This is a genomic window from Mycolicibacterium komossense (assembly GCF_025822605.1).
GTDB lineage: Bacteria > Actinomycetota > Actinomycetes > Mycobacteriales > Mycobacteriaceae > Mycobacterium > Mycobacterium komossense.
Genome location: NZ_JACKTY010000014.1, coordinates 230686 through 330422, shown reverse-complemented (window position 1 = coordinate 330422; position 99737 = coordinate 230686). Strand labels below are relative to the sequence as shown.

Annotated in this window: 91 protein-coding genes and 5 pseudogenes (1 of these 96 running past the window's edge); 38 read left to right on the top strand and 58 right to left on the bottom strand. The window is 65.8% G+C overall.

The genetic code is table 11. The annotated features are described in order from the left end of the window. From H7J73_RS06010 to H7J73_RS33955, 6 genes and pseudogenes are all read right to left on the bottom strand, one after another. Positions 1–484 (bottom strand): annotated as a pseudogene (locus H7J73_RS06010) (DUF222 domain-containing protein); the annotation flags it as partial. Further along, complete coding sequence (locus tag H7J73_RS33820) at positions 465–590, bottom strand: hypothetical protein (RefSeq protein ID WP_353961990.1); 126 nt, start codon at positions 588–590, stop codon at positions 465–467. The pseudogene H7J73_RS06010 and the gene H7J73_RS33820, both read right to left, overlap by 20 nt. Positions 591–710: 120 nt before the next feature. Continuing rightward, a pseudogene (locus H7J73_RS33815) lies at positions 711–829 on the bottom strand (hypothetical protein); the annotation flags it as partial. 650 nt (positions 830–1479) lie between these two features. Next, a complete protein-coding gene (locus tag H7J73_RS06000; protein ID WP_264066337.1) occupies positions 1480–2100 on the bottom strand; it encodes a peroxidase-related enzyme in 621 nt (206 codons plus the stop codon). Positions 2101–2104: 4 nt separating this feature from the next. Next, the gene (locus H7J73_RS33960; protein ID WP_435405426.1) at positions 2105–2575 is read right to left on the bottom strand and encodes a polysaccharide deacetylase family protein; all 471 of its coding nucleotides are present in this window, start codon (positions 2573–2575) and stop codon (positions 2105–2107) included. Between the two features lie 27 nt (positions 2576–2602). After that, entirely contained in the window at positions 2603–3040 is a 438-nt protein-coding gene (locus H7J73_RS33955) for a polysaccharide deacetylase family protein (RefSeq protein WP_435405425.1), read from the bottom strand. A gap of 64 nt (positions 3041–3104) precedes the next feature. Here H7J73_RS33955 and H7J73_RS05990 point away from each other — a divergent pair, with 64 nt between their 5' ends. Continuing rightward, complete coding sequence (locus tag H7J73_RS05990) at positions 3105–3554, top strand: MerR family transcriptional regulator (RefSeq protein WP_264066336.1); 450 nt, start codon at positions 3105–3107, stop codon at positions 3552–3554. Here the strand turns inward: H7J73_RS05990 and H7J73_RS05985 are convergent. Both H7J73_RS05985 and H7J73_RS05980 read right to left on the bottom strand, forming a co-directional pair. Then, on the bottom strand, positions 3487–4605 hold the full coding sequence (locus tag H7J73_RS05985; RefSeq protein WP_264066335.1) for an LLM class flavin-dependent oxidoreductase: 1119 nt from the start codon (positions 4603–4605) through the stop codon (positions 3487–3489). The genes H7J73_RS05990 and H7J73_RS05985 overlap by 68 nt on opposite strands. 36 nt (positions 4606–4641) lie before the next feature. Beyond that, entirely contained in the window at positions 4642–4983 is a 342-nt protein-coding gene (locus tag H7J73_RS05980) for a hypothetical protein (RefSeq protein WP_264066334.1), read from the bottom strand. A gap of 221 nt (positions 4984–5204) precedes the next feature. Here H7J73_RS05980 and H7J73_RS05975 point away from each other — a divergent pair, with 221 nt between their 5' ends. The 7 genes from H7J73_RS05975 to H7J73_RS05945 all read left to right on the top strand — a co-directional run bounded on the left by H7J73_RS05975 (position 5205) and on the right by H7J73_RS05945 (position 11938). Further along, positions 5205–6275, top strand: a complete 1071-nt coding sequence (locus H7J73_RS05975) for an LLM class flavin-dependent oxidoreductase (protein WP_264066332.1) — start codon at positions 5205–5207, stop codon at positions 6273–6275. Continuing rightward, positions 6272–7333 carry an LLM class flavin-dependent oxidoreductase gene (locus H7J73_RS05970; RefSeq protein WP_264066331.1) on the top strand — a complete coding sequence of 354 codons (1062 nt, stop codon included), beginning with the start codon at positions 6272–6274 and terminating at the stop codon, positions 7331–7333. The genes H7J73_RS05975 and H7J73_RS05970 overlap by 4 nt, the downstream gene beginning before the upstream one ends. Further along, positions 7330–8706 carry an NtaA/DmoA family FMN-dependent monooxygenase gene (locus H7J73_RS05965; protein WP_264066330.1) on the top strand — a complete coding sequence of 459 codons (1377 nt, stop codon included), beginning with the start codon at positions 7330–7332 and terminating at the stop codon, positions 8704–8706. Before H7J73_RS05970 ends, H7J73_RS05965 begins: the two co-directional genes overlap by 4 nt. Before the next feature lie 20 nt (positions 8707–8726). Further along, positions 8727–9494 (top strand): DUF1684 domain-containing protein, encoded by a 768-nt coding sequence (locus H7J73_RS05960; protein ID WP_264066329.1) that lies wholly within the window; start codon positions 8727–8729, stop codon positions 9492–9494. 21 nt (positions 9495–9515) lie between these two features. Then, positions 9516–10445 (top strand): NAD(P)/FAD-dependent oxidoreductase, encoded by a 930-nt coding sequence (locus H7J73_RS05955; protein ID WP_264066328.1) that lies wholly within the window; start codon positions 9516–9518, stop codon positions 10443–10445. Between the two features lie 63 nt (positions 10446–10508). Further along, a complete protein-coding gene (locus H7J73_RS05950) occupies positions 10509–10736 on the top strand; it encodes a dodecin (RefSeq protein WP_264066327.1) in 228 nt (75 codons plus the stop codon). A 32-nt stretch (positions 10737–10768) separates the two neighbouring features. Next, positions 10769–11938, top strand: a complete 1170-nt coding sequence (locus tag H7J73_RS05945; RefSeq protein WP_264066325.1) for an LLM class flavin-dependent oxidoreductase — start codon at positions 10769–10771, stop codon at positions 11936–11938. A gap of 212 nt (positions 11939–12150) precedes the next feature. Here H7J73_RS05945 and H7J73_RS33950 read toward each other — a convergent pair. Next, a pseudogene (locus H7J73_RS33950) lies at positions 12151–12492 on the bottom strand (PLP-dependent cysteine synthase family protein); the annotation flags it as partial. A gap of 182 nt (positions 12493–12674) precedes the next feature. On the opposite strand from H7J73_RS33950, the gene H7J73_RS05935 reads away from it, so the two are divergent. Then, complete coding sequence (locus tag H7J73_RS05935; protein ID WP_264066324.1) at positions 12675–13211, top strand: GNAT family N-acetyltransferase; 537 nt, start codon at positions 12675–12677, stop codon at positions 13209–13211. On the opposite strand, the gene H7J73_RS05930 is transcribed toward H7J73_RS05935, so the two are convergent. After that, positions 13187–13975 carry a TauD/TfdA dioxygenase family protein gene (locus H7J73_RS05930; protein WP_264066323.1) on the bottom strand — a complete coding sequence of 263 codons (789 nt, stop codon included), beginning with the start codon at positions 13973–13975 and terminating at the stop codon, positions 13187–13189. The two genes, H7J73_RS05935 and H7J73_RS05930, sit on opposite strands and share 25 nt — an antisense overlap. An 82-nt stretch (positions 13976–14057) precedes the next feature. Between H7J73_RS05930 and H7J73_RS05925 the strand changes: the two are divergent. From H7J73_RS05925 to H7J73_RS05910, 4 genes and pseudogenes are all read left to right on the top strand, one after another. Continuing rightward, positions 14058–15025 (top strand): annotated as a pseudogene (locus H7J73_RS05925) (ABC transporter permease). Then, entirely contained in the window at positions 15022–15855 is an 834-nt protein-coding gene (locus tag H7J73_RS05920; protein ID WP_264066322.1) for an ABC transporter permease, read from the top strand. Before H7J73_RS05925 ends, H7J73_RS05920 begins: the two are co-directional and overlap by 4 nt. Further along, positions 15848–17497, top strand: coding sequence for a dipeptide ABC transporter ATP-binding protein (locus H7J73_RS05915; protein ID WP_435405424.1), 1650 nt, complete (start codon positions 15848–15850; stop codon positions 17495–17497). The genes H7J73_RS05920 and H7J73_RS05915 overlap by 8 nt, the downstream gene beginning before the upstream one ends. Continuing rightward, positions 17494–19026, top strand: coding sequence for an ABC transporter substrate-binding protein (locus H7J73_RS05910; protein ID WP_264066320.1), 1533 nt, complete (start codon positions 17494–17496; stop codon positions 19024–19026). Before H7J73_RS05915 ends, H7J73_RS05910 begins: the two co-directional genes overlap by 4 nt. Positions 19027–19034: 8 nt before the next feature. Here H7J73_RS05910 and H7J73_RS05905 read toward each other — a convergent pair whose 3' ends face one another. The 7 genes from H7J73_RS05905 to H7J73_RS05875 form a co-directional block, all read right to left on the bottom strand. Continuing rightward, positions 19035–19319, bottom strand: coding sequence for a WhiB family transcriptional regulator (locus tag H7J73_RS05905; RefSeq protein WP_264066319.1), 285 nt, complete (start codon positions 19317–19319; stop codon positions 19035–19037). A 528-nt stretch (positions 19320–19847) separates the two neighbouring features. Continuing rightward, positions 19848–21227 (bottom strand): type I glutamate--ammonia ligase, encoded by a 1380-nt coding sequence (locus tag H7J73_RS05900; protein WP_264066318.1) that lies wholly within the window; start codon positions 21225–21227, stop codon positions 19848–19850. Positions 21228–21274: 47 nt separating this feature from the next. Next, entirely contained in the window at positions 21275–22762 is a 1488-nt protein-coding gene (locus tag H7J73_RS05895; RefSeq protein WP_264066317.1) for an APC family permease, read from the bottom strand. Between the two features lie 340 nt (positions 22763–23102). Further along, positions 23103–23831 (bottom strand): sulfite exporter TauE/SafE family protein, encoded by a 729-nt coding sequence (locus H7J73_RS05890; protein WP_264066316.1) that lies wholly within the window; start codon positions 23829–23831, stop codon positions 23103–23105. Positions 23832–24028: 197 nt separating this feature from the next. After that, a complete protein-coding gene (locus H7J73_RS05885; RefSeq protein WP_264066315.1) occupies positions 24029–24679 on the bottom strand; it encodes an SAM-dependent methyltransferase in 651 nt (216 codons plus the stop codon). Continuing rightward, positions 24676–25911: an acyl-CoA dehydrogenase family protein gene (locus tag H7J73_RS05880; protein ID WP_264066314.1), complete on the bottom strand. Its 1236-nt coding sequence runs from the start codon at positions 25909–25911 to the stop codon at positions 24676–24678. Before H7J73_RS05880 ends, H7J73_RS05885 begins: the two co-directional genes overlap by 4 nt. Positions 25912–25978: 67 nt before the next feature. After that, entirely contained in the window at positions 25979–26653 is a 675-nt protein-coding gene (locus H7J73_RS05875) for a GntR family transcriptional regulator (RefSeq protein WP_264066313.1), read from the bottom strand. Between the two features lie 149 nt (positions 26654–26802). Here H7J73_RS05875 and H7J73_RS05870 point away from each other — a divergent pair, with 149 nt between their 5' ends. From H7J73_RS05870 to H7J73_RS05845, 6 genes are read left to right on the top strand one after another with little or no spacing between them, the layout of a single operon-like run. After that, positions 26803–27465 (top strand): ECF transporter S component, encoded by a 663-nt coding sequence (locus H7J73_RS05870; protein WP_264066312.1) that lies wholly within the window; start codon positions 26803–26805, stop codon positions 27463–27465. Beyond that, positions 27462–28958 carry an ABC transporter ATP-binding protein gene (locus H7J73_RS05865; protein WP_264066311.1) on the top strand — a complete coding sequence of 499 codons (1497 nt, stop codon included), beginning with the start codon at positions 27462–27464 and terminating at the stop codon, positions 28956–28958. Before H7J73_RS05870 ends, H7J73_RS05865 begins: the two co-directional genes overlap by 4 nt. Continuing rightward, positions 28955–29728 carry an energy-coupling factor transporter transmembrane component T family protein gene (locus tag H7J73_RS05860; protein ID WP_264066310.1) on the top strand — a complete coding sequence of 258 codons (774 nt, stop codon included), beginning with the start codon at positions 28955–28957 and terminating at the stop codon, positions 29726–29728. The genes H7J73_RS05865 and H7J73_RS05860 overlap by 4 nt, the downstream gene beginning before the upstream one ends. Continuing rightward, positions 29715–30278 carry a nucleoside/nucleotide kinase family protein gene (locus tag H7J73_RS05855; protein ID WP_276030933.1) on the top strand — a complete coding sequence of 188 codons (564 nt, stop codon included), beginning with the start codon at positions 29715–29717 and terminating at the stop codon, positions 30276–30278. The genes H7J73_RS05860 and H7J73_RS05855 overlap by 14 nt, the downstream gene beginning before the upstream one ends. Continuing rightward, positions 30275–31201, top strand: a complete 927-nt coding sequence (locus tag H7J73_RS05850; RefSeq protein WP_264066308.1) for an ABC transporter substrate-binding protein — start codon at positions 30275–30277, stop codon at positions 31199–31201. Before H7J73_RS05855 ends, H7J73_RS05850 begins: the two co-directional genes overlap by 4 nt. Continuing rightward, positions 31198–32067 carry a sulfurtransferase gene (locus H7J73_RS05845; RefSeq protein ID WP_264066307.1) on the top strand — a complete coding sequence of 290 codons (870 nt, stop codon included), beginning with the start codon at positions 31198–31200 and terminating at the stop codon, positions 32065–32067. The genes H7J73_RS05850 and H7J73_RS05845 overlap by 4 nt, the downstream gene beginning before the upstream one ends. A 117-nt stretch (positions 32068–32184) precedes the next feature. Here the strand turns inward: H7J73_RS05845 and H7J73_RS05840 are convergent, their stop codons facing one another. The 3 genes from H7J73_RS05840 to H7J73_RS05830 form a co-directional block, all read right to left on the bottom strand. Continuing rightward, positions 32185–32991 (bottom strand): TauD/TfdA dioxygenase family protein, encoded by an 807-nt coding sequence (locus H7J73_RS05840; RefSeq protein ID WP_308207389.1) that lies wholly within the window; start codon positions 32989–32991, stop codon positions 32185–32187. Between the two features lie 117 nt (positions 32992–33108). Further along, positions 33109–34419, bottom strand: coding sequence for an NtaA/DmoA family FMN-dependent monooxygenase (locus H7J73_RS05835; protein WP_264066306.1), 1311 nt, complete (start codon positions 34417–34419; stop codon positions 33109–33111). Between the two features lie 3 nt (positions 34420–34422). Then, positions 34423–35952 carry a purine-cytosine permease family protein gene (locus tag H7J73_RS05830; protein ID WP_264066305.1) on the bottom strand — a complete coding sequence of 510 codons (1530 nt, stop codon included), beginning with the start codon at positions 35950–35952 and terminating at the stop codon, positions 34423–34425. Positions 35953–36082: 130 nt separating this feature from the next. Between H7J73_RS05830 and H7J73_RS05825 the strand changes: the two genes are divergently transcribed. The 6 genes from H7J73_RS05825 to H7J73_RS05800 all read left to right on the top strand — a co-directional run bounded on the left by H7J73_RS05825 (position 36083) and on the right by H7J73_RS05800 (position 44090). Beyond that, a complete protein-coding gene (locus tag H7J73_RS05825; RefSeq protein ID WP_264066304.1) occupies positions 36083–37174 on the top strand; it encodes a sulfate ABC transporter substrate-binding protein in 1092 nt (363 codons plus the stop codon). A gap of 6 nt (positions 37175–37180) precedes the next feature. Then, positions 37181–38914 (top strand): SulP family inorganic anion transporter, encoded by a 1734-nt coding sequence (locus tag H7J73_RS05820; protein ID WP_264066303.1) that lies wholly within the window; start codon positions 37181–37183, stop codon positions 38912–38914. 233 nt (positions 38915–39147) lie between these two features. Continuing rightward, on the top strand, positions 39148–40608 hold the full coding sequence (locus H7J73_RS05815) for an ABC transporter permease subunit (RefSeq protein WP_435405423.1): 1461 nt from the start codon (positions 39148–39150) through the stop codon (positions 40606–40608). Beyond that, a complete protein-coding gene (locus tag H7J73_RS05810) occupies positions 40605–41405 on the top strand; it encodes an amino acid ABC transporter ATP-binding protein (protein WP_264066302.1) in 801 nt (266 codons plus the stop codon). Before H7J73_RS05815 ends, H7J73_RS05810 begins: the two co-directional genes overlap by 4 nt. A gap of 81 nt (positions 41406–41486) precedes the next feature. Continuing rightward, a complete protein-coding gene (locus tag H7J73_RS05805; RefSeq protein WP_264066301.1) occupies positions 41487–42692 on the top strand; it encodes an LLM class flavin-dependent oxidoreductase in 1206 nt (401 codons plus the stop codon). Positions 42693–42710: 18 nt separating this feature from the next. Next, positions 42711–44090, top strand: coding sequence for an NtaA/DmoA family FMN-dependent monooxygenase (locus H7J73_RS05800; RefSeq protein WP_264066300.1), 1380 nt, complete (start codon positions 42711–42713; stop codon positions 44088–44090). A gap of 17 nt (positions 44091–44107) precedes the next feature. On the opposite strand, the gene H7J73_RS05795 is transcribed toward H7J73_RS05800, so the two are convergent. The 14 genes and pseudogenes from H7J73_RS05795 to lepA all read right to left on the bottom strand — a co-directional run bounded on the left by H7J73_RS05795 (position 44108) and on the right by lepA (position 63193). Beyond that, entirely contained in the window at positions 44108–47098 is a 2991-nt protein-coding gene (locus tag H7J73_RS05795; RefSeq protein ID WP_264066299.1) for a hypothetical protein, read from the bottom strand. A gap of 561 nt (positions 47099–47659) precedes the next feature. Next, the gene (locus tag H7J73_RS05790; RefSeq protein ID WP_264066298.1) at positions 47660–49126 is read right to left on the bottom strand and encodes an MCE family protein; all 1467 of its coding nucleotides are present in this window, start codon (positions 49124–49126) and stop codon (positions 47660–47662) included. A 1-nt stretch (position 49127) separates the two neighbouring features. Then, positions 49128–49379, bottom strand: a pseudogene (locus H7J73_RS05785) (mammalian cell entry protein); the annotation flags it as partial. A gap of 706 nt (positions 49380–50085) precedes the next feature. Beyond that, positions 50086–50391, bottom strand: a complete 306-nt coding sequence (locus tag H7J73_RS05780) for a WhiB family transcriptional regulator (protein WP_264066297.1) — start codon at positions 50389–50391, stop codon at positions 50086–50088. A 230-nt stretch (positions 50392–50621) separates the two neighbouring features. Beyond that, a complete protein-coding gene (locus tag H7J73_RS05775) occupies positions 50622–52082 on the bottom strand; it encodes an FAD/NAD(P)-binding protein (RefSeq protein WP_264066296.1) in 1461 nt (486 codons plus the stop codon). Between the two features lie 7 nt (positions 52083–52089). Continuing rightward, complete coding sequence (locus H7J73_RS05770; protein WP_264066295.1) at positions 52090–53262, bottom strand: LLM class flavin-dependent oxidoreductase; 1173 nt, start codon at positions 53260–53262, stop codon at positions 52090–52092. 10 nt (positions 53263–53272) lie between these two features. After that, positions 53273–54646: an NtaA/DmoA family FMN-dependent monooxygenase gene (locus tag H7J73_RS05765; RefSeq protein WP_264066294.1), complete on the bottom strand. Its 1374-nt coding sequence runs from the start codon at positions 54644–54646 to the stop codon at positions 53273–53275. A gap of 35 nt (positions 54647–54681) precedes the next feature. After that, positions 54682–55575, bottom strand: a complete 894-nt coding sequence (locus H7J73_RS05760) for a MetQ/NlpA family ABC transporter substrate-binding protein (RefSeq protein WP_264066293.1) — start codon at positions 55573–55575, stop codon at positions 54682–54684. A 26-nt stretch (positions 55576–55601) separates the two neighbouring features. Beyond that, positions 55602–56285: a methionine ABC transporter permease gene (locus H7J73_RS05755; RefSeq protein WP_264066291.1), complete on the bottom strand. Its 684-nt coding sequence runs from the start codon at positions 56283–56285 to the stop codon at positions 55602–55604. Further along, positions 56282–57283 carry a methionine ABC transporter ATP-binding protein gene (locus H7J73_RS05750; protein ID WP_264066289.1) on the bottom strand — a complete coding sequence of 334 codons (1002 nt, stop codon included), beginning with the start codon at positions 57281–57283 and terminating at the stop codon, positions 56282–56284. Before H7J73_RS05750 ends, H7J73_RS05755 begins: the two co-directional genes overlap by 4 nt. A gap of 258 nt (positions 57284–57541) precedes the next feature. Beyond that, positions 57542–58786 carry an acyl-CoA dehydrogenase family protein gene (locus H7J73_RS05745; RefSeq protein WP_264066287.1) on the bottom strand — a complete coding sequence of 415 codons (1245 nt, stop codon included), beginning with the start codon at positions 58784–58786 and terminating at the stop codon, positions 57542–57544. A gap of 170 nt (positions 58787–58956) precedes the next feature. After that, positions 58957–60384 (bottom strand): LLM class flavin-dependent oxidoreductase, encoded by a 1428-nt coding sequence (locus tag H7J73_RS05740; RefSeq protein WP_264066286.1) that lies wholly within the window; start codon positions 60382–60384, stop codon positions 58957–58959. Positions 60385–60583: 199 nt separating this feature from the next. Continuing rightward, on the bottom strand, positions 60584–61288 hold the full coding sequence (locus H7J73_RS05735) for a sensor domain-containing protein (protein ID WP_264066285.1): 705 nt from the start codon (positions 61286–61288) through the stop codon (positions 60584–60586). Further along, on the bottom strand, positions 61289–63193 hold the full coding sequence (gene lepA / locus H7J73_RS05730) for a translation elongation factor 4 (RefSeq protein WP_276030932.1): 1905 nt from the start codon (positions 63191–63193) through the stop codon (positions 61289–61291). A gap of 107 nt (positions 63194–63300) precedes the next feature. Here lepA and H7J73_RS05725 point away from each other — a divergent pair, with 107 nt between their 5' ends. After that, positions 63301–63924 (top strand): type II toxin-antitoxin system PemK/MazF family toxin, encoded by a 624-nt coding sequence (locus H7J73_RS05725; RefSeq protein WP_264066284.1) that lies wholly within the window; start codon positions 63301–63303, stop codon positions 63922–63924. Positions 63925–63987: 63 nt separating this feature from the next. Here H7J73_RS05725 and H7J73_RS05720 read toward each other — a convergent pair whose 3' ends face one another. Next, on the bottom strand, positions 63988–64593 hold the full coding sequence (locus H7J73_RS05720; RefSeq protein WP_264066283.1) for a GNAT family N-acetyltransferase: 606 nt from the start codon (positions 64591–64593) through the stop codon (positions 63988–63990). Between the two features lie 21 nt (positions 64594–64614). Continuing rightward, on the bottom strand, positions 64615–65043 hold the full coding sequence (locus H7J73_RS05715) for a CBS domain-containing protein (RefSeq protein ID WP_264066282.1): 429 nt from the start codon (positions 65041–65043) through the stop codon (positions 64615–64617). Between the two features lie 143 nt (positions 65044–65186). Between H7J73_RS05715 and H7J73_RS05710 the strand changes: the two genes are divergently transcribed. Next, positions 65187–65756 carry a DinB family protein gene (locus H7J73_RS05710; protein WP_264066279.1) on the top strand — a complete coding sequence of 190 codons (570 nt, stop codon included), beginning with the start codon at positions 65187–65189 and terminating at the stop codon, positions 65754–65756. Next, positions 65753–66580, top strand: a complete 828-nt coding sequence (locus H7J73_RS05705) for a ribonuclease Z (protein ID WP_264066277.1) — start codon at positions 65753–65755, stop codon at positions 66578–66580. Before H7J73_RS05710 ends, H7J73_RS05705 begins: the two co-directional genes overlap by 4 nt. Before the next feature lie 19 nt (positions 66581–66599). Here the strand turns inward: H7J73_RS05705 and H7J73_RS05700 are convergent, their stop codons facing one another. The 3 genes from H7J73_RS05700 to H7J73_RS05690 are packed head-to-tail and all read right to left on the bottom strand — an operon-like array spanning position 66600 to position 70095. Further along, positions 66600–67439, bottom strand: a complete 840-nt coding sequence (locus H7J73_RS05700; RefSeq protein ID WP_264066276.1) for a transglutaminase family protein — start codon at positions 67437–67439, stop codon at positions 66600–66602. Continuing rightward, the gene (locus H7J73_RS05695; RefSeq protein WP_264066275.1) at positions 67439–68419 is read right to left on the bottom strand and encodes an alpha-E domain-containing protein; all 981 of its coding nucleotides are present in this window, start codon (positions 68417–68419) and stop codon (positions 67439–67441) included. The genes H7J73_RS05700 and H7J73_RS05695 overlap by 1 nt, the downstream gene beginning before the upstream one ends. Beyond that, the gene (locus H7J73_RS05690; protein ID WP_264066353.1) at positions 68419–70095 is read right to left on the bottom strand and encodes a circularly permuted type 2 ATP-grasp protein; all 1677 of its coding nucleotides are present in this window, start codon (positions 70093–70095) and stop codon (positions 68419–68421) included. Before H7J73_RS05690 ends, H7J73_RS05695 begins: the two co-directional genes overlap by 1 nt. 220 nt (positions 70096–70315) lie before the next feature. Between H7J73_RS05690 and rpsT the strand changes: the two genes are divergently transcribed. Beyond that, a complete protein-coding gene (gene rpsT / locus H7J73_RS05685) occupies positions 70316–70576 on the top strand; it encodes a 30S ribosomal protein S20 (protein WP_264066274.1) in 261 nt (86 codons plus the stop codon). A gap of 62 nt (positions 70577–70638) precedes the next feature. On the opposite strand, the gene holA is transcribed toward rpsT, so the two are convergent. From holA to H7J73_RS05665, 4 genes are all read right to left on the bottom strand, one after another. Then, positions 70639–71613, bottom strand: coding sequence for a DNA polymerase III subunit delta (holA, locus tag H7J73_RS05680; RefSeq protein WP_264066273.1), 975 nt, complete (start codon positions 71611–71613; stop codon positions 70639–70641). Continuing rightward, a complete protein-coding gene (locus H7J73_RS05675; RefSeq protein ID WP_264066352.1) occupies positions 71610–73145 on the bottom strand; it encodes a ComEC/Rec2 family competence protein in 1536 nt (511 codons plus the stop codon). The genes holA and H7J73_RS05675 overlap by 4 nt, the downstream gene beginning before the upstream one ends. A 43-nt stretch (positions 73146–73188) precedes the next feature. Then, positions 73189–74067 carry a ComEA family DNA-binding protein gene (locus tag H7J73_RS05670; RefSeq protein ID WP_264066272.1) on the bottom strand — a complete coding sequence of 293 codons (879 nt, stop codon included), beginning with the start codon at positions 74065–74067 and terminating at the stop codon, positions 73189–73191. Between the two features lie 97 nt (positions 74068–74164). Beyond that, positions 74165–74896, bottom strand: a complete 732-nt coding sequence (locus H7J73_RS05665; protein ID WP_264066271.1) for a GntR family transcriptional regulator — start codon at positions 74894–74896, stop codon at positions 74165–74167. Between the two features lie 209 nt (positions 74897–75105). Here H7J73_RS05665 and H7J73_RS05660 point away from each other — a divergent pair, with 209 nt between their 5' ends. From H7J73_RS05660 to H7J73_RS05640, 5 genes are all read left to right on the top strand, one after another. Beyond that, entirely contained in the window at positions 75106–76620 is a 1515-nt protein-coding gene (locus tag H7J73_RS05660; RefSeq protein WP_264066270.1) for an amino acid permease, read from the top strand. Further along, positions 76617–78062 carry an FGGY family carbohydrate kinase gene (locus tag H7J73_RS05655; RefSeq protein ID WP_264066269.1) on the top strand — a complete coding sequence of 482 codons (1446 nt, stop codon included), beginning with the start codon at positions 76617–76619 and terminating at the stop codon, positions 78060–78062. Before H7J73_RS05660 ends, H7J73_RS05655 begins: the two co-directional genes overlap by 4 nt. After that, entirely contained in the window at positions 78059–79456 is a 1398-nt protein-coding gene (locus H7J73_RS05650; protein ID WP_264066268.1) for an NAD(P)/FAD-dependent oxidoreductase, read from the top strand. The genes H7J73_RS05655 and H7J73_RS05650 overlap by 4 nt, the downstream gene beginning before the upstream one ends. Positions 79457–79473: 17 nt before the next feature. After that, positions 79474–80718: an NAD(P)/FAD-dependent oxidoreductase gene (locus tag H7J73_RS05645; protein WP_264066351.1), complete on the top strand. Its 1245-nt coding sequence runs from the start codon at positions 79474–79476 to the stop codon at positions 80716–80718. A gap of 85 nt (positions 80719–80803) precedes the next feature. Then, positions 80804–81151: a hypothetical protein gene (locus H7J73_RS05640; protein WP_264066267.1), complete on the top strand. Its 348-nt coding sequence runs from the start codon at positions 80804–80806 to the stop codon at positions 81149–81151. Between the two features lie 142 nt (positions 81152–81293). On the opposite strand, the gene H7J73_RS05635 is transcribed toward H7J73_RS05640, so the two are convergent. The 5 genes from H7J73_RS05635 to H7J73_RS05615 form a co-directional block, all read right to left on the bottom strand. Continuing rightward, entirely contained in the window at positions 81294–82034 is a 741-nt protein-coding gene (locus H7J73_RS05635) for a hypothetical protein (protein WP_264066266.1), read from the bottom strand. After that, the gene (locus H7J73_RS05630; RefSeq protein ID WP_264066265.1) at positions 82031–83257 is read right to left on the bottom strand and encodes a zinc ribbon domain-containing protein; all 1227 of its coding nucleotides are present in this window, start codon (positions 83255–83257) and stop codon (positions 82031–82033) included. The genes H7J73_RS05635 and H7J73_RS05630 overlap by 4 nt, the downstream gene beginning before the upstream one ends. Further along, positions 83254–84867 carry a S53 family peptidase gene (locus tag H7J73_RS05625; protein WP_264066264.1) on the bottom strand — a complete coding sequence of 538 codons (1614 nt, stop codon included), beginning with the start codon at positions 84865–84867 and terminating at the stop codon, positions 83254–83256. The genes H7J73_RS05630 and H7J73_RS05625 overlap by 4 nt, the downstream gene beginning before the upstream one ends. Positions 84868–84915: 48 nt before the next feature. After that, positions 84916–85164, bottom strand: a complete 249-nt coding sequence (locus H7J73_RS05620; protein WP_264066263.1) for a hypothetical protein — start codon at positions 85162–85164, stop codon at positions 84916–84918. Positions 85165–85511: 347 nt separating this feature from the next. Next, positions 85512–85643, bottom strand: a complete 132-nt coding sequence (locus H7J73_RS05615) for a hypothetical protein (RefSeq protein WP_264066262.1) — start codon at positions 85641–85643, stop codon at positions 85512–85514. A 57-nt stretch (positions 85644–85700) separates the two neighbouring features. Here H7J73_RS05615 and H7J73_RS05610 point away from each other — a divergent pair, with 57 nt between their 5' ends. After that, the gene (locus tag H7J73_RS05610; RefSeq protein WP_264066261.1) at positions 85701–86768 is read left to right on the top strand and encodes an NAD(P)H-dependent amine dehydrogenase family protein; all 1068 of its coding nucleotides are present in this window, start codon (positions 85701–85703) and stop codon (positions 86766–86768) included. Here the strand turns inward: H7J73_RS05610 and H7J73_RS05605 are convergent. The 8 genes from H7J73_RS05605 to H7J73_RS05570 form a co-directional block, all read right to left on the bottom strand. Continuing rightward, positions 86765–87604, bottom strand: a complete 840-nt coding sequence (locus H7J73_RS05605) for a DegV family protein (protein WP_264066260.1) — start codon at positions 87602–87604, stop codon at positions 86765–86767. The two genes, H7J73_RS05610 and H7J73_RS05605, sit on opposite strands and share 4 nt — an antisense overlap. A 3-nt stretch (positions 87605–87607) precedes the next feature. Beyond that, the gene (gene octT / locus H7J73_RS05600) at positions 87608–88345 is read right to left on the bottom strand and encodes a diglucosylglycerate octanoyltransferase (protein ID WP_264066259.1); all 738 of its coding nucleotides are present in this window, start codon (positions 88343–88345) and stop codon (positions 87608–87610) included. Then, complete coding sequence (gpgP, locus tag H7J73_RS05595; RefSeq protein WP_264066350.1) at positions 88335–88982, bottom strand: glucosyl-3-phosphoglycerate phosphatase; 648 nt, start codon at positions 88980–88982, stop codon at positions 88335–88337. The genes octT and gpgP overlap by 11 nt, the downstream gene beginning before the upstream one ends. A gap of 32 nt (positions 88983–89014) precedes the next feature. Next, on the bottom strand, positions 89015–89383 hold the full coding sequence (gene rsfS / locus H7J73_RS05590; protein ID WP_264066258.1) for a ribosome silencing factor: 369 nt from the start codon (positions 89381–89383) through the stop codon (positions 89015–89017). Continuing rightward, entirely contained in the window at positions 89380–90054 is a 675-nt protein-coding gene (gene nadD, locus H7J73_RS05585; protein WP_435405429.1) for a nicotinate-nucleotide adenylyltransferase, read from the bottom strand. Before nadD ends, rsfS begins: the two co-directional genes overlap by 4 nt. Positions 90055–90251: 197 nt before the next feature. Continuing rightward, positions 90252–91697: a vWA domain-containing protein gene (locus H7J73_RS05580; protein ID WP_264066255.1), complete on the bottom strand. Its 1446-nt coding sequence runs from the start codon at positions 91695–91697 to the stop codon at positions 90252–90254. Further along, positions 91697–92572 carry an AAA family ATPase gene (locus H7J73_RS05575; protein ID WP_264066254.1) on the bottom strand — a complete coding sequence of 292 codons (876 nt, stop codon included), beginning with the start codon at positions 92570–92572 and terminating at the stop codon, positions 91697–91699. Before H7J73_RS05575 ends, H7J73_RS05580 begins: the two co-directional genes overlap by 1 nt. Positions 92573–92591: 19 nt before the next feature. Then, a complete protein-coding gene (locus tag H7J73_RS05570; protein WP_264066253.1) occupies positions 92592–93878 on the bottom strand; it encodes a glutamate-5-semialdehyde dehydrogenase in 1287 nt (428 codons plus the stop codon). Between the two features lie 136 nt (positions 93879–94014). Here H7J73_RS05570 and H7J73_RS05565 point away from each other — a divergent pair, with 136 nt between their 5' ends. After that, on the top strand, positions 94015–94875 hold the full coding sequence (locus H7J73_RS05565) for a ribokinase (protein WP_264066252.1): 861 nt from the start codon (positions 94015–94017) through the stop codon (positions 94873–94875). A 67-nt stretch (positions 94876–94942) separates the two neighbouring features. Continuing rightward, positions 94943–95779 (top strand): enoyl-CoA hydratase/isomerase family protein, encoded by an 837-nt coding sequence (locus tag H7J73_RS05560; protein ID WP_264066251.1) that lies wholly within the window; start codon positions 94943–94945, stop codon positions 95777–95779. An 18-nt stretch (positions 95780–95797) separates the two neighbouring features. Here H7J73_RS05560 and H7J73_RS05555 read toward each other — a convergent pair whose 3' ends face one another. Then, positions 95798–97780, bottom strand: coding sequence for a CocE/NonD family hydrolase (locus tag H7J73_RS05555; RefSeq protein WP_264066250.1), 1983 nt, complete (start codon positions 97778–97780; stop codon positions 95798–95800). Positions 97781–97826: 46 nt separating this feature from the next. Here H7J73_RS05555 and H7J73_RS05550 point away from each other — a divergent pair, with 46 nt between their 5' ends. Next, positions 97827–98213, top strand: coding sequence for a hypothetical protein (locus tag H7J73_RS05550; protein ID WP_264066249.1), 387 nt, complete (start codon positions 97827–97829; stop codon positions 98211–98213). Positions 98214–98452: 239 nt separating this feature from the next. On the opposite strand, the gene H7J73_RS05545 is transcribed toward H7J73_RS05550, so the two are convergent. Then, positions 98453–99737, bottom strand: the 3' portion of a protein-coding gene (locus H7J73_RS05545; RefSeq protein ID WP_264066248.1) for an NAD(+) synthase. 758 nt of this gene lie beyond the right edge of the window; 1285 of the gene's 2043 nt are visible here — the last part of the coding sequence; its start codon lies beyond the right edge, outside the window; it ends in the stop codon at positions 98453–98455.

The following is a 99737-nucleotide window of genomic DNA, read 5'->3' as shown; positions in this document are numbered from 1 at the left end:
CGTGATGGCTACCCAACTCACCCGAGCACAGGGTGTTGCGGCCCATCGCCGTCAGTGCATCATGCTGGCGCTGGGCGGGGGTGCGGCGATCAGTCTGACCTGCGCCTCACTCGTTTTTCCCTTCACGCACGGGGCGTCGTCGTCGGGGTTGCACATGCCCGGTGCGGCCCATTTCGAGGACACCGCCTCCACCGTGGCCCGCAACTCCCGGGGTGATCTGCCCGNNGATGGTGGACATCGCATCCGGGCCTTGCCGGCCGATCACGAACCCGCGTTTACGGGCCCGATCCGCATCGGAGAACTCCCCATCGGGATTGACCAGCGCAGCAATCAACGCTGCTGCTTTACGCAACTCCTCGGGCCCGAACTCGGCGGCTACCCCAGCCAACTCGGCGTCGGCTTTCTCCCGGGTCGGCGTATCCACCCACACCGGCAGATCCGTGAAGAATCCCCGAATGATCGCACTATGCTCGCCACGCAGCAATCAACGCTGCTGCTTTNCGCAACTCCTCGGGCCCGAACTCGGCGGCTACCCCAGCCAACTCGGCNTCGGCTTTCTCCCGGNTCGGCGNATCCACCCACACCGGCAGATCCGTGAAGAATCCCCGAATGATCGCACTATGCTCGGCACCGATGACCCCGGCAGCTTGCCGGCCGCGACGTGCGGCATCCGCGGCGCCAACAGCTCACCAGTCAACGATGTGCGTTCGCCGAGTTCTTCGGCNTCCCTGAGCCGCCGCTTAGCGTCNNTGGGGCTGATGCGTAGTGCGGTGGTCAACACATCGCTGAAATTCTTCGCACCCAACTCTTTCGCCGACCCGTCGCGCACCAACGTCCCGATCAAGCGGTACACATCGCTGAAATTCTTCGCACCCAACTCTTTCGCCGACCCGTCGCGCACCAACGTCCCGATCAAGCGGTGCACGACCACCGGCTGACACCGCGACAGCGCCTCCAACCGCACCAACACCCGCACCACCTCAGGCCCAGCCAACCCGTCCCACGACACCCCAGCCAACACCTCAACCGCACCCTCCACCCCCGCCAGCGCCTCCAGCACTGCCTCCCGACCAGAACTCACACCCCGAAACTAGCCCGCCCCACCGACAAGAATCTCACCTGANCGCACCCTCCACCCCCGCCAGCGCCTCCAGCACTGCCTCCCGACCAGAACTCACACCCCGAAACTAGCCCGCCCCACCGACAAGAATCTCACCTGAAACTGAAGTGACACAAGTGAACTCACTTGTCTCCAAGAGAGACGAAATGGCGGAAACGACTCGAACGAGACACGACGAACAAGCACGTTCGCTGCGGGTTTAACCAGATAACGGCGTAACAATGACCTCGCGTCCGACAGCTGCTGGTTGACTCTGACGCCACCAGATTGCCAATGCTCCGGCGATGAGCGTGACGACCGTGGCTCGTGCGCGCGTCGCCGACACCTCGGTCGTCGTGCCCAAACTCTGCTCGTCAGCGCTACGGGATGCCGGTGTACTCGGGATTCGGCGGAACAGCCAACGCAATGCCGATGCGGTTGGTCGCACCGATGAACGCCGCGATGGAGATCGCCTCGAGGATCAGGTGATCGTCGAGGCCCAGCTCCCGGAGGCGGTCGTAGTCGGCGTCGCGGATCGACTGCGGGTTGTTGTTGATGGCTACTGCCAGATCGGCCAGGGCGCGCTCGCGATCAGTCAGTTCGGCCACCTGGTGGTGGTCGATGGCCACCCGCTGCCCGAATGACCAGTCGCCGGCGACCTTCCCGAGTTTGTTGGCATGGTTGGTGTGGCAGTAGGAGCAGCGGTTCTCCCCGGAAACCACGGTGGCGATGACCTCACGCTCACGCGCGGTCAGGCCGCCGCGGCCGTCCGTGCCGAGCAGCGGAAGCAGATATCCGTTGAGCCGGCCGAGATCGCCTTCGTTGAGCGACAGGGCGCGGAACCAGTTGGACGTGAGACCCTCTTCACGCTGCTGATGAGCGAAGAAGTTACGCACGGCGGCGGTTTCCAGGCTGTCGACCTCGGGCACCTCAAGGCGCGAGATCCTCTGGGGTGTCAGGCTTGTGGCGGCAGAAGTGTGCGGATCGGCAGTCGTCGTCATGGCGTCAGCGTGGCCCCGGGCTCGGGATCACACAACCCTTTGGCGAACGATGACTTGAAACCTTGCGGCCACCTCCGTCCTCCTCCATGGTCTGCGCGTAGTGCTCGGCGATCTCATCGGCGGTGGTGACCCAAACGCCGGGGTGGTTGACGACATAAGCCAACGCCTGGTCGAGGTATTTCGTCCGGAATGGCTGTCCGGTGACGAAGGGATGCAGCGCCAGCGCCATCACCCTGCCGCTCAGCGCTGCATCCGCATAGAGCTGATCCAGTTGGTCTTCGACGGTCTGCCGAAATCCCTCACCGCTGAGACTCTTGCCGACGAAAAGCGGAATATCGTTCAGCTCCACCGAATAGGGAACGCTGTACATACCAGGGATGTTCAGCGGATACGGCTGATCGTCATTGGTCCAGTCGAGGAGGTAACGCACGCCCAACTCGGCCAGGAGTCGCGGGGTATCGAACGTTTCCGTCAAGGCCGGCCCCAGCCACCCCTTCGGCCGTTAGCCGGTCGCCTGCTCGATGGTCGCGATCACCTCGCGCAGATAGCTGCGTTCTTCGTCCGACCCGAGGTCGGTCTGCAATATCGAATTGTTCTTGCCGTGCGCCAGCCACGCCCAGCCGCGCGCCCGGCCGGCCTCCACAATCTGCGGGTAGTGCTCGGCCACATCGGAATTCAGTAGCACACTCGGCCGGATGCCGTGGCGATCAAACGTTTCGATGAGCCTCCAGATACCAACTCGGGCACCGTAGTCCCGCCACCCGTAATTCAATGGGTCCGGAACGAGGTCGGCGGTGGCAGCGTGGATGCTTGTCGATGGTCGGTCGACCTCGAAATGCTCGACGTTGAGTCCGACGTAGAACGCGATGCGCGCGCCGCCCGGCCACCGCAGCGGCGGGCGGTCGGTGATCGGGCTGTAGGTGAAGAGTTGATGGGCCATTTGCCTATATTCAAACCTTCACATGAATGTGAAGGTCAAGGACGCAAACTGTGAGGTGGGTCATATGCGCATAGGCGAGTTGGCCGAACGTACCGGAGTGGCTCCCCGGCTGCTGCGCTACTACGAGGAGCAAGGCCTCGTCATCCCCAGGCGATCGGCCAACGGATATCGCGAATACGACGAGGTGTTTGTCGATCAGATCATCAGAATCCGCGGACTCCTCCACGCCGGACTGCCGGTCCGGGTGATCAGGCAGGTGCTGCCGTGCCTCAAGGCGCCGCGGGATATCCATTTCGCCGATGCGACACCGGAAATCATCGCGGTCTTGCAACAGGAACGGGACCGGATGAGTGAACGCATCGTCACGCTCACCAAGAACCGCGACGCGATCTCCCGGTACTTGAGCGAACTGAACACATGCCGAAAACCGCTCAGACCAAAGCAACTCAGCGGCGGGCCCACTCCTCGGCGAGCAACTGATAGGACCGCAGCCGGTCGCGATGGTCGTGAGTGATCGTGGTGATGATCAGTTCGTCGGCCTCGGTGGCGTCGCGCAGTCGTTCTAGCCCGTCGGCAACCTGACTCGGCGACCCCACGAACTGGGTCTCGATGCGGTCGGAGACCAGCTCCCGGTCGGCGGCTGTCCAGCGGTGGGCCCGGGCCTGCGCCGGAGTCGGAAACGCAATCGCCCCTTCAGCAGTGCGGATGCTGCGCACCCAGAGCCCGTACCCCGTGGCCAGTTCACGCGCGGTCGCCTCGTCGTCGGCGACGACCACGTCGGCCGAGACACTCAAGTACGGCCGGGCCAGCCCGGCTGACGGTGCGAAAGCCGCGCGATAGCCGTCGGCTGCCTCCAACACACCCGCGGGAGCCACGTGGTAGTTGGCAGCGAATCGCAGGCCGTTTTTCCCTGCGACAGTGGCACTTTCGCCGCCACTGCTGCCCAGGATCCAGATCTCGAGGTCGGCCCCCGCGCCCGGCACCACATGCGCTTGCTCGCCGTTGGCCGCGCGGTAGGTGTCCGCGATCAGCGCGAGGACGTCGCCGACCTGCTCGGTGTAGTTCGGCGGCTGCGACTCCGGCAGGGTGAGCAACGCTTTCTGCAGTGCGATCCGGGGCGACTTCAACAGTGCGGCTGGATTGAACCTCGCCGGTATCCGCAGTCCGTTCGGGGCGTGCCCGTCGACGACTGCCGGTGCGGGTGACGGCGAGTTGGGTACGGTCGGCTTGCCGCCCGAGTGACCGAGGCCGAGATCGAACCGGCCGGGGTACCGCGTATCCAGCAGCCCGAACTCCTCCACCGCGGACAGCGCGGTGCGATGCCCCATCTGCAGTGCTCCCGACCCAAGCCGGATCGTCGAGGTCTCGGCGGCGGTCAGGGCGAGCAGCACCGCAGGCGACGTGCCGGCCACCCCAGGATTGAGGTGGTGCTCGGCGAACCAATACCGCGTGTACCCCAGGCGCTCGGCCTGCCGGGCGAGCTCGATGCTGTTGTTCAGCGCCTCGGCCGCGCTCGAACCGGATGAGATAGGGACGAGGTCCAGCACCGCCAGTGGTGTTGTCACGGGTGCACGCCCCTCGGTCAGAAGTAGTTGACCTCGTTAAAAGTACCGATGCAGCCTCTGCATTCGCGATACAAAGCAGGACCCTTTGCCCCGGTTACGCCCACCATCGGCTCGTTCGCGGCGTAGGTCGTTCGAATCGCGCTGAGCGAAAAGCGCCGGCCCCGTTTCGTCAGCCGACGCCGCTGGGGACCCGGTCGCGGTGTCATCGCGCTTGTAGATTGCCTTGTCCTGCAACAGCGGAACGACGTCGTCGACGACGTCAATCAGCCCGGTCGGCTTGATCGCCGGGATGCTGTTGAAACCATCGAGCGCGCCCGCGGTAAACCACCGCAGGATCTCGCGCAGCGTCGGCACCGGAATCGACGTGGCTAGCCACACCGCATATAAATCAGTCCGATTTTTACCGGGACAGGTTCGCCACGGCTTGCCCGTAGACGACTGGAAATGCTGCGCGGCTTGGCTTTTACCGATCAGACAGCGACAGGATAACCCGGCAGAAAGGAGTCTCCGCGCGCCGTCTCCAGGCCCGCCCTAGGAATGAAGTGACGAAGCATCGAGTTCGTCTACGTTGACCTAAGCCACACGAAGCGACGGTGGAGATGAAGTTCCTGCTACTGACGCTGATCACGCACCACCCTGATCCGGTGACCGGCGTGAAGAAGAGTCCGGCCGAACGACTGCACGACGTCATCGACAGTGCGGTACTGGCCGAAGAGCTCGGTTTCGACGGCTTCGCGGTCGGCGAGCGGCACGAAGACCCCTTCATCTCGTCCTCACCGCCGGTGGTGCTCAGCCACATCGCGGCCCGCACGTCGCGCATCGCGCTGTTCACCGCCGTCACGACGTTGAGTCTGCTCGACCCGGTCCGCGCGTTCGAGGACTACTCGACACTGGACAACTTGTCCCAGGGCCGACTGGAACTAATCATCGGCAAAGGCAACGGCGCGGCGCAGGCCGAGCTGTTCCACGTCACCACCGACGATCAGTGGGACCGCAATCGCGAAGGCTACGAACTTTTCCGCCAACTGTGGGACAGCGACGAGGTGACGTGGTCCGGCCAATTCCGGCCGTCCCTGGTCAAGGCGAAGGCGCTCCCCCGCCCGCTGCAACAGAAGATCCGAATCTGGCACGGCAGCGCCACCAGCCGGGAGTCCGTCGACCTCGCAGCCCGCTACGGGGATCCCATCTTTTCCGCCAACGTGACCTACCCGATCGAGCCCTACGCCGAGTTGGTTCGGCACTACCGCCAGCTTTGGGAGTCCTATGGCCACCGGCCACAGGACGCCCTGGTGGGCGCGGGGACTGCCGGATTCCACGTCGCCGCGACATCACAGCAGGCCCTGGCCGACTACCGGCTGGCCTTCGAGACCCGACTGGCTTTCGCGCGCCGCGTCGGGCTGCCGGTGGTGTTCGAGTCGCTGGAGGACTTCGTCGCCCGCAGCTCGGCCTTGATCGGCAGCCCACAACAGGTGATCGACAAGGTGGGGCGCTACCACGAACAGCTCGGCCATGAAGTCATGCACCTGTCCGCCGAGGCCGACGGGGTGACCGCCGAGCAGAAGCGGCGCAGCCTGGAACTGTTCGGCTCCGAGGTGGCTCCAGTGCTGCGGCAGCGGATCCGGAGCAGGCCGCTGATCGCCGAGATCAATCGGAAAGAGGTTTCCCTGTGAGCGTTTTCGCGTTGGGTATCGAACTGGACGGCGAAGGAAGCCATCCGGCGGCGTGGCGGCACGCCCATCACCCGCCGGGTGAATCCGTGTCCGGACCGACGTTGAAGCAGAAAGTGCGGGCGGCCGAGAACGCCGGGTTCACCTTCGCGACGTTCGACGATTCGATTCTGCCGCCCAACGGCGGCATCAAGGCCCGCGTGGATGCGGTCAACCGGGCATCGTTCGTGGCTGCGGCGACCTCGACGATCGGCCTGGTGCCGGTGGTGGAGACCACCTACGCCGAGCCGTTCCACACGTCATCGCAGCTGGCCACGCTGGACTACTCGTCCCGCGGTCGCGGTGGCTGGATTGCCGCCCGGGTCGCCGACGAGGCAGCGGCCTCCGCGTGGGGCAGGCCGGTCCTGCACGGGCGCACCGAACTCGACCGCGAGCAGAGCGACGCCATCACGGTGGTGCGCAGCTTGTGGGATTCGTGGGAGGACGACGCCGTCATCCGCGACTACGCGACCGGCCGGTTCCTGGACCGGGACAAGTTGCACTACATCGACTTTGACGGCAAGTCGTTCTCCGTGAAGGGGCCTGCCATCGTGCCGCGACCTCCCCAGGGCCAGCTGGTGGTGTTCGGCACCGAAGCCGACCGCGAGCAGGTCGACGTCGTGCTGGTCACCAAGGCCGACCGCGACTCCGCCGTCCAGGCGGCCACGGCAAGCGACGGGCTGGCCTTCGTAGAAATCGATGTCACGCTCGATACCTCCGAGGCCACGGCCGCCGAGCGCCTCAGCGACTTGAATCAGCACCAGCCCGCCGCCGATCGAAGTCGGCTCCAATACACCGGAACGACAACTGGTTTGGTCGAGTTACTGACCGAACTGGCTCGCGACACCGACGGGGTCCGGTTGTTCCCCACGGTCATCGACGAGGATCTGCCCGCGCTGGCCCGCTACGTCCTGCCCGCGTTGTTCACCGCCGGCGTCGCGCACCGTCCGGTCCCCGGCTCGTCGCTGCGGGGAAACCTCGGCCTGACTCGGCCCGCCAACCGTTACGCGAGGATTTCATGAGCCCATCTGAGGTATTCCGGCCGGACGCGCAGGTGCACTTCGGCGTGTTCTTCCAGGGTGTCAACCACACCACGATCTGGTCGGATCCGGCCAGCGGTTCGCAGATCGACTTCGAAACCTTCCGCCGGGTGGCCACCACCGCGGAACGCGGCTTGTTCGACGCCTTCTTCCTGGGCGAAGGTCTGCGACTGCGTGAGCAGGACGGCAAGATCCTGGACCTCGACATCGCGGGCCGCCCCGACGCCATCGCCCAACTGTCCGCACTGGCCGGGATCACCGACCACATCGGCCTGGTCGCCACCCAGAACACCACCTACAACGAGCCGGGTGACCTGGCTCGGCGGCTGGCCGGCCTGGACGTGTTGTCCGGGGGCCGGGCCGGCTGGAACGCCGTCACCACCGACAACGCCTGGACCGGGGCGAACTTCCGCCGCGGCGGGTTCCTGGATCACGAACTGCGCTACGAGCGGGCCGGCCAGTTCATCCGCGCCGCCAGGGCGATCTGGGATTCATGGGCCGACGATGCTGCATTGGCTGAGCCGGATGCGGCTGCGCGCGTGGACTTTTCGGCTTCTCAATTCGATCTTTCGCTGAACGCGACGTTACCGCGCAGCCGGCAGGGGCATCCGGTCATCTTCCAGGCCGGCGATTCGTCGACCGGGCGTGACTTCGCCGCAGCCAACGCCGATGTCATCTTCTCCCGCCACGGCACGCATTTCGACGATGCGTTGGCCTTCGCCAATGACATCCGCGCCAGGCTGGTCACGGTGGGCCGGCCGGCCGATGACATCAAGATCCTGCCGGGCACCCAGATCGTTCTCGCGCAGCATGCCTCCGAGGTCGAGGAGAAGCGACGCTGGGTGCTCGACGGCCAGTACACCGGGCAGACCGCGTTGTCGTTGGTCGGTCAGGTGTGGGGTCGCGATCTGTCCGACCGCGACCCCGACGGTCCCTTGCCAGAGGACGATCCGATCCCCGCGCCGATCTCGGTGACCCGTGGTGCGGCCAGGGACGGAAAAGATCCGATCGCCATCGCCAACGAATGGCGCGCGCTGGCGGAAGCCAAGAACCTGTCCCTACGTCAGGTCGCGATCGAGACGTCGGCGCGGACCGGGTTCGTGGGCACGCCAGGACAGGTGGCCGACGAGCTGGCCCGCTGGGTACGGGCCGGCGCGACTGATGGCTTCAACATCTCGCCCTACCTCGTGCCGGGCGGACTCGACGAGATCGTCGAGTGGTTGGTGCCCGAACTGCAGGAACGCGGGGTATACCGGAACGAGTACACGTCGACGACGCTGCGCGGGCACCTCGGCCTGCGGGAACCGTTGACGCGCAGGCAGAACGTGCAGACCGATAACAGTGCCGCAGGCTGAACCGACGAAATGGGTGACTCATGACCACGACAGCAGAAACCTCAGCTACCACCTTTGACACCGACTGGGAGCAGTGGCACGCCGATCGCGAGCGCTACTACGGCGAACCGCTGGGGTGGGTGAGCATCACCGGGTTGCATTGGCTCACCGACGAATTCGACAGCGTGACGGATCTGCCGGGCCGCTGGCGGGCGGATGCCGACGCCGTCTACGTCGAAGGCATCGACGGCACCGAGCGGCTGGAGCCGGTCGAGGGCGCGCCGGGACTGCTCGTCGAAGCCGGCGATCGCCGGATCGAGGTGATCCGCCGCACCGGTTCGGTGGCGCTGCGGGTGCACGATCCGAAGGCACCACAACTGGGCGACTACCACGGCATCCCGACGTACGCCCCGAGTCAGCGCTGGGTCGTATCAGGCACCTTCACCCCCTACGACAGCCCGAAGACGGTGACGACCGGCGCCGTCGTCGAAGGCTTGGAACACCACCACAGTGCCGTCGGCGTCATCGACTTCGAACTGGCCGGCTCCCCCGCACAGCTCATCGCGTTCGGCCGGCCGACGGGTGATCTGCACGTGCTGTTCACCGATGCCACCAGCGGGGCCACCACCTACCCGGGTGCGCGGTCACTGACGGTCACCCCGCCGGCAACTGACGGCGCGGTGACACTCGACTTCAACCGCGCAGCGAACCTGCCGTGCTCGTTCACCGACTTCGCCACGTGCCCGGTGGCGCCACCGCAGAACCGGTTGGCGGTCGCAGTCGAAGCCGGCGAGAAGAATCCTCGCTGAGGCGGTGACTAGCGTGGACGCATGTCGCCACACGTTGCAGTGATCGGAGCCGGGCTGACGGGGGTGGCGTGCGCCGGTGCGCTGCGATCGCACGGGGTGGCAGTCGACCTGATCGACCGCGGCCACCGCCCCGGCGGACGGATGGCGTCACCGACTCTGCACGGTCGCGTGGTGGATACCGGGGCGGCGTACTTCACCGCGAAGGATCCCGAGTTCGTCGCGATCGTCGACAACTGGTCGGTTCGGGGACTGGTCCGCGGCTGGACCGACACCATCGAGGTGTTCTCTGCCGACGGCCACAGTCAGACGACCGGCCCGCTGCGGTACGCCACCCCGGGCGGTCTTCGTAGCCTGGTGGCCGACCTAGCTCCTGCGGATCTCGAATCTGGCAGAGCCGTCGACACCCTCACCGACCTGGACCATGACGCGATCGTGTTGGCGATGCCCGACCCGCAGGCCGCCCGGTTGGCTCCGGACGCCGCGGACTGGGTCGACTACGAGCCGGTGATCGCCGTGGTCGCGGCCTGGCCGCAGCGCATCTGGTCGGTTCCGGCTGCCGCATTCGTCAACGACGACCCCGACCTGACCATGATTGCCGATGACGGCTCCCGGCGCGGCGACGGCGCCGCTGTCCTGGTCACACACACCACCGCCCAACGCGCCCTGGCGCATCTCGATGATCCGGAAGGTGCTGTTGCGCCAGCACTTTCGGCGCTGCAGCGGATCCTCGGCATTACCAGCGACCCGCTGTGGACGCACGCCCACCGGTGGACGTTCGCCAAACCGTCCGGTACGCATGGTGACGAGCCGTTCAGTCTGGGCACCCGAGATGGCCGGCCGCTGGGCATCTGCGGCGATTCGTGGTGCCCATCGGGCGCGCCGCGCGTCGAATCGGCCTGGCTGTCGGGGCACCGCCTCGGCGCCGCACTCGCCGGCCGGCTCAGGGCCTAAACCAAATAATCTGGGCGAGCACAACGGCCGCGAGCGGCGATCGAATGCGCTTGACTGGGTTGCATGAGTGAGCACACCTACCGGATCGTCGAAATCGTCGGGACCTCGCCGGACGGGGTCGACGCCGCCATTCGTAACGGCGTCAGCAGGGCCTCCCAGACCCTTCGCGGGCTGGACTGGTTCGAAGTCCAAGGCGTCCGCGGTGAACTCAAGGACGGTCAGGTAGCCCATTTTCAGGTGACGCTCAAGGTGGGTTTCCGGCTCGAAGAGCGCGACGACGCCGGCGTCTGATTGCACTGTCGACACTTCGTTAGGGTCGTGACATGACTGTGAAGTTGCATTGGTTCCTCCCCACCTACGGGGACAGCCGCCTGATCGTGGGTGGTGGGCACGGCACCCCTGCGGGTACCGCGCACAGCGACCGGGACGCCTCGATCGACTACCTGGCGTCGATCGTGCGCGCAGCAGAGACCTTCGGGTTCACCGGCGCCCTGATCCCCACCGGCGCCTGGTGTGAGGACGCGTTCATCACGGCTGCGCTGCTCGCGCGCGAAACCACGTCGCTGGCCTTCCTGGTGGCGCTTCGGCCCGGCCTGGTCAGCCCGACGTTGTCGGCGCAGATGGCGGCGACGTTCGCCCGGCACGCGCCAGGCCGGATCCTGCTCAACGTCGTCGTCGGCGGTGAGGCCCACGAGCAGCGCGCGTTCGGGGACCACCTCGACAAGGACGCCCGGTACGAACGGGCCGACGAATACCTCGATGTGGTCCGGCGCTTGTGGGCCGGTGAAACGGTCACCACCCACGGCAAGCATGTCAACGTCGAGGAGGCCTCGCTGGCGACCCTGCCGAACCCGTTGCCGCCCTTCTACTTCGGGGGCAGCTCCCCGGCCGCCGGGCCGGTCGCGGCCCGGCATGCCGACGTATACCTCACCTGGGGCGAGCCGCCGGCCGCGGTGGCCGAGAAGGTCGAGTGGATCCGCGGGGAAGCCGCCAAGCAGGGGCGGAACATCCGCTTCGGAATCCGGCTGCACACCATCTCCCGTGACAATGCCGACGAGGCCTGGTCGCAGGCCGACAAACTGGTCGCCGCACTGGACGAGCAGACGGTCCGCTCGGCGCAGGCCGGGTTGGCCCGCAGTCAGTCCGAGGGCCAGAAGCGGATGCTGGCCCTGCACGAAGCCAACCGGGCCGACGGCTCCTGGAGTGACGCACGCAGCCTGGAGATCGCGCCCAACCTGTGGTCCGGTGTCGGCCTGGTGCGCGGCGGCGCGGGTACCGCCCTGGTCGGCAGCCACAGCGAAGTCGCCGACCGCATCGCCGAATACGCCGAGATCGGCATCGACGAGTTCATCTTCTCCGGCTACCCGCACCTGGAGGAACTGTTCTGGTTCGGCGAGGGCGTGGTGCCGATCCTGCGCGAGCGTGGGCTCTTCGACAGTGGCCGTATCGACGCTCGCCCGGCATCGATCCCGTTCGTCGGAGCGGCGCGCTAGCTACGCACGCGTAACACCCACCGCGATACCGTCGCGGACCAGCACCACGATCGGCGATTCGTTGTCCTTGGCCCGATCCTGCGCCGCCGCAACGGGTTCCCCGGTACCAGCCAGTGTCGGCACTGCCCCGAGGTGGTCGCGGACCGGCGTCTCCGGCGACAACGAGCGGGTGGGGCGGCAAGCGTTTCGTCAACCGGCACACCGACATAACGACCGGCGGCCGCGACGACCTCGGCACCCAGACCGCGGAGCAGATCGAGTTTTTCGCTGCTGGTCTTGTCGGGCAGAACAGCGATGACCCGGTACCCGCGGGCGGCCGCGATGAGCGCCAGACCGATTCCGGTATTGCCCGATGTTCCCTCGACGATCGTGCCGCCGGGCCTTAGCAGTCCGGCCGCCTCCGCGGCCAACACCATCTGCCGGGCGGCCCGATCCTTCACGCTGCCACCGGGATTGAGGTATTCCAACTTGAGGTAGATCTTTGCGCCGGGACCCGCAGCGTTGAGCCTGACCAGCGGGGTGTTGCCGATCGCGTCGGTGATCGACTCGTACACGAGATCTGAGCGCTCGATGATCGGACGTGCCACGGTGACAACCCATTTCTCGTCGGTGTTCTGACCTGCGTTCGAATGGTGACCGTCGCGGGCCCGGCGCGAGTCTTTGCACCACCGTAATTCTAGAATCTGGTCGAGCACAACAGCCGCGAGCGGTCACGAATCGTATTTGACTGGTGGGTGTGACCCTAGAAGCTGATCGCGCCGTCGGTGCTCTGCGGTTCGTCGCGGTCCACCAGAGCGACCTGCTGGCCCAGCCGCTGCTCGACGAGCTGGCCGTCGAATACAGCTCCCGCTACGGCGGCGACCCCGCGGTCAGGTCAGCAGACCTCAAGGGCTATCCCGCCGAGGAGTTCTCCCCTCCCGGCGGAGCGCTGATCATCGGGTTGATCGACGGTCTCCCGGTGGCCGGTGGCGCCTTCCGCCGCTACGACTCCACCACCGCCGAACTCAAACGGATCTGGACCGCATCGGGGTACCGACAGCGTGGATACGGAAAGCTGGTGGTGGCGGCACTGGAGCGCATCGCCGCCGATGCCGGATATACCCGCATCTACCTGACCACCGGATGGAGCCAGCCCGAGGCTGTGGCGCTCTATCGGGCCTCTGGCTATACCGCGCTGTACGACCCGGCGCTGCCCGCCAGGGAAGTCGGGCCGCACCCGTTCGAGAAGTACCTGGATCAGACCGACGATCAGCCGGCGATCACCTTGCGGTAGGCCCGTGGCCCGTCGTAGTCATTGACCGCGAAATGCCAGGTGGCCAGATTGTCCCAGATCACGAAATCGCCTGGTTTCCAACCGAATGCGACGCTGTAATTCGGCGACGACGCGTGCGCGAGCAGGAAGGGCAGCAACGCCTGGCCTTCGGCCGCGCCGATGCCGGTCAGCCGCAACGCCGACGAACTGAGGAACAGTCCTTTGCGGCCGGTGTGGCGATGGGTGCGGACCACCGGGTGCTCGACCGTCTCCGTCACCGGCGGCCGGTCACCGGTGCCATCGCCCGGATAGGCGCCGTACACCGCGCTGACCGACTCCAACAGCTCCTTGAACGGCTCGGACAGTCCGTCGTAGGCGGCTTGCAGGTCGGCCCACAACGTGTGGCCGCCGATTGCGGGCACCACCTGATAGGTCAGGGATTCGATGTTGAACGGCGGGTTGCGCCAGGTACCACCCACGTGCCAGGTCGAGGCGCCACCCGCCTTCTCCAAGTCGAAGACGTACACCAGCCGGTTGTGCTCATCGCGGGGCACCCACAGCGGGTGGTCGAACGGCTCGTCGAAAATCCGCACTGCCTCCACGTGGGCATCAGGAGTCAGATGCTGGTTCCGGAACACCAGAACCTTGTGTTTGTCGAAGTCCGCCCGCAGGGCCTGAGCGGTGGCCTCGTCGACGCCATTGGACAGGTCGACGCCGACGATCTCGGCCCCGAGCACCGGACTCGCCGGGGTAACGACGTAGGGAGTGGTCTGTGTACTGGTCATACTCGATCGTAGATTTGCGCGCAGCCGGCCTGGAATGGTTTGAATCGCCGCCGATTAAAGGGCAGAGAGGGCATCAGTCTCCGTGACCCGCTACGTCCTCACCCGCCTCGCCACGGCCCTACTGGTGCTCTTCGGAGCCTCGATCGTCATCTTCAGCCTCCTGCAGTTCATCCCCGGCGATCCCGCCACGGCGATTCTCGGTGCCGATGCGACGCCGGCCCAGATCGGTTCGCTGCGAGCACAACTGGGACTCGACCAGCCGTTGGTCGGGCGTACTGGCACTGGCTAACCAATGTGGTCCGCGGCGACCTGGGGCAATCGTTCGGCCGGGGCGGACCGATCTCGGCTCTGGTGCGCGACGGACTACGCAACACCCTGGTGCTGGCGGCCGCGGCGCTGCTGATCGCGGTCATTGCCAGCTTCACCATCTCGACCATTGCCGTCGCGTGGCCCAACCGGGTGGCCACCGCACTGGTTAATGCGGCGAACACGCTCGCAGTCGCCTTGCCGACGTTCGTCACCGGTGTGTTGTTGGTACTGGTGTTTGCCTTGGTCTGGCCGGTCCTGCCTGCGATGGGCCTACCGCCCGACGGGCTGCTGGCCGATCCGTGGATCACCCTGCAATACCTGCTGTTACCCGCGATGTGTCTCTCACTACCGGTTAGCGCCGCACTGACCAGATTCCTCACCGAAGCACTGCGGACCGAACTTCGGCAGCCCTACGTTCTGACGGCCAGGGCGCTGGGGCTCTCGCAATGGCGCATCATCTCCCGCGGCGCGCTACGCAATGCCCTGCCGTCGGTGATCACCGTCCTGGGACTGCAGACCGGCTCTCTACTCTCGGGTGCGGTGATCGTCGAGGCGATCTTCGCCTGGCCGGGTATCGGTGGTCTGCTGCAGGAGGGCATCAACCGCCGCGACTATCCCCTGGTGCAGATCCTGCTGCTGGTGTCCGTCACCGTTTTCATTGTGCTGCAACTGGTTACCGACCAGATCCATGCGCTGCTCGATCCGCGGATCCGCGTCGGAGCGACGAGGGGCAGCTCGTGACCCGGCTGCGGCAGCGCCCCGCCATCGAAGCGCTGACCACAGGGCAGGGCCTGTTCGGTGTGATCCTGTTGGTACTCATCGTCGGAGCCGGTCTGCTGGCTCCGTTACTGGCGACCGCCGATCCCCTCGCCCAACCGCCGGGACAGGGCCTGCTCCAGATGTCGGCGACCCATCCGCTGGGCACCGACGAGCTCAGCCGGGACATCTACTCCCGGACGTTGTACGGCATCCGGACCACCCTGGCGATCATCCTGCTGGCGGTCCCGATCGCCGCCGTCACCGGAGCCGGAATCGGCTTGCTGGCCAGCGCTTCCGCGACCGCCGACCAGATCACCCAGCGGGTGTTCGACGTCATCCTCGCCTTCCCGGCGATCATCCTCGGCCTGACGTTGGCAGCGGTCCTCGGTCCCGGTGCCCGAACGGTTGCGGTGGTGATCATCGCTTCGGAGGTGCCGCTGTTCGCCCGGTTGATCCGGACCCAGATCCTGCGGGTCCGCGAATCGCCATTCGTCGAAGCCGCCGAAGTGTTCGGTGCGGGCCGGGCTTGGATCCTGCGCCGCCACATCCTGCCCAACGCTGTCGAACCGTTGGGAGTGCAACTGGCGCTGTCACTTTCGCTGGCGGTCTTCCTCGAATCTGCGATGAGCTTCATCGGTATCGGCGTGCAGCCACCACAGCCGTCACTGGGATCGATCCTCAGCGATTCGATGCGCAACTACTACCTGGTGTGGAACCCGCTGTTCGCGTTCGGGCCCCTGATCGTGGTCGTCGATCTGGTACTCGGCTTCCTGCTGGTCTCCCAGGCACTCGGGCAGGCCCGCCGTGGCTGATTTGCTACAGATCGCCGGCCTCAACGTCGACTTCACGACGCCGAGCGGTCCACGACGGGTGGTCACCGATGTCGATCTGACGATCGCGCCAGGTGACATCGTCGCGCTCGTCGGTGAATCCGGCTCCGGGAAATCCCTCACCGCCCTGTCGGTGCTGGGTCTGCTGCCCGACCGCGCCCGCTCATCCGGGTCGATCACCTTGGCCGGGACCCAGGTCATCGGAGCACCCGAGAGCACCCTGCGGTCGTTGCGCGGCACCTCGGCGGCCATGGTGTTCCAGGACCCGCAGACCGCACTCAACCCGGTCCAGACGATCGGTCGCCAGCTCCGCGAAGCATTGCGCGCCCACGCGGTGACCCGCGGCGAGAAATTCGACAAGCGGGCAGCGACCGCCCGCGGGATCGAGCTGTTACGGCAGGTCGAGCTGCCCAGTCCGGAGTCACGCGTCGACTGGTATCCCCACCAACTCTCCGGTGGCCAGAAACAACGCGTGGTGATCGCGCTCGCGCTCAGCGGTGACCCCGATCTCTTGATCGCCGACGAGCCCACGACAGCGCTGGATGTCACCGTGCAGGCCGAAATCCTTAGCCTGTTGCGGCGTCTGCGCGACACCCGGCGAGCTGCGGTCCTACTGGTCACCCACAACCTCGGTGTCGTCGCCGATATCGCCGACCGCGTCATCGTCCTGAAAGACGGCCGCATCGTCGAGCAGGCGCCGGTCCATGACCTGTTCGCCGCCCCGCGCCACGAGTACACCCGCACGTTGCTCGCGGCGGTCCCGCGCTTGACGGCCGGACGGTCCGAACCGGACCAGCCCGGGGGCGACCCGCCGCTGCTCGCCATGACCGATGTTTCGCTGGTTTACCCACCGAGGCGCGGCAACCCCGCCTTCCCGGCACTCACCGATATCTCCCTCACACTCAAGTCCGGCGAAGTGCTCGGGCTGGTCGGCGAATCCGGTTCGGGGAAAACCACAGTCGGACGCGTCGTCCTTGGGCTCGTCAGACCCAGCAGTGGCGCAGTGCTGATCGACGGCGTCGACCTCGCGACCGCCGACCGCAGCGGACTTCGCGAGGTCCGTAAGGGTTTGGCATTCATCCACCAGGACCCCGCGGCGTCCCTGGATCCGCGGTTCACCGTCGGCACCTCGATCGCCGAACCTATGACGGTGCAAGGAACATCCGGCCGACGCCAGGTCTCGGACCGGGTGGCCGAACTCCTCGATGCCGTTCGGCTACCGCGGGCCTTCGCCACCCGCAGGCCATCGGAGCTTTCCGGCGGGCAGCGTCAGCGCGTCGCGCTGGCCCGCGCGCTGACACTGGCGCCGCGACTGCTGGTCGCCGACGAGCCGACCAGCGCGCTGGATGTCTCGGTGCAGGCCGCCGTCTTGGAACTCTTCACCGAACTGCGGGCGCAGTACGGCTTCGCCTGCCTGTTCATCAGCCACGACCTGGCGGTCGTCAACGACGTCGCCGATACCGTCGGGGTGCTGCGGGCCGGCCGACTCGTGGAATTCGGCCGTGCCCGCGAGGTATTCAGCTTCCCCACAGCGGAGTACACCAGCCGACTGGTGGCCGCCGTACCCATTCCGGACCCGGTGCGCCAACGCGAGCGCCGCACCGAGCGGGGAGAAGGCCGGTGAACGGTTTCGATCGACGCACGCTGTTTCGGCTTGCAGCCGGTGGTTCCGCGGCACTGTTCTCCGTGGGCTGCGCATCTGCGGTGGAACAGGCACGCGAGGGTGACGGCGGCATCGCGCTGGGCATCCTCAGCGACCTGGACCCCAAATCGATCTTCTCCCAGTCGATCACCTCGATGGCGATCGGCCGGCTGGTCTTCGACACGCTGACCCGCTACGATCTCGACACCTTGGCGCCGCAACCCCTCGTCGCGTCGGGATGGGAGATCACCGATGGCGGGCGCAGCGTTGCCTTGACGCTGCGGCCCGATGTCCGATTCCATTCTGGTCGGCCGTTCACCTCAGCCGACGTGGCCTACTCGATCGCCAACCTGGCGAAGGACTCCGCCGGATCACAGCTGCAGGCGACCGCAAAAGCTGTTACTTCGGTGGATGTTTCCGCTCCGCACGTTGCTGTGCTGACACTCGACCACCCGCTGCCCAACCTGTTCGATCTGTTCGAGTTCATGTTGCTGACCGATTCCCAGACCGAGCGGGAACTGGTCGCCGGTGAGGCTTTCGTGGGTACCGGCCCGTTCCGCTTCGACTCGTGGACCCGCGGACAGCAGTCGCGCTGGGTCCGCAATGGCGACTACTGGGGCGGGCCGGCCACCATCCCGAGCGTGCGACTGGTCAAGCAGGGTGAACCGCTGGCGTCGCTGTGGGCCAGCCAGACCAACGTGGTTCGCGACGTGGTGGGCAATGTTACTCGAATATTCAACGGTAACAACCGATTCGAACCGATCCACGAAGGCGTCTACGACGTCGCCTACTACGTGGGCGCCAATGCCAAGGACCCTTACCTGTCGAACAAGGTGGTGCGGCAGGCGATCGCCTACTCTGTAGACCGCGATCGGATCGCCGCCGACGTATTCGCCGGCAACGCCATCGCCGGCAGCACCCCGTGGTCACCGTCGTCACCGGCGTTCTCGCCATCGTCGCAACAGCACTACCGCCGCGACCTCGACCGCGCCCGTGCGCTACTCGCCGAAGCGGGTGGCCCTCCTGCAGCCCCGCTGCTGCTGAGTTACGGCAGCGGACTGGCGGCGGCGCCGACCATCGCGGCGATCATCCAGAACAACCTGGCCGAGGTCGGGATCCCGACGACTATCGACCCACGGGAGCAGGCAGCCTTCTCGTCATTCCTAAAGTCACCGACGCGGCAGTTGTGGATCAACCCGCACGGGTTCGGCCAATCCAGCCCGGCGACACTGGCCACCGGGGCTGCACCGTTCAAACCGGTCGGCAACCTGTCCGGGTTCAGCTCGCCGCGCTACACGGAGTTGGTCGACAAACTGATCGCCCTGCCGGACCCGCGCTCCGCGGCCGCCCTCGAGGTCTACGGCCAGTACACCGACGTGTTGCTCGACGAGCAGTTCGTCATCAACCTCGTCGTGACCGACTTCGTGACGATCAGCTCCAGCCGTGTCTCGGGTCTGTCGTGGAACCTGTACAAGTACCTGGTCGCCGACCGGGTGTCGGTCAGAGGCTAGCGGCGGAATTAGGCGGTGCTTCCGCGCGGCACCGGCACCTCGGAATCGGCGAGAAGATGTGCGCGCTCGCGCGGAGTGGTGGCCCCCCAGATCCCGTGCACCTCAGGTGTCGCCAGCGCGTGTTCACGGCATTCCCGCAATACCGGGCATTCACGGCAGATCTGCATGGCACGCTGTTGCCGCGCGCGTAGACCGTGCCGGCCTTGGTCTTCGGGGAAGAACACTTCGGTAGGCCACCGCACGCAGTTTCCGCGCGACTGCCAATCCCAATCCTCGACGAGCGGCCTGGGCATGGCTCGAAGGCTCGGCGCTGACGTAAGCCGTGCTGGGACAGTCTCTCGCACGTCTAGCGACACCGTGTCTCCTCTTCCTGCAGCTTCCCAACCCGTAGCCATGGTCATCGCATCAGCCGCAGCTGGATAGGCTTTGAATCTGCCTGAGCACAGAGGCAGCCAATAAAACGTTGCCTCGACCGTCTGTCGTCTCGCTAGGCCAACCGTCCACCTCGACCGCTGCTCTCGGTGGACCCGAAGTTTCGAACCGAACAGCCGACCTCGGCGCCGCAGGGCGGTCCGCATACCTCGATAAGATCACCCGCCGCGTGATCTTGGTGACTTCAACGCGCTACCTCAGTCGAGTCGGGTCAGGCAGCGCGACGGCCTGCGCAATGGAGCCGTCAGATCGACCAACCCGCGAATCAGCCTCTGCCGTGTACGCGTTGGGTGCTCATCCAGCCGTCGTGGAGCCCTCTCGGCATCGACGCGCTGACTGATGATGAGGCACAGAATGATTCGTCAGACTTGTACATCTCGACGATGCCATCAGTAGCGCCACCGGTGGGCGGCAACCACGTCATCGATCGGTTTGTCCTGTGCCCAAGCATGATCCGCGGCTCGGACGGCGGCGAAGGCGCCGAGCAGATCCCCGCCCAGAGCGTCTCGGACGCGGTCATTGCCTAACAGCGCTTCGCGTTGCTCCTCCGCAGTCGTTGGCAGTCGGTGGATTCCGTTCTGAGCCCGTTGTTCATCAGTCCAGTTGCCGGGATCGGATTGCACCGGCTCGGGTGCGACCAGACCATCTGCGATGCCTGCCAGCCCCGCGGAGATCACCACAGCCAACGCCAGATAAGGATTGGCCGAAGCGTCGGACGGTTTGAGTTCGACGTTGGCGTGATCGGCCCCCAGCAATTCGGTTGCAGGGACCAATCTCAGTGCAGCTTCCCGATTTTCGACGCCCCAGAACGCATATGCGCTGGAAAAGTATCCGGGCCGTAAGCGGTGCAGGGAAGGCACGCTGGGAGCGGTCACCGCGGCGATCGCAGGCAAGTCGCGCAGCAGTCCGGCAAGATAGGCGGAACCGTCGGCGGTGAGGCCGTGCGGGCCGTCGCCACCCGAGAGCACGTTGACGCCATTGCGGGACACCGAGGTGTGCAGGTGCCAGCCGTTGCCGACGCCTTCGGTGTTGACCAGCGGTGCGAAGCTCGCCCGCAGTCCGTGTGCCTGCGCGGCGGCATGAATCGTCTGCCGTGCCAGTAGCTGTTGATCGGCCGCGGTCACCGGGTCGGCTGCGGCGATGCTGAGTTCGAGTTGTGCGGGTCCGTATTCGGCGTGGAACTGTCCGATCTCCACAGCGTTGTCGGCCAGATCGCGAAGGAGTTGCGTCGCAAATGCATCGACCGCCAGCAGTGCCAGGGGCCCGTAGGCCGGCCCTTCGTGTGCCTGACGCAGAGTTCTGTCCGGGGCCGGTTCCGCATGGCTGAGGTGGAACTCCAGTTCGTAACCCGCCAGAAACTTCAGCCCGAGGTCGGCTGCGCGTGCGACCTGTCGTTCCAGTGCGGACCGCTGATCGTAGGGCCACTCGGAACCATCGGCTGCCACCTGACGCCCCGGCACCCAGGCGAATCCGCGTTGGCCCGCCAGGTGAACGATCCGGTCGGTCGCAGGGATCAGTCGGACATCGCCCGACGGTGTGCTCAAACCGTCGTGGGCGAAGGTGATGCCGTCGTGGGAGTCGAAGACGGCGAACAGCGTCGTAATCCCCACACCTCGTTGCGCGGCGGCGGCTAGCTGCGCCACCGGCACCGTGCGGGATCGGGGAATTCCGTTGTTGTCTGCCCAGACGATCGTGACGCCGACGACGCCCTCCTTGGCGAGCCACTCGGCTCTGGTCTGGAGTTCGGCGGGTGTTGCGTTCTGTGTCATGACTTCTCCTCGAAAGATTGGCGGAAATTTTGGGGAGCGACGCGAACTCACGCAGGAGTTGCCGTGTCCTTGGAATTCAGTCCATCGCTGCGCGCCAACGCCGCACCCGCGCGTCTCGCTGCTTCCGGCCGCGCCAGGACCAGGGCAACTCCCACCACTAGCCACAGCAGGGCGAGGATGGGAAACCACGCGCCGTCACCGATTGGATAGGGCACCACATTTCGGAACAAGGTGTAGGCGAGCACCACCAGCCCAGCCACCGGGACCACGATCTCCCACCTGGCCACCTCGCCCCTACCCGGGCCGAAAAACAGCAACCGGACGGCACCGATGGTGGCCAGTGCATAGGTGATCAGGAGGATGAGAACTCCCACCGAACCGCCATCGGCGAAGATCTCGAATGGCGTCAGTCCGATGGCCGCGGCGACTGCGCCGACGATGGCCGTGGCGCCGACCACCGTCAGCACGGCTCGAGTCGGGACGTGGTGGCGCTCGGAGATATCAGCCAGCCGGGCCGGCCCGAACCCGTCCCGGGACAGCGCGAACACCAGCCGCGAGGCGCCCGTGACGGAGGCCAGAGCGGAACCGAACGCGCTGGCGATCACCCCGGCGGTGATCAGATCGCCGACCCAGCCCGCGACGTACTGGCTGCCCAGATCGCCCAGGAGCGACCCCGACGAGGTAAGCGCCTGCACGCCGTCCGCGTCGGCGCCGAACGCCGAAACCTCGACGGCAGTGACGAGGATGAAGAAACCGCCGGCGAACACCACCGTGCCCAGGATGGCCTGTGGGATGGCCCGTTTCGGACTTTCGGTTTCCTCGCCGAGGGTGGCCGCCGCCTCGAATCCAGCGAACGCGAGAAAGCCGTAGACAACGCCGAGGAAGACTGCGGTGATGGGGGTGCCCGTCGGTACCGAGAAGACCGACCACGAGAACGTGTGTCCACCGGGAGCGTGATGGGTGAGCAATCGGACCAGGACGACCAGGGTGACGACCAGGATCAGCCCGACCGTGACGCCTTCGATGCCGAGCAGCGCCCGGGAACCGACCTTGACCGGCCGGGCCGCCAGCGCAGCAACCGCGATCAGCGCCAATGCGCTGAACAGGAATGACGCCCAGTCCGGAGGAGTCGACCAGACTCCAGTGGCGTCCAGAAGCGCGCTGCTGAAGATGCCGACGGCAGCGGAGGTGATGACGGCGAACAGCAGATACACCCCGATCAGTGCCCATCCGGCGACCACGCCGATCCGCGACCCCAGCGTGGCTCCTACGAAACCGTAGACGCTGCCGGCGTGGTGGAACCGTTGCGACAGCCGGACAAAGGTCCAGCTGATCAAGAGGACCCCGACGGTGGCGGCGGCGAAGACCAACGGAACCGCACGCCCGACACTGGAGGCGGCGGCCTGCGGGGTCAGGTTCGCCGCCATCGACGGTGCGAGTAGAGCGAGGGAGACACCGATGGCGCCCCAGACATTCACATCGCGTCGCAGACTCTGTTTGGTCTGCGTGGTACGGGAGCCAGTCGGTCTGGACATGGAATTCCTTGATGGTGATTCATCGAACGGTGGCGAATCGCTCGGCCGCGGGGTACCACCGGCGATGGTCGAAGCCCTGATTCGGTCGACTCAAGACCGAATAATCAAGGGCGAGTGAGGAAACCGTGTGCGTACAGTGAAGTGGCCACAACAGCTCACGTTAGCTACACAGCGCGGAGGCGAAGAATGCGACGTCGAGATAAACCCTCGACCTCAGAACATCATCGTTGCCCACAACGCCACACTGTGGCACCGCCGCGACCGATGGACAACAGATCGGATCGCGTTGATTCATTCCGACCAAGAGCTTTCGCTCATGATGGGCGCCCCCCTGCCGGGATCAGTGCATAGCCGTCGCGATGAACATGCCTGCCGCAGCAACCACGAGAACGAGGTCGATCAGGATGGCGTAGGCCTGTGGCGACAACCGGTGCACGAACCGGCGGATGAGGAAGGGGCCCACCATCAGCGCCGCACCGATCAGAATCCCGCTGGCGACGAGATGCGTTGAGAGCACACCCGACTGACCGAAGGTGCCGAGTTTCGCGGAGTACAACAGCAGCGCACTGGCTGCCTCCGAGCCGAGGAAAGCGCCCCCGCTCAGTCCGAAACCGGTGAAGATCGGCACGCTGAGCGGCCCGGTCGACAGAACCAGACCGGTGAGGAACCCCACCACCGCGCCTGCGACACCCAGGTGCCACAGCCGGACGTGCCAGGCCTGGGCCACCATCATCCTGCGGACCGGAATCATCACGAGAAAGAATGCGCCCAGAAGCCCGTCGACGAGCCTCGGGGAGATCGTCAGCAGCGTATGTGCCCCCAGCGCGGCGGCGGGCAGACCGGGGACGGCATAGGCGAGCACGGGGCGCCACTGAATGTATCGCCACCAGGCGGACACCCGCGCGAGGTTCGCCATCACCGCCGCGATCCCCATCATCGGTACCGCCATCCGCGGCCCATACAGCGTCACCAACACCGGTAGCAGCACCAACGACGAACCTGTACCAACTAAACCGCCGAGCGCACCCGCGCCCAACGCCAGGACGAACACCACGACCAAAGCCACCACGGCAGGACCTTCTCGCCGATGCGGGGCGCACCGACGGAGATCCTCCAGGCTTTTATCCGTTCAGATGACCGTGGCCCGTCTGAGACCACGGTGGCGCCGCTCGGACCAGGCCCGTGTGCGACACGGCGGAACCCTAGGCGCTGTCCCCCACACCATACCGTCGGCAGGAGTGGGTCGAGACAGACACCTCTGCCATCTCAACCCCGCGGCTCGAACTCGAAGAATCGCACCGTGGGGTCGAAAGCCGCTGTGGCACCGCGGAACACCTGCGTGCCCACGCTGAAGCCACGACCTTCCTCGATGTCGAAGCCGACCTCGTCGAAGTCAGCCTCGGCGAACCACTCGCGGATCTGCGGGGTCAGATCGGGCGACTTGCGATGTCGGGTCCACAGCACGGTCGCTCCGGGCTTGGACAGCGCCGGCAGACCACGAATGGTGGTGTGGATATCGGCCTCGTTGACGTTTCCGAAGATCCCACAGGCAAGGACCACATCCGCCGGCACCAGCCCGTCGTAGGCAGAGGCCAATCCAGCGTTTCCGGTCACAACCTCGACACCGTCCAGGTCCAGCTCGGCAGCTCGCAACCTGGCCACCGCCGCCACATCGGGATCGAGCTCCACGAGTCGAGCGGTCACGTCGGCGCGGCGCGGATGCGTAGGCAGGACGCCGAGGACGTCACGCCCTTCGCCGGCGCACAGGCTGATCAGGCGCAGCGGTCCCGGCGGGGCTGCCGACAACGCGTCGGAGAGGCGCCGTTGCACATGCGCGAGCCGATGCGACAGATCAGAATCCGGATCGGCATAACCCTGATGCCAGTCTTTCCAGTCCCGCTGCTGCGCCGTGCTCATGCCAGACCCAGCGCGACAGTACCGATGGCCTCCAGAACGGCATCGGTGTTCGGTGGATGCAGCGATCCAGTGCGGACGTCGCGGTAAAGTCGTTCGAGCTCATGCCGTTTGGACACCGAGGCCGCACCGACCACCTGTACGGCGATATCGACAACCTCGCGCGCGGTCGTCGTGGCGAACTCCTTGGCAGCCAGAGCCCGCAGCCCCGCCCAGTCTCCTGCTTCGGGGTGGGTGACAGAGTCCACGAACGCCGATACAGCTTCGAGTTTGATCTCCGCCTGCGCGATCTGCCGCTGAACTGCCGGCTTCTGTGCGTGCCGAGAAATGCCTGCGCGCAGCGTGGTTCGGGTCTGCGCGCCCAGGATGGCGATATCGAGGGCACGCCGGGCGATACCGAAGTAGACGCTGGACAACAAGGGTAGGTACCAGGCCAGCAAGACGCCGATGTAGTCGGGATAGACCGGCCCGACCGGGTGGCGGGCCACGGTCTTGTGGGACTCGGCGAGCGCATTGTCGAACACAGTGTCGTGGCTGGCCGTAGCCCGGACGCCCAGCGTGTCCCAGGTCTCCTCGATCCGCACACCCGGTGTGTCGCGGTTGACGAAAGTGTGGACGATGAGGGGGTTTTCGGGGTCGGAGTCGTCGCGGGCATGCACCCCGATCTGGTTCCACACCGGCGACAGCGAGGTGAACACCTTGCGTCCGGTGATCCGGTAAGACCCGTCCTCCTGCGGCACCGCGCGCACCTGTGCATCGTCGAGTCCGACGTCGTTACCGCGTTCGCCGTGCCCGGCTGCGAACACCTGTCCCGCAGCGATGTCCTGCAGTAGCCAGTCCAGCCCGTCGATACCGCGAGCGGACGCGTCCGTCGCCGACCCGGCCCAATAGAGATGCATGTTCACCGCCAGCGCGGTCGCAGGCGCCCAGTAGGCCAGGTGACGCTGTTCCTGCGCGAGTTCGGTCAGGGACAGCCCCGATCCGCCGAGCCCCGTCGGTAATGGTGCCTTCAGATAACCAGCTGCAACGAGCTCGGCGAAATCGTCGGCGAAGAACGCATTCTCGGCGTCGTAACGCGGGGCCCTGGCATGGAACCTCTGGTAATCAGCCTCGGTGAAGAACCGACTGCGAAAACCGTCGGCCAGCGGACTCGTCCCGCTCACAACGTGTGGATCTGGGCTGGACGGGTCCTGGGCGGCGCCCAGCACGGAAGGAGCTGCGTCGGTGACGGTCATACGTCGATCCTGCCAACCCCGGACGGGCACACCAGGCTTCGATTCGGGCAGATTGTTTCTGCCGGTGTTACTGATCCTTCGGGATGCCGGGATAGGTAACACCCTGTCCCGGCACGACAGCCGACGATCGCACGAACGCGTCGAGTCGCTGTTGTTTGGTACGCCGCAGATGCTCGGCGATCGCAGTCCCCGCGGTGGCACCGTCGCGGGCTTCGATCGCGCCGAGGATGATGCGGTGTTCCTCGGCGACCACCCCGAGGTCGTCGTGATGGTGGGCCGCGTCGCGGTCATAAACCCGCAGGCGAGCGACCAGGTTGACCAGCGTCTCGTAGAGCGTGGCATTGTGCGACGCCGCCCACAGCACTTCGTGCCACTTCGAGTTGAGTTGTCGTGCCACAGCAGGGTCTTCCTCGTGATCGGCCTGTCGAAGCAACTGTGCGAGCTGGGCCAACTGAAGATCGGACCGACGGGTTGCTGCGGCGTCAGCGGCGGCGCGCTCGAGCACGATCCGCACGTCGTAGATCTCGATGACGTCATCGGGAGCCCCCGACCGGATGCGATATCCGCGGGCGGCCCTGGTGATCAGTCCCTCTTGTTCGAGCCGATTGAGCGCCTCCCGCACGGGCGTCCTGGATACGCCGTAGGCGGCGGTGAGCGCGGACTCGCTCAGCGGCTCGTCCGGCGCGAAACGGCCCGCCAGCAGATCCGCGCGGAACACAGCGTGAAAGGGCGTTCGGTGCACCCGACCTCCGTCGTCGATCGATCTACCCCGAGAATACGTAAAGGCATTTTCTGTATACAAGAAATACTCATAGTGAATCCAACCCGCGCTAGATGCCTGCCCGCTCTCCATACTGGGGCTCTCACGCGAAGCAGCCCGAAGGAGCACCCATGAGTCGTCCGCACCCTGACGCGACCACGCCATCGACCGAACCCGTCAGCATCGGCCGGAACCTGCGTTGGCGGATCGTCGATATCGTCGTCGCCAGCGTGCTCGCGGTGGCCGCCGGCCTCATCTTCGTGTTGTGGAATATCGCGTCGAATCCCATCAGCGCACCGCTGGGCGCGCTGCTCCCCGGCCTACAGGCCCTGGTCGGTGGCGGCTGGCTGTTCGCGGGCGTTCTGACCGCCCTGGTGATTCGTAAGCCGGGCGCGGCGTTGTACGGCGAGCTCGTCGCGGCCTCGGTGTCCGCGCTCGTCGGAAATCAGTGGGGTGTCCTCACCCTGGAGTCGGGCCTCGTCCAGGGCCTTGGTGCCGAACTGGTGTTTGCCGTCTTCCTCTACCGGAGGTGGAACCTGCCCGTCGCGTTGCTCTCGGGTGCAGTTGCCGGTGTCGCGCTGGCCATCAATGACCTCATCCTCTGGTACCCGGGATCCGCGGTCGCCTTCGCCGTCATCTACACCGTCAGTGCCATCGTCTCCGGCATCGTGCTTGCCGGACTGTTGTCGTGGTACGTGGTCAAGGGACTGGCCAAGACCGGCGCACTGAGTCGGTTCGAATCGGGCCGGATCGAGTCCGGCCTGGTGGGGCGGCCTGTGAACACCGCACGATGACCTCTGTGTCGGACGTCGCCGGTGGGGTTTCTGTCACAGCCACGGGCTGGGGCTGGCGCCACGCGGGTCGGTCCGACTGGGCAGTGCACGACCTCGACCTGTCGATCGCCGCGGGCGAGCGTGTCCTGCTTCTCGGGCCGTCGGGAGCGGGCAAGTCCACCGTCTTGCACGGCCTGGCCGGACTTCTCGGCGGCTCCGAAGACGGCGTGGAAGCGGGCCGGCTCCTGGTAGGCGGAGCGCATCCCAGCCAGCGCCGCTCCTCGATCGGCATGGTGTTGCAGGACCCCGATTCGCAGGTGATCCTGTCCAGCGTCGGCGACGACGTCGCCTTCGGGATGGAGAACTTCAACGTCCCCCGCGAACTGATCTGGCCGCGCGTCACGGAAGCTCTGAGTGCAGTGGGTCTCCGGGTTCCGTTGGACCACAGCACCTCTCATCTGTCCGGTGGCCAGAAGCAGCGGCTGGCCCTGGCCGGGGTCATCGCCATGAACCCCGGCCTGATCCTCCTGGACGAGCCGACCGCCAACCTCGACCCCGCCGGTGTCATCGAGGTGCGTGACGCCATCGTCGCGGCCGCCGACCGAACCGGGGCGACCCTCGTCGTGATCGAACACCGCACCGAGGTCTGGCTTCCCGTCGTCGACCGCGTCATCGTCCTGGGCTCCGTGGGTGAGATCGTCGCCGACGGCACCCCGGCCGACATCATCCGGCACGAACACGACTACCTGTTGGAGTCCGGCGTCTGGGTTCCCGGCGTCCCGGCCCCGGTACTCACCCGGGCCAGGTCCGCAGCGCCCGGAACCCTGCTCACCGCAACCGACCTCGGGCTCGGTTACGCGTCCGGCCCCCGACTACTGACCGGATTGAACTTCGAGATCGCCAGGGGCCGAACCACGGTCGTCACCGGCCCGAACGGTGCCGGCAAGTCGACACTCGCGTTGACCCTGGGCGGACTGCTGCCCCCCGCGCAGGGACGAATCCAGGCCGACGCCGATTTCGCCCCCACGCCGAAACGCCGCGAACCGATCCGCTGGCGTTCCAAAGAGTTGCTCAGCCGGATCGGCAGCGTCTTCCAGGATCCCGAGCACCAGTTCCTCAAAGGTACCGTTCGCGACGAGCTGGCCCTCGGGCCGCGGGCACTCAAACGCAGTCACGACGAAACCACCGCTCTCACTGAGGAATTGCTGGAACGACTTCGTCTGAGCCATCTAGCCGGAGCGAACCCCTACACCCTGTCTGGCGGTGAGAAGCGCCGACTGTCCGTCGCGACCGCGCTGGCAGCCAGACCGGACCTGATTGTTCTCGACGAGCCAACCTTCGGTCAGGACCGGCGAACGTGGGAGGAACTGCTGCGATTGCTCGCCGAGATCGTCGATGGAGGTACCGCGATCGTCGCCATCACCCATGATCTGGAATTCGCCGCAGCCCTGGCCGATGGCACCATCACGTTGCCCGCATGGGGATCCGCGGCCGTGTCGGACGGTGTCCGATGACGACCACCGCCCCCGCCGCCAACCGGGCACTGAATCCCGTCGCGAAGCTGGTGACCGCGCTCGTGATCGCTGCCGCGCTGGTGCTCAGTGTGGATTGGGTCTCCGCCCTGACCGCGTTGGTCCTTGAGATCGGACTGCTCATCGCCCTGCGAGTGCAGTTGCGGCCCTTTCTCATTCGTAGTGCGGTCATCGCCACCGCCGCGGCCCTCACTGCGTGTACGATCCTGCTTTACGGCGAGCCGAGCGGCACCGTGCACTGGCATTTCCTGCTGATCAATGTCAGCGACGGGTCCATCGCCCTGGCGCTCGCGACGTTCCTGCGCGTCCTGGCCATCGCACTGCCGTCGGTGTTCCTGTTCGTCGACGTCGAACCCACCGAACTCGCCGACGGACTGGGCCAGGTGGCGAAGCTGCCTGCGCGATTCGTGCTCGGTGCACTGGCGGGTCTGCGACTGATCGGGCTGCTCCGGGAAGACTGGCACTATCTCGGCTACGCCCGCCGGGCGCGCGGCGTCGCCGACCATGCCCGACTGCGCCGAACAGCCGGGCAGGCGTTCGCACTGCTGGTGTTCGCCGTCCGCCGGGGCTCCAAACTGGCCACCGCGATGGAGGCCCGCGGATTCGGCGCGTACCCGACCAGGACCTGGGCGCGGCCGTCGACATTCGGGGGACGCGAACTGGCGTTGATCGGTGCGGGCATTGTCATTGCGGCTGCGGCGATCTCGGTCTCCGTCGCCACCGGGGCGTGGAATTTCATTGGTACTCGATGAGGCCGTGCGCCGCCTCGGCGCCTCCGCCGCGACGACCGTCCTCATCGACGGGCGCTCCGGGTCGGGCAAGTCGACATTGGCCACCCAGCTGAGCCGGGCCTGGGACGACAGCGTGCTGGTGCGGCTGGACGATATCTATCCCGGGTGGGATGGGCTGCAATGGGCGGCCGAACACGTCCAATCCTCGTTGCTCCGGCCGCGTTCCGAACATCGCCCGGGACACTGGCGCAGCTGGGACTGGGCAGCGGGAAGCCCGGGGCCCTGGCACACGGTCGATCCGGAGCGGCGACTGATCGTCGAAGGAGTAGGAACGCTGACCCCGGGCAGTCGGTCCTTGGCAGACCTGGCCATCTGGGTGGACGCCGATGACGACGAGCGTAGACACCGGGCGCTGAGCCGCGACGGGGAAACCTATCTGCCGCACTGGGATCGGTGGGCGGCGCAGGAAGACGCGTTCATCGCCCGGTATGACCCACGACGCAGCGCCGACCTGATCGCCACGTCGGCAAAAACAGACGAGTTCACCCTGACGGCAGTAAGGACATCATGACGACTCATCTTTCACTGGCGCTGGAGTACTTCCACCCCTGGCCCAATTCCGCGGGGTTCTACCTCGCCCGCCACCACGGCTGGTACGCCGACGCCGGCATCGACCTGGAGATCCGGTCCGTCGACCCGGGTATCGGTGACAGCCTCGAACACCTCGACCGGGGACTGGTCGACCTCGCGGTGTTCCCCACCAACCGGCTGCTGGTCCGCGTCGAGAGCGGGCAGCAGCTCCGCGCGCTGGCGGCGGTCAACCAGCGCGGACTCGAGACGATTCGCACGCTGGAAAGCAGCGGTATCCGCACGCTGGCCGATCTCGCCGGACGGCGCCTGGCGCTCAACCCCACCCCCCGCGGGTTGGCGATGGTGCGCGAGCTGGTCACCCGCGCCGGCGGCCGATCCGATGACGTGATCCTGGTGGACGTCGGCACCCGTGAACTGACCAGCGAGGAGCTCGCCGGCGGCGCGGCAGACGCCACGTTCGGATCGTATTGGGCGTGGGACATTCTGCTGAGCGAACACCCGGACCGGCCCGAACGAGTCTGGCGCGTCGACGACGAGTTGCCCTTCAGCTACCACAGCTATCTGCTGGGTGCGCGAGCCGACTTCACCACCAGCCATCCGAACCTGCTCGCCACCTTACTCGACGTCACTGAGCGTGGCTTTCGTTATGCAGCAGAGCATTTCGATGAAACCGTCGACGTGCTGCACGGGGTGACGCCCTACTTCCCCGTCGATGTCATCGGCCGATCACTGGAGGCCATCTCGGAGACCTGGTTTCATGACGGGAGGTGGGGCACCATCCGCCGCGAGCTGGTCGAGCCATACGCACATTGGCTGGCCGAGCACGCCATCCTGACCTCACCCCAGGGATGGGCACAGGGGTTCCTCGACATCCCCGCCGTCGAGGCCGGCACCACCAGATGACCCGGAACCCCGTCGTCTCGACGCAGGAACTGCACCGGATGCGCAGTGGCGCAACGCCACCGATGATCCTCGACGCCACCCTCCTGTTGCGACGCGCCCAGTTCGACGGCGACTTCCACGCCGAGAGTGGCCGCACGCAATGGGAAGACGTCCATATCCCGGGTTCGGTACACGTCGAGGTGGACACCCAACTGTCGGTACCTGACGCGACGCATGACCGACACCCGTCACCGCAGGCACTCGCCGACGCGCTGGCGCGGATTGGCATCGGTCCGCGAACGCCGGTCGTGGTCTACGACACCACCGGCGGGCTGTGGGCGGCCCGGGTCTGGTACCTGCTGCGCTGGATCGGAGTGCCGGTCACCGTGCTCGACGGCGGATTGGCGGCCTGGCGTAGCGCCGGGCTACCCGTCGAATCAGGACCGCCGGCGTCCGAGCGGGTACCCATACCCGGGTGGACGGCCACCGCGACGCGCGCGGCCTGGATCGAAAGGGACGAGCTCGCCGCAATCTGGGAATCCGCCGGGAACCTCGTCTGCGGCTTGTCTTCGGCGGCATTCACCGGGTCCGAGCCAACCCGATACTCTCGCCGCGGGCATATTCCTGGCAGCGTAAACGTCCCGGCCCGTGCACTTTTCGACGATGCCGGCCTTCTCCGTTCCGAGGCCGAGATCACCGCGCAGTATCGCGAGGCGGGCGTGGATCTCACCAGGGAAGTGCTGCTGTATTGCGGGGGCGGCATCTCCGCCACGGCGAACGCGCTGGCGCTGTCAGCGATCGGAGTGGACCACTTCCGGGTCTACGACGGATCGCTGGAGGAATGGAGCGCAGACCCCGCGCTGCCGCTCGCCGTGGCCGCCGAATAACAGCTCAGATCGCTTCGAACGGCTCGCCGTCCAGGGCAACCGACGCGCGGCCGTCCGCGCCCTGCGGGACGTCGCCCACCAACGTCACCCGATAGAGCCTGCGGTCGTGATCCAAGGTCAGGTCCGTGGGTGCCAGATGGACAGTAGATCTGTTGTCCCAGAACGCGATACTGCCCGTTCCCATTTGAACCGAACCGTGTACTCGGGCCTGGCCAACTCGGCGTAGAACAGCCCGAGCAGCTGGCGACTCTCGTGCGGTGAGACGTCCGCGAGATGGCTGGTGAAACTGGGATTGACATACAGCGCCCGCTCCCCCGTCTCGGGATGCACCCGCACCACCGGGTGTTCGGAGATCAACGGCCGCCTGCTGACGCGGCGCTGGTAGTCCTCGCTGGCCGTCGTCCCATCCGGCGGTGAGAAACGGTGCACGGCGCGCAACCCATCGGCCAGTTTGCGCACCGGAGCCGACAATCCCTCATATGCCGCAACGGTATTGGCCCACAGGGTGTCGCCGCCGTAGGGCGGGACGAGTTCGGCCCGCAGGATGGATGCCGCGGGCGGATTCACCGCCGCGGTGACATCGGCGTGCGAACTGGCCTTGTCCCACCCGCGGTTGCCGGCGTAACGCGCTTTGAAATGGTCTCGGAAGATCGGATAGATCGTCGGATAGTCCGGGTCGGGGATCGCGTCGAAGAGCGGGTGCGCGGGCGTCGGTGCACCGAATGCGCGGGCGAAGCGGAGGTGGTCATCGTGGTCGATGAACTGATCACGGAAGAACACCACCTTCCACTTGAGCAGGGCCGCCCGGATTTCGGCGATCTGCTGGGCGTCCAGCGGCTTGGTGAGATCGGCGCCCTCGATGAGCGCTCCGGTCCAACCGGACAGCGGCGTGACCTGCACACGTGCGTCCGTTACTGCGGTCATCAACCGCTCCCCTCGAAAGTCATCACGATGTAGGACTTTCGACGTTAGGGACGGCTTACGGCCCGAACACCATTTTGGATCGGCATGAGAAGAAGAGGCTGAGCTTAACTGTTGCGCTCAATAGGCCAACAGATTGTCCTTGAACAGGGTGTGCTCGTAATGGGTGCGGGTCAGCCCCCGCCGCTGCAGTTCAGGCACCAGACCGTCCACCACTTCGATCACGTACTTGCGCGTGAGCCGCATCCCGGGCGCTGTGATCAGGAAGCCGTCCCCACCGACCTGGGCCATCAGGCTTTCCAGCCGATCGGCGACCGTGGCCGGTGAGCCGACCAGGGCATCCTCGGTGGACAGATAGGCCGCCGTCAGTTCGCGCAGTGTCTTCCCGCTGCCGCGCTGGATGAACGCCTCCAACGATCCCTTCTCGCCGTTGGTCTGCAGATCATCGGGTAACGGCTTGTCGAGGTCGAATTTGGTGAAGTCGATTTCAACGATTGCGGCGAGATGCGCCAGGGTCTTCTCCAGGTAGAACTCGTTGTTGACGAGCCGGTCCAGTTTCGCCCGAGCCTCTTCATCGGTATCGGCCAGATGCGGCGTGATCAGGAACAGCACCTTGATGTCGTCGGGGTTGCGCCCGTACGCCGCAGCCCGCTCTCGAATATCGTTGCGATAGGCGATCATTCCATCCGGATCTGCCGCGGTGCCGACGACGGTATCTGCGTATTTGGCGGCGAAGTCCTTACCCTGCGGCGACCCACCCGCCTGCGCGAGGACCGGATGGCGTTGCGGCGAAGAAACAGTGTTGAGCGGGCCACGGCTCTTGTAGTACTGGCCCTCGAAGTCGATCGTGTGCACCTTCGTGTAGTCGGCGAACGTACCGGATTCCCGGTCCCGCACCACCGCATCCGGCTCCCACGAATCCCACAGCTGCCGGACGAGATCCACATATTCGTGGGCACGTGCATACCGCTCGTCGTGACGTGGCAGTTCATCGAGACCGAAATTCTGCGCCGAACGGTCCTCAGCCGAGGTGACCATGTTCCAGCCCAGACGTCCGGCAGTGAGGTGGTCCAGAGTGCTCGACAATCGGGCCAACAGGAACGGCGGATAGAACGTCGACGAGAGCGTGACCACCAAACCCAGATGCTTGGTGACATATCCCAACAACGGAATCAGCGGCGCCGGATCGTGTTTGGGCGAGTGTAGGGCGTGCTTGAGTTCGCGCTCGAAACTTCCGCCGTAGGCATCCGAGACCATCAGCTTGTCCTCGAGAAGCAGGTAGTCGAACTTGGCCCGCTCGAGGTGTTGCACCAGTTCGATGTAGAAGCTGCCGGACCAATCCTGTCCGCCGGTGGACCCCCACTGATCGTTCCAGGCGTCGATACAGAAGTTGGCGAACCAACCGAGGTGGAACTTGGGACTCTGTGCCATCTTCTAGCCCTTACCTTCGAGCAGTCCGTACTCAAGCGGCGGTCGATGCCCGACCTCAGACGGGGCCTGCGTGACATCATCGAGTTGCTCGTCGCTCTCGCTGACCGCGGCACGTTCGGCCCTGCGATCCAATCCGCGGGTAAACGCGAAATAGGTCAGTGAAGCCACCAAAAGACCGGCAAGCCAAGAGATATCGATCCCACCAAGCCAATTTCCGATCGGCCCGGTGAAGAACGGTAGGACAGCGAACGGCACCATCGCGGCGAACCCGAGGAAGTAGGCCACAATCCCCCGCCAGGACCAACCGCCATACACGCCGCGTGGAGTGAACAGATCGGTGATGGCGTATTCGCCGCGCCGGATGAAGAAGTAATCCGTGAGGTTGACCGCCGTCCACGGGACCAACAGGAACAGCATGAGCGACAGCGCGTTGCTGGCCGCGTTGATGACGTGGTCCCCGAACGGGATGGCGACGACGAGATAGATCGCGATGGTGGCTGCGGTCACCGAAACCCTCAGGGTACGAGTCGGTTTGACTCGCTTCACCAGATCCACGCCGGTCAGGAACTGCAGGGTCACGCTGTAGGCCGCGGTGGCGGTGCACACCACCAGGGTGGCCGCTGAGGCGAGAGCCAGCACCGCGCCGAACCCGCCGAACACGCTGTTACCGGCGTCATGCAATGCCACCAGGGCGTCGCTGGCGTTGTAGTGCGCGGACAGCCATGCTCCCAACGCAATCAGCCACAGGGCTGACACACCGGCACCGACGTACACGCTGGCGATCAGCGAACGCGACGACGTGCGGGCCGGCAGGTAGCGCGTGTAGTCCGACACCACGGGCGCCAGCGCGATGTTGTAGGCCGCGGACACCGCGAACACCGAGAAGAAGGCCGAGGCGACGAATCCGTGTGAGTCTGCCGGAGGTGTGCTGCCGCCGGCATGGCCCGTCAGCACCGCGACCGTGAAAATGACGACGAGCGGCACGGTGACGTAGAAGACCAGCCGCGACACCCGGTGCAGCGCGTCGTGACCGGCGATGGCGAACAGTCCGCCGGCGATGTTGACGACCAGCCCGATCACCACCGGTGACCACCCGAAGATCTGGGCCAGGCCTTGAGCGGTCAGGATGGTGTAGACCACTCCGAACGCGAGATAGCACGTCAGGGACATGGCCACGACGACGATCACGCCGTAGAAGCCGAACTGTGCTCGTGACTGGATGATCTGCGGCAGCCCCAAGCGGGGTCCCTGCGTGGCGTGAAAGGCCATAAAGAAGGTGCCCACGAGCAGTCCCAACGCCGAGCCGAGAATGGCCCAGCCGACGCTCAGCCCGAGCGAGGGGCCGGTGAAGCCCAGCGCGATGGTGAAGAAGCTCCAGTTGGCGATGAAGAAGAGCGGACTGACCTTCCACGGCGTGCCATGCCGCTCCTCAGGCGTGATCCAGTCGATGGAACGGGTTTCGATATTGGTACGTCCGCCGGACGCCGACCCATCGTCGGGCTGTGCTGCGGGTGACGTGATCTCAGTAGACACGATCGAGAATCATTGGCCCACTTGATTCTTGAAGTCCACCGATTGCGTCCCGTTGATTTTTTCCCGGTCGATAAAATCAGAGCGATTCTCGCCGCTGTCTTTACTCGCCGTCGCCACTAACGTCGGTTCGATGGGTGACGACACCAGGCGACGTCGATTGTCGGGAGTCCCGTGGCTCAACGTGCTCGGCGTGGTCGCCATCGTGCTCGCTGGGGTGCTGATCACCGTGCGCAATCTGCCCGATCACACCCCGAATCAACTGCTGAACGTGTCCTACGATCCGACCCGCGAGGTCTACGCCGCCCTGGACAAGACCTTTGTCGAGCAATACCGACAGCAGAGCGGTGTCAGCGTGGACGTCACACAATCCCATGGCGGCTCGGGACGCCAGGCGCGCAACGTCATCGACGGCTCGGAGAAAGCCAACGTGGTGTCGTTGGCGCTCGTCAGCGATGTCAACGCACTCCAGAAACGCGGGTTGATCGCCCCCGGCTGGCAGCAGCGGCTGCCCAACAACTCGATCGCCTACACCTCGACCATCGTGTTCGTCGTCCGCAAAGGCAATGCCAAGGGAATTCACGACTGGCCGGACCTGGTCAAGGATGGGGTGGCCGTCGTGACACCCGACCCCCGCACGTCCGGCAACGGCCAATTGAGCTTCCTGGCCGGCTGGGGCTCAGTCACCACCCGCGGTGGTACCCCGGCTCAGGCGCTGGACTACCTCAAGTCGCTGTACCGGCACGTCGCGGTCTTCGATGCGGGCGCCCGCAGTTCGGCCGCCAGCTTCGCGCTGCAACAGATCGGCGATATGCATCTGACGTGGGAGAACGAAGCATTGCGCGAGGTCGCCGACAGCAACGGCCAGCTGGAGATCGTCTACCCGCCGGTGAGTATCAAGGCTGAGCCCGCCGTGGCGTGGGTCGACGCCAACGACACCGACCCCAAGACCGCCGCCGACGCCAAGGCCTACCTGCAATACCTGTTCACCGACCCGGCCCAGGAAACCTTGGCCCAGTTCGGCTACCGACCGGTGAACCCGCAGATCCTGGCCAAGCATGCCGACCGGTTACCGAATCTGAAACTGTTTCCCGTCACCGCGATCGCCAAGGACTGGGACGATGCCCGCCAACAGTTCTTCGCCACCAACGGGATCTACGACGTGGTCTCCGCCTCCGCACCCGCCGCGCCGTCGCGCATCGTCCCCAACGCGCAAGGAAGCTGAGCCGCCATGAGTTTCGCTGTGAACTACTCGTGGCCCAAGGGCCGCAGTGATCTGGTCGCGGGTCTCACGGTTGCCGCCGTGGCGTTACCCCAGGGCATCGCGTATGCACTCATCGCCGGTGTCGACCCGAAATTCGGCGTCTACTCAGCGATCGTGGTGACCGCCGTCGCCTCGATCTTCGGCTCGTCCGCGCACCTGATCAACGGGCCGACGAGCGCCATCTCGCTTTTGGTTTTCAGTTCGCTGGCCTTCATCGACCCGGAGAACCGTACCGTCCTGTTCGAAGCGCTGTTTGTGCTCGGTGTGCTCGTCGGGGTCTTTCAAATCCTGATCGCAGTGTTCAAACTCGGCGACCTGACCCGCTACATCTCCGAATCGGTGATCATCGGCTTCATGCTGGCGGCCGCGTTCCTGCTCGCCGTCGGCCAGATCGGTAATGCGCTGGGCGTCAAGGACAAAGGCAACGGCCACATGCAGGTGCTGCACCGGCTGTATCTGACGCTGTTCCATGGCGACAAGATCAACCTACGGGCTGTGTTGCTCAGCGTCACGGCGGTCGTGGTGGCCGTCGTGCTGCGTAGGCTGGTTCAGAAGTTCGGCTGGCCGCAGATCGACCTGCTGGCCGTGCTTGTCGTCGCGGGGATCGTCGCGTATGCCGCTGGATGGTCGTTCCCGGGCGCCGACGGCAAGTCAGCGGTGGCCGTCGCGGCGAAGGTCCCGCAGAGCCTGCCCACTCCCCATATTCCGATTCTCGACGTGGGCTCGCTGGCCGAGCTGTCCCGCGGCGCCTTGGCGATCGCCTTCATCGGTCTCATCGAGGCGCTGTCGATCGCGAAAGCCATTGCCCATCAATCGCAACAGAAGATCGACTACAACCGTCAGATCCTGGCCGAAGGCCTGGCCAATCTGACCGGCGGCTTCTTCCAGGCTCTACCCGGGTCGGGTTCGCTGTCACGGTCGGCGATCAACTTCCAGGCCGGCGCTGCGACGCGGTTCTCGGGGATCGTCTCCGCGGCGACGGTGGCGGTCGCTCTCCTGTTGTTCGCCCCATTGCTTCACTACGTCCCGACCGCCGCGCTGGCAGGTCTGCTGCTGGTCACCGCAGTCCGCCTGGTGGACTTCAAGCGCCTGGTCACCACAGTGAAGGCATCGCGCTATGACGCGGGCTTGGTGGTGATTACCGCGCTCGCCGGGGTGCTGTGGGACCTGGACAAGGCGGTGCTGCTCGGTATCGCACTGTCGGTGGTGATGTTCGTGCCACGGGCAGCGAAGCTGAAGGCATCCGAATTGATCGTGACCCCGGAACGTGTGGTGCGCGAACGCCTTTCCGACGACCCCGTTGATCCGTCGACCATCATCTTCGACCTCGAAGGCGAGCTGTTCTTCGGCGCTGCCCCCGAACTCGACCGCTACTTCGACACATTGCGTGCGCGGATCCACACCGACGGCGTTGAGTTCGTCATCCTGCGCCTCAAACGCGTCCGTGATCCCGACGCGGTGTGCATCGAGCGGCTGGAACATTTCCTGCGTGAGGAAAACGGGAAGGCCGCGACGATCCTGCTGGCCGGTGTCCGGCCCGACACGCTGAAGGTGTTGCACAACATCGGCTTCCAGAACTGGTTCCCCGCCGAGCAGGTATTTCCCGAGGAGGATCAGGAGTATTCGGCGACGCTGCGGGCCGTGCGGTACGCCCACGCGCGGCTCGACCGCACCGGGGATCCGCTCTACTACCTGGTCTGAGAGTGGCCAGATCGTTAGCCACAACGGGACAGTCGATGACATGGCCACGAGGTGATCCTGCGTTGGACAGAGAAACCCGAAGACGGAGGTCGAGATGGGAGCCCCCAGATGGACGGACCAAGCTCGTCGACCAGTACGACCTCGGTCAGGCGTTTTGATCCGGTCCTTAGGACATATCAACACAAGTGATCGGAACCCTGGGGCAACGTCCAGCAGATTGCTAGGTTCCGTCAGTGGCCCATAACGTCCGAAGAGCTCTGCTCGCGGCAACCCTGCTCGCCGCACTCCTGACCACCGCCGCCTGCGGATCAAGTCAGAACAGCACGTCCCCTGATGTGCTCCGAGTCGGCACCGAAGGCACCTACGCGCCGTTCAGCTTCCAGGATCCCGCTTCGGGTCAGCTGGCCGGCTATGACGTGGACGTCGCGAAAGCGGTCGGCGACAAGCTGGGCAAGAAAGTGGAATTCGTCCAGACACCCTGGGATTCCATCTTCGCCGCGCTGGAAGCCAACCGCTTCGATGTGGTGGCCAACGAGGTCTCCATCACTCCCGAACGCCAAAGCAAGTACGACCTGTCCGAGCCCTATTCGGTCGGCGAAGGCGTCATCATCACGCGGGCCAACGACAACTCGATCACGTCGCTGGACGATCTCAAGGGCAAGACCGCGGGTGCCAGCATCACCAGCAACTGGGCGCAGGTCTCCCGTGACGCCGGCGCGACAGTGGCGCCGGTGGAGGGATTCACGCAGGCGATCACCCTGCTCAACCAGGGCCGGGTGGATGCGGTGGTCAACGACAGCATCGCCTTCCACGCGTACCAGGCCGAAACCAATGACCAGTCGGTCAAGATCGCCGCGACAATCGGCGAAAAGAGCGAACAGGGTTTCGCGGCCCGTAAGAACAGTGGTCTGCTGCCCGAGCTGAACAAGGCCATCGACGAACTGAAGGCCGACGGCACGCTGGCGAACATCTCGCAGAAGTACCTGAAGGCCAACGCCTCCGGCGCACCGGAGGCCGGCGCCGCTGGGCACCGCTCCGCGTGGAAGCTGATCGCCGACAACCTCTGGCCGTTGGCGAAGGCCGCCCTCACCGTCACCATTCCGCTGACCATCATCAGCTTCGTGATCGGCCTGGTGATCGCGCTGCTCGTGGCACTGGCCCGGCTGTCGTCGAAGGCTGTGCTGTCGAATATCGCGCGGTTCTACATCTCGATCATCCGCGGCACCCCGCTGCTGGTGCAGTTGTTCATCATCTTCTACGCGCTACCCCAGCTCGGGATCAAGCTCGAGCCGTTTCCGGCGGCGGTGATCGCGTTCAGCCTCAACGTCGGCGGCTACGCGGCCGAGATCATCCGCTCGGCGATCCAGAGCATCCCCAAGGGTCAGTGGGAAGCAGCCGAGACCATCGGCTTCAACTATGTCGGAGCCCTGCGCCGCATCATCCTGCCGCAGGCCGCCAGAGTGGCGGTACCACCGTTGTCCAACACCTTGATCTCGCTGGTCAAAGACACCTCGCTGGCCTCGACCATCCTGGTGACCGAGCTGCTGCGCGCAGCGCAGGTGGTCGCGGCGCCGACGTTCGAGTTCTTCGCGATGTATGGCACTGCGGCTGTGTACTACTGGATCATCTGCCTGGTGCTCTCCTTCGGCCAGAGTCGCCTGGAACACCGACTGGAAAGGCATGTGGCTCGATGACGGATCACGGCACCGCAGACAACACCCCGCCGGCCACCACAGAGGTCGAGTACCGGGTCACCGCCAGCGGCGTGGAAAAGGCGTTCGGAAGCAACAAGGTCCTCAAAGGTGTCTCGTTCACCGTCGAACGGGGCACGGCGACCGCCATCATCGGGCCGTCGGGATCGGGCAAGACGACGCTGCTGCGCACGCTCAACGCGCTCGACAGGGCCGACGCGGGCGTCATCCGGGTCGACGACGTCGAGATCGACTTCTCCACCCCTACCCCCAAACCCGACGTACGCCGGTTCCAGTCGCGCAGTGGTTTCGTGTTCCAAGGTCACAACCTGTTCCCACACAAGACGGTGCTGCAGAACATCATCGAGGGACCTGTCATCGTGCAGAAGCGGCCCAAGGATGAGGCCGTGGCGGAGGCCGTGGAGCTTCTCGACCAGGTCGGGCTCGCCGCCAAGAAGGACCAGTACCCATACCAGCTGTCCGGCGGTCAGCAGCAGCGGGTCGGCATCGCCAGAGCTCTGGCACTCAAGCCCAAACTGGTGCTGTTCGACGAGCCCACGTCGGCTCTCGACCCCGAACTGGTGGGTGAGGTGCTGTCCGTCATCAAGGATCTCGCCGTCGAGGGGTGGACGCTCGTGGTCGTCACACACGAAATCCAATTCGCCAAGCAGGTTTCCAGCCAGGTGCTCTTCACCGATCAAGGCATCATCCTGGAACAGGGCACACCCGAACAGGTCATCGGCGACCCCAAAGAAGAGCGCACCCGGCAGTTCCTGGAGCGCATCCTCAACCCGCTGTAGGCCTTCGGCGCACGACATCCAGGAATGGACTTCGTCGGCCGATGGTTACCCACAGAGTCGAAAAGTCGAAAGTTGGTGCCCGTGAGTGTTCCCTCGAATCACTTTCATCTCGCCGTTGCCCTCGACGGAGCGGGTTGGCACCCGGCGGCATGGCGCACCGACAATGCCCGGCCGGCCGAGCTGCTGACCCCCGGCTACTGGACCGACCTGGTAGCCGAAGCCGAACGGGCCACGCTCGACTTCGTCACGATCGAGGACAGCTTCACCCTGCAGTCCGAGGACAAGTTCGTGCCGGACCAGCGCACCGACCGGGTTCGGGGGCGGCTCGACGCCGTCCTGATCGCGGCACGGGTCGCACCGAAGTCCCGACACATCGGACTCATCCCGACAGCTACCGTCACCCACTCCGAGCCGTTTCATATGTCAAAGGCGATCGCGACGCTGGACTACGTGAGCACCGGCCGCGCAGGCGTGCGAGTACAGATTTCCGGCCGGCCAGATGCGGCAGCACATTTCGGCCGCCGCGAGGTGGTCCCAGTCTCCTATGCCTCCCTCGACGACCCTGCCGTAAGGGCCAGTGTTGCCGCTTATTTCGACGAGGCCGCCGACTACGTCGAGGTGCTGCGCCGGCTGTGGGACAGCTGGGAAGACGACGCGGAGATCCGCGACGTCGCCACCGGCCGGTTCATCGACCGAAATAAGTTGCACTACATCGACTTCAAGGGCGAATGGTTCTCTGTCAAGGGACCCTCGATTACCCCGCGGCCGCCGCAGGGTCAGCCGATTGTCGCCGCACTCGGTCACGGCGACGACGCGTACCGGTTGATCGCCCGCAGCACCGACGTCGGGTTCGTCACACCGCACGACGCCAGACAGGCCGCGGCCATCGTCGAGCGGATCACGGCCCACCGACCATCGACCGAGCGAACCGATCCCCCGGTTCGGGTCTTCGCCGACCTGACAATATTTCTCGACGAGACGCAGCAAGGGGCGGAGGCGACGCGCGCTCGCCTCGACGAGCTCGCCGGCGCTGAATTCACCAGTGATGCGGAGATTTTCGTCGGCACACCCGGACAGCTCGCCGATCTTCTGCAGGACTGGCACGCCGGCGGACTGTCCGGATTCCGGCTACGCCCCGGTGCACTGCCCGATGACCTGGTCCAGATCACCGAAAAGCTCGTCCCGGAGCTGCGCAGGCGCGGCCTGTTTCGCACCGAATACACATCCGACTCCCTGCGCGGGACCTTGGGTCTGAGCCGTCCCATCAACCGTTACGCGTCAGCCTGAGACGAGGAGGACATCATCGTGAGTAAACCCGTCAAGCAGGTCCACCTCGCCGCCCACTTTCCCGGTGTGAACAACACGACGGTGTGGAGTGATCCCGCCGCGGGCAGCCATATCGAATTCAGTTCGTTCGTCCGCTTCGCCGAGGACGCCGAACGGGGCAAGCTCGACTTCCTTTTCCTCGCCGAAGGTCTGCGCCTGCGGGAGCAGAACGATCAGATCTACGACCTCGACGTGGTCGGCCGTCCCGACACGTTCACTGTCCTGGCCGCGCTGGCCGCGGTCACCGAGCACCTCGGGTTGGCGGGCACAATCAACTCGACGTTCAACGAACCCTACGACGTAGCAAGGCAATTCGCCTCTCTTGATCACCTCTCCGGTGGCCGGGCCGCCTGGAACGTCGTGACGTCCTGGGATGCGTTCACCGGCGAGAACTTCCGCCGCGGCGGTTTCCTGCCCCAGGATCAGCGCTACGAACGGGCGCGTAACTTCCTGCGGACAGCGCAGGAGCTCTTCGACTCCTGGCGCGGTGACGAGATAGTGGCCGACAAGGCGACGGGTCGGTTCCTGTCAGAGCCCAAGCCGGGTCAATTCGCCCACCGGGATGCGCATTTCGATATCGCCGGGCAATTCACCGTGCCCCGCGGACCGCAGGGCAGACCGGTGATCTTCCAGGCCGGCGACTCCGAAGAAGGCCGCGAGTTCGCCGCCGGCGATGCCGACGCGATCTTCTCCCGACACAGCACGCTAGAGGCGGGCCAGGCGTTCTACACCGACGTCAAGGGACGCCTCGCCAAGTACGGACGCCGACCCGACCAGCTTCTCATCCTGCCCGCCGCCACCTTCGTGCTCGGCGACACCGACGCCGAGGCCGCGGACCTGGCGCACGAGGTGCGACTGGCCCAGGTCTCGCCGCAAACTGCCATCAAATTCCTTGAGCAGCTGTGGAATCGGGACCTCTCCGACCATGATCCAGACGGTCCGCTGCCCAGCGTCGACCCACTTCTGGGTGAACACACCATCGCGCGGGGCCGTGCCAGTGTTCGGCAGTATCGCGACCCGATCGCGACCGCCAACGAGTGGCGCGCAAAAGCCGAGGCCGAGAACCTGACCAGCCGCGAACTCATCATCGAGGTCACTGGCCGCCAGAACTTCATCGGTTCACCGGAAACGGTCGCGCACACCATCAACGAGTTCGTCCAGGCCGATGCCAGCGACGGCTTCATTCTGGTCCCGCATGTCACCCCTGATGGCCTGGCCCCGCTGGTCGACAAGGTGGTACCGCTGCTGCAGGAGCTCGGGGTGTACCGCACCGACTACGACGGCGTCACGCTGCGCGATAATCTGGGACTTGCTCCGCTGCAACCGAATCAGGCCACGAGCGGTGCGCGGAGGGCCTGAGTCGGAACGCGATTCGACTACGTGGAGCTGACGGCAGCCACTGGGGCGTTCGGCGAGACGATCGTCAACCCGTAGTTGTCGGCCTGCCACCCGGTCATAAACACCCCGATGGGGATCGCTTTACCCTGGCCGACATTGACATCTTTGTCCAGCGTCGGGTCGTAGGACGTCATCGAGCTGTCGTTGACGTACACGACGCCCTGCTTCAGATCGATCGCGATCACCGTTGCCGCGTGGTCGGGCTCGGTGAAGCTGTCATCTCCACTTGGCTTGATGGTGGTGACGGCAGACCAGACGACCGCCGTCGGGTAGCCGATCATGACGGCATTGCCCTGCGCCAGTGCGGCTTCCATATCAGTAAGCGCCAGTTGACCGTCTGCCTGCGTTGTCGTCCGGACTCCGTCCGCGCCGACCGTGCCGTACTGCTTGACCGTCGCCGTGACGTTGAAGTACTTCTCCATCAGCACCCGCGCATCGCCGGGAGCGATCGCTTCGTCGGTGTTCTGGTCCAGGTACATCTTCGTGCCGGGTGTCACCACGCTGTTGTTGGTCTTCGCCCATTCGACCCACTGCGCCTCGGTCCCGTCAGGCCCTGGCATGGGCAGAGTCTTGGTCGCCTGAAGTGTCGCCGACGCAGCCGCCTGCAGTACACAGTTGGAGTAGCTCTGGCTCACCCAATACTTCTTGCCCTCCGTCAGGTCGCCGTAGACACCGTCACCTTTGACCTGGACCGTGACCACCTTGTCGATGGTGTCGGGTTGCGCGAGGCCGATCTCGACGGCGAAGTCATGCACGAAACCCTGTATCACACCAGCGAATCCGGGTAGTTTGGCTTCTTCACCGTTGTCGAGCGTCACAGTGAACGTATCGACGATTCCCGGTTTGATGAGCGTCGCATCGGGTGTGTAGATGTACGTGCCGGGGGTGGCCCCAGGTGTCAGGGTCCCGTACTTGGGTCCTTGCTTGATGGTGTACGTCACCCCGTACCCATTGTTGCTCGACCCGTTCATGCTGACGGTTACCTGACCGGTGGTCGCGTCTGAACCGCCAACTTCCACCGACTGACTGGGCGCCCGATTGAAGAAGATGTAGGCCAACTGACGACCGATATCGGTGAAGACCGACAGTGGATCGGCGGCCTGCGTCGGGGTAGCCACCGCTGCCGACACCGCCGCGGACAGCACAGTCGCCGCACTGGCTCCGTCAGTACCCTTGATTCCTGCTGTTCCGGGGGCCCCTACCCCGCCGCCGGCCGCCGGTCCGCCGAGACCCGCATTTCCGCCATTGGCGCCCTCACCGCCCGCGCCGCCCGTCACACCGCCGGCGCCACCGTTCCCACCATTACCACCGTTGCCGCCGTCGCCTGGGGTGATGCCGCCGGCACCGTTGCCGGCACCGCCGCCCACACCACCGATACCACCGTCGCCACCTTTACCGGTGGTGGTGCTCACGCCGCCGGCGCCACCAACACCACCGTTGCCGCCATTTCCGCCGTTGCCACCGTCGCCTGTGGCGCCGCCCGCCGCACCATCCGCACCGGGCCCACCGGCGCCACCCGCTCCACCGGCAGCATTGGCGCCACCAACGGCACCAGCACCACCGTCGCCACCGCGTCCGCCGTTCGCGCTGATGGCCCCGGTCGCGTAGCCGCCGAGACCACCGGGGCCGCCGTTGCCACCCGCTCCGCCGGCGCCACTGGTGCCGTTCGTCCCGTTCGCGGAGACGACGAAGAAGAAGCTGCCCGTGCCGCCCGCTCCGCCGGCTGCGCCGCCGGGCCCACCCGTGCCGCCGGTGCCGCCATTACCGCCGTATTCGGCGAGCCCGGTGCCACCTTGACCGCCCTTGCCACCGGCACCACCGCTGCCGCCGGCACCGCCACTACCCAGGACCAGGCTGCCCGAACCACCGTTGCCGCCTACGCCGCCGGCACCACCGGCACCGCCCAGCTGGCCGTTGGGGCTGAGGGCGGATCCGTTGATGCCGACATAGCCGGCCTGCCCCTCACCGCCGGCACCACCGTCACCACCCTTGCCGACGAGCGACAACAATCCCGTGCTACCGCCGTTGCCGCCGGCACCGCCACAGACGCCACCCTCACCACCGGCGCCGCCGTTGCCCGACCACAACCCCCCGTTGCCCCCGTTGCCGCCGGTACCGCCGAGGTCCTCGCCGTAACCCTTCCCAGGTGCGTTCCCGCCGGCACCGCCGGCACCCCCCGTAGCGAAAAGGGCCAGCAGTCCACCGTTGCCACCATTGCCACCCGCGCCGCCGAAGCTGGCCTTACCGCCCGCGCCGCCGGCGCCCGCAGTGCCCGTCGCGGACACCAGCCCGGTGTCGCCGCCGTTACCCCCGGTGCCGCCGGTCTCTCCGATCAGGATGGCGTTTCCACCGCCGCCGCCCGCACCGCCGTCGCCACGGAGGAAACCTCCGGCACCACCCCGTCCCCCGGTGCCACCGTGGAAGGCTCCGGTCGACGCCCCGCCGTTGCCGCCGCCGCCGCCGTTGCCGGACATGCCGGCGGCTCCGCCGCGACCACCCGACGATCCCGCTTCGGTCTGTGCGCCCGCACCGCCGAAGCCACCGTTTCCGGTGATCAGACCGCCTGTACCGCCATCTCCGCCGGCTCCGTTGTTGATACCGACGACACCGTCGCCGCCATCACCCCCGTTGCCGAACCAGCCGGCGTTACCACCGTTGCCGCCATTGAAACCGTTGCCGCCGTTGCCAAATAGCCCACTGTTACCGCCTTTGCAGGCAGTGCTGCCGGTGCAGGTGTCGACCGTCCACGTGTAACCGTTGCCCACGAAGATGCCGCCGTCGGGGTGTGCGGCGGTGCCGTTACCGAAGAACACCGCAGCCAGATCCGGCGGTGCCGCAACCGACGGCGTCGCCACAGCAACCGCGAGGCTCCTTGCGGAATTCTTCGGCGCGGCCGCGACGGCGCTGCTCGCCGCGGCCGCGCTCGAGTCCTTGGCGCTCGTGGCGCCGGTCACTGTCTTGGACGACACCGCCGTACTCACCGACGGGGGCTTCGCCGTGGAAGAGTCCGAATGTTTCGACGCGGAGTTGGCTTTCGGCCCAGGCGAACTCGCGTGCGACGCAGTCGACGACGAAGACGAGGATGAGGCCCCGCCGTCATCCGCGGCGGCGACACCGACCTGCGGACTCATCAGGGAGAACCCGACCAGGGCCGCGCCGAGACCACCCGAAGCCGCACCTATTTGCAGCCATTGCCGCACCCCGAAATCCTGTGACCGCCGCCGCCTCCTGCCAACCCGTTTGCCGGACGGCGCGGGGCGCTCCGCCGCGAGACCGTCGAACCGTCCCGAGTCTGATCTGGTAGCCATCGGCCAACCCCCACCTGTTTTCACACGCGCTCTGCAATCCTATTGACGCCCCGGCAAACCGCCGCGTGTCGGATATTAGGGGCGGATCAGCAAATTTGCTAGGAATTCGCAAGAAAAGCTCTTCAGGTCCGGTCGGCACCGGAGAAACACTGAATCCGACGACTTTTCGCATTGCTAAGGACTTTGGGCGGCATGGCCACCTTTGCGCAATACTTGCCCGGCCTAGCCAGCTGGCGGGATCAACATCGACTGCCAGGTTCTATCCGCAGGATGCGCGAGATCGCGCTGAGTGTGATTGCGCCCGTCGGGGCCGATGTAGCTTCCCGTTGCCGGGTCATAGGGCACCGCGGTAGGCGGCGGAGGGGACGCACTGGGCATGGGCGGCGGCGGCTCACCGGGTGCCGCGACTCCTGGCGGATACTGCGGGATGCCCTGCCCTGACAGGGTGGCGTTCGGGTCACCCTTCCAGTTGTTGCCGTCATTGAGCGGAACGTATTGCTGGTCGCTCTCGCACATCTCGACGGTGGGAGCCCTTTTGTCCGGCTTGGTCTCGCACGGAATATTGCGCACACCACGGACATTCATGTCCGAGTCCTGCGGTATACGGCAGTACAACTCCCCCGATGGCCGGTCCGGATAATCCTGATCGGAAAAAGCCCGTTGCTGCCGGACCGGAAGGAAGCCGGTATTGCAGGGTGGCGGGTAATTGAGGTTCAGGTTGAAATCGAGGTAGATGCCTTTGTATGCCTGCTTGGTTCCGGAATTTGCCAGCGCGATCGCCGACATCACCGCCGTGCCCTGCGGGTAGAGCACCAGCAGCTGTTCGAGATCCGCACGGTAGGTCACGGCGATCTCGCCAAGGCTCACCAGGTTCGCCAATAACACCGGCAGCGCCGGCGCAACCCGGTCGAACAGGGCCTTGCCTTCGTCGAGGCCGGGTCCTCCCTGATCGAGCAAATCCCCGAAGACGGTGTTCTGGGCCTTGAGTTGACCGGTGATGGCGGCAGTGCGCGCCGCCCAGGTTGCGATCGAATCTGCGGTCTGGACTTGGGAATTCAGCACCGGGGGCGACTGGTCGATGAGCTGCGCCAACGGATCGATGGTCTTGCCGCCTTCGATCGCCAGCGATGTCGAACCGTCGACGATGCGCGACAACTCGGGTCCGAGCCCACCGACCGCCTTCGCCGCCTCGTCGACGACCGTCTTGAGGTTGTCCTGCGGGATAGCCTGCAGCGCGCGGTTGGTGTCGTCGAGCAGGTTCCCGATGTCAGGAGGAACACTCACCTTGCCGGCCGTAATGACATCACCGTCGCGCAGCGAGGCGACGGACTCCGCACCCGCGGGCGGGGTCAGCTCGACGAATTGTTCACCGATGGCGGAGCGGCTGTGCACCGCAGCCGTCACGTCTGCGGGGACCTTGGTCGACGAGTCCAGTGTCAGTACGGCCCGGACACCGTCCCGGGTTACGTTGACCGAGCTGACCCGGCCAATCTCATCGCCTCGGTAAGTCACCACCGCCGTCGCGTACAGTCCGCCGGAGGTGGGCAGGTCCAGCGTCACCGTGTACCGCCCGATACCAAGCAGTGCAGGAACTTTGACGAATCCGAACGCCATGATGCTGACCGAGACGACGGTGATGGCCGCCAGGACGCCCAACTGGATCCACACACTGCGAGGCAGCCGAATCATGTCAGTAGCCCCCGAAATGGTAAGGGGCGATGAGCGGGTTGCCTCCGGTGTACGGACTCGGTAGCTGACCGATGGTGCGGCCCCACTGCAGTTCGAGCTCGGTGAGATTGCCTTCCCACCTGGTGCCGGTGAACAGACCGCTGTCCAGCCGGCTCAATGTGAGGTCGACGACGAGCGTAATGTTGGCGAAGTCCCCCCGAAACCAGTTTGGGACTGTGCTTTTCACCCACGGATAGGTCGACAGGAAATCCAGCGAGTCAATATTTCCCGGCCGCGGAGTTTGGCCATGTCCGCGAGGTAGCCGGGAGTTGCGGTTCACTTCGTGGGTGCGGTGGCCAGTGCCAGCGCAGCAATCACGATCGCGCCGAGCGGATATACCTATACGCAGGCGGTGGCTGCGCATCACAGGCCGGCCTACGCACCTCGGCACCTCCGCGCCGGAACCCTGGGCGGTGCACTCGATATCGCAGCGAGATACAGCAAAGTCAGATCCTGATGGTGCGAGATGTGCGACCTCGCTGGCCCGGCTGGGGTACGAGACGCAGCCGCGGCACAGAACTCACCTGCCGCAAGCCAGCGCGCGCAGATGGAGTGCGTCCGCTCGCGTTAGCCGCACCGAGCGATCGGCTGCAGATCTGATCATCATCTTCACGGCTGGGCCACACCGGCGACCGAGTTTAAATCGCCGCGATCAAAAGTCCCGATCGCCCCCCGCACCAGACCTACCGAACCCTATCTTCACCGAGCTTCACCATGCGCCGATATCCGGGGAACCGGAAAATGGATACATCCCGCCGACTCACCGACAACGCGATGGAGGTTCTGATCGGGTTACGGAGCCATTCCGAACCCGAGACATTCAACGAACTCGTCGGAGGCGGGGCCGAAGCACCGATGTATCAGCCTGAGGGGCCGGACTTTTGGCGTTAGCCCCTGGTGTCGCGGGAAGTCCACCCCGGTCAACCACGCTGTTCGCCGTTCAAGCGTCCTGATTGGTCGGCGGCGAGGCGCTGGCGTTCCCGGGGTGTGGTCGCGCCCCAGATTCCGTAGCTCTCACGGGCGTCCACCGCATACGAACGGCAAAGCAACAAAACGGGGCAAGCCCGGCAGATCTGCTTGGCCAACTGCTCACGGCGCAATCGGATATCGCGTCGCTCATTCTCGGGTGCGAAGAAATACTCCGCCGACGTCCGGCGGCACCTGGCCTGCGGGTGCCAGTAGTCACCATCCACCCGAGTGTCAGCCAAAGCCAGACTATGTCCCATCGTCCTCACGTTAGGCCGCCCCACGCCTCGCGCTCAGTCTTCGACTCGCCGCGAATAGAACTACGTTCCTGGGCTGTACAACACCCCGCCGATCACAACGGCAGTGATTGCCACAGCAACGACAACCCACGGCCACCACCGCGCCGCTTGGTGAGCGCCGGACACGCTCGACATCATCCAACGCTCCAGTGTCTCTGAATGACTCATCATCTCCTCCCTCTGCACGGCGGTCAGATCATGTACTCCAGCACCAGCTGGTCATGCTTGTCACGAGTAGCTGCACTGCCAAGGACGGTCTCGGCCACCCGCCTGGCTTGACCGCGAAGCTCAGGCACCGCAATGGTCTCCCAGTAGGTGCCCTTCAACTGCGGACCCAAAGCGAGCAGCCATGGCGACCGATCCCCGCCAGCGGTCACCACGGTGTGGTCGGAGTCGACGCGCACACCCATATTCGTTTCGTCAGGAGCCACCAGGTCGCGCCGCAGCAGGTTCTGTAGCAGGACTGAGCGGGTGGCGGTGAACTTGGTGGCCGGCCCCGTGGCGTTGATCACCAGATGGCCCAGCAGGGGCTGGCGGTCCTGCAGGTGAACGAGAATCCGGTCCCTCGACGCTTCCAGGACCTCGATGTTCGCGGCGTGAGCTCGCAACTGTCCGGTCAATTGCGAACCGGTGATCTGGGCATGCAACACCGGTGCGATCCGGTGCCGGTAGACATTCCAGCGGGCCGCGTGTTTGCCGGCGAACGCCAGCCGCTCCTCGCGGGTGAAGCCGCTCCAAATCCGCTGGGTATGCGGGCGCAGTTTGTCTACGATGATCGCGGGATTCTCGTTGCGCTCGTTGAGAATTGCGCAATGATGCTGGATCAGGTCCAGCAAGCCGTCGAGCCCGACGGTCGCGAGATCGAGATCCTCCGGCGGAAATTCCGGGTACTCGATACCGCGGAAATGCGCGTGCGGAAACCACCCGTGCCGCGAAACCGTGTGGATGCTGCCCAGCCATCCCATGGTGCGCAGCGTGATGATGATGTCGACAGCTGTTAGTCCGGTGCCAAGGATGACGACGCCGGCTCCTGTGCTGACGTCAAGACCGGCGAGCCGCTCCTCCCACGGCTGCCACGGATTGCCCACCCAAGCCGGGTGATCCGCGAGTGATTCCGAACCGGGCAGCGGTGACGGTGATTCGTTACCGGTGGCCAGGATCACCCGGTCGGCCTCGAGTGCCGAACCGTCTGCCAGTCGCACGACGCAGCCCGGTTCCCGCGGTTCGATATCAACCGCCTCGGACGTGACGAACTCGGCGCTGACCGGTGTCCTGCCTCCTGGACTCTGCAGGTGGTGCTGGACGATGGAACACAGATAGTCGCCGTAGATCTGGCGCGGGATGAATCGCTCGCGGAGCTCTATCTCCGACAGTGAGCCGAACTCGGAACGCGTCTGCAGCCAGTGCAGAAAGTGGTCGGGTTCGTCGGGAAACGCGGACATGTTGCGCGCGGCCACGTTGAGCAGATACTCCGGCCTGCGCAGGGCGTAAGCGACTCCCCGCCCCACTGGCCGGCCGTCGTTGACAACGGTGATGTGCGCCGGATACTCACTGAGCCGGGCAATGTTCACCGCTGTCAGCGCACCGCTGAATCCCCCACCGACAACGATGATTCGGGTGGGCCGGGCGATCTCACTCGTGGTTGCCGTCATCACGCCCTCATGACGCGGCGGTCCGCACTCCCGCGCCGGGAGTGTCCACGGTGCCGGAAGTGTCCAGGGTGCGGACGGCACTGGCCGGGTGCTGCCAGAGCCCGCGGCGCGCGAGTTCCGGGAGAACCCCTTCGCCGAACCAATACGCCTCTTCCAGGTGCGGGTATCCCGACAGTACGAATTCTTCGATGCCGACTGCACGGTAGGCCTCAATGAGGTCTGCTATCTCGCGATAGGAACCGACCATGGAGGTGCCCGCCCCGCCGCGGACCAGACCGGTACCGGCCCACAGGTTCGGGTAGATCTCGAGGTTGTCCTTGCTGCCCTTGTGCAATTCCAACATCCGCCGTTGCCCCTCGGACGCCGACTGCCGCAGCTTCGACTGTGCCCGCGCGATGTCGTCGTCGGAGATGTGCGCAACGAGCCGGCGTGCCTCGGTCCAGGCCTCCTCGGAGGTTTCGCGGGCGATGGTGTGCAGTCGCATCCCGTAGCGCAGCTCTCGCCCTACATCGGCAGCGGCCTTGCGGACCCGGTCCAGTTTCTCGGCCACCGCCGCCGGGGGCTCGCCCCAGGTCAGATACACATCGGCGCGCTTGGCGGCGACGTCGATGGCGGCAGGCGAGGAGCCGCCGAAGTAGATTTTCGGCAACGGGTCGGGGATCTGGTACAGCGTCGAGTCCGTCACCGACAGATGCCTGCCGGTGAAGTTGACCGTCTCCCCCGTCCATAGCAACCGGACGATCTCGAGGAACTCGTCGGTGCGCGCGTAGCGCTCGTCCTTGTCGAGATAGTCCCCGAACATCTGCTGTTCGTGTTCCTCGCCGCCCGTGACGACGTTGAGCAGAAGCCTTCCGCCCGAGAGATTTTGGAAGGAACCAGCCATCTGCGCGGCCAGGTAGGGCGCGACCGCGCCGGGGCGGAAGGCTACCAGGAAATCGAGCCGCTGTGAGAGGCTGCTGATCATCGCAGTGGTGACCCAGGCGTCGTTGCACAGGGCGCCGGTCGGGGTCAGCGCTGCCTCGAATCCCAATTGTTCGGCACTGCGGGCGATCTGGCCCAGATACTCTACGGACGCGGGCCGGGTGGCGTTGCCCCCGGTGACGCCGTGGCCGGTGCCGACGACGTTGCGGCTGTCGCCACCGTTGGTGGGCAGGAACCAGTGGAACTTCAGGCCGGTCACAACGGTCCTTTCAGTGGGTGGCGCCGACGGGCGTCCCGACGTTGTTCAGCAGATCGTTGTCGTCGAACGCACCACGATAGGCAGCGGCCGGATGACTATCGGGCAACCGGTCGCCACGGCCGAGCAACTTCTGCCGCAACGTCCCCGATTTGTCCGTGCTGATCAGTCCACGCTCCCGCAACGTCGGGAAAAGACGGTCGGCCACCTCGCGGAACGAGCCGGGGACGGTGGCGTGGTAGACGTTGATGCCGTCGACGCCGGCTTCGCGCCACTCTTCGAGGCGATCGGCAATTTCCTTCGGCGTGCCGACAACCCGGTTGGCGCCCTCCATCACCCAGGCCATGTCCCGGATGGTCGGCTGGTCATTACCGGACACCTCCGAAGCCCAGCGGATGAAGCTCTTCACGCCGGTGAACTCCCCGAGCTCACTGATCGGGGTGTCCAGCGGCAAGCTACCGGCATCGATCCCGGCGTCGCCTAGGGCATGGAGCGCAATGCCTTCCAGGTCGAGGTAGCGCTTGAGCTCGTCGTTGCGGCGGACGGCTTCGGCGTGGGTGTCACCGATCACGAAGGACAACCCCTGCGCGAAGGTGATGTCCTCGGGATTTCTGCCGTATTGCGCTGCCAGTGAGCGGGTTTCGGAGGTCAGCTGGTGCGCGTCGGCCGGGGTCGGGCTGCTGATGTAGACGCCCTCGGCATTGCGGGCAGAGAACAGCTGACCGGCTGGCGAGGAACCAGCCTGGAAGAGCACCGGTGTCCGCTGCGGCGAGGGTGCGACGAAGTGTGGTCCCTCGACGCTGTAGCGGTCCCCGACGTGATTGATCTTGTGGATCTTCGACGGGTCGGCGTGGATCCCGGCCTCTTTGTCCTGCACCAGCCCGTCGTCGTCCCACGAGCCTTCCCATAGCTTGTAGGCGACATCGACGTACTCGTAGGCCCACTTGTAGCGCTCGTCGTGGTTGAGTGTGCCGTCATGACCGAAACTGCGAAATACGTTGGCGTTGAAGCTGGTGACGATGTTCCAACCGAGGCGGCCCTCGGTGTAGTGGTCCAGTGACGACATCCGGCGGGCGAAGTTGAACGGGTGGTCCTGGACGATCGAGCTGGTGAAGACGATGCCCAGGTTCTCCGTCGCCGCCGCCAACGCCGAAGCCAGCACCGACGGATCGTTGACCGGAATCTGAATACCGCCTTCGACAGCCTTGCGCCAGTTCCCGTTCCACGGTGCCCGCAGCCCGAAGACGTCGGCGAAGAAGATCAGGTCGTAACCGGCCTTGTCGACCTCCGCCGCCACCGACGTCCAGTGCCGAAGTGAGTTGAACTTGTGGTTCTCGGCTTCCGGTGCCCGCCAGAGTCCATGCAGCACATGGGATGCGGTGTTCATCACGAACGCCGAGTAATACAGTGGCTTTTTCTTCGTCAAGAGATCGGCCCAAGGGTATTGCGGATCAGCTCGTTGTCGGTGGTCTGCAGGAACTCGGCGATCTTCGGGTCCTTGAACGTCGCGATCAGCTTCTGCACATTCGGATCGTTGAGGTGCTTGTCAGAGACGACGAGACCACCCTCACTTCCTTTCGGTGCCGGCTCGCGAGCGATGATCTGGTCCTCTCGCAGACCGGCCGCGTAGACGTCGGAGATGTGCACGACGATGACGTCGACATCGTCTAGGCTGCGGGCCAGCTGCCCGATCGGCACCTGAACGAACTGGTAATTCTTTGGGTTGGTGGCGATATCGGATAGCTGCGGCAGGCCCGCGATGGTGTCCTTACCCGGCTTCAGGGTGATCTGCTTGTCGTACGCGAGATCCAGCAGCGCGATGGCCTGCCCGGCCGGGTCGTCACGCAGGGCGACCTTGGCGCCACCCGGCACCTGGTCCCAGCTCTTGTACTTGTTCGAGTACGAAGCCTGGTCCCAGGTGAAGGTGGGCGCGGCGAGGGTCAGATGAAATCCGTTGGCCGCGATGGCATCGTTGAGGAACGGCTGGTGCTCGAAGAAGTTGCCCGCTACCGTGCCCGCATCCACGGCACGGTTGATCTCGATCAGGTTGTCGATCTTGACCGGCTCGATGGTGATGCCGTGGCTGGGAGCCACCTCATCGGTGATGTACTTCAGCAGGTTCTCGGCGGCGATATCGGTACTCCAGGTCGCGACCTTCAGATTGGTACCGAAGGGCCTGTCCTCGTTGGAGAGCTTGGCGTACGTCACCCCTCCCGCGATCGCGACAACGACCACCACCGCGGCGGCAATCCAGGGCCAGCGCTTCTTCTTCTTGATCTCGATGTCGTCGGCCGGAGAGTCGGTCAGGTTTGTCATGAGTGTACTTTCGGGTTGGGAGGAAGCTAGCGCGTGAGCGCTTTGACCAGGCGGTCGCCGGCGAATTGCACGACTTGGACGGTGATGATCAAGGTGATCACGGTGGCGATCATGATGTTGTGATCAAAACGGTTGTAGCCGTAGGTGATTGCGAGGTTACCCACGCCGCCTGCGCCGATCGACCCGGCGATGGCGGAGTACTCGATCATCGCGATGACGTTCACCGTCAATGCCCCAGCGAGCGCGGGCAGCGCTTCCGAGAGCTGGACCGTGCGAATCAGCTGGAGGTTGGTACCACCGGATACCAGGCCCATATCGGTCACATCGGAGCGCACGTCGCGCAACGCGTTCTGCACCAGCCGAGCGAAGAACGGGACGCCGGCCACGGTCATCGGCACGATCGCCGCAGAGATACCGATGGTGGTCCCCACCAGGAACCGCGTCACCGGGATGATCGCCGTCATCAGGATCAGGAACGGCAGCGAACGCCCGATGTTCACGATCGTATTGAGCACGGCGAACACCTTCGGGTTGGGATAGAGCCCGAACTCCGAGGTGTTGTGCAACGTGATTCCGACCGGCGTGCCGATCACCAGCACCAGCACCATGGTGATGCCGACCATCAGCCAGGTCTGCCCGTAAGCAGGCAACAGCAGATCGGGAACCTTGTCCCACGGGGTACTGAAGTCTTCTCCAGCAGCGAGATTCACGCCGCCGCCTCTTTTGCCTTGGCGCTGACCGCTGTGACGTGCAGGCCGCGCTCACGCAGATAGCTGTCGAAGCCCACGGGGGTGATCGGGGAGATCGCCAGCAGTGCACGCCCGACCGCGACTCCGCGGATCGACTCGACACTGGCGCTGAGCACGTTGACCTGGGCGCCGGAGATGCCGGGCACGGTGTGAATCGAAGTGAGCCAGTCCAGCGGGACGTTGCGCGAGGCGTAGGAGACCTCCCAGACCTCGCTGTCCCCCTCGAACGGCACGCTGGGCCGATCCGGAAGTAGCTCGCGGGCCAACGACGAGGTCGGGTCGAGGATGACGTCGCTCACCGAACCGCTTTCGATGATCCGGCCGCCGTCGATCCGGGCCACCGAGTCGGCGATCTCGCGCACCACCTCCATCTCGTGGGTGATCAGGATGATGGCCAGCCCGAGGTCGTCGCGCAGGTGACTGAGCAGGCCGAGGATTGACTTCGTCGTGCTCGGATCCAAGCCCGAGGTCGCCTCGTCCGACAGCAGATACGACGGCCCCAGCGCCAGCGCACGGGCGATCCCCACCCGTTGTTTCTGACCGCCGGAGAGCTGCGCGGGCAGATAGTCGCGCCGATCGGCGAGTCCAACCCGCTCCAGCAGAGAGGTGACGCGCTTGTCGATGGAGGCATCGGTAGCACCCAGGTACTCCAGTGGCAACGCGATGTTCTGGGCGACGGTGCGACGCCTGAGCAGGGGTGCGGTCTGGAAGATGACGCCGACGCTTCGCCGCGCCGTGACGAGTTCGGCTCCTTCGAGGCGGCTGAAGTCCTTGCCGTCGACGCGGACGGTACCGCTGGTGGGCCGCTCCAAAAAGCTGACGCAACGCGAGAGTGTTGTCTTTCCCGCACCACTGGGGCCGACCACCGCCAGAATCTCACCGTTGGGGACGGAAAGCGAAATATCATCGAGGACTGTTCGGTCCCCGAACCGTTTCGTCAGGTTCTCGATCTCAATCATGCGAACGCTCTCTAGGTTGAATGGGTGGCCCCGGTACCACTCCCCGAGCAGCAGTCAGCCGCACTCCCGACGACATCTCGAATCCACGCGATATCCGCTCTTCTGGCTGTAGCCAAGGGTTTTGGTTCCAGGCACGATCCGCCAGCACCGCCGGACGGTCAGACGTAAACCAACGCTACGGACCGCGACGACGACCGCACAGGATAGGAATCGTGGTGATCTTAAGTGAGGGTCGTAGTTGTGGGACGGTAGTTGTCGTCAGAGTACGAGGCCGTACCGTGGCGGAAGCGTGCCGTTGAGGGTGTGGTTGCCCAGGTGGACGTACTTCCACCGGGCGGGATCGTGCAGCGAATGCACTCGCACGTTGCGCCAATGCCGGTCCAACGCATACTTTCCGTCGGTCGCCGAAGTGCCTGTCAGTTCGAAGATTCCGCTGGCGATCTCGACGGCGAACTCTTGCGCCAGCGCCTTGGCTGCGGCGACCTGCAGTGACGCCGTCGCCGCCGATTCGCGGGTCAGTTCCGGTTCGGCCAACGCGGCATCTACCAGGCGGCTGCCGTGGGCCAACAGAGCTTCGAGCGCATACAGCCGCGCCGTCAACTCACCGAATCGACGCACGACGTGGGGGTCCTCAGCCGCGGTGTCCACCTTCGCCTCGAACCACGGCCTGCTGGTGGTGGTGACGAATCGGGCGCCGTCTTCCAGTGCGGCCCTGGCGATTCCGATATCGACCGCGGCGTGCAGCGCCTGATCGTAGGCACCGAACACCGAGGGAGGCGAGGTGACGGGGTCGGGATCAGGCCCCTCGTCGATCACGAACGCGTCATCGACGACGACATGGTCGAGAATGACTTCGCCGCTGGCCGTGCCGCGCTGACCGAATGCCGACCACTTCTCCAGGTTCAACGTCACCCCTGGATCAGACGGCCGAACGAAAACGGTGGCGCCATGGGCAGGCTCAGGGTTTGATTGCGTGTCCACGATACGCGCCGCCACCGCAATCCACGTCGCACCCAGTGAGCCGGTTGCGTAGTACTTCTTGCCGGTGAGTACCCAGTTGCCGTCGGCACCCCGGGAGATGGTCGTCAATCGTTCGACGCTGGTGCGCGTACCACGTTCCACGGTGGCGTTACCCAGCTGGGCCCCGGCGAGAATATCCCGGTACAGCCGAGGGGCCGGGTCATTGTCACCCAGTCCCCGGATCACCCCGGAGATTACGAAGTGGGCCAACAGCAGCTGCCCGACAGCGGAATCGGCTTGCGCCAGAATGCGAAGCACCTCCACGGCAGTGGACAGCGGCAGGTCGGGTCCACCGAACTCGGCGGGCACGATGATCCCCAGCAGACCGGAGTCAGCCACCAGCCCAAGCGCCTCCTCCGGTAGCTGCCCGTTGCGCTCGCGGTCGACGGCGCCCACCGCGATCTCGGCCGCGACAGCGCGCGCTGTACCGAGGGCCTCTTCGACGGAACCGATCAGTGGGACCGTTCGCTCGCCGATCGTCATGCCGGGGAATTCCTCTCGTAGATATTCGAAGATATTCGAAACAATGAAACTAACCGCCGCGCAACCGTATGCGCCCGCCCGCACGTTAACCAGCGTTGTAATCAACGCGAGAAAATCGCCGGCCCGGCGCGATCCTGTCGACCACGTCGAGAACGGGAAGCCGGTGGATGCTAAACGCGGGCAGACAACGTCAGCGGTTCGGATACCTTGTCCGCCAGGGAATTGTCGGTGAACGCGCCGCGGTACTTGGCAGCCGGATGGGTGTCGGGCAGCCGGTCGGCCCCTCCGCCGGACAGCTTGTGCCGCAACGTCCCTGACTTGTCGGTGCTGAGCAGCCCGCGCTTGCGCAGTTCCGGGAACAGCAGTTCGGCGATGTCTTTGAAGGTGCCCGGACGGACAGCATGGAACACGTTGACGCCGTCGATGCCGGCGTCACGCCACTCCTCCAGGCGATCTGCAATCTCGACGGGCGACCCGACGATGCGACTGCTGCGCTCGAACGCGCGACCCAGGTCTGCGATGGTGGGCTCCGCATCGGCGCCTTCGCCCGCGAAGCGGGCCCAGCCCTGCACGCCCCGGAACTCACCGAGCTCGGATATCGGGGTATCCAGCGGCAGCGCGCCCGCGTCGATGCCGGCGTCGCCGAGGATGTGGCACAGCACGCCCTCGATGCTCGACAGTTCCTCGATTTGGGCTTCCTTTTCCCTGGCCTCCGCGGAGGTGCGGCCCACCACCAGCGACAGGCCCTGAAAGAACTTCACGTCGTACGGATCGCGCCCGTAACCGGCCACCAATTCCCGGGTCTCGTCGATCAGTCCGCGAGCCGACTCGGGATCTGGGCTGGAGATGAACACGCCCTCTGCGTTGCGCGCCGAAAATGCTTGACCCACCGGAGATGAGCCGGCCTGGAACAGCAGCGGCACCCGTTGTGGTGACGGCGTGGTGAAGTGCGGCCCTTCGACCGAGAAGTATTCGCCGACGTGATTGATCTTGTGGATCTTCGACGCGTCCGCGTGGACCCCGGCCTGCTTGTCGGCGCGGAGGGCATCCTCGTCCCAAGAGCCCTCCCACAGCTTATACAGCACGTCGACGTACTCATCGGCGATCTTGTAACGAAGGTCGTGCTCGATGAGCTTGTCATGACCGAAGTTGCGGTAGGTGTTGTCCGAGAAACTGGTGACGATGTTCCAGCCGATCCGGCCGCCGGTGTAGTGGTCGAGGGTGGAAATCCGACGGGCGAAGTCGAACGGCTGGCTCTGTACGATCGAACTCGTATATACCAGACCAAGATTCGTCGTCGCGGTGGCCAGTGCCGAGATCAGCACCGATGGGTCGTTGGTCGGGATCTGCATCCCCTCGCGGGCCACCAATTCATAGGACCCGTTCCACGGCGCGCGCAGCCCGATGACATCCGCAAAAAACATCAGGTCGAAGCCGGCACCGTCGAGATAGCGCGCCAGGTCCACCCAGTGCGACAGCGAGTTGATCTCGTGGTTGGCCGCGGCCGGATCCCGCCACAATCCGTGGATGACGTGCGACGTGGTGTTCATGACGAACGCCGAGTAGTAGAGCGGGCGATTCTTGGCTGGTGCGGGCATTCCTGTGCTACTCCGGTCGCGTCGATGAGTAAGTGGTCCCCCACCGAGAGGCTAGAGCGGCGCACGCCACGGCGCCGTCGAGAGCCATGCCTGCCCGCGCGAACCTGTAGCAGCGAAGATGCTGTCCAGCAGCGCTTTCCACCGGAGCACGGCGCGCACCAGCCTTAGAATCAGAGTGCGTTCAACCCCGAGCGAGACGCTACCGCGCGTTGGCCGCGAGTGCGTGCACGATGTCGACGGCCTCCTCCTGCAGCGAGATCCCGCAGGCCGAAGCCTCCAGGACAAAGCTGTCGACGGCGCCAAGCGCGTGCTGGCACGACCACCCGTCGCTGTCGGACTGGCGTGTGGTCTGACTGATCGTGCCGTCCACACTGGAGATACCTTCGAACTGCCAGTGGTACTCGTACTCGCCGTCGTTGACCATCACAGACTTGCCGATGCAGTAGGTCCACTGGGTGAACGACGAGTCCACGAAGGCCTTCGCGGCGGTGGCCGACGGGAACTCCACTACTGTCTGCTCCACCCAGTGGGCGCTGTCATCCTCAGGCTCGGTGAGTACCTGATCGGCGACATCCTTCCAACCGGTGCCGGCGTATACCGAATCCTCCGCGTTGTACAGCGCCCCAACGCACTTCGGATCGGAGATATCGGCGCTGTGGTCGGCCATGTCATTGGCCGAATCCATCAATTCGATGTCTTTGGAGCCCATGATGGCGTTGATCGCATCGGCGCCGAGCAGGATGCGTTCGATTCCTGCCCCGGACTGCCCAGACTTCGTCGGAGAGTTCGGTCCGGCAGTGTCCGCGGGCATGGCGGTGCCGGCGGTGGTCTGGACGCATCCCGTCGCGATCAAGGCAACGGCACCCAGACCGCATGCCAGCCGAGACGCCGGGGAGGCCGGCATCTACTTCTTCGCGCCCTTGGCGTCAGCGGCGGAGTCGGTGGACAGTGCGGCGACGAACGCTTCCTGCGGCACATCGACCCGCCCGATGGTCTTCATTCGCTTCTTGCCTTCCTTCTGCTTCTCCAGAAGTTTGCGCTTACGGGTGATGTCTCCGCCATAGCATTTCGACAGCACGTCCTTGCGGAGTGCACGGATATTTTCTCTGGCAATGATTTTCGCGCCGATCGCCGCCTGGATCGGTACCTCGAACTGCTGGCGCGGGATCAGCTCTTTGAGCTTCGTGGTCATCTTGTTGCCGTAGGCGGGCGCGGAGTCCTTGTGCACGATGGCGCTGAAGGCGTCGACAGCCTCGCCCTGCAACAGGATGTCGACCTTGACCAGGTCCGACTCCTGCTCACCTGACTCCTCATAGTCCAGGCTGGCGTAGCCGCGGGTGCGGGATTTCAGGATGTCGAAGAAGTCGAAGATGATTTCGCCCATCGGCATCATGTAGCGCAATTCGACCCGCTCGGGCGATAGATAGTCCATCCCACCGAGCTCCCCGCGGCGGGACTGGCACAGCTCCATGATGGTGCCGATGAACTCACTGGGCGAGATAATGGTGCACTTGACCATCGGCTCGTACACCGCGCGGATCTTGCCTTCCGGCCAGTCCGAGGGATTGGTCACGGTCAGGGCCGAGTCAGCAGCGCCCGCCTTGCCTTCCAGCACAACGCGATACACGACGTTGGGCGAGGTGGAAATCAGGTCGAGATCAAACTCGCGTTCTAGGCGTTCGCGAGTGATCTCCATGTGCAGCAGGCCCAGAAAGCCGCAGCGGAAACCGAATCCGAGAGCCACCGAGGTCTCCGGCTCCCAGGTCAGCGCGGCATCGTTGAGCTGCAGGCGCTCCAATGCGTCACGCAGATTGGGATAATCCGACGCGTCGACCGGGTAAAGCCCGGAATAGACCATCGGCCGGGGTTCCCGGTATCCGGTCAGCGCTTCGGTGGCGCCGTGGCGCGCCGTCGTCACGGTGTCTCCGACCTTGGACTGCCGGACATCTTTCACACCGGTGATCAGGTAGCCGACCTCGCCGACACCGAGACCGTTGGTGGCCTTGGGTTCTGGCGAGACGATGCCTACCTCGAGCAGCTCGTGCGTCGTGCCCGTCGACATCATCTTGATCTTCTCGCGCGGGTTGAGCTTGCCGTCCACCACCCGGACGTAGGTGACCACACCTCGGTAGATGTCGTAGACCGAGTCGAAGATCATCGCCCGCGCCGGTGCGTCGGCATCGCCGACCGGAGCCGGTACCAGCCGGACGACCTCGTCGAGAAGCTCGCGGACTCCTTCACCGGTCTTGCCGGAGACCCGCAGCACATCGCTGGGTTCACAGCCGATGATGTGCGCGATCTCACCGGCATAGCGGTCAGGATCGGCCGCGGGCAGGTCGATCTTGTTCAGCACCGGGATGATCGTCAGGTCGCGGTCCAGCGCCAGGTACAGGTTGGCCAGGGTCTGCGCCTCGATGCCCTGGGCGGCGTCGACAAGTAGCACTGCACCCTCGCAGGCCTCCAGCGCACGTGACACTTCGTAGGTGAAGTCGACGTGGCCGGGGGTGTCGATGAGGTGCAGCACATAGTCGGTGGCAATGCCGTCGGAGTCGGTGACCCGCCACGGCAGCCGAACGTTCTGCGCCTTGATGGTGATGCCGCGCTCGCGCTCGATGTCCATCCGGTCGAGGTACTGGGCCCGCATATCGCGATCCGAGACGACGCCGGTGATACCCAGCATCCGGTCGGCCAGCGTCGACTTGCCGTGATCAATGTGGGCGATGATGCAGAAGTTCCGAATCTGCGCCGGCGCTGTGAAAGTTTTGTCGGCGAAACTGCTGATGGGAATCTCCTGGTGGACGGCTACCAAATCCTTCTAAGCCCCAGGTGGCGTCCCGGGACTCGCACGTCAAGACTATCGAGCGGGGGCCGTCGCGACACAATCGTGCGCCGCGAACCTCGCCTATGCTTTGTCACATGGCGTCGCAGTGGAAGACGTTGCAACGGGTTGTGAAGGTCACCGAGCACCTGGTGTTCAACGAGGCTCCCAAACTCATCAAGCAACTGCAGAATCCGCAGGCCATGCAGCGCAATCTCCAAGAAGGCCTGCAAAAGGGCCTGGCCCAGGGCATCAGGATCGGTATCGACGTCCTCGTTGCAGCCACGGCCGAACCTCAGGTCGCGATCACCGCTGGACGGCCCGTGACCAACACTGTCGTGCCGACCGCGCACCGCGCCCGTCGGGTCGTCTACGCCCCTGACCTCGACGGTCGGGCCGATCCGGGCGAGATCGTCTGGACCTGGGTGGTCTACGAAGACGACCCCAGCCGCGGTAAGGACCGGCCCGTGCTGGTGGTCGGACGCGATCGTCAGACGCTGCTGGGATTGATGTTGTCGAGCCAGAACTACCATGCCGACGACACCGACTGGGTGGGCATCGGCACCGGCCCGTGGGATTACGACGGCAGGCCCAGTTGGGTTCGGCTGGACCGGGTCCTCGACGTACCGGAGGAAGGCATCCGCCGCGAAGGCGCGATCCTGGAGCGGGCCGTCTTCGACACGGTGGCGACTCGGCTGCGGGCCAGGTATGCCTGGAGCTGACCTCGGCAACCGGCCGGCGACCGATGCGGGGCGAGGAACGAGCCCAGCTGAGGAGCGGCCAACTTAACGTGGCGCGCGCCACATCGGCCACAGCGTCGGGCCGCCGTCGGGCAAGGCGATCTCGCCGGTGACCTCGAACCCGAACCGGGAGTAGTACGGCACGTTGTCGGCCTTGCTGGACTCCAGATAAGCCGGCGCATGTTCGGCGTCGACCCGGTCCAGCCTCGTCTGCATCAGCGCGTGGCCGAAGCCGCCACCGCGCAGCACCGGCTCACTTCCGATCACCGCCAGATACCAGTGGGGTTCCTCCGGGTGCGCCTTCTTCATCAAGTTGGACAGCTCGGCGCCCCTGCCGACGAGGCGGCCGAATGTCAACAGCAATCGCGGCAGGGCCAACAACTCTTCGCGCCGCCGGTGTTGCCAGCGGCCTGGTGGATCCCACAGCGCGGCCGCGCCGATCTCGCCGTCCCTCTCAGCCAGCTCGACTCCGCCACCGTCGAGATGGTGGTGCCGAGTCATCGCAGCGAACACCCTGTGCAGCTTCGCCCTGCGCGCTGCCGGATCGGGCAGCATCCACGTCGTCACGGGATCCTGGTGAAAAGCCCGGCCGAGCACGATGGACAACGCGCTGATGTCGGAGCGGTGGGCCGGGCGGACATCAATGCTCATGTCGTCCACAAAAACACAAAGTCAGCCCTGCGTGATGTAGGCCTGCAGTTGCTCCTGTTCGGCGGTCAGTTCCTCCATCCGGGTCTTGACCACATCGCCGATGCTGACGATGCCGACCAGATGACCGTTGTCGATCACCGGGACGTGCCGGACCCGGTTGCGGGTCATCAGCACGCTCAGATCGTCCACCGACTCGGCGAGCCCGCACGTGGCGACCACGCTGGTCATAATCTCCGAGACGGGTCTGTCCAGGATGTCGGCGCCGCGCTCGTGGAGCTGGCGAACCACATCGCGTTCCGAGACGATGCCCGCAACCCCTTCTGGACCGACCACCACCATCGCGCCGATGTTGTAGGCCGCCAGCGCCGCGAGGAGCTGCGTCACCGTCATCTCCGGGCCGGCGGTGGCCACTGACGCACCCTTCTGTCTCAACACGTCTGCGATTCTCATAGCCGCCCCACAAATTGTGATCCAGTTCACATCAGGCTAGGACGATCCCCACCGACACGCGGCGAATTGCACCGATCCGACGCAGATGGCGCGCCGGTGTGACATATCTATGCGTGCTCACCGCAATGAGAAGGAGCAAGCCCGTGACTACAGCGCTCATCCTCGACTCGCTGCAACGCCGGATGAGTGCGATGCATTCACTCTGGTATCAGGCGGTCAGCGATATGGATACCGACCAGGTCAACCATGTCGAGCGCGACGGCGTTCTGCCGATCGCCTTCTCACTGTTCCACCAGGCGCAGATGGAGGATGTGTCACTGGTGATGCTCAGCGGTCTGCCGACCGTCTGGGAAGCCGCCTGGGAGCGCCGTATCGGTCTCGGAGTGCCTGACCACGGCAAGCATCGCAGCGTCGACGAGATGATGGCGCAGCGGATAGACGATTTCGCGGCCTTCTGCGACTACCAGCGGCACGTGTTCGACAAGACCGAACGTTGGCTGGCCGAGCTGGAACCGGAGGCGCTGAGCGAGATCCTCGTCACCCGACCGTTCCCGCCGCAGATCGCCACCACCTACAGCGCGCGCGTAGCGGGACCAGCAGGCATTTCCCGTCTCGACGGCACCGAATGCTGGATCTATCAACACGGTCTTCGCCATATGGGGGAGATCGAGCATGCCCGCGCCTTGGTCGGGCTGGGAGGGATGACGTCATGATCGAGATCACCTTGTTGGGCACCGGTTCCCCGATGGTGGATGCCAACCGGGCGGGGCCGTCCACGCTGGTACGAGCCGGGGACGCGTTGTTCCTGGTCGACTGCGGGCGGGGTGTGCTGCAGCGGGCGGCGGCGGTCGGCGTCGGTGCGGCGAATCTGACCGCAGTCCTGCTGACCCACCTGCACAGTGACCACATCACGGACCTTAACGACGTGATCACCACGCGCTGGGTGACGACCTTCGTCCGCTCCCCGCTGCCGATCATCGGTCCACCCGGTACCAGAGCCGTCGTGGATGGTCTCCTGACCGCGCTGGCGCCGGACATCAGCTATCGGATCGCGCATCACGCCGATATCACCGAGCCGCCCGCGCTGGAGGTGTACGAGTACACCGAGGGACCCGTCTGGGATCAGGACGGCGTGACCATTCGAGTGGCCCCCACGGATCATCGGCCCGTCGAGCCGACCATCGCTTTCCGCGTCGAGTACGACGGGGCGTCGGTGGTGCTGGCCGGCGACTCCGTTCCCTGCGACACGCTTGATCAGTTGTCCTCAGGCGCGGACGCCTTGGTGCACACAGTGATTCGCAAGGACCTCGTCACGCTCGTCCCCCAGCAGCGCCTCAAGGACATCCTGGACTACCACTCGTCGGTCGAGCAGGCGGGCGCGACCGCAGCACGCGCCGGCGTCGGCACCCTGGTGCTCACACATTACGTGCCACCGTTGGCGCCGGGCCAAGAGGACCAGTGGCGGGCCCTGGCGGCCGGCGAGTTCGGCGGACGCATCGAACTCGGCGACGATCTACTCACGGTGCAGGTCGGCTAGCTCGCCGCCACACCAATATCTACGCCAGGCGGGTGATCTCCACGACGACATCGAGGTCGGTGGAGCCCGCGCCGGAGTAGATGCCTTTGAGTGGCGTCACATCGGCGTAGTCGCGGCCCACGCCGACGCTGATGTACTGCTCGTTGATCGTGGTGTCGTTGGTCGGGTCGTAGTTGAACCAATTACCGGTCCACGCCTGGATCCACGCATGGCTCTGGCCGTCGATGGTCTCGCCGATTGCGGCCTTCTTCTTCGGATGCAGATAACCGGAGACGTAGCGCGACGGAATACCCATGCTGCGCAACAGGATCAGCGACAGATGCGCGAAGTCCTGACAGACTCCTTTGCCCTCGCGGTGCGCGTCGAGGCCCGACGAGTGCACTCCGGTGGTGCCCGGGACATACTTCAGTTCGCTGTGCACCCACCGCGCGGCCTCGATGACCGCTTCCTGCGGGTCGTTGTACTTCGCGATCCGCTTGCCCACCGCCTGGATACGCCGACTGGCCGGCGCGTACTCGGTCGGCGTAAGGACCTCGTCGAACCTGTCGATCACCGCCTCGGAAGCAAGATCTTCCCAACTCACCGAGGTTTTCGGCACCTCGTCCTTATCGGTTTCCACCACCGACGAGGCCGTCACCTCCAACTCCGTGTGCGGGGCGTGCAGATCGAATGCCGTCACAGCGGTGCCCCAGTAGTCGACATACCGGTAGGACCTGGTGGCGGGCACCGTCTCCACGCGGTTGAGGATCACGTTCTGCCGCGAATCCGATCGCGGGGTCAGGCGGGCCTCGTTATAGGACGCGGTGACAGGCGACTTGTAGGCATAACCGGTTGCGTGGACCACCCGCATACGCCACATCAGACCTCACCCTCCTCGATAACCAGCGATCCGTTACGTCCGGCGTCCGTCCACGCCACCCACGGTGCAGCGTGAAAATACTGCAGTGCCAACGCTTCTCCGACATCCGAACAGGTAGTCTGCAACCCGGCCAACCGCTTCTCCAGTGATTCGAGCAGCACTCCGGGACGCAGAAACTCCAGCTCGCTGCGCGCGCGACCCAGCAGCCGCTGGGCTTCCGCGGTGGCACCGACTCGGTTGTGCGGGCTGTGCAGCAGCTCTTCGAGGCTGTGCTCGGCCAGCTTCAACGAGTAGAAGATCGACCGCGGGAACAACCGGTCGAGCAGGATGAACTCGGCCACCCGATTGGCGTCGAGCACACCGCGATAGGTGCGCAGGTAGGTGTCGTGAGCACCGGCCGAACGCAGCACCGTCACCCAGGCCGGTGACGACGCGCTGTCCCCCACACGGGACAACAGCATCCGGACCGTCATGTCAACGCGTTCGATCGCCCGGCCCAACACCATGAACCGGTAACCGTCGTCGCGGGACAGCGTCGAGTCGGCCAGACCCGCGAACATCGCTGCCCGGCCCTCGACATAGGACAGAAACTCGTGCGGCCCAAGGCGTCTGGATGCTCGCTCGCGTTCAGGTAGCGCGTTGTAGGTGGTGTTAAGGCACTCCCACATCTCGCTGGAGGTCACCTCGCGGGCCGACCGGGCGTTCTCCCTGGCCGCCGTGATGGAGTCGACGATCGAGCACCCGCCCTGGGTGCCCCGGCTGAACGCCACCAGATCGGTCAGCGACCAGACATCGAGCACCGCATCGTCGGGCGATTCGATGCCGAGCACCTGCAGCAGGGTCCGCGAGGCCTGGTCCGGATCGACGCTGGAATCTTCGAGCAACTGGTGCACGGTGACGTCGAGGATGCGGGCGGTGTCATCGGCGCGTTCGACATAGCGGCCGATCCAATAGAGCGCTTCGGCGTTACGGGCGAGCATCAGTCCATCACCGCCTGCTGTTGCTGTTGTTGTTGCTCCTCGGTCCGGCGCACCGCCCGGGACTGCTGCTGTTGCTGCGAGGACAGATCGGGGTTCTTGTCCCCGGCCGGCGCCTTGGCAGCTTTGGGCAGCGAGCGGACGATCTCAGCGGCCGCGAGTTCGTGATCGGCCATCGAGGATCGCGACGCCAGCACCCAGGTGTCTTTCGATCCGCCGCCCTGGCTGGAGTTCACCACCAGCGATCCCTCCGGCAGCGCGACGCGGGTCAGACCACCCGGCAACACCCAGACGTTCTCGCCGTCGTTGACCGCGAACGGCCGCAGGTCCACGTGACGAGGGGCCAGGCAGTCATCGATCTGCGTCGGGACGGTGGACAGTTGCACTACCGGTTGGGCGATCCAGCCACGCGGGTCGTTGCGAACCTTCCTGCTGATGGTCGCCAGCTCCTTCTCCGACGCGTCGGGCCCGAACACGATGCCGTAGCCGCCGGAGCCTTCGACCGGTTTGATCACCAACTCGTGGATACGGTCGAGCACCTCCTCGCGCTCGTCGTCGAGCCAGCAGCGGAACGTGTCGACATTGGCCAGCAGCGGCTTCTCACCCAGGTAGTACTCGATGATCGTCGGCACGTAGGTGTAGACGAGTTTGTCATCGCCCACGCCGTTGCCCACGGCGCTGGAGATGACGACGTTGCCCGCGCGGGCGGCGTTGAGCACCCCGGCGACGCCCAGCACGGAATCCGGCTTGAAGTGCATCGGATCGAGGAACTCGTCGTCGATGCGCCGATAGATCACGTCGACCTGACGTTCGCCCTCGGTGGTGCGCATGTAGACGGTGTTGTCGCGACAGAACAGATCGCGGCCCTCGACCAGTTCGACGCCCATCTGCCTGGCCAGCAGCGAATGCTCGAAGTACGCCGAGTTGTAGACGCCAGGGGTCAGCACCACCACCGTCGGATCGGCCTCGTTGGTGGCCGCCGAATTGCGCAGTGCCCGCAACAGATGCGACGAGTAGTCACCCACCGCGCGCACCCGGTGGGTGGCGAACAGGTTCGGGAAGACCCGGGCCATCGTGCGGCGGTTCTCCATGACATAGGAGACCCCCGACGGTGAGCGCAGATTGTCTTCAAGCACGCGGAAGGTGCCCTGGCCATCGCGGACCAGGTCGATCCCGGCGACGTGGATGCGCACACCGTTGGGCGGGACGATGCCTGCGGCCTCGCGGTGGAAGTGCTCACACGACGTGATCAGGCGACGCGGGATGACCCCGTCCCGCAGGATCTCCTGGTCACCGTAGATGTCGTCGAGGTACATCTCGAGCGCTTTGACCCGCTGGGTGATGCCCTTCTCCAGCCGGGACCATTCGGCGGCCGAGATGACGCGCGGCACCAGATCGAGCGGAAATGGTCTCTCCTGCCCCGACAGGGAGAACGTGATGCCCTGGTCGATGAACGCTCGGCCAAGCGCCTCCGAGCGGGCCTCCAGCTCGGAGGCATCGGACGGAGCCAACTCGGCGTAGATGCCCTTGTACGGCCCGCGAACGTTCCCCTGCGCATCGAACATCTCATCGAACGCCTTGGCGTAGGTCCCGCGTTTGTTGTAGCCATTGAAGATCTGTTCGTGCTTTTTCGACGAGCGCGAATTGTTGCGCGACTGTCGTCCGGTCTCGTTGGGCAAGGATCGAAGACTCACCTGTCACATGCTGCCCCACGATTGCCGTTTCGGCAGGCCAGTGGGACAGTTGTGCGCGCGAGCCCATGAGCGGCCGGTCGAGCTTTGGGAGATTAGAAGCCGAACTGGTAACCTGAACAGTCGCTGCCCGCCGCCGGGCGCACCAGAACTTTCGAGATAGCACCAAGTCCGACACATTCAAAGACATCAAGAAGGAAAAACACGCGTGGCCAACATCAAGTCGCAGCAGAAGCGCATCCTCACCAACGAGCGCGCCCGCCTGCGCAACCAGTCGGTCAAGTCGGCGCTGCGGACCGCCGTTCGCGGCTTCCGCGAGGCGCTGGACGCCGGCGACAAGGACAAGGCCTCCGAGCTTCTCGTGTCGACCAGCCGCAAGCTGGACAAGGCCGCCACCAAAGGCGTGATCCACAAGAACCAGGCCGCCAACAAGAAGTCGGCCCTCGCGCTCGCGCTCAACAAGCTCTGAGCTAACCAGCTCCATCCCGCCAGCGATATGCATCGCTGGCGGGATTTTTTATCGCTGTTGTGCTACCGATGGCTGCCGTCGGCGGCCAATTCGGCTACCTGACGGACAGCGGATTCCAGCGCGTAATCGGCGTCCGCGGCCGCACCTTTGACGTCAGCATTGAGCTTCGCGACCAATCGGATCGCGGTGGCCACATTCTCCCGCGACCATCGGCGCGACTGCTTCTGTGCCTTCTGTATCCGCCACGGCGGCATCCCGAGGTCCCCGGCCAGCCGGTAAGGGTCACCGGAGAGCGGCTTGACCCGGGCGATCGTGTGGACGGCTTCGGCGAGCGCGTCGGCCAATACGACCCGAGGCTCACCACTCATCATCGCCCACCGCAGAGCTTCGGCTGAGCCCTCGATGTCACCGACGACGGCTTTGTCCGCGATGTCGAAGCCCTTCACCTCGGCCTTGCCGCTGTGATAGCGCCGCACCGCGGCAACATCGACGCGGCCGTCGGTGTCGGCAACCAATTGCGAACAGGCAGAGGCGAGTTCGCGAATATCGGAGCCGACCGCATCGATCAACACAGTCACCGTCGCGTCGTTGACGGATGCTTTGAGTGCCTTGAATTCGCTGCGGACGAAGTCAGCCCGTTCGCTCGCCTTGCTGATCTTCGGGCACAGATGCACGGTGGCACCGAGATCACGCAGCTGCCCCGCCAACGCCTTGGCCCGGCCGCCACCGGTGTGCACCACCACCAGCACGGTGCCGTCCGGCAGGTCGGCGGCCGCAGCGGCGATCAGGGTGACCGCATCCTTGCCTGCCTCGGCGGCGGATTCGAGGACCACCACGCGCTCGTCGGCGAACAGTGACGGGCTGAGTAGTTCAGCCAGCTCGTTGGTGCTGACCTCACCTGCGCGCAATCGGTTCACCGGTACGTCCCCGGTCCCGGCCTGCGAACGAGCGGACCGCGCCACGGCCGTGATCGCGCGTTCGATGAGAAGGTCTTCCTCACCGAGGACCAAATGCAACCCCGGGACCTGTTGGCTCACGCGACGATGGTGCCACGGTCGGCCGACACCGTCGCACCGTGCCCCGCCACCAGTCCCGATATCGACCATGCGAACAGGCACATCGCCGCACAGACAAGCCCCCACCGGAACCACCGCCAGCGCCACAGCACCACCACGCCCACCCCGGCCAGCGCCACCATCAGGACGCCGAGGCCACCCGCGGGGACGGGCACCGTCGCATTCGGGATGGCCGCCGCCCGGTGTGCGACGGTGTCCAACCACCACAGTTCGGGACCGGTGAAGCGGATCAGCAGGTGCGCGGCTCCGGGCCAGAGCAAGTTCAGCGCAGCGGCAGCGGTGCCGAACACCGTGATGGGGGCGATCAACGCGGCGACGGCCAGATTGGCGGCGACCGCCACGATGCTGAACGTTCCCGAGATCCCTGCCACCAGCGGAGCCGTCACCAGCTGGGCCGCGGCGGCGACAGAGACCGCGGCGGCCAGCGGTTTGGGCCAGCCGCGAGCCACCAGACGCTGCGACCAGCCCGGGGCGATGACGACCAGTGCTGCCGTCGCGGAGACCGACAGCGCGAAGCCGATGTCCACCGCGAGCTGCGGCGCCACGATCATCAGCACCAGTACCGTCGTCGACAGCGCGGGTATCGCCTGACGCCGCCGCGCCGACAGGATCGCCAGCAGGGCGACGGCCCCCATCACAGCCGCGCGCAGCACGCTCGCACTCGGCTGCACCACGATGACGAACGCGATCAGCGCCGCGGCGGCTACTCCGACGGCAACTCGCGGCCCCACCAGATAGCCGACCATCAGGACCGCGCCGCACACGATCGTCACATTGGCGCCCGACACCGCCGTCAGATGGGTCAGTCCGCTGGCCCGGAAATCGGCCACCGTCGTATTCGTCATCGCCGAGGTATCGCCCAGCACCAGGGCGGGCAGCATCGCCGCCTGCGAGGCGGGCAGAACCTCGCGGGCCGCACCGGCGAAGCGGCTGCGCACCGAGGAGGCGAACCGCTGCACCGCCGACGCCTGTCCCGTCGTGGGCTCTCCGGTGGCGGTGAGCAGCGCGACGCTCAGATCACGGCGGGTGGGCCGGCCGACCCGGGCGGCGAACCGCACGGGTTGACCGGCGTCGAGTCCGACGAAGTCGCGGGCGGGAGCGAAAACCACCACCCGGCCGCTGGTTTCGTGCTCGCCGACCAGGACGAGGTCGGCTTTGAACAACAACCGCCCGGCGCCGACGACTCGTGGGCTCTCACTCGGGATGACCGTCACCTCGGTCGCGGTGCCGAACAGCTGGGTGACCGGGTGATCACGAACTCCGTTGGCACGCAACGCCACCGCGAATCCGAATCCGACGCCCACCAGCGACAAGGCAATCAGACCGGTGCTGACCGCACGGACACGGGTGCGCTCGGCGGGGCTCTTGGCGCGCACCAGCACTGCGGTGATCACGGCCAGCACCGACAGCCCAGCGGCGACGGCACCAAGTCCCCACACGATCCCCACCGCGGTCACCGCCCAGGCCGTCAGCGCTGCCGGGACCAACCGCAAGTCGACAGGTGCCTGCGGCGCCGGCACAGCACTGGCGACAATCTCAGACACGCACCAGGTCGCGCAGTTTGGCGAGCCGGGCCGGGCCGATCCCGTCGACGTCTCCGAGTTGTTCGACGCTGGTGAAGGATCCGTTCGCTTCTCGCCACGCCACGATCGCGGCAGCGGTGACCGGCCCGACCCCGGGTAACGTGTCCAGCTGCTCGACCGTGGCCGAATTGAGGTCGATCGGCCGACCGAGGGCCGTCGTATCGGTGGACGGTGCGGCGCCACCCGACGCGGGGTCGCCGACCTCCCCCGCCGTCACCGAACTGCCCAGCGCCGCAGGCTCGCCCGGCGTCGGAGCGAGTCCAACCACTACTTGTTCCCCGTCGGCGAGATGGCGGGCCATGTTGAGCCCGATGGTGTCCGCGCCACCGAGCACTCCGCCGGCCGCGGACACCGCGTCGGCGACCCGCGCCCCGGGCGCGAGCGTCACCAGGCCGGGCGTGGCCACCAACCCGACGACGCTGACCACCACGGGTTGATCCGGCAGCGGGCCCGGGTTGGCACTGGGTCGCGGACTCGCCGAGGACACCATCTCCACCGGCGGCAACTTCGCCGAGACGACCGGTGCGGGATCGTCACGGATCAGCGTGAACACGGTCACGAGAATCGCGAGTGCAGCCACCACCCCCAACGCGACGGCACCGGCGCGCCCCGGGTCGGCCCGCACCGTCGCCACCCAGTTGCGGCCACCGCCCGTCGCCGCGCTGTCGGGCAGCCAACGAGGTAGCAGTGCCCTCGCGTCACCGTCGGCGCCCCCCGCGTCATCGCCGGTGTCGGCGATGGGATCGTCGGCGGTTGAATCGACGTCAGAAGCGGCGTCCCGCGCCGCCCCGAGCCGGCGATGCAACCGGGCCGCGGGCAGTTCTGTTCGCATGGCCCCACCGTAGGAGCGCCCGCCACCGTCTCCGGCGCACACACCCGCGAAACCACCTGCGCTGTGGATGAATTCGCGACTGTGGAAAACCCGGATGCTAGACGAGGTTTTCGGACACTTCGAAGGAGGTACGGTCCGCCCGGTAGATGTCGCGCGCATATTCGATACAGCGCCCGGAGTCGTCGAGGGTACGCCGAGTCAGTAGGGTGCCCGCGGAACCGGGCCGAAGATTCAGTTGGGCGCTCGTCGCGTCATCGAGGACGATCGACTCCAGCACCGCGGTGGACCGGGTCAACGTGATGCCGTACCGGTCGCGAAGCTGCGCCCACAGCGACCCCTCGTCCGGGCCGTCGAGTATCCCGGGGGTGAGCTCGGCGGGGAGATACGTCGTCTCGAGGGCGAACGGGACATCGTCGACAGTGCGCAACCGGTGGAACACATGCACTGCCGCAGCGTCGTCCAGGCCCAGTGCACCGCGCACCGACGGGCTGGGCTGTTGGCGCTCGGCCCACAACAGTCGGGCAGCGGGGCGCAAACCCAGCCGGGAAACCTCTTCGGAGAAGCTGCCGACGTGAAACCGCACCCGCGGCTCGGCGACGAAGGTGCCGCGTGGAGGGCGACGGTAGACCACACCCTCGCTTTCCAGCAGAGTCAGCGCCTGCCTGGCCGTCATCCGGCTGACCGCGTGTTGCTCGGCGAGCTCTCGCTCCGAGGGCAGCAGGGTGTGCGGTCCCAGCTGGTCAGTGACGATGCGGTCGCGCACGGCCTCGGCGATGGCGATATAGCGCGGCGCCGTGGGCTGGCGCCTCCCACTCATCGTCGGCGGCATGAGACGAGCGTAACCAGCACCCGTCGGGCGCGGAACCAGCCGGGCCGTCGAGCCGATCGATGCCGCCGAGGAACGAGGCGGTTGAGGAGCGTGACAAGCGGATCTGGCCGCCGCGTTGTTAACAGTTCATTTCCCGGCTTGACAGTGCGGTACGTCACACCAATACTTTGGCTTAACCGCATGGTCTATACCAACTGGAGGAACCACTCATGCCAGAACCGAAACCGATCGCCGGCACCGGAGGTGACGCAGCCGAACTCGCGCAGTTCGGTTACCAGCAGTCCATGGAGCGACACACCGGCAAATTCGCGTCCTTCGCGGTGGCCTTCGCATTCGTCTCGATTGCGACGGGTATCTTCACCACCTACGGTGCGGTGCTGAATTCGTCTGGCCCAGTTGGTATCTGGACATGGCCGATCGCAGTTGTCGGTCAGCTCGCGGTGGCATTCGTGCTCGGCACCATCGCCTCGCGGATCCCGGTGACCGGCTACGCGTATCAGTGGATGTCACGGTTGGCCAACCCGATTCTCGGCTGGATCATCGGCTGGATCTCGTTCACATTCCTGGCCATCGTGGTGGTGGCGGTCGACTACACGATCGCCTCCACCGTCCTGCCGGTCCTGCTGAACTACGAGGGCACGAGCACTGTCACCTGGGCGGTGACGGCACTGGTACTGGTGGCGCAGGCCACACTGCTCGCGCTCTCGACCAAGTGGAGCCAGCGTTTCAACAACGGCGCGGTAACCCTGGAGCTGATCGGCATGGTCGCCCTCACGGTGCTGCTGCTGATCGTCGCTGCCGTGCGCGGCGATATGGACGCCAGCAACCTGTTCAGCAAGGGAGCCGTTGCGGCAGAGGGGTTCTGGAGTTTCGGCGACCTGACTTCGGCCGGCCCGTGGATGCTGGGCTTCCTGCTCGGTGCGTTCACCATCGTCGGATTCGAGTCAGCCGCCAACCTGGCCGAAGAAACCAACGACCCGGAGCGGGTGGTTCCTCGTGCCATGTGCCAGGCCGTGCTCGCCTCCGGCGTCTTGGGTTTCATCTTCCTGATCGCCGTCACGCTGGCAGCGGGCGACCCGGTGGCACTGGCCGAGTCCGGCACGCCGATCGCCGACGTCATCAAACACACGCTCGGTTCCACGGTCGCCACCCTGCTGCTGCTGATGGTCGTGATCGCCATCTTCGCCTGCGGCTTGGTCATCATGATGACCGGAATTCGCCTGACGTGGGCCATGTCTCGCGACGAACGCTTCCCCGGTTGGCAGCAGTGGGCTCAAATCTCGCCACGCTTCCACACCCCGTTCAAGGCGACGATGCTGTTCGTCATCCTCGCCGAACTGATTCTCGCGATCTTCTCCCAGTCGGAGACCGCGCTGTTCACCCTGTTCGGTGCGGCCACCCTGCTGCCCGCGATCATCTACGCCGCGACGGTGGTCATGTACCTGCTCAAGCGTCGGGACCTGCCCGTCAACGGAAAGTTCGACCTCGGCGCATGGGAGAAACCGATAGTCGCAGTCGCCGTCGTCTGGCTGGTTTTCGAGCTGGCCCTGTTCCGGGATGCCAGCTTCAAGGACGCCTGGCTCTATGTCATCGTGATGGTCGTGATCGGCGCGTGCTACCTGGGTTATCTTCTGGCGCGACGCGGCCGTGACGGATTGGCCATGCCTGATCAGCATTCGATCGACGCGGTACTCGACCAGGAAGCGGGCAGTGGGAGGCCATGACCCACGTATTGGCCATTGACCAGGGCACCTCGGGTACCAAGGCGATCGTCGTCGACGACGGCGGGCAGGTGGTCTCGATCGCCGAGACCAGCCTGCGGCCCAAGTACCTGCCGGGCGGCGGCGTCGAGCAGGACCCCGAGGCCCTCTGGGCTTCCGTCGTCGAAGCCGGCCGGCGCGCCCTGCGCGAAGCGGGTGTTCCTGTCGCCGCCGTGGCACTGGCCAACCAGGGCGAGACCGTGCTGGCCTGGGATCACGGCACCGGACGGCCGCTCACCCCCGCGATCGTCTGGCAGGACCGCCGTGCAGAATCGATCTGCACGGCGCTCGCCGGCTCGGCCCAGACCGTAGCTGCCACAACCGGTTTGGTACTCGACCCGTACTTCTCCGCGCCGAAGATGGCCTGGATCAGGGCGAACCTGACCCGCGACGGTGTCGTCACGACCACCGACACCTGGCTGATCCACCGCATGTGCGGGGCGTTTGTCACCGATACGACGACCGCCAGCCGCTCGCTGCTGCTCGACCTGGATACGGCCACCTGGAATCCCAGCCTCATCGAGTTGTTCGGCCTGACCGGTGAGCAGTTTCCCGAGCTGGTGCCCTGCGACCAGATCGTCGGTGTGACAGATGCTTTCGGGCCGAAAGACCTGCCGGTCGCGGGACTGATCGTCGACCAGCAGGCTGCACTGCTCGCCGAGAGCTGCCTGGAACCCGGAGCCGCGAAATGCACCTTCGGCACCGGCGCGTTCCTGCTGGCCCAACTCGGTGGGAACGCCGCGCGGTCCGGCGCCGGGCTGACCACGTCGGTGGCGTGGACATTGCGCGACGACACTTCCTACTGTGCCGATGGTCAGGTGTACACCGCGGCGTCTGCGGTGCGCTGGGCGATCGACCTCGGCCTGGTGCCCGCCGCGGACCAGGTGGACGCCGTAGCCGCCTCGGCGGGCGACTCCAGCGAAGGAGTGCTCTGTGTGCCCGCACTTGCCGGCCTGGCCGCGCCATGGTGGGATGCCCAGGCCACCGCCTCGTTCACCGGCATGACACTCAGCAGTGAACGTGGGCACCTGGTCCGCGCGGTACTGGAAGGCGTTGCGGCACAAGTCGCCTGCCTGGCCGGGCTGGTTGCCCAGGACCTCGGACAACCCTTGACCCGGCTGCGCGTCGACGGCGGGCTCACCCGCTCCGCTGTCCTCATGCAGGCCCAGGCGGACCTCGCCCGCATCCCCGTCGAGATCTATCCATCGGCCCACGCAACACCGCTCGGCGCGGCCGCGTGTGCGCAACTCGCGCTCGACCCGACGTTGCGACCCGCGGACGTGGTCGGCACCTGGACACCACAACACACCTATGAGCCCGTCTGGTCCGATGACCGCGCCGCCGACCACCTGGCCCGCTGGACACAGGCAGCCCAGAACGCGCTCAGCACGAAGGACACCCCATGAGTTCATCCTCTGACCCCGTCGACATCTGTGATGTCGTCGTCATCGGTGCGGGAATCGTCGGTTCGGCGATCGCTCGCGACCTGGCCGGCACCGGCCTGACCGTGACCCTGATCGAGGGCCGCGACGACGTCGGCGACGGCACCAGCAAGGCCAACACTGCGCTGTTACACACCGGATTCGACGCTTCCCCAGGGACTTTGGAGTCCCGCTTGGTCGCCCGCGGATACCAGCTGCTCGGCGACTACGCCGCGCAGACCGGTATACCTGTCGAGCGGACGGGCGCGCTCCTGGTCGCTTGGACCGACGAGGAGGTCGACGCGTTGCCCGGCCTCAAGGACAAGGCCGAACGCAACGGCTATCACGCCTGCGAGATCGTCGACGCCGCCGAGGTCTACCACCGTGTCCCCGAACTCGGGGACGGTGCTCTGGCAGGTCTGACCGTGCCCGGCGAGGCGATCATCTGCACCTGGACCACCAACCTGGCACTGGCCACCGAGGCAGTGCAGCGCGGCGCTTCGCTTCGCCGCGGCGCGACCGTGACCGGCGTCCGCCCACACCCGGACTACACCACCGTGGTTACCGCCGACGGTGACATCCACGGTCGCTGGATCATCAATGCCGCCGGCCTCGGCGCCGACCACCTCGACCACAAATTCGGTTACCAGCGGTTCACCGTCACCCCGCGGCGCGGCGAGCTGTTCGTCTTCGACAAACTGACTCGCCCGATGGTGCCGTGCATCGTGTTGGCCGTGCCGTCCTCGCGCGGCAAAGGCGTGCTCATCAGCCCGACCATCTACGGCAATGTGATGGTCGGACCGACCTCGGAGGATCTCCAGGACCGCAGTGCCACCGGGACTTCCGAGGAAGGGTTCGAGTTCCTGGTCGGCAAGGGCCGCGCGCTGATGCCCACCCTGTTCGACGAGGAGATCACTGCGTCGTACGCCGGCCTGCGGGCCGCGATCGACCATGGGGACTACCTGATCGATGTGGACACCGCGCAGCGCTACGTCCTGGTTGGCGGCATCCGCTCCACCGGCCTGACCGCGGGGATGGCCATCGCCGAACACGTGATGGGCCTGTTGGCCGACACCAACCTGGATCTCACTCCTCGCGCGGATCTGCCTCCGGCACCGCAGATGCCCAACCTCGGCGAGGCGTTCACCCGGCCCTACCAGGACGCCGACCGGATCGTCGCCGACCCGGAGTACGGCCGCATCGTCTGCTTCTGCGAACGCGTCAGCGCCGGGGAGATCCGCGACACGTTCACCTCTCCCATCCCCCCGAGCAACCTCGACGGGCTACGGCGCCGCACCCGCGTCATGAACGGCCGATGCCAAGGGTTCTATTGCGGCGCCAACGCCAAGGCGCTGATGGACTGTGAGGTGGTCCAGTGACTCACCAGGACAACACCATTCAGAAGGTTGCCGTCGCCGTTGTCGGTGGTGGCCCAGCCGGATTGACCGCAGCCGCCGCCCTCGCCCCACTGATCGACGGTGAGGTGCTCGTCATCGAACGCGAAGTCGAAACCGGCGGAATCCCCCGCCACAGTGACCACCCCGGTTACGGGATTCGCGACCTGAAACGCTTCATCAGCGGACCTGCCTACGCCCGGCGTCTCACCGATACCGCCCGGGATGCCGGCGCACAGCTGGAAACCGAGGCGATGGTCACGGGCTGGTCCGGTGAACGCGGACTGCAGATCTCCTCGCCGCGGGGCCGACGGCTGCTGCAGGCCGATGCCGTCGTGCTCGCCACCGGCGCGCGCGAACGGCCACGGCCGGCACGGCTGATTCCCGGTGACCGCCCCGACGGTGTGTACACCACCGGTCAGCTGCAGAACCTGGTGCACCTGCACCATGCCGAGATCGGCCGTCGCGCCGTCGTCGTCGGTGCAGAGCTGGTCAGCTGGTCGGCGGTGATGACACTGCGCGAAGCCGGCTGCGCGACCGTCGCGATGACCAGTTCCTATCCCCGCTCGGAGGCCTATGCGGCGTTCCGGATCCCGGGGCGATTCTTGATGAGTGGCCCCGTGCTGACCCGGACCCGCCTGGTCGGGATCGCCGGTAAGCATCGGGTCAAGTCGGTAACCGTCGAAAATCTGGATACCGGAACACGATCCACCATCGCCTGCGACACCGTCATCACCACCGGAGACTGGATCCCCGACCACGAGCTGGCCCGCACCGCTGGCCTGGCCATGGATCCCGGCACTCGCGGACCGCTCGTCGACGCCGGCCTGCACACCACGAAGGCCGGCGTGTTCGCCGTCGGCAACCTGCTCCACCCCGTCGACACCGCCGACGGCGCAGCCCTCGACGGCCGACACGTCGCACCCCGAGTCCGGGACTGGTTGCTCAGCGGCCAGGACGGGGGCCGCGGTGCGCGCGGCATTCGCGTGCGGGCCGCCGCTCCGTTCCGGTGGGTCACTCCGCAGCTGATCGATCCGGCGGGCGGTGCCTCACCGCGCGGCGACCTATTGCTGTGGACCGACGAATACCATCGGGCACCGCGGCTGCGAGCCGTGCAGGGCGGTCGGACGATCGGCGCGAAGCGGACGCCGTGGCCCGCCGCGCCGGGTCGCATCTACCGGGCGCCATGGAGCCTGGTCGCGGGCGCGGATCCGGCCGGCGGCGACGTCACCGTCGAACTCGGGTAGCAACGGCGGCAACACTCCTGGCCCGCGACGGGCATCACGGGGGTACTCTCTTTGCGGTCGGGTTTTTATCAGATGGATGGGCGTGATGATGGCTTTTCGTGGACAGTCCCTGCGGCGGTACCTCACTGCGGGCGGCTTCGCCGTGGCAACGCTGGCGGCACCGGCCGTGATGCTGATGTCCGGCCCGTCGGTCGGTTCCGCTCCCGTTCCGCTCGCCGACTGTGGCGGCGTACCGGTGGGCCTGCAGGGACTCGGCGCGTACACGACCAACTGCGACCTGGCGGTACAGCCGCCCGCAGCCATCGGGGCGGCCCCCAGCGCGGGTGCAGTCGTGGCCTGCCGCAACATCCCCGGCTGCCTCTCGCAGTGGGTGAACAACCCCGGCCAGGTCCAGGTGCCCCAACGCAGCACCGCGATCGTCAACAGCCAGTAGTCGCAGCTCGGCCCTATTGAGCGGCTCCTCCTCATCGCTCGTGCCTCGCTCTGCATCGGTCGCAGCTCGGCCCTAATGAGCGGCTCCTCCTCATCGCTCGTGCCTCGCTCTGCATCGGTCGCAGCTCGGCCCTAGTGAGCGGCTAGCGCGGCGGATCGCCCTGCCAGCTGAAACTGTTCACGTACTTGCCCATGTCCTGAGCGATCTGCAGGTTCGCCCCCGACGGCGGTCCCGGCCCGAAGTCTGGGCCGAATTCGTGGTAGGGGCCCACTGCTGCGGCCACCAGAGCGAGATCATTCTTCACCGCAACCATGACCAGGATCCGCATCCGCGCATAGCTGCTGTTCGCCCCCTGCGGCCAGTAATCCGCCGCCTCGCCGTAGCCATGCACGTAGCCGACCATCGCATTCGGGATCTGATATGCGGTTTTGGTGTCGGGGAAGGTCTGCTTGACCAGACTGAACGCGATGTCTTTCGGGGTACGCCCCGCCGCGGGAGTACTGAATAGCTGCAACATCCCACCGTCGCCGGCAGTGAACTCCGCCGTCACCCCGTTCGGTTTCTGGGTGATCGTGTAGGCGGTACCCGCAGCCGGATAGGACACGGAGAACGTGCCATCGGCTGCCGTGAAGCGAGGGTTTGTCGTCACCGGCGTGCCGGTCGGCGGACTGCCGCAGTCGGGCGGGCACATGAATCGCGCCGACGGTTTCGTGACGATCCCCGACAACCCGACCAGTGCCGCCGCGACCACCGCGATGGCCAACCCCCAGGTAAACGCCAGCCGCAAATGCGATGGCTTTCGCGGGACCTCCGCGGAATAGGTGCCCGCCGGCACCGCGTATCCGGGAAAAAACTCTTGTCGAGACTTCGTCGGCGCGCTCACGGGTGGTCACCGTCGACCTCGGTGCGCACCGGGCGTGAGTTCCGGCGCAACGCGCGCGACGACCGCGACGAGGCGTGTGTTGCGGCACCGCACGCCGGGCAGAACGCCATATCGGGTACGACGTGCCCGCAGTGCGGGCACAGGATCGGCTCATCCGAATGGATCTCGTCGTGCACCTCGTGCAGCAGCGCAAGATGCAGGCCGATGCGCAGCGCCAGCAGCGCCACCGCAGCAACCACCAGGTGCAACACCAACTGCAAGAGCTGCGGCATGTTGGCCACATCGATGAGCCCGAGCGAGGCGTACACCACCAGGACCGCCACCCCGAAGAAAGCCAAGACAGCCCGCACGACGCCCGGACGCTGGTCGGCCTTGGTCGGTGGCCGCTTGAACCACAGTGCCGCTCCGATGAGTCCACCCGCCGCTGCCGCGGTCAGGGGCATGGCTACTCCTCGGATACCGGCCTCCACCAACAGCCCCTCCATCGGGCGCGCCCGGGCCACCATGCCGGTCGTGAATTGCGGGGCAAGTCGGGTCAGAGTCGCCGCGGCGCCGAAGGACAGGGCGCCCAACGCCCCGATCATGAAGCCGTCCAACGCCTCTCGGTCGCACGGCTGGGTGAATCGGACCAGGACCGCGGGGGTCAGCGCCAGGATCGCGCTGCCCAACGGAACGGCGAGCCCCTCCCGTAGCAACCGGTAGGCGGCGATACCGCTGCCGAGTGGGACACCGTAGGAACGGGCGACCATCGCGCCCGTCAGCAACACCCAGCAGATGCCGAGACCGATCCCCAGCACCACGGTCAGTACCAGGACGTTGAGCGGGATGTCGCGGTGGGCGTCGATTTCGTGGAGGTAGAGCACGAACAGGAACGGCAGGCCCAGCGCGGCCACTGCGACCAGCGCAGCCGGTAACCGCAGCACCGCGAAGACGATCAGCGCGACGACCACGACGAGCAATGCCACCCGAAACGGTGCGCGCGACTTCTGGGGCAGATGTGGGAACAGCGAACTCGCGATCGACGGTAGAAACAGATTCTCACCCGGTGACGTCGCGAACGCCCGCATGCGCAACCACGTGGGACCGTCGTGATCGTGCTCGGTCAGCGGAACACCGCACAGCCCGCAGTATTCACCGGCGGGAACGTCAACCTGACAGACGCGGCATTCCGTCACCGGCACCTCAGGATCCTGCCCGTCCCTTGACTCGTCTTCAGTACTCACCCGGCCACCGCCTGGGTGATCAGCAGACTCCGGGCCAGATTGTCGACGTCGGGGGTACCGAGCCCGGTCACCAGGTCATAACCCGGACCGGCTGAGCTGACGGCATTTCCGCCGAGGACGACATCGCGGAACGACGGCAGCCTCGATCCCGCGGCGACTGCATAGAGCAGCGGGTTGAGGTCACCTAGGAGACGGCCACCATTTTCGAGCATGTACTGGTCCATCACCGCCGTCATCCCGGCCCAGATGGGGGCCGCCTGCGAGGTCCCGCCACCGACGAGAATCTGTTGTTTGAACACGATCTTCACCCCGGTGAAGGCGTCCGCCACAGCGGACACGTCGGGGGTCAGCCGGCGATCGGGGCTGGTGTCCGGCAGCACCGCCTGCTGCCACGGCGGCCGGTCGAACAGCGAGGACACCCCGCCGCCGGTGCCCTGTGACAGCGGCACGTCGAACCAGGCCTGTTCGGCGAGCCATCCTCCCTGATCATTCGTCGACAAGGTGGTGCCGCCGACGTTGGTCATCTCCGGCACGGACGCGACGGCGTCGAGCCCCACATCGTCATCAGACGGCGGAGACGACCAGTCCTGCCCGCCCTTGCATTCGAGCCCGGCCAGGTCGCCGCTGGCGTTGAAAGCGGTGGTGCCGTGCGATTGCGCCGTGGTCAGCGCGGCGCGCACCGGGACCAGGTCCGCGGCGGTCAGTAACTTGTCACAGCCCCATCCGATCGAGAAGCTCCACACTGCGCCGGGGAACTGCTCGTCGACCGATTCGAGGAGCCGGCCGATCTTCTCGTAGGGCCCGTCGCCGCTGACCGTGGACCTGGCGTTGACGAAGACTTTCTTGGCGTCGGGGGCGATCGCGTGGGCCACCTCGAGATCCATCGTTGTCTCACCACTGCGCTGGGTCGGCATGTCCCCGACCACCTGCGGGATGAACTTCGGCAGATCGAAGGTGGTGGCGAACATGTCGAGGTCGGCCTGATCGAAACCGTCGAAACCGAAGATGACGATCGTCGTGCCCTTACCGGTGTAGCCACCTGCGGTCAGCGGCGCGACGTTGTATGTGTTGCGCAACGCCGTGGGCGCCAGGCCCTGATCCGGAACATCAAGGGGCAGAGGCGCAATAGTCGGCATCGCCATGTGATGCGGCGTGTAACTCATGATCCGGCCGAGCCCCACCACCGAGTGAAGATTCGGGGGCACGGCGGGCTGCTGCGGGGAGGCGTAGAACACCTGGCCCTGCTGTCCCCGGTAGTCATGTACCTCGACACCGAGCGCCTTGCTCACGTCACCGGGTGCGCCCTCGACGATCGCCCAGTCGTCGCCGGGGCGCCAGCGCACCGAAAGGCCCACCCCGCGAGCCCACACCATCAGGTCACTGGGCCGCGCGGTATCACGCAGAGCCGCGGTCAACTGCACCTCGGAGCCGGTCGCCGGGCCGAGATCGGTTGATGCGCCGAGTAATAACGCATAGGGACCACCGATGGGGTCCTGGACCCCGCCGCTCACCCCGACCCGGATATCGGCAGAGAAGACCAGCGCACCGGCCAACACCACGGCGCAGACGATCGCCACACAGCGCTGCCGCGAACGGCGCCTCACGGTCATGGCCGCGCGCTGCTTTCGGTTCCTCGGATGGCCGGCGGGGTGCAGGCGCTAGTGATCGCCGGGAACGGCCGTCGCCGGTGTCGGCGCCTTGACCGTCGGCGTGAACTTGTTACCACCACCGGGATCGAGGCCTTTCTCCGTCGGCGACACTGCGGGCGCGGTGGTCGTCGTCGTACTAGTCGTCGTACTAGTCGTCGTCGATGGGGATTCACTGGAATTTCCACCGCAGGCGGACAGGGCACCCATCGCAACGAGTGCGAGAGCTCCTGCACCGGCCGCCAGGCGACGGCGGGCCATCCCATATCGCTTCAATGATTCATTCCCATCTATCCGCGAGTTCCGAAGGCGCGTCGCTCGAATCGCGACGCGATTCCCACGATTCGCGAACCGATACCGGCGTTGCCCAGCCGCCACTCGCGCACGTGTACCTGAATCTCCCCGACAGATCCTGGCGACCCGAACTCTAGTGCGACGTTCAGACAATTGCACGCAACCGTCGGCGCACCGTCCACCGTTGACTTCCTGCACCACTGCCATCTCGGCATTACTACGCAAAACACCTGATCACAGCGTCATCTCCAACCATTCTGCCGGCCGCGAACATCGGGTCAACGGCGTTATCGGACTTGCATACATCTCGTCGCCTACGGCGGCAATCCATGCCCAGCGGCGGGTGTCGTCCGGTCCGGCCAGGTGCCCGGGCTGATGCATCGCCAGCCCCTGAACATCTCCGCTGCGGCCACCCCGGCGACGTCGAGCAGTCGGGGTGTGTACATACTCGCAATACTGTCTACGTGAGCCGATGAACTGCACACGCCCCCGAAGGAGTGTCGATGACCGCCACCTCCCCCGATAGCCCGGATCGCCCGCTCAAGGTGATCCAGTGGACCACCGGCAACATCGGCCGCAGATCACTGCACGCCATCATCGGCCGGCCCGATATGAAACTGGTCGGGGTGTACGCCCACGGCGCCGACAAAGTCGGCAAGGACGCCGCGGAACTGGCCGGCTGGCCCGAGCCCACCGGCGTGACGGCGACCAACGACATCGATGCACTACTCGCCCTGGGTGCCGACGCCTGCTGTTACAACCCCCTGTGGCCCAGTATCGACGAGCTCGTCGCGCTGCTGTCCGCAGGCGTCAACGTGTGCTCAAGTGCAGCCTGGATCACCGGCGGAAAGCAGACCCCCGAGGACCGCGAGCGCATCCTGACCGCTTGCGAGACCGGCCAATCCACCATTTTCGGCAATGGTGCGCACCCCGGGATGACCAACATGGTCGGCATGGTGTTGTCGGGCTCGTGCGAGCGCGTCGACGAAATCCGGATCACCGAGTCGGTGGACTGTTCGACCTACGAGTCCGCCGATACCCAGTCGGCCATGGGTTTCGGGCAGGACCCGGACACCCCCGGGCTGGCCGAGAGCGTGCGACGGGAAAGCGAGGTCTTCGCCGAATCGGCGGCGATGATGGCTGACGCCATCGGGGCGAACCTCGACAAGTTGACGTTCGACGTTCAGTTCACCGCCGCAACCGGCGACAGTGACCTGGGGTTCATGAAGATCCCGGCCGGCACCGTCGGCAGCGTCTTCGGATACCACCGGGGCTGGGTCGGCGACCGCAACGTCGTCAGCGTCGGATTCAACTGGACGATGGGCGATCACGTCACCCCGCCCAAACCGCTGGAACACGGTCACGTCATCCAGGTTTTCGGAATGCCCAATATGCGGACCGTGGTGCACTGCCTACCGCCGAATGACTGGACTGAGCCCGGATTCATGGGACTGGGCATGATCTACACCGCCATGCCGGTCACCAATGCGGTGCCGTCGGTCGTCGCGGCCAGACCTGGCATCGTGACGCTTGCCGACCTGCCGCCGGTGACGGGGCGCTTCGCCGGTTAGGCGGAGTCCGCTACGTCCAGAGCCACCCCGACGGCACCGGCGCCGACGTGCAGGGCCAGCACCGGGCCCAGCTCGGTGACGATGATCGGCTCGACACAGCTCGGCAGCCGATCCCGGATGGCGTCGGCCACCTCGATAGCACCAGCCGGATTGGCGACGTGGTGGACCGCCACGCGGACCGGTAGTTCACCGGCGATCTCACCGACCTGGTCGAGCATAGCCGCCACCGCCTTGGTCGCGGTGCGAACTCGTTGCGCCAGAACGAGTTTGCCATCGTCGATGCGCAGCAGTGGTTTCAAGGACAGTGCACTCCCGAGCCAGGACGTGCCGCGGCCGATCCGGCCGCTGCGGCGCAGATTGTCGAGCCGGTGCACCACGATGAAGCTGTGACCGCGGCCGACAGCCGAACGCGCTTCACTCACCACGGTTTCCAGATCAGCACCGGCGCTCGCCGACCGTGCCGCGGCCAGCGCGACGAACCCGGTGCCCATCGCTGCTGATCTCGAGTCCACCACGACCACCTCGGGGCCGAGCTGGTCTGCGGCTTGTTGTGCTGCCCCGTGGGTGCCGGACAGAGCCGCCGAGATGTGCACCGCCACCACACCGTCACCCCCGCTGGCTGTCAGCGCTTGCTCGTAGGCGGCGCAGAGCTCGGTCGGGGTGGCACCCGCGGTGGTGGCGGCACGTTCGTGGATATCGTCGGGCACCTCGTCGACGCCGTCGCGCAGATCCGAGCCGTCGACCAGAATGTGCAGGGGGACAACACGAATACCCCACCGCTCGGCCAGCTCGGCCGGCAGCCGAGACGACGAGTCGGTGACGACCACCACGGCCATCGCTCAGCCTGCCTTGGTGAAGGCCTGAGCCAGCGCTTCGAGCATCAACTCGGCGACGGCGGCATGGGCTTCGAAGTTCCAGTGGATTCCGTCGGGATTGCCGTGCTCGCCGTAGACCTGCTCGGCCACGGCAGCCTTCAGGTCGACCAGAGGGATCTCGTGCTCGTCGGCCCATGCGGTGATGGCCGCGACCGTACCGGCGCGGCCTTGATGAGCTTTCCCGTACGCGTCGGCGACGTGCACGCTCGGCAACGACGCCACTATCGGAATCCCAGGTCGGTTGAAATCGATTGCACCGCGAGTCATTTCGAGATACTCGACCGTGAGATGCGGCGGCAGCGCGGACCGCGCGACCGGCGACAACCGGGGTTGCAGCCAACTGTGCCCGTCGCGAACCCAACGGCGTAGCCAGGGCGGCCGGACGTAGCGGATCAACTCGCGCAGCGCGGTGGGCACCGGCGACGGCAGCGAATCCATTCCGCAGGTCGCGAACACCACCGCTCCCGCGCGTGGTAGCGCGGCCCAGGACCGTGGGTCCTGGGTGGCTGCCCACCACACGTCGCGGCAGGTCCAGCCGATCCTGCCGATCAACTCCAGGTCCCAACCGAGCTGAGCGGCAACAATATTGGGCCAGATCCGGGGATCGTCAGCCGGCAAGCCGCCGCCGGGTCCGTAATAGGCCAAGGAGTCGGCGAAGACCAGCAGCGTCGGCCGGCCGGTGGGCACCGGCTCAGAGGACATCGTTGGCGACCTGCGCCGAAGCGTTCCACACGTCCAGACGCCACTTCACCTCGGGCAGAGTGGCGGCGGCGGCGGAATGCCCGGACAACTGCACCCAGCTGGCATTGCCCATCCCACCCAGGATCGGCCAGTTGTCGACCGGGATGTCGAGCAGCGCAGCCGTCAGCGCGGCGATCAAACCGCCGTGCGCCACCAGCACCACCGGACGATCCGGCTCTTCGACACCCCATTCCGGTCGGCGTTCGACCAGTTCGGCCACCAGCGGCCGGCTTCGGGCCGCTACGTCGATCCGACTCTCCCCGCCGTGCGGTGCCCAGCGGGCGTCGTCACGCCAGGCCAGCCGCGCACCGGGGACGATCGCGTCGACATCGGCGTGGGTCAGTCCCTGCCAGTCGCCGAGGTGGGTTTCGCGCAGCCGGGTGTCGACCTCGACCGCGAGGCCGCTGCGCTCCCCCAGAGCGGCGGCGGTGTCGTAGGCACGCCGCAGATCTGACGAAACGATGAGCAGCGGCTGGCGTTTGGCCAGGATCTCGGCTGCGGCACTGGCCTGCGCGCGACCGAGGTCGCTCAGATCGGTGTCCAATTGACCCTGCATCCGGCTACCCGCGTTGTATTCGGTCTGCCCGTGTCGCAGCATCACCAACCGTCGAACGCGGGTGTCCGGATCACTCACGTGGAAGCCTCCAGATCGACGACGATCAGAGGGCAATCGCGCCACAGCCGGTCGAGGGCGTAGAAGTCACGTTCATCCCGATGCTGGATGTGCACCACGATGTCGACGTAGTCCAGCAGCACCCAGCGGCCTTCTCTGGTGCCCTCGCGCCGAGCCGGTTTGTAACCCGCCTCGCGCATCTTCTCCTCGACCTCGTCGACGATCGCGTTGACCTGCCGGTCGTTGCCACCGGTGGCGATCACGAAGCAGTCGGTGATCACCAGTTCCCCTGAGACGTCGATGACGATGACGTCTTCGGCAAGCTTGTCGGCGGCGGCCCTGGCCGCCACCGTCGCCATCGTGATGGCTTCGTCTGTTGCGGTCACTGGATGTCCTGATTCGTGGTCTTGGCCAAGCTGCGGCCGTGGGGGGCGGTACCTGCGGCGTCGTCGCGGTACAGGCCCCGTTTGGACACGTACTGCACCACCCCGTCGGGCACCAGGTACCAAATGGGATGCGTCTCCGCGGCCCGGCGACGGCAATCGGTGGAGGAGATCGCCAACGCCGGGATCTCCACCAGCGTCAGAGCGTCGGCGGGCAGCTCGGCCATGGCCGAGGCGATGTGCTCGCCGTCGAGCTCGAACCCTGGCCTGCTGACCCCGACGAACCGGGCCATGGAGAACAAGTCCTCCCAGTTCTGCCAGGACAGGATCGACGCCAGCGCATCGGCGCCGGTGATGAAGTACAGATCGGTGTCGGGGTTGAGCGCCTGCAGGTCACGCAGGGTGTCCTTGGTGTAGGTCTTGCCGCCGCGGTCGATGTCGACCCGGCTGACCGAGAACCGCGGGTTGGACGCGGTCGCGATGACCGTCATCAGATAGCGATCCTCGGCGGCGGTGACGTAGCGGCCCTGCTTCTGCCAGGGCTGACCGGTCGGGACGAACACGACTTCGTCCAGCCCGAATCGGTCGGCCACTTCACTGGCCGCCACAAGGTGACCGTTGTGGATGGGGTCGAACGTCCCACCCATCACGCCCAGCCGTCGCCTGGGCCGGATCCTGCCCGGTTGCACGATAGGGCAGCTTACTGGAGCCGGGCCGCAGACCAGGTCACGTCCGACGCCGATGCAGAGCAGTGGCGCGGACGCGCCACAAGAGATTATGGAGAAGTCGGACAATCAGAACGTCCGACGCCGATGCAGAGCAGTGGCGCGGACGCGCCACAAGAGATTATGGAGAAGTCGGACAATCAGAATCAGACGGGCAGCAATTTGTCGATCACTCCGGCCAGCTGTTTGGCCGAGCGGCACTCGTGAATCGGGAGGACGCCTTCGTATCTGGGGACCGCCGAGTCGCCGCTGCCCCACAGGTGCCGGGGTTCCGGGTTGAGCCAGTGCGCGTGCCTGCTGGCGCGGACCATCTGGGTGAGCAGCTCGACCTCGGGATTGCGGTAGTTGTTGCGCCCGTCGCCGAGCACCAGCAGCGAGCTGCGCGGGGACAGCACGTTGGGGAACTGGTTGAGGAAGGACACGAAGGCGTGGCCGTAGTCGCTGTGCCCGTCGCGGGTGTAGACACCGGCTTCCCTGGTGATCCGCTGCACCGCGACCGCCAGATCAGCGTCGGCCCCGAACAGGTGCGTCACCTCGTCGGTGGTGTCGATGAAGGCGAATACCCGCACCCGCGAGAACTGCTGGCGCAGCGCGTGCACGAGCAGCAGGGTGAAGTGACTGAACCCGGCGACGGACCCGGACACATCGCAGAGCACCACCAGTTCCGGCCGAGCCGGCCGCGGCTTGGCCAGGACGACGTTGATGGGCACCCCACCGGTCGACATCGATTTCCGCAGTGTCTTGCGTAGGTCGATCTGCCCGGCACGATGCCTGCGCCGCTTGGCGGCCAACCGGGTGGCCAGGGTGCGCGCCAGGGGTGCGACGACCCGACGCATCTGGCGCAACTGTTCACCGGAAGCCCGCAGGAATTCGACGTTCTCGGCCAGCTGCGGGATGCCGTACATCTGCACATGGTCACGACCCAGCTGCTCGGCGGTGCGCCGCTTGGTCTCCGACTCGACCATCTTACGGATCTGCGCGATCCGTTGGGCGGCAAGCGCTTTGGCGATCTGCTCCTGACTCGGAGTCGGATCGTCACCGTAACCGGCCAGCAGACCGGCCAGCAGCTTGCCCTCCAGCTCGTCCAGGCCCATCGCCCGCATCGTCTGGTACGACGAATAGGACGGCCCCCGGCTGGAGTTGTACCTGCCGTAGGCCTCGACGATCTGGGCGATCATCGCCATCAACCGGTCGTCGAGGTTGGCCAGGTCTTCGTTGTCGGCGAGCAGGTCAAGCAGCATCGCCCGCATCGCGTCGACATCTTCCTGCGGCAACGGCGGTTCGTCGGAGGTGCCGGCTTCGTCGTCGTCGAGGACGGTGCGGTCGCCCAGTGCGGCCGGCCACCACAGGTCGAACATCTCGTCGTAGGTCTCCCGGTGATCGGCGCGGCGCAGCAGCGCGCAGGCCAACCCCTCCCTGAGCACCTCGCGGTCACCGAGACCAAGGGCGGCCAGCACCTGACCCGCGTCGACGGTCTCCGAGGGGCCCACCGAAATTCCCTGCGTGCGTAGCCCTTCGACGAACCCCACCAAGTGGCCCGGCAATCCGTGGGGGGCCAGGGGCTGCGCGGGTCGGGTGCGGCGGGCGGCCATCAGTTCAGCCTGAGCTCGCTGGTCGCCCGCTGCTGATCGGACTGGTGTTTGAGGATCACACCCAGTGTGGCGGCCACGGTGGCGTCGTCGATGGTGTCCATACCAAGGGCGAGCACGGTGCGTCCCCAGTCGATCGTCTCAGCGACCGACGGCACCTTCTTGAGCTGCATACCGCGCAGCACCCCGATGATGCGGACCAGTTCCTCGGCCAGCTTCTCGGGCAACTCCGGTACGCGCGACAGCAGGATGCGACGTTCCAGATCCGCGTCGGGGAAGTCGATGTGCAAGAACAGGCATCGACGTTTCAGCGCCTCGGAGAGCTCCCGGGTGGCGTTCGAGGTCAAGACGACGAACGGCTTGCGGGTGGCTGTGATGGTGCCCAGTTCCGGCACAGTCACGGCGAAATCGGAGAGCACCTCAAGGAGTAGCCCCTCGATCTCGATATCGGCCTTGTCGGTCTCGTCGATCAGTAGCACCGTCGGATCGGTGCGCCGGATCGCCGTCAACAACGGCCGCGACAGCAGGAATTCCTCGGAGAACACATCGGACTTGGTCTGATCCCAGTCGCCGGAACCGGATTGAATACGGAGGATCTGTTTGGCGTGGTTCCACTCGTAGAGCGCCCGCGCCTCGTCCACCCCTTCGTAGCACTGCAGGCGGACCAGTTCGGCTCCGGTGCACTGCGCGACGGCCCGGGCCAGCTCGGTCTTGCCCACCCCGGCAGGGCCTTCGACCAATAGCGGCTTCCCGAGTCGGTCGGCGAGGAAAACCGCTGTAGCGGTAGCCGTGTCGGGCAGGTAGCCGGTCTCGGCGAGACGACGCGCGACATCGTCGATATCGGTGAACAACGGCGATGGCACTACAGGGATCTCCAAGGCGTATGAGCTCTTTCTGCTAGACCGGTCGCGTGTGGCCGGTCAGAGGCGAGCCCCAGACGATCCACTTGGTCGACGTCAGTTCGGGTAGCCCCATGGGGCCGCGGGCGTGCAACTTCTGAGTGGAGATGCCGATCTCGGCGCCGAAACCGAACTGTTCACCGTCGGTGAACGATGTCGACGCGTTGACCATCACCGCGGCCGCGTCCACCTGCTCGGTGAACTGCTGTGCCGCAGCAAGATCGGTGGTGACGATGGCCTCGGTGTGGCCGGTGCCGTACTCGTTGACATGATCGATGGCGGCGTCGAGTCCGTCGACGACAGCCAGCGCGATATCCATCGACAGGAATTCCGCACGCAACTCCTCCTCGGAAGGGTCGACGTGCACGGTGACCCCGGCGTCCTGCAGAGCTGCGAGCAGTCGCGGCACTGCCGTGGCGGCGATGGCCTGATCGACCAGCAGGGTCTCGGCGGAATTGCAGACGCTTGGGCGCCGCGTCTTGGAATTCAGCAGAATCCGTTCTGCCACATCGAGATTCGCATCCGAGTGCACGTAGACGTGGCAGTTCCCCACGCCGGTCTCGATGGTCGGCACCAACGCGTCGCGCACCACCGCGTCGATCAGGCCGGCTCCCCCACGCGGGATGACCACGTCGACCAGACCGCGGGCCTGGATCAGATGCGTGACGGTGGAACGATCGACGCTGGAGAGTAGTTGCACGGCATCGGCGGGCAGACCTTCGGCGTCCAGGGCGCCGCGCAGCGCGAACACCAGGGCCTCGTTGGACCGCGCTGCCGACGAACTCCCGCGCAGCAGAACCGCATTGCCCGACTTCAGGGTCAGGCCGAAGGCATCGACGGTGACATTGGGCCTGCCCTCGTAGACAATCCCTACGACCCCGAGCGGAACCCGCTGCTGCCGCAACTGCAGCCCGTTGGGCAGCGTCCGGCCGCGCAGTACCTCACCGACCGGATCCGGCAAACCGGCAACCTGACGCAGGCCGGCGGCGATCCCGTCGACGCGTTGCGGGTTCAGTGCCAGCCGGTCGAGCATCGCCGCAGGCGTACCCGCCTCGCGGGCGATGTCGAGATCCTCGGCGTTGGCAGCCAGGATCTGGTGCACGTGCGCCAGGACGGCATCCGCGGCGGCGTGCAAGGCGTGATCTTTGGCCGTGGTGGTCAGCGAAGCCAACGCACGAGACGCCGACCGTGCGCGCCGGGCAGCATCGTGCACAGAGTCACGCAATTCCGGGGACGACTCTTGTAGGGACGACGCTTGCAGGGATGCTGACACTCCCAGAGACATCGGCCCAGCTTATCGGGCTGGCCGCCCGAAAGCAGAGCCCACCCCGGCGACGAAGCTCGCCGAGGTCGTCCAGCACAACGCGCTCGGGTCCGGCGGGGAATTGTGCTGCGGCCAGTTGCTCCATAACGTCCACGCTATGACGTCTCGGGTGTGTGTCGTGGGCAGCGTGAACATGGACGCGGTGTACGCCGTGCCGAACCTGCCGAAGCCTGGGGAGACCATCCTGGCCACCTCGGCGCAGCTGCTGCCCGGCGGCAAAGGGGGCAATCAGGCGGTCGCGGCGGCGCGCGCTGGTGCGCGGGTGCAGCTGGTGGCCGCCGTCGGGGGCGACGCGCACGCGGCACAGCTGCGGGCCCACCTGGCGGCCAACGACGTTGGGCTCGACGGGCTGGTGACGCTGCCAGGGCCCAGCGGCAGCGCGGTGATCGTCGTCGATGCGGGGGCCGAGAACACGATCGTCGTCGCACCAGGCGCCAACGCCCATCTGACGATGGACTCGGCGCTGTTACGGCACATCGTCGCCAAGTGCGACGTGCTGTTGGTGCAGCTGGAGATTCCCCTCGAAGCGGCGGTCGCCGCGGCCAGGCAGGCCCGGTCGTCGGGCGCCGTCGTGATGGTCAACGCCTCACCGGCAGGCGCGGATTCGCACGCGCTCGCCGATCTCGCCGAGGTGGCGGATGTGGTCATCGTCAACGAGACCGAGGGTCGGGTTTGGCACTGGCCGGTACCCCACCTGGTGACGACCCGCGGCGCCCGGGGTGCGACCCATCTACATGACGGCGCCGAGTCCGAAATACCCGCACCGGCGGTCGAAGCCGTCGATACCACCGGCGCCGGCGATGTCTTCGCCGGCGTACTCGCGGCCGGCTGGAGCACAGATCACCACCATGCGCTGCGCCGCGCCTGCGCGGCGGGCGCGTTGGCGACACTGGTGGCCGGTGCCGGCGACTGCGCCCCATCCGACGAAGCGATCGAGGATGCGCTGGCTGCGGACTGAGGTCACAACTGTTGCCGTTATAGTCAGGGCGCTCACAAGGCGCCGCTCACATGGCATAGGAGACGCGATGTCAGCACCCACCCCTGCACCGGAAGCTCCGCGTCCCCCCGACGGCGACTGGCTGGGTACCCCGTTCCTGAAATTCGACCGTCAGGGTCCCTTCGCGGTGGTCACACTGGACCGGCCGCAGGCCCGCAACGCGCTGACTCCGGCGATGTACTTCGGGATCCGCTACGCCGTCAGCCATGTCGACTCCGACCCCGATCTGGCGGGACTGCTGTTGACCGGCACCGGCGATGTGTTCGCACCGGGCGGCGACCTCGGCGGCGGGGACGGCGTGGACGATTGGATGACCTTCGGACCTGCGCTGTCGATGGACGTCACCCCGTTCGAGACGCTGCGTCAGTCGGTCAAGCCGGTCGTGTCGGCGGTCAACGGCCTGTGCCAGGGCGGCGGCCTGCAGATCGCGATGTGCAGCGATATGGCGGTGGTCAGCGACCGGGCGACGTTCCGGGTGCCGGAGCTCTACCGCGGGATCGCCGACACCTACTACTCGCAGACGCTGGCGCGCATCATCGGCCCGGTCCGCACTCGCGACCTGATGTTCACCGGACGCACCCTGACCGCGCAGGAGGCCGTCGACTGGGGCATGGTCGCCCGGGTCGTTCCCCACGACGAGTTGGCCGATGCCGCCCGCGAAGTGCTGGCCCAGTGCTGCCGGACCGCGCCCCGCGCCCGATCGGTGGTGAAGTCGAGCCTGGACAACTATCTGGGCCTGTTCGACCGGATCGGGATGAAAGCCAGCTACAGCGGCGACGAGGCGAAGGAAGGATTTATGGCCTTCAAGGGTCGCCGGTCACCGTCTTGGGTACATCCCGATCTGCAGACCGACGGCCGCCTCTGAGGCGGTTGCCGCCTCCCGCTACACCGTCACTGCCAGGGGTTGCGCGTTGGCGGCGACGGGCAGATCCACGGAGACGTCGCCGATGTTGATGAACCCGAATTCGGTGAGGTTGAGGAACGGCGTGGCCGTGGCGACGATCTGCAATTCGAGGTCGCTGTCGGCATACATCGTGTACGCGATGTCGTTGAGCGTGTACGTCTGCTGGTGGGTCTGGCCATCCAAGGTGACCGGCAGCGGTGCCACCAGATTGCCGACCACCAGGCCGGTGTTCTTGTCGACGATCTGGGCGTAGACGGTGCGGCTGGTGCCCCAGCCCGTATACGTGACGGTCACCGTCGGCGCCCCCACCACATTGACGGGAACACCCCCGGCGCCAACGGGATTCGTCAACTGGATATTCACCGCGTTACTGGCCACCGATGCAAGCCCCAACGAGAACGGCCACGAGACCGAGTTCAGGGGACCAGACCCGCCCAATACCGGGACGATCGGCAGGACATGGCCCGTCCCCTCACTGGTGATGACCGAGGGGCTATAGAAGGCCGGGTCCGACGGCAGCGTGTCGGATGACCAGTAATTGCCGTTCTGGTCGGACCACTCGAACAGATGCGGGTCGACGGTGCCGTCACCCTTGACGTACCGGTTCATCCAATCCAACTGCTCCTGGAGCACCCACGCGGCGTCGGCCTCGGGATTGCCCTGCCCCGCCAGGCAGGCGCCGTGGCCACCGCAGTACCAGATCAACTTGGTGATCGCGACCGGATCCCCCGGTCCCGACGGCGTGGTGAGGTAACCGGCGTTGATGACGGACTGCTGCGGTGGGAACAGCACGTCACCTATGCCCTGGATGAGCAGCGTGGGTGCAGTGATCTTGCTGACGTCGACGCCAGGGCCACCGGCGGCCAGCAGTGCGATCTGCTCCGGTGTCAGGACGCCAAGCAGGGCACCGGTCGCGATCGCATCGGTGAACGCGGGGTTCAGGTTCGCCCCGGTGATGATCAACCCGAAGAGCAAACCGACCGCGTAGGCCGTGCGAAACACGTTCTCGGGATACAGCGAGCTCGTCATCGAGTTCCATGCCCAGCCCGGGGCGATCGCGTCGATCCGGTGGTCCTCGGCAGCGGCGACGAGCTGGATCCCGCCGCCGTACGACACCCCGACCATGCCGATCTGGGGGTCATTCGGGATGGTCGACCCTGGCGTGAGCTTCACCCCGCTCTGCTGCGCCACCCAGGTGATGATCTGCGAGACGTCTCGGCCTTCGAACTGCGGATTGTCCAGCTGAAATACGCCACCGGAAGCGAACTCGCCGCGCGGATCCCAGGTGACCACGTTGTAGCCCGCATTGCGAAACGCCGACAACAGGGACTCGCTCGGATCGGTGACACCCGGGTTCGGCAGGCCGGGGCCGTACAAAATCGTGTCGTGCTGGTCGCCGGCGACGGCGCCGCTGGCCGGGAAGAAGTTGGTGCTGATCTGTGTGCCGTCGAACGACGTCACCATGGTGGTGAACGCGATCGGGGTGGCGGTGGCCCCGCGCAGTTCGGTCACATTCGCCACGACGGTCTGCATGACAGCGGTCCCGATCAACGGTGCAAGCGCCTCGTTGACGGTCGGCGTCAGCTGTAACGCCGCGATCACGGGCGCGACGATGGCGCCACCGACCAGGGGCAGACTTGTCACCAAGGAAGTGAACGCCGTCTGCTGGGCAACGAGCACCGTGAACGACTCGGTGCCTGTCGGTCCGTTCGTGCTTCCTTCCGCTGTGAAGGGCAGGAAGCTGAACTGTCCGGTCGCCGCGTTCAGAGTGAGCTTTCCGCCGTTGGTCGGCGTACCGATCAGCGTGTACGTCTTCCCGTCGGGAGTGGCCGTGCAACCGGTGATGACGCAACCGGTGATGACTCCATTCGTGACTCCGATGCTGAAGCTCACATCGGCGGCGAGCGCCTCGCGCCGCGTCCCGACCAGAAGCAACAGATCGACGATCGACTCGACGGGCACTGCCGGCGCACTCCCCCACGTCGGGCGCGCCGCGACCGTCGGGGCGGTGGCGACCGTGCCTTCGGTACCCGCGGACGAGGTCGGTGTCCCGCCGCTGACTGTCGTGGTGCTGGCAGCGATCCGCGATGACTTCGAGACCGTGCCACGTGCAGCTGGGATTGCCACCACGGTCGACGACGGGACTTTGTCGGCGGAAGTCGCCGATCCGGCTGCTGGCTTGGGTTTGCTGAAAGTCGCGCCGCTACGCTTGCTGGAAGTCTGTTTGCCGCTCGCCGACGGCGAAGCGGACGTGGTCGACGAGGCGCCTTGTGATCCCGTAGAGGCGGAAGCAGCTCCAGCTCCAACGAGTATTGCCGTGCCGATACCCAACGCAATCGCCAAACCGCCAACACGACCGATGTTGCGCGCAGCGCCCACCGCCAGTTCCATCTGATGCCCCCCGGGACGCGGCAATCCGTGTTGTTGCCGTTTGCTGAAGCCTAGGCGATCATCGTTAATTGTTCTCGGCGACAATTACAAGTGAAGTCGAACTGTTACGCAGGGAGGACGCACTCGAGAATCGTCGAGCCGGAGCCACGACGGCACCGCCCTCCCCGAGTCCTGTGTTCCGTCAACCAGTTGTTATGTCTACATAACAACTGGTTTTGGAGGTCGGTATCGGACCTACGCGCGCTAGCGCTCGGGGACCTCGCGCTCGATCTCATCGAGCCAGATCCGCGCCGACATATCCGACGGAGCACGCCAATCGCCGCGCGGCGACAATGCCCCGCCCGCCGAGACTTTCGGGCCGTTCGGCATGGCCGACCGTTTGAACTGGCTGAACGAGTAGAACCGTTGCACGAACACTTTCAGCCAGCTCCGGATCTCCGTGAGCGTGTACTGCGGCCGCTTGTCCAGCGGGTAGCCCAACGGCCAGTGCCCGTGCTCGGCATCGCGCCACGCATGCCAGGCCAGGAACGCGACTTTGGAGGGCCGGTACCCGTACCGCAGGATCTGGAACAGCGAGAAATCCTGCAAGACATAGGGTCCCACCTTCGCTTCGCTGCTCTGGATCTCCTCGCCTTCGCCGGCCGGTACCAGCTCCGGGGTGATCTCGGTGTCCAGTACCGACTGCAGTACCCGGTCCACCTCGTCGTCGAACTCGCCGGAGGAGATCACCCAGCGGATCAGATGCTGGATCAGGGTTTTCGGAACGCCGCCATTGACGTTGTAATGCGACATCTGGTCACCGACACCGTAGGTCGACCAGCCCAACGCAAGTTCGGATAGATCACCGGTGCCCAGCACGATTCCGCCCCGCTGATTGGCGATCCGGAACAGGTAGTCGGTCCGCAGGCCGGCTTGGACGTTCTCGAAGGTGACGTCGTAGACCTTCTCCCCGCGGCCGAACGGATGGTCCATCTCTTTGAGCATCAGCGAGGCGGTATCCCGGATGTCGATCTCTCCGAAGGAGACCCCGAGCGCCCTACTCAACGCGATCGCGTTGCTCTTGGTGTGGTCGCTGGTGGCGAAGCCGGGCAGTGTGAACGCGAGAATATCGCTGCGGGGCCTGCCTTCCCGGTCCATCGCTCTGGCCGCGACGATCAGCGCATGAGTGGAGTCCAAGCCTCCGGACACCCCGATGACGACCTTCGGGTAGTTCAGCGCCCGCAGCCGTTGTTCCAGCCCGGCCACCTGGATGCTGTAAGCCTCGTAGCAATCCTGTTGCAGCCGAGTGGGATCCGCGGGCACGAAGGGGAACCGCTCGATCTGGCGCCGCAACCCAATGTCATCGTCGGGAGGATCGAGGGTGAATTCCACCCGCCGGACGGTGTCGCCGTCGATCCCGTGATGCCTGCGGTTGTCGTCGAAGGTGCCCATCCGCAACCGTTCTGAACGCAACAGTTCGGTATCCACATCGGCGACGCTGCACCGCGGGCCCTTGGGGAACCGCTCGGACTCAGCGAGCAGCACCCCG

Coding starts and splice junctions, on each gene's coding strand:
- H7J73_RS05640 (WP_264066267.1), top strand. CDS start 80,804: ATGATGGCTTTTCGTGGACAGTCCCTGCGGCGGTACCTCACTGCGGGC.
- H7J73_RS05895 (WP_264066317.1), bottom strand. CDS start 22,762: ATGTCCAGACCGACTGGCTCCCGTACCACGCAGACCAAACAGAGTCTG.
- H7J73_RS05945 (WP_264066325.1), top strand. CDS start 10,769: ATGACTGTGAAGTTGCATTGGTTCCTCCCCACCTACGGGGACAGCCGC.
- H7J73_RS05965 (WP_264066330.1), top strand. CDS start 7,330: ATGAGCCCATCTGAGGTATTCCGGCCGGACGCGCAGGTGCACTTCGGC.
- H7J73_RS05725 (WP_264066284.1), top strand. CDS start 63,301: ATGGCGTCGCAGTGGAAGACGTTGCAACGGGTTGTGAAGGTCACCGAG.
- H7J73_RS05885 (WP_264066315.1), bottom strand. CDS start 24,679: ATGAGCACGGCGCAGCAGCGGGACTGGAAAGACTGGCATCAGGGTTAT.
- H7J73_RS05950 (WP_264066327.1), top strand. CDS start 10,509: ATGAGTGAGCACACCTACCGGATCGTCGAAATCGTCGGGACCTCGCCG.
- H7J73_RS05850 (WP_264066308.1), top strand. CDS start 30,275: ATGACGACTCATCTTTCACTGGCGCTGGAGTACTTCCACCCCTGGCCC.
- H7J73_RS06000 (WP_264066337.1), bottom strand. CDS start 2,100: ATGACGACGACTGCCGATCCGCACACTTCTGCCGCCACAAGCCTGACA.
- H7J73_RS05565 (WP_264066252.1), top strand. CDS start 94,015: ATGACGTCTCGGGTGTGTGTCGTGGGCAGCGTGAACATGGACGCGGTG.
- H7J73_RS05810 (WP_264066302.1), top strand. CDS start 40,605: ATGACGGATCACGGCACCGCAGACAACACCCCGCCGGCCACCACAGAG.
- H7J73_RS05990 (WP_264066336.1), top strand. CDS start 3,105: ATGCGCATAGGCGAGTTGGCCGAACGTACCGGAGTGGCTCCCCGGCTG.
- H7J73_RS05765 (WP_264066294.1), bottom strand. CDS start 54,646: ATGAACACCGCATCCCATGTGCTGCATGGACTCTGGCGGGCACCGGAA.
- H7J73_RS05740 (WP_264066286.1), bottom strand. CDS start 60,384: ATGCCCGCACCAGCCAAGAATCGCCCGCTCTACTACTCGGCGTTCGTC.
- H7J73_RS05580 (WP_264066255.1), bottom strand. CDS start 91,697: ATGGCCGCCCGCCGCACCCGACCCGCGCAGCCCCTGGCCCCCCACGGA.
- H7J73_RS05760 (WP_264066293.1), bottom strand. CDS start 55,575: ATGACAAACCTGACCGACTCTCCGGCCGACGACATCGAGATCAAGAAG.
- H7J73_RS05835 (WP_264066306.1), bottom strand. CDS start 34,419: ATGGCACAGAGTCCCAAGTTCCACCTCGGTTGGTTCGCCAACTTCTGT.
- H7J73_RS05845 (WP_264066307.1), top strand. CDS start 31,198: ATGACCCGGAACCCCGTCGTCTCGACGCAGGAACTGCACCGGATGCGC.
- H7J73_RS05900 (WP_264066318.1), bottom strand. CDS start 21,227: ATGACACAGAACGCAACACCCGCCGAACTCCAGACCAGAGCCGAGTGG.
- H7J73_RS05655 (WP_264066269.1), top strand. CDS start 76,617: ATGACCCACGTATTGGCCATTGACCAGGGCACCTCGGGTACCAAGGCG.
- H7J73_RS05780 (WP_264066297.1), bottom strand. CDS start 50,391: ATGGGACATAGTCTGGCTTTGGCTGACACTCGGGTGGATGGTGACTAC.
- H7J73_RS05870 (WP_264066312.1), top strand. CDS start 26,803: ATGAGTCGTCCGCACCCTGACGCGACCACGCCATCGACCGAACCCGTC.
- H7J73_RS05860 (WP_264066310.1), top strand. CDS start 28,955: ATGACGACCACCGCCCCCGCCGCCAACCGGGCACTGAATCCCGTCGCG.
- H7J73_RS05660 (WP_264066270.1), top strand. CDS start 75,106: ATGCCAGAACCGAAACCGATCGCCGGCACCGGAGGTGACGCAGCCGAA.
- H7J73_RS05880 (WP_264066314.1), bottom strand. CDS start 25,911: ATGACCGTCACCGACGCAGCTCCTTCCGTGCTGGGCGCCGCCCAGGAC.
- H7J73_RS05825 (WP_264066304.1), top strand. CDS start 36,083: ATGGGTGACGACACCAGGCGACGTCGATTGTCGGGAGTCCCGTGGCTC.
- H7J73_RS05700 (WP_264066276.1), bottom strand. CDS start 67,439: ATGTGGCGTATGCGGGTGGTCCACGCAACCGGTTATGCCTACAAGTCG.
- H7J73_RS05705 (WP_264066277.1), top strand. CDS start 65,753: ATGATCGAGATCACCTTGTTGGGCACCGGTTCCCCGATGGTGGATGCC.
- H7J73_RS33955 (WP_435405425.1), bottom strand. CDS start 3,040: ATGGCCCATCAACTCTTCACCTACAGCCCGATCACCGACCGCCCGCCG.
- H7J73_RS05955 (WP_264066328.1), top strand. CDS start 9,516: ATGTCGCCACACGTTGCAGTGATCGGAGCCGGGCTGACGGGGGTGGCG.
- H7J73_RS05605 (WP_264066260.1), bottom strand. CDS start 87,604: ATGGCCGTGGTGGTCGTCACCGACTCGTCGTCTCGGCTGCCGGCCGAG.
- gpgP (WP_264066350.1), bottom strand. CDS start 88,982: ATGCTGCGACACGGGCAGACCGAATACAACGCGGGTAGCCGGATGCAG.
- H7J73_RS05745 (WP_264066287.1), bottom strand. CDS start 58,786: ATGACGATCGGCGAGCGAACGGTCCCACTGATCGGTTCCGTCGAAGAG.
- H7J73_RS05625 (WP_264066264.1), bottom strand. CDS start 84,867: ATGACCGTGAGGCGCCGTTCGCGGCAGCGCTGTGTGGCGATCGTCTGC.
- H7J73_RS05960 (WP_264066329.1), top strand. CDS start 8,727: ATGACCACGACAGCAGAAACCTCAGCTACCACCTTTGACACCGACTGG.
- H7J73_RS05750 (WP_264066289.1), bottom strand. CDS start 57,283: ATGATTGAGATCGAGAACCTGACGAAACGGTTCGGGGACCGAACAGTC.
- H7J73_RS05975 (WP_264066332.1), top strand. CDS start 5,205: ATGAAGTTCCTGCTACTGACGCTGATCACGCACCACCCTGATCCGGTG.
- H7J73_RS05670 (WP_264066272.1), bottom strand. CDS start 74,067: ATGCGAACAGAACTGCCCGCGGCCCGGTTGCATCGCCGGCTCGGGGCG.
- H7J73_RS05610 (WP_264066261.1), top strand. CDS start 85,701: ATGACCGCCACCTCCCCCGATAGCCCGGATCGCCCGCTCAAGGTGATC.
- H7J73_RS05930 (WP_264066323.1), bottom strand. CDS start 13,975: ATGACCAGTACACAGACCACTCCCTACGTCGTTACCCCGGCGAGTCCG.
- H7J73_RS05735 (WP_264066285.1), bottom strand. CDS start 61,288: ATGCCGGCCTCCCCGGCGTCTCGGCTGGCATGCGGTCTGGGTGCCGTT.
- H7J73_RS05615 (WP_264066262.1), bottom strand. CDS start 85,643: ATGTACACACCCCGACTGCTCGACGTCGCCGGGGTGGCCGCAGCGGAG.
- H7J73_RS05620 (WP_264066263.1), bottom strand. CDS start 85,164: ATGGCCCGCCGTCGCCTGGCGGCCGGTGCAGGAGCTCTCGCACTCGTT.
- H7J73_RS05715 (WP_264066282.1), bottom strand. CDS start 65,043: ATGAGAATCGCAGACGTGTTGAGACAGAAGGGTGCGTCAGTGGCCACC.
- H7J73_RS05720 (WP_264066283.1), bottom strand. CDS start 64,593: ATGAGCATTGATGTCCGCCCGGCCCACCGCTCCGACATCAGCGCGTTG.
- H7J73_RS05570 (WP_264066253.1), bottom strand. CDS start 93,878: ATGTCTCTGGGAGTGTCAGCATCCCTGCAAGCGTCGTCCCTACAAGAG.
- H7J73_RS05775 (WP_264066296.1), bottom strand. CDS start 52,082: ATGACGGCAACCACGAGTGAGATCGCCCGGCCCACCCGAATCATCGTT.
- H7J73_RS05840 (WP_308207389.1), bottom strand. CDS start 32,991: ATGACCGCAGTAACGGACGCACGTGTGCAGGTCACGCCGCTGTCCGGT.
- H7J73_RS05865 (WP_264066311.1), top strand. CDS start 27,462: ATGACCTCTGTGTCGGACGTCGCCGGTGGGGTTTCTGTCACAGCCACG.
- H7J73_RS05905 (WP_264066319.1), bottom strand. CDS start 19,319: ATGCCCAGGCCGCTCGTCGAGGATTGGGATTGGCAGTCGCGCGGAAAC.
- octT (WP_264066259.1), bottom strand. CDS start 88,345: ATGTCCTCTGAGCCGGTGCCCACCGGCCGGCCGACGCTGCTGGTCTTC.
- H7J73_RS05695 (WP_264066275.1), bottom strand. CDS start 68,419: ATGCTCGCCCGTAACGCCGAAGCGCTCTATTGGATCGGCCGCTATGTC.
- H7J73_RS05820 (WP_264066303.1), top strand. CDS start 37,181: ATGAGTTTCGCTGTGAACTACTCGTGGCCCAAGGGCCGCAGTGATCTG.
- H7J73_RS05665 (WP_264066271.1), bottom strand. CDS start 74,896: ATGCCGCCGACGATGAGTGGGAGGCGCCAGCCCACGGCGCCGCGCTAT.
- H7J73_RS05650 (WP_264066268.1), top strand. CDS start 78,059: ATGAGTTCATCCTCTGACCCCGTCGACATCTGTGATGTCGTCGTCATC.
- H7J73_RS05560 (WP_264066251.1), top strand. CDS start 94,943: ATGTCAGCACCCACCCCTGCACCGGAAGCTCCGCGTCCCCCCGACGGC.
- H7J73_RS05790 (WP_264066298.1), bottom strand. CDS start 49,126: ATGATTCGGCTGCCTCGCAGTGTGTGGATCCAGTTGGGCGTCCTGGCG.